This is a genomic window from Streptomyces sp. NPDC058685 (assembly GCF_042714725.1).
Classification (GTDB): domain Bacteria; phylum Actinomycetota; class Actinomycetes; order Streptomycetales; family Streptomycetaceae; genus Streptomyces.
Map to the genome: position 1 here is coordinate 1 of NZ_JBHXSL010000027.1, position 98,871 is coordinate 98,871.

The window sequence follows — 98,871 nt, forward strand, 5'->3', positions numbered from 1 at the left end:
GCCCGCCGGCCCGCCGGGCCAACGCTCACACCCCCCCCCCGTCCCCGCCCCCCCCCTCCCCGGGGGGGGGGCGATCCGGCGTTCCGGCCCACTCCGCCGCGCAATCCGTGTGTTTTCCGGGTGTCTTGGTACCGCCCGGTGGCGTGGATCCGCGTCGAGCGGTCACACGAGAGAGCAGGAGCCCGATCGGCGTCGCAGCCGCCTCGGCCGTCACCGGCCGCCGGGGTGGCGTTCGCGTCGTACGGCTGCCTCGTGCGCGAGGATCACCGGTGCGGTGCCACTGAACGATCCCCCTGGCACGGGGGTGAGACGAGGAGAACCGACGTGATCAAGAGTGCAGACATCCGGGAATGGCGCACCCACGGCGTGATCGACCCCGACGGGCGCAAGATCGGATCGCTGGAGGCCGTCTACGTCGACACGAGGACCGACGAGCCGGCGGTGGCGACGGTTCTCATCGGGCTGCCGACGCGGCACCGGCTCGTGTTCGTGCCGCTGGCAGGCGCCGTGGTGGGGCCCGACTACGTGCGGGTCGCGTATCCCAAGTCCCTGGTGAAGGACGCGCCGTCGATCGGTACCGACGATGTGCTCCCCGCCGAGAACGAGAAGGGGATCTTCGAGCACTACGAACTGTCCTACCAGCCGGGCGCGGGCGGCGAACGTCAGCTCGCGCGGCGCTGACCCGCTCCGTCTTCTCTCAGAAAGTCACGCCATGGCTCTGGTCCTGTTCGTGGTCATCGTGGCCCTCGTGCTGGGCATCATCGGCGTCGCGGCCGAGGGGCTGGCCTATCTGCTGGTCATCGGCGCCCTCGTCCTGCTGGCCGATCTGGTCTACGCCGCACTGCGCTGGCGCCGTACCGGCCGCCGCCCCGCCCGCTGACGCCGTCCTCCGGCGGGGCCGGAGCGCGGCACGCACGCGTCGTCGCCCCACCGGATCGTCGGCGCACGTCTCCTGGGCCGGCCCGCCCCACCGTCAACTCCGCGATCGCGGCGGGCTCCTGGCCGTCCACCCTGCGTACCGGATCCGCTGATCCCGGGTGCCGCGCGAGGCAACGTCGCTCCCGTGCGAGGATTCCGCGGTCTTCGGGGAAGCCGATGACGAAGGACGCTGTGCAGCGGACCAGGAGCTTCGCCTTCAGGGGCGGGGGGTGGAGGCGGACGATGGGAACAGCGGTGCATGTGCCGCAGACGCGGGACATGGTGGGCGAGGAGCTCTCCGGGGACGAGGCCTTCGCCGCGCTGCGCCACTACGGCGGGCGCAAGCTGTTCCTCGACGCGTTCGCCCGCTTCCGTTACGCGGACGGCTTCAGTTCGTCGCGCTCACTCGGCTACCAGGTCGTGCTGGGGATCGTGCCCTTCGTCATCGCCCTCGTGGGCGTGGCCACCACCCTGCACACGGAGAGCGTGGGCAAGATCGTCGATCTGACGCTCGGCAGGATCGTGCCGGGTGCGAGCTCCGACCTCATCCAGCAGGCACTCGCCGACACCCGGCGCAGCGCCGACGCGGACCGGGCCGGCGCCGTCGCCATGTGGCTCGGCCTCGGCTTCGCCGTGGTCAATCTGGCGTCGGCCATGGGGCAGATCGAGCGAGGCTGCAACCGCATCTACGGGATCGAGCGCGACCGCCCGTTCCTCCGCAAGTACGGCAGAGGTGTCGTCCTCGCCCTCTTCGCGGGGCTGCCGCTCGGCGGCGGCTTCCTCGCGATCGTCGCCGGGCAGGACGTCGGCGCGGCCGTGGTGGAGGCCATGGGCTGGCCGCAGACCCTGCTGGACTGGTGGCGGCCGTTGCACATCCCGGTGGGCGTGCTGCTCGCGGGCGTCGCGTCGGCGGTCATCTTCCGCTGGTCGCCGCGCCGTGATCAGCCGGGCTACACCTGGCTCGCCTTCGGCTCGGGCGTTCATCTGATCCTGTGGGTCACGGCCACCTGGCTCCTCGCCCTCTACATCGGCGAGAGCGGTTCCTTCGGTGCGGTGTACGGCCCGCTGACGGCATTCGTCGCGCTGTTGCTGTGGGCCAACGTGACCGGCGTGGCGCTCTTCCTGGGCATCGCGTTCGCCGCGCAGCTGGAGGCCGCGCGGGCGGGCATCGAGGACGCGGTGCGCCCGGACCCGGGTCCGGGCGACTGATCCCCCTCAGCATCCGCTCGGACTTTGCCGATACAGCAAGGACGTTTGTCGTTCTGGACAGTACGGCTCCATCATCGGCCCGGTACGGAGGTACTGGGACATGAAGGAGCGAGCGATGCGGACATCACCCGGAACAGCGAACGGCCACCGCTACGACGTCGTCGTCATCGGGGGCGGCGCCGCCGGACTCAGCGGGGCGCTGACCCTGGCCAGGGCCCGGCGTTCGGTACTGGTGATCGACGGGCGCAGGCCCCGCAACGCGCCGGCGGCGCACGCCCACGGCTTTCTCACCCGCGACGGCGTGCCGCCGCTTCAACTGCTTGCCATGGGACGCGACGAGGTCACCGGATACGGCGGCGAGATCGTCGAAGGCCAGGTCGTGGCCGCCGAACGGCCGGCGGGCGGTGGCTTCCGCCTCACCCTCGACGACGGCACGGCTGCCCTCGCGAAGCGGCTCCTGGTCACCACGGGCCTCGTCGACGAACTCCCCGACATCCCCGGCCTGGCCGACCGCTGGGGCCGAGAGGTCCTCCACTGCCCGTACTGCCACGGCTGGGAGGTGAGCGGCCAGGCCATCGGCATTCTTGCGACGGGTCCGCTGGCCGTGCACCAGGCCCTGATGTGGCGGCAGTGGAGCACGGACGTGACGCTCTTTCTGCACACGGCGCCCGAGCCGGATTCCGAGCAGTACGAGCAGCTCGCCGCCCGGGACATCGCCGTCGTCGACGGGGAGGTGACGGCGGTGGAGACGACGGACGGCCGGCTCAGCGGGGTGCGGCTCGCCGACGGCCATGTCATCGCGCGGCAGGCCCTCGTCGTGGCCCCGCGGTTCACCGCGCGCGCCGATCTGCCGGCCCAACTCGGACTGCGACCGACCGAGCAGGAGGTGAACGGTGCCGTCATCGGCAGCTACATCGCCGCGGACCCGACCGGGGCGACGGATGTCCCCGGGGTGTGGGCGGCCGGCAACGTCGTCAACCTGACCGATCAGGTCGTCGGTGCCGCCGCCGCGGGCGTGCGGGCGGCCGCGGCCGTCAACGCCGATCTGACCGCGGAGGAGACCCGCCGGGCCGTCGCGGCGCGGCGTACGGTCTTCTCCCCGGAGAGGGAGCGGGAGGTCGCCGAGCGGGTGCTCGGCGACCGTCGTCACGGCTTCTGAACGCCACCTCGTCGTCTCGCACCGTCCGCACGGAGACGCGCCCTCTTCTGCCCGGTGTTCGGAGGCGTCGCGGTACCCGCTCGCGCCTGCCTCCTGTGCGGCCCGCACCGGGCGATGCCACCCGATGCGGGCCGGAAGGCGTCTGCGCCGTCACATGTCGGTGGCGTCCACCACCGCGCCGAGATCGACGAACTTGAAGCCGGTCGTCTCCCGTTCGCCGCCCTCACCGTCCGGTGCGGCGGGCGTCTCCTGGCCGTCCTGGACGACGAGGAGGCCGCGCGGGTACCGCCGGCCGAGCGGCTCGTTCAGCACCGCCGCACCGTCGCACACCTCGCTGCCGTCGAGCGTGGCGGAGGCGGCGCCGACACGGAACCCGCCCTCGTACTCGTTGCGCTCGGAGATCTCCCGGTCGTAGAGCGCGAAGGTGTCGTCGCCCTGGCTGGACGCCAGCAGATAGCCGTCACCGTCACGCTCCTGGAACAGCGTGAGCCCTTCCACGTCGGCCGACAGGTGCTTGCCGCCGTACCCCGGGTCGGCGCCGGGTGTGCACTCCTCGGTCTCCTCGTCGTAGACGCCGGGAACGCCGAACTCCCGCACCTTGTCGACGAGTACGGGCTTGCCGGACAGGTCGGCGCGCATCCGCCAGATGCCGACGTCCTCCTGGCCCGCGTAGAGGACGCCGGTCGCGGGGTCGACGACCATGCCCTCCACCTGGGGCAGTTCGCCGGGCTCGCCGCAGGGGGTCCACGTCGTGCCGTTGGGCAGGCGGTGGGACGCGGGGAGTTCGATCGTGCGGATCTTCCGGTAGCCGATGGTGCCGGCGGCTGTCGGGCGGAGCTCCAGCAAGGCGACGGCGGTTTCGCTCCGCCTGCTGACCAGGGCGTACGAACGGCCGGTGCGGCGGTCGGTCCACGTGGCCAGACCGTAGGCGGTGCGCTGGTCATCGACCTCGGACTCGCTCGCCGAGAACACGGGCGCGGCGTCCGGGTCGGTGACGTCCACCAGCGGGCGGCCCGGGCGGGAGGGGTCGATGCGGTAGACGCGCAGCCGGTCCCGGCCACGGTCGGTCACCACGGCGATGTCGGCGCGGCCGCCGGGGGTGCGCAGCCCGGAGACGAGGTCGACGTTGTTGAACCTGCCGGGCGCGGCGCCTTCCGCGGGCGGGGCGGGTGCGGCGATCGACTGGACCAGGTCGGCCTTGAGGTCGTAGACCCGCAGGCCGCCCTCCTTCGCCGTGGCGACCACCAGACTGCGGTCGGGGTGGGCGTCGTCGCGCCAGATCGCGGGGTCGTCGGCGTTGGCGTTGCCACCCGCCTCGTCGTCGTGGAGAGGCGCGGTCTCGGCGGAGGGGGTGACGATCGGCAGGGCCGACGGGACCGCCTGCGCGGAGGACGGGACGAGGAGCGCCAACAGCGCGGTGCCCACGGCGGCGCCGGCCGTCGTGCGGGGAGAACGGTTCAGTCTCACGGGCGCTTCCTTCGATGTCGGGGACCGGAGGTGTCGGGGACCGGAGATGTCGGGGACATGCCGATGGTCCGTCAGGAGCCTCCGGCGAAGCAACGACGTGTGGCCGTCATCGAGATGACGGCCCTGTGTTCGAACCGTGAACTCGGGCCGCGGGAACGGGTGTCGGGGCCCGCGCGGGCAGCCGTTACGAAGGGCCTCCGGGACACGTCCCCGTACCGCACGGGCCGGTCCGCGACGACAGTTGCCCTCGCCACGAGCACCCGCCGCGTGACGGCGAGTGACAGCGGAGGCCCCGGGGGCGGGGCGGCTGTCAGCCCCCCGGCGCTGCCGGCAGGGGCACCAGGACACTGATCGCCTTGCCGCCGGAACGGGGGATGACGGCGATGTCGCGGGCGAGGCGGCGGATCAGCGGCCAGCCGTAGCCGCCCACCCGTACCGTCCCCTCGGCGTTGGTCGGGGTGATGACGGTGGGCGGAACCTCGCTCCGGTCACTGACGGTGATGCGCAGACCTCGCTCGGTGAGGTCGGCCTGGAAGGCGGTCAGGCCGCCGCCGTGCCGGATCGCATTGGTCACCAGCTCGGTGGTGACCAACAGCGCGTCCGCGAGCACGACCTCGTCGGCCACGCCCTGCCGGGCGCGCCGGAACCAGTCGCCCAGCAGTCTCTGGACCTCGTCCCGTGCGTCGGCAGCCGTCGTCGGAACCGATCGCGGAACGACGTCTCCACGCTCCCTGCCGGCTGTCACCTCGTCAGCGGTCACAGGCGTACCCTGCCCTTTCGCATCCCCCGTTGTTGTGCGTACACCTCATCTGCCCGACCTTCGGGGGCCTACACGGCACAGTTCGTCCGCCGGTGTGCGCCGGACCGGACCGCACAGGGCCGCTCCCGGCTCCGGCCGGGCATCACGCTTCCGCGCTCAGCCAGGCGGCGACCGCCGCCGCGATCGGCTGTTCGGTCTGGAGTTCGATGAAGCCGAACTGGCCGCCCTGATTGCACTCCAGGAACCACCACGTCCCGTCGCCGTCCTCGGCGAAGTCGAAGGCACCGTAGGCGAGGCCGGCCATGTCCTTGTACGTGGCAACGGCCCGTGCGACGCGAGGCGGCACGTCGACGGGCTTCCAGTCGTGGCCGGTCTCGCCGTACCGGCCGTCCACCTGCCCCGGCTCGGCGACCTTGCGGGCGGCGAAGAGTTCCCGGCCGACGCTGGTCAGCCGGATGTCGGCGGATTTGGTGATGTAGCGCTGAAGCAGCGTGGGGCCCGCGGCGACCCCGGAGAAGTCCGCGTCGGGCGGTACGAGTGTCGTGGGCAGCGCCATCGGCGGATCGGCCGGCGGCTTGCCCGACACGGCTTTCACGACGACGTGCCGGTACTGCTCGGCGAACCGGCGTGCCACCTGCGGATACGTGGTGATGATCGTCGCCGGGACGGGAAAGCCGCTGCGGTGCGCCGTGCGCAGCTGCCAGGGCTTGAGGCGCGCTCGCGCGGCGGCGCCGGGGTGGTTCATCCAGCGCGCGGTGGTGGAATCCAGCATGCCGTACAGCGCCTGGCCGGTCTCGGCGGACAGCCAGGGAGACGGTTCGGACGCGTGAGCAGCCGGTTCACCGGGTCTTCGGATCCAGATGGAACGCAGTCCGTCCATGCTGACGACCCGCCCACCGGTGGACAGGTAGCCGCGGAACTCGCCCCGTACGTATTCGGCGGACAGGGCTCCCTCGCCGGGAATGTCACCCGGGTCGAACCGTACGAGCGGGACGCAGCTCTTGTGCAGCTCCGCCACCACCATGTCCGCGGTCACATCCTGCTCGCAGGTCAGGATCAGTACCGTCATCGTGCGCGTCGGGTCAGTCGTCGAAGTGGGTCGCGGAGCCGGCTGTCGAGGTGGTGGTGCCGACCGCCGCGAGCAGGGCCCTGTCCATGATGGCGGGGCGCCCGTCGGGCAGGACGTTCAGCTGCAGGGCAGCGTCGTACGAGTACTGGTCGACCACCGGCGACAGCGCGGCCGGCCGTGCGTAGGTCCACGCGAACGGTTTCATGCTTCTCTCCCTGGCCCGCAAGGGGCTGTCTGGGGGCCACTGCGTGGCCTCACGGTGAGCAATACGTGGAGATGGATGTATTGGTTTCATCACATACCGTCATATTCCGGATACCGCTCGCCAGACAGGACATCGGATCGGAGCGGCCGCACAACCGGCTCACGAACAGGCCCTCGCACACGGGCCGTTGACGTCCCCCTGACATAAGTAGAGACGCCTGAGGGAGGCATTCCGTGCACCGAGGGGGTGCGTGACCTCCGTCACTGCCGTCTCAAACGCCTCAACAGTCACAGCTTTATCACTGTTCACACAGGTAACAGCGAGGGCCGACGGACCCGCCCGCGCGGAAAACTTTCCGCCACACCGCAGGGCGATGTGGCGAACGAACGGCCCCGTCCGACGCGGGGATGGAGGCAAGAGATGGAGACACCCGACACAGGTCGCGTACCTCAGGAGGACGGGATCATGCGAATGATCATGTATCTCGTCCGTTCGCCCGAGGCCGACCGAGGGCGGGAACGACCGTGGCCTGGTGGTAGTACATCCGCCATGTCCCGTCATGTCCCCTGCGCCACAGGGAACTCCGGCGCGCCCGCTCCCCGCGGATGGTGGTCTCGTAGGTGAGGTGCACCAGTCCGGGCGCCGGCACCACACCCCTGAGGTCCGAGGGTTCGTACCGGGGGCCGTCGTCGGTGGCGCCGTCCATCTCCGGCAGTGCGGCGAGCATCTCCTCGTAGCTCCACCGCCGTCCCGAGGCGCCGACTTCCACGAAGTCCAGGTCGAGCAACTGCCGGGCCAGGTCCCGTGCGGAGCGCACCGTCGGGTCCATCAGGCGCAGCTCGCCCGCGATCGCCTCGCGCACGCCGTCGTCCAACGGGCCCGACTCGTCGTGCTCGTTCGCCTCGTCCAGCTTCTTCGCCTCGTCGGTCATGGAGGCATCTTCGTCCGGGTGCCCACCGCCCGGGCAACCGGATTTCGGCGGGGTCGCAGGGCGCACGCGGCGCGAGATCTCCCCACGGGCAGCTCGACGCCGCCCCGGACGCCGGCGTCTCCACGTCGATCGCCGTCCCGCGCGGACATGCCCCCCGCCTGCGAAGGAAGGGACGCGAGGGCACACTGGTCGAGGAGGGGCGGCCACGGCCGGGCGGCCCCTGAGAGGCCGCGTGGCTGCCGCCCCACAGCGATGCGGACCGGCCCGTCACCGATGCCGTGAACCACCCGTCCCCCATGCCTTCGGAGAACCATGAGCAGCCCCGCCCACGATCCCTGCGTACGGGTGCGTGGTGCCCGCGAGCACAATCTGCGCCACATCGACGTGGACATCCCACGGGACGTGCTCGCCGTGTTCACGGGAGTCTCGGGGTCGGGCAAGTCCTCGCTCGCCTTCGGCACGATCTACGCGGAGGCGCAGCGGCGCTACTTCGAGTCCGTCGCGCCCTACGCCCGCCGGCTGATCCACCAGGTCGGAGCGCCCGCGGTGGACGACATCCTCGGGCTGCCGCCGGCCGTCGCCCTCGAACAGCGGCGGGGTTCGGCCACCTCCCGCTCCTACGTCGGCACCGTGACCACCCTGTCGAACACGCTGCGGATGCTCTTCTCCCGGGCGGGAACCTATCCCCCGGGTGCCGAACCGGTGGACTCCGACGCCTTCTCCCCCAACACCGCGGCCGGCGCGTGCCCGGTCTGCCACGGCCTGGGCAGGGTGCACCGCACCACCGAGGAGCTGATGGTCCCCGACCCGTCGCTGAGCATCCGTGAAGGCGCGATCGCCGCATGGCCGGGGGCCTGGCACGGCAAGAACCTGCGGGATGTGACAGGGACCCTCGGCCACGACATCGACCGTCCGTGGCGGGAACTGCCTCAGCAGGACCGGGACTGGATCCTGTTCACCGACGAGCAGCCGGTGGTGACCGTGCACCCGGTGCGGGAGGCGGGCCGGATCCAGGCGCCCTACCAGGGCACGTTCCAGAGCGCCCGGCGCTATGTGATGCACACCTTCGCGGACTCCAAGAGCCAGGCGCTGCGCGCCCGTGCCGAACGGTTCCTGGAGAGCTCGCCCTGTCCGGCCTGTGGTGGCAGCCGGCTGCGCCCGGAGTCACTGGCCGTCACCTTCGCCGGACGCACCATCGCGCAGCTCAACGCCATGCCGCTGACCGCTCTCGCCGAGGTGCTGCGACCCGCCGCCGGGGGCGAAGTGGCGGATCTCCCCGAAGGGCCCGAACGGCAGATCGCCACGACACTCTCCGCCGACCTGGTCGCCCGGATCGAGGTGATCACCGAACTGGGGCTTGGCTATCTGAGCCTGGACCGCACGACGCCCACGCTCTCCCCCGGCGAGCTGCAACGGCTGCGGCTGGCAACACAGTTGCGGTCCGGACTGTTCGGCGTGGTGTACGTCCTGGACGAGCCGTCGGCAGGCCTGCATCCCGCGGACACCGAGGCGCTGCTGACCGTGCTGGTGCGGCTGCGTGAGGCCGGGAACTCCGTCTACGTCGTCGAGCACGACATGGACGTGGTCCGCAGGGCCGACTGGATCGTCGACGTCGGGCCGCACGCCGGCGAACTCGGCGGCCGGATCCTGCACAGCGGGCCGGTGGAGGCGCTGGCGTCCGTCCCCGAGTCGGTGACCCGCCGGTTCCTGTTCGACGGGGAACCGGACACCGCGGCGGAGCGGACCCCGCGCGAGCCGTCCGCCTGGCTGCATCTGCGGGGTATCACCCGGCACAACCTGCGTGACCTGGACGTGGACCTGCCGCTCGGGGTCTTCACCGCGGTCACCGGGGTGTCGGGGTCGGGGAAGTCGACACTGATCGGTCAGGTGCTCGCGGGCGTGCTGACCGAGCACCTGGGCGCCGATCCGGCGGACCAGGGCGGCACCGACGCCGCCGAGGGCGAGGGGGCGCTCAGCCATGACGCCCGCGCGGGAGCGGGCGTCGAAGCCAAGGGCATGGACGTCGTGGACCGTCTCGTGCAGGTGGACCAGAAGCCGATCGGCCGTACCCCACGCTCCAACCTGGCGACGTACACAGGGCTGTTCGACGCCGTACGGAAGGTCTTCGCGGCCACCGACGACGCCCGGCAACGGGGTTACCGGGCCGGGCGGTTCTCGTTCAACGTCACCGGAGGCCGGTGCGAGACCTGCCAGGGTGAGGGATTCGTCTCCGTGGAGCTGCTGTTCCTGCCCGGTACCTACACGCCCTGCCCGACCTGCCACGGCGCCCGCTACAACGAGGAGACGCTACAGGTCCGTTACCGGGGACGGAGCGTCGCCGACGTCCTCGGCATGACGGTGGACACGGCCGCGGAGTTCTTCGCGGACGTCCCCGCGGCGGCGCGGAGCCTGCGCACGCTGAAGGAGGTGGGTCTCGGATATCTGCGGCTCGGTCAGCCGGCGACCGAGCTGTCGGGCGGTGAGGCTCAGCGCATCAAGCTGGCGTCGGAACTCCAGCGCAACCGCCGTGGCCACACGGTCTATCTGCTGGACGAGCCCACGACGGGGCTGCATCCGGCCGATGTGGAGCTGTTGATGGGCCAGTTGCACGGGCTCGTGGACGCGGGCCACTCGGTGTTCGTGGTCGAGCACGAGATGGGTGTGGTCGCGGGGGCGGACTGGGTGCTGGACCTCGGCCCGGGCGGCGGAGACGCGGGAGGAGGCATCGTGGCCGCGGGCCGCCCGTCGGAGGTGGCGCGGACGCCGGGGAGCCGGACGGCGGAGTACCTGGCGCGCAGGTTCACCCGTTGAGTGCGTACGTACGCGACGACTCGCCGCGAAGCCGGGCCTCTGCAGTCGGCGGTCCCGTCAGGAACGGGCCCATTTCCGCTCCTCGGACCGGCGTGCGATCCCCGAGAGCACGCGCCGCACACCGACCCCATGTCCTCCCGTGCCGATGACGAGCAGCCGGTAGACGCCCCCGGCCGGGCCGGGGAAGACCGCACGGCTCTCGGCACGCAACCGCGTACGGCCGGGGCCCTCCTCGTCGAGACGGAAGATCAGCGCGTAGGACGAGAAGCGATGGCGCCCTTGGAGGACCAGCTCCCGCCCGGGGACCGCTGCGACGACCCGGAACCCCGGAAGTACCGACCCTTCGGCGAGCGGGCGCGGCCCGGACGCGGAGCGGTCGTCGCATCGGACGAGCCGCGCGTAACCGGCCGCGCCCGGACGCGAGAACGACCGGTCCAGGATGTCGAGGAGACCGCGCCAGACGTCGTCCGAGCCCGCCTCGACGACCGTCGCGTGCTCGTCGAGGTAGGGCAGCGAAGCGATCTGCATCCGAGTCCTCCGTGAGGTCCGAGCGCGACGGCCCTCCGGTGGCTGCCGGCACGGCCCTGTCCCAAGCGTCGCACCTCGCCCTCGCGTCCCGGGCGGCAGGCGTGCGGATCGCTCAGCGATCCGTCAGCATGCCGGTACGGAGCTTCGTCAGCGTGCGGGTCAGCAGGCGGGAGACATGCATCTGGGACACGTTCAGTTCCCGGCCGATCTCCGCCTGCGTCATCTCCTGCCCGAAACGCATCTGCAGAATGCGCTTCTCACGCTCGTCCAGCTGCTCCAGCAGAGGGGCGAGCGAGTGCAGGTCCTCGACCAGCTCCATGTACGGGTCGTCACCGCCGAGGATGTCCGCGTACGCACGGCCGGCCCGGGCGCCGACCGGGGCGTCGTCGCTGTCGGCGTTCGGGGTGTCGAGAGAGCCGGCGGTGTAACCGTTGGCGGCGACCAGGCCCTCGCGCACCTCGTCCTCGGTGAGTTCGAGCAGCTCCGCGAGCTCCTTCACCGTCGGGTCGCGGTCCAGGACGGCGGCGAGTTCGTCCTTGGCCTTCGCCAGTTCGGTGCGGAGTTCCTGGAGCCGTCGGGGCACATGGACGGCCCAGCTGGTGTCGCGGAAGAAGCGCTTGATCTCGCCCACGATGTAGGGAATCGCGAACGAGGTGAACTCGACCTCCCGGGACAGGTCGAACCGGTCGATGGCCTTGATGAGGCCGATCGTGCCGACCTGGATGACGTCCTCCATCTCGCCGCTGCCGCGGTTGCGGAACCGGCGCGCCGCGAACTGCACGAGGGAGAGGTTCATCTCGATGAGCGTGTTGCGGGCGTACTGGTACTCGTGGGTTCCTTCCTCCAGCACCTGGAGGCGGTCGAAGAACACCTTCGACAGGCTCTTCGCGTTCTTCGGCGCGAGCTCGCCGGCGTTCTCGACCCACGGCAGTTCCCCCACGCGCGAGGGGGACCCCGCGGAAACGTCCTCGTGCTTCGTCCCGCTCCGGGTGCTTTCGGACGGCATGGTGCTGAGCATGATGTTCCCTCCCCTTCGGCGATGCTGCGTGGGTGCAGGTTCCCCGCTTCAGCGGCATCACGCATCCGATTCTCCGGACTCCCCCGAGGGGAGCCGGACGGGTTCAGTACGCGGTGTCGAGCCTGGTCCGCTGCTCTGCCGTCAGCTCCAGATCGACCGCAGCGAGGCTCTCGTCGAGCTGCGCCACCGAGGACGCGCCGACCAGCGGGATGACCGGTATCTCCCCGCCGATGAGCCAGGCGAGCACCACCTGGTTGACGGTGGCCCCGGCCTCCTGCGCCACCGCATGCAGAGCGGCCTTCCGCGCGGGCGTGCCCGCGTGGTCGAACTCGGGGCCGAACGGCTTGTCCTCCCGCACATAACGGCCTCCCAGCAGCGGCGAGTAGGCGACGAGCGTGAGCCCGGGGTCGTGACGGACGTAGCTGAGCAGATCCCCGCCGGCGACGCCCTGGCTGCCGTCCGCCGACATGTCCCCCGGCCGGTCGGTACGGGGTCGCAGATAGCTGTGCTGGTACTGAAGCACCTCGTAGCCGGGCAGTCCGGCCGCCGCGGCGACGGTGCGGGCCCTTTCGACCTTCCACGTCCAGTGGTTGCTGACGCCGAGCAGACCGACCGTCCCCTCGGCGACGAGCTGGGCGAACCCCTCCACGGTCTCCTCGACAGCGACCGACGGATCCTCGATGTGGGCGTAGAGCAGATCCAGTTTGTCCATGCCCAGGCGTTCCCTGCTGCGCTCGGCGGACTCCCGGATCACCTTGGCCGAGAGCCCTTCGGCGTTGTCGAGGTAGCCGGTGCCGGGGGCGAGGGGACGCGCACCGAGTTTGGTCGCGACGGTGATCTCGTTCCCGATGCCCCGGCTGCGGCGCCAGCGACCGAGCAGTTGCTCGCTCTCTCCGCCCTGACCGCCGGTGAACCAGTACGCGTAGTTGTCGGACGTGTCCACGAACGTGCCGCCGGCCTCGACGTAGCGGTCGAGGATCGCGAACGCTGTCGGTTCGTCGGTCGCCGTCCCGAACAGCATCGCTCCCAGGCTGAGTACGCTGACCTCCCGGCGGTGGTCCGGGTTCTGGCCGATGGTGCGGTATCGCATGACAGGTCCTCCCTGTTCGGCCCCGACCGGCCGGGGCGATGAGCGGGAGTCTGGGTGTTGGAGCGCTCACGAAGTCAAGGAGCCGACGGCCGACGGAGCCCCCCAGCCCCGCGACGCCGGGCCGAACGCGCCACGGTTCGGCGCCCGGTGTCCGGCCGGCGCGAACGTGCCACGGCCCCGGGTCGGTACGCGACGGAAATCCACGTGCGCCGACCGCTTCGGCCTGGCACGCTGCGCCGGTGAACCGTGAACTGATCTCCCGAATCGCCCATGCGGGCCACCCCATCGCCGCGCCGCTCGACGACGACGCTGTACGCGACCTGCTCGACCACGCCCTTCCGCGGGGCGACGAACGCGTGCTGGATCTCGGCTGCGGAGGGGGTGAGTGGCTGCTGCGCGCTCTGGCCGGCCGGCCGCAGCTGCGTGCGGAGGGCGTCGACCTCGCCGAGAGCGCTCTGGCGCACGCCCGCGAGGCCGCACAGGCACAGGGAGTCGAGGACCGTCTGGTCCTGCACCGCCAGGACGCTTCGGACTTCACCTCGCCGCACGCCTTCGACCTCGTGATCAGTGTCGGTGCGACCCACGCCTTCGGCGGCCTGCTCCCCACCCTCGCGGCAGCGCGCAAGCACCTGGCCCCCGGCGGGCGCGTTCTGGTCGGTGACGGGATATGGGAGCGCGAGCCCTCCGCGGAAGCCGTCGACATGCTCGGCGACTTCGCCGATCTGGCGACCACCATGGACCGGGTGGCCGCCGAGGGTTGGACGCCGGTTCACGGGCATGTCAGCACGCTTCGGGAGCGGGACGACTACGAGTGGTCGTGGACGGGCTCGCTGGCGTCCTGGGCGCTGGACCGGCCCGAGGACCCCGACAGCGCCGAGGCTCTTCGCGCGGCCACGATCCACCGGGAGGAGTGGCTCCGGGTCTACCGCGACACCATGGGGTTCGTGTCGCTGGTGCTGCGCCCGACGTCCGGCTGATACGGCGTCCCGCTGATAGGGCGTCAGTCCACCTGGGCGGCCACCGATTTCTCGATGTGGGCGAGTTCGGCGGCGAGGACCCTCAGCCAGTGCTCCAGGTCCATCAGCAGCGGGAGCGGCCGCCCGTGGCGCGGTTCGAGGGACAGACCGGTGGGCGGGCCGTCGGGAGGCGGCGGCCCCTCACCTGCGCAGAGCGTGGCGATCCGGTCGGTGGCGAGCTCCAGCCGGTCGGCGACCGCCCGCGCCCATGCCACGTCGTCCGGCCGTCCCGCGGCCGCAGGCGGGTCGAAGCGCGGCAGCAGCTGGACGCCGAGGAGGATGTCGTTCGCGGTGATGAGCACGGCGTGCCAGTCCGTGCCGGCCGCCGGGCGCTGCCCGGGCTCGCTCTCGAACTGGAGGTACGCCGCCTCCGCGAGCCGCAGCCGGTGCAGCGCGGGGAGCGTCGTGGGCTGCGGCTCCGGGCCCGCCGGCAGCAGGACGCGCACGGTCGCGGGGATCAGCGGACCCGCCGCGCGCAGCAGCTCGGCCATGTTCCTGTGCACCTCCCGCCGGGCGCCCGTGGGCCAGGCGAGGAGCCCGCACAGCAGCCCGATGACGCTGCCGGTGATCACGTCGATGAGCCGGACCTCGGCCAACTGCCAGGAGACGTGGGCGATCTGGGCGAAGGCGGCCGACACCACCAGGGTGAACAGCGCCTGCGCCCAGGCGACTCCCAGCATCGGCCCGAGGGCGAACGCGGCAAGCATGGCCGGTGCGAGGACCACGGCGTACGCGTCGGTGTGGTGTCCGACCGCGAGGAGCAGCGCCCCCGCCGCCGTGGCGCCGACGAGGGTGCCGATGAGGGCCGAGCGCACTGCCGACCAGGTCTCCGTCGCCGTCGTGCGGCCCAGGGTGAGCACCGCGAGTAGCACCCAGAAGCCGTGGGTGAGGTCGAGGGAGCCGGCCACCAGGCGGGCTGCTCCCAGACCGAGGGCGATCCGCACGGCGTTCTGGAACTGGACCGAGCGCAGGGTGGTGTTGCCGGCGACGCGCCGCCACCAGAGGCGGGCGGACGTGAGACCGGCGTACCAGAACAGTTCCTGCGGCTGGACGCCCGGAGTACGCCTGCCGTCGAGACCGATACGGACCGACGTCTCGAGGATCCGGGCGGACTCGGCGATCGCGAGAACCGCGGCCTGTCGGCGCAGTACCTGAAGAGGCGGCGCGGCCTCGGACGGATTCGTCGTCTGCGCCGTCCGTACCGCCTGGAACTCGTCGATCGCGGCGCCGAGCCCCATCATCCCGTACGCAGGCATCGGCTGTCCGCCGCGCAGCGCGGTCGCGGCGGTGGCACAGAGGGCCGCGACACGGTCGAGCATCGCGGCCGAGGCAGCGTCCACCGAGGCGGGGGCGTCCCGCAACCGTGCCAGCTGTACGAGGAGCCTGCGCGCGGCACCGCTGGCCTGTGCGAGGGCGCGGTCCCTGCGGCCTGCGCCGGCCGGCCGCTCGGCGGTCGGCAGCCGGGACAGCCGCAGCCGCCCGCCGAATTCCCGCAGCTTCTCGGGCGACATCTCGTCCGCCACGGACCGCCGCACGGCCGGTGTCTCGGCGGCTGTCGACTCGCGCTCGGCCGGTGGGTCGGCTTCGGGGGCGGCTCGGCCGGCCGGTGGGTCGGCGGTGGCCGCGGCTCGGCCGGCGAGGTCCACGGCATCGGCGAGGAGCTTCCGGTAGGAGACGGTGGCCGGTGCGGGCAGCAGCAGGACCTCGCAGGCCGCGAGCAGCAGGACGCCGAGGGTCAGGCCCGCCAGCCGCTGGCCCAGGGCCTCCGGCGCGTAGGGCGGGAAGCAGGCAAGGATGTAGAAGAGCTGGAGTCCGGGCGCCGCTCCGGCGGGTAGTGGTCCGCCGACGGCCGCGAAGGCCAGGAGGAAGCCGACGACGAGCATGCCGGCGACCGCCGCCCAGGTCTCCACGGCAAGGACGGTGCCCAGGGTGACGAGCACCAGGCCGACGGGCAGTGCCCGCAGGATCACCCCGGCCCGGACGCGTCCGGACCCGGGGATCGGAGAGAGCATGCCGAGCGCCACGGGGGCGAACAGGGCGTACAGCGCGACCGCGGGCCGGTCCACCGCGTAGACGAACGGGTAGAACCCGGCGCAGGACGCGGCACTCACCCGGACGGCGCGGTGCACGATCGTCGTACGGTCCGCCCTCGGCACGCGCATGGGCACGTTCCTCTCAGCCGCGGCACCGCCGGTGGGCGCCACGCACGGCCCGCCGGGCGCCCTCGTCCCATTGTCGGCTCGTGATCAACGGTCCGCAGCCCGGACGCGTCCGGATCGCGCGAGGGGCCCGACCGAGGTGACCATGGCAGGAGACCACCGGCGGGGCGCGCCTCGCCCGTCCTCTGGAGGCCCGTCACGCTGCACACCCTGCTCCCGGTCGTCTTCGCGCTCTGCGCGGCGTTCAGCAACGCCGTCGCCACCGTTCTCCAGCGCAAGGCCGCGCTCACGGTGCCGCGGTCCGAGGGGCTTCGCGCCGGGCTGATGCTGGATCTGCTGCGGCGTCCCGTCTGGCTGGCCGGGATCCTCGCGGTGATCGCCGCCGGTGTCTGCCAGGCGCTGGCACTGGCGACCGGGCCGCTCACGATCGTGCAGCCGCTGTTCGTCCTCGAACTGCCGCTCACGCTCGTCGTCGCCTCCCTGCTGATGCACCGGCATCTGCCGCGCACGGGCTGGCTGGCCGTGGCTGTCGTCGTGGGCGGTCTGGTGGTCGCGCTGGCCTCCGCGGCCCCGACCGGCAACCGCACCCATGTGGCGCTGGACCGCTGGATTCCCGCGCTGGCCGTGTGCGTGGGGGCGGTCGTCGTCCTCGCCCTGGCCGGGCTCAAGCGTCCCGAGGGCCGCGCGCGTGCGGCCTGTCTGGGCGGGGCGACCGCGATCAGCTACGCCCTGACGGCCGCGCTGATGAAGGCGTCGATGCACATTCTCGACGACCAGGGGATCACGGCGTTCTTCACCGCCTGGCAGACCTACGGCTTCGCCGCGGCCGGCGTCTGCGCGCTCTTCCTGCTGGAGAACGCGATGCAGGCCGGCCCGCTGGTGGCGTCCCAGCCCGCGCTCACCCTCGGGGACGCGGCGGTCAGTCTGGCGCTCGGCATCACCCTGTACGAGGAGGAGATCCGCTCCGGCTGGTGGCTGCTGCCCCAGCTCTGCGGTGTGGCGCTGATCGCCGCTGGAGTCCTCGCACTCTCCCGGATCCCGCTCACCCGTTCCGTCGTGGCCCCGGACGACTCGGAGTCGGAGAAGGCCACGGAAGCCCCCTGAGGACGACGGCCCGCGGTACAGCCGGCTCGCCGGGAGAGATGTCCGTATCTGTGGGTTGCCCGGCCCCACAGCCATGGCGGCGCGGACGGCGGCCGTCGAAGCTGGAGTCGTCGGACCGACCGGCACGCCGATGACGAAAGGTCTGTGACAGCGATGACGACCACCTCTCCCGCGCTCGCCGGAGTGAGCGTTCCGGACACCCGGCTCGCCCGTGAGGCGACCGAGCTGGTGCGCGACACGACCGACGAGCTGATCTACGGCCACTCCCGCCGTGTGTACTTCTTCGCCGCCCTCCAGGGCCGCAATCGTGACCTGTCCTTCGATCCCGAGCTGCTGTACGTCGGCGCGATGTTCCACGACCTGGGCCTCGGCGAGCGCTTCCGGTCCAGCGGGCGGCGTTTCGAGGTGGACAGCGCGGACGAGGCACGGCGCTTCCTGGCGGCGCGGCAGGTCCCGGAGGACAGCATCCGGCGGGTGTGGACGGCGATCGCCCTGCACACCACCCCGGGGATTCCCGAGTTCATGGAGCCCGAGGTCGCGCTGGTGACGGCGGGCGTCGAGTACGACGTCCTGGGCATCGGTTACGCGGATCTCTCCGACGCGGAGCGCGCGGCCGTCGTGGCGCTGCATCCGCGCCCCGACTTCAAGCAGCGCATCCTGGCGGCGTTCACGGACGGGATCCGGCCGAAGCCGGAGACGACGTTCGGCAACGTCAAGGCCGATGTGCTCGAACACTACGTACCGGGCTTCCAGCGGGGTGACTTCGTCCGTACGATCCTCGACTCCCCGTGGCCGGAGTGACCGGCGGCCCGGCGCCTCATGTGGTGGCCGTGGTGGCGTTCGACGAGGTGCAGTTGCTCGATGTGACGGGCCCGGCCGAGGTGTTCACCACGGCCAACGCCTACGGCGCGCGGTACGACGTCCGGATCGTCTCCACCACCGGTGCCGATGTGCGCACGTCGTCCGGGGTGCGGGTGGGGGTGGACGGCGGGCCGGAGAGCCTGCCGCGACGCGTCGGCACGGTGCTCGTGCCCGGCAGGAAGGACTGGCGCCGAGCCATCGCTGACCGGGATCTCGTCGCGTTCGCCGGCGGGCTCGCGGACCGCGCGAAGCGGGTCGCGTCCGTGTGCGCGGGCGCGTTCGTCCTGGCGGAGAGCGGAGTGCTCGACGGGCGGCGTACGGCGACCCACTGGCAGCTCGCCGGGGAGCTGGCGACCGCCTACCCCGACGTGCGGGTGGAGGCGGATCCCGTCTTCGTCCGGGACGGCAACGTGGTCACATCGGCCGGTGTCACCGCGGGGATCGATCTCGCGCTGGCGCTGGTCGAGGAGGACCACGGGCCGGACGTGGCCCGGGACGTCGCGCGCGAGCTCGTGGTGTTCATGGCCAGGCCGGGCGGACAGTCCCAGTTCAGCGCGCGCCTCACGCCCCGCGAGTCCGGGCACCCCGTGGTGCGCCGTGTGATGGACGCCGTCGGGGCCGACCCCGGCGCACCGTACGGTCTCGACTCGCTGGCCCGCGATGCGGGCGTCAGCGCACGGCACCTGACCAGGCTCTTCCGCAGCGAGATCGGAATGACGCCGGGTCAGTATCTGGAATCGGTGCGTCTGGAGGCCGCCCAGGCGCTGCTGGAGGCGAGCAGTGATCCGGTCGAGGAGGTCGCCGGCCGTTCGGGCTTCGGGTCCGCGGAGACGATGCGGCGTACGTTCCAGCAGACGCTCGGTGTCTCCCCCACGGTCTACCGCGCCCGGTTCCGTACGACGGCTGTCACGGAGTCCCGTGGTCAGCGGCTCTCCTGATGCGCCGGGTCAGATCGACGCCGTGCCGATCAACGCGTTGCGCGACACCAGGGCCGCCAGCTCCTCCTCCGAGAGCCCGTCGGTGTCCTGCGGCCGACGCGGCAGGACCATGTACCGCGTCTCCGAGGTCGAGTCCCACACCGTGATCCGGGTCTCCGGCGGCAGGTGGAGGCCGAACTCCGCCAGTACGGAACGGGGTTCACGGACCACCCGGGACCGGTATGCCTCGCTCTTGTACCAGCTCGGGGACGGACCGAGCAGCCGGATCGGGTAGCAGGAGCAGAGTGTGCAGACGATGACGTTGTGCGTGTCGGCGGTGTTCTCGACGACGCGCAGGCGCTGCGGTTGCACTCCCCCGGCCGCGAATCCCAGCTCCGCGACGGCCGCGGTGCCGTCGTCGAGCAGCCGGGCGCGGAAGGCCGGGTCGGTCCAGGCGCGGGCCGTCACCCTGGCCCCGTTGGCCGGTGAGGCCTCGCTCATGAAGGCGTCGATGACCTCGTCCAGGGCGGCGCCCGCGATCACGCCGCGCTCTTCGAGAAGTGTTTCCAGGCGGCGTACGCGACGGGAGACGGCCGCGTCGGTGTGGGTTCCGGTCACGGGCGGTCGTCCTCCAGATAGCTCTCGGACAGGTCGAGCACCACGTGGTGGTCGCCTGTGCCCCACAGCTCGCGGGCGGCGAAGCGTACGGCGTAGACCTGCTCGACCGGGGCGTCGTCGCGGCCCTGGGAGCGGATGTCGGCGAGCGGGGACCGGCCTTCGGGCTCGACCACGGTGCCCGGCTTGCCGCGGGCGTAGCGCGGGAGCCGGGTGTGGTGCGGCGGGTCGTGGTGGATCGTCCGCACGCGCGCGCCGGGCACGAAGCGGTCGGCGGTGTCAGTCATCGAGCTCACCGGCCTCGATGACACCCTTGGCCTCCAGGAGGGCGACGATGGCGTGGAGCCAGCGCTCGTAGTACGAGGCTGCCAAGTAGTCGGACGGCGGCATGGATTCGACGGCGTCGCGGAACTCGTCGAGGTTGAAGACGTTGCCCGCGACCAGGGCGCGGTTCAGTGCGAAGACCCTGGCTTCCCAGTCCGCGTGGAAGGGCTCGGTGTCGTCGGTGGTGTCGATGGGGCCGAAGCCCTCCATGCCGCCGACGTCGTTGATCCTGGCCATGGCACCAGCCTAGGACTTCCGGTGGCGCGGGACACGGCCGGCCACGGAGCCGGACCGAGCACGGTGACCGCGGCGGCCCACGCCGTGACAGTGCGCTGCCGTCCCGCCCGGGCCGCGGGGTCAGTCGTTCGGCGGAGTGGAGCTGATGTCCCCCAGCGCCGATGTGGGGTCGCGCTCGATGGCGAGATCTCCGAGGCCGATGATGCCCACGGGCTTCCCGCCGTCGATCACGGGCAGCCGGCGCAGCGAGTGCTTGCGCATCAGTTGCACGGCGCGCAGTACGTCGTCGTCGGCGGCGACCGTGACCGGTTCGTCGCTGCAGGCTTCCTGTGCGGTGGTGTCGTCGGGGTTCCGCCCCTCTGCCATCACCCTGACGACCAGGTCCCGGTCGGTGACCAGGCCGCGCAGCCGGTCCCCGTCGATGACGAGGACGGCGCCGATGTCCGCGTCCCGCATCCGGTGCGCGACCTCGCTGACGGCGGTGAGAGCGCCGACGGTGACCGGCGGGCCGGTCATGATCTCGCGAACCTTCTGTGTCATCTCACAGTCCTCCTCCGACGGACGACCGCGTGCCCGCGGTCGCCGGTTCCGCCGCTCGGGTACCCGCCAGGATCGACGCCACGCTCACGGTGCACGAACACACCAATCGGTGGAAAGTGGGTGTGTTCCCGGCCGGAATCCGGGTACCGACGGCCCGTACCGGAGCGTGGCGTTCGGCCGCGCGGACCGGCGCACCACGGGAATCGGACGCACAAGGAGTACGAGGAGAAGGCCATGCCGCGAGGTTCCAGCCCCCAGCGCGAGCGTCAGTACGAGCACATCAAGGAGGGTGCCGAGAAGCGCGGCGCCTCCACCGGCCGTGCCGAGGAGATCGCCGCACGCACCGTGAACAAGGAGCGCGCGCGTTCCGGCGAGGCGAGGACGGCGAGCAGGACGTCCACGCAGGACAGGAAGTCCGCCTCCCAGCGTGGCGGCGAGCGTTCGCACAGCGGTGCGCAGGGGCCCACGAAGGACCAGCTGTACGCCGAGGCGAAGAAGAAGGGCGTCGAGGGACGGTCCTCGATGACGAAGGCCCAGCTGGCCAGGGCCGTCGGCCGCTGAGTCCGCGGGCCGCGACGCGCGGCCCCGACTCCGCACGCTTCCCATGAGCGGCCTCCTCGACGCGCTTCCCGCCGCGCAGCAGCGTCTGCTGAGCCCCGCCCCCTCCGGGGGCGAACTCGCGACGCACCCCATGCTGGCGGTGCTCAGCGACCGCCGCGTCTTCGACGACACCTGGGTCTTCGAGCGCAAACTCGACGGCATCCGGGCGCTGACCGTCCGCGCCCCCGACGGCACGCGACTGCTGTCGCGCACGGGCCGCGCCATGAACAACAGCTATCCCGAACTGGTGGAGGCGCTGGCCGCGCAGTCGTGCGAGGACTTCACCGTGGACGGCGAGATCGTCGCGTACTCCCACGGCCGCACCGACTTCGGCAGGCTCCAGCAGCGCATGCAGCTGACCGACCCGCGGAAGGCACGCGCGAGCGGGGTCGCGGTGACGTACTACCTCTTCGATCTGCTCACGCTGGACGGGAAGGATCTCCGGCGTCTGCCGCTGCGGACGCGCAAGTCCCTGCTGCGGCGTGCGCTGGACTTCGCTCCCCCCGTGCGCTTCACACCGCACCGCAACCAGGGTGGGCAGCGCGAGCTGGACGAGGCGTGCGCCCGGGGCTGGGAGGGCCTCATCGCCAAGCGGGCCGAGGGGACGTACCTGCCGCGGCGTTCACCCGACTGGCTGAAGCTCAAGTGCGCTCGGGCGCAGGAGTTCGTCATCGGCGGATTCACCGAACCGGCGGGCAGCCGGGTCGGCTTCGGCGCTCTGCTGATCGGCTACTACGCGGACGGAGACCTGAGGTACGCGGGGAAGGTGGGCACCGGCTACGACCAGGCCGCACTCCACCGGCTGCGCGGAACGCTGGACGGCCTGGGGCGGCGGCAGTCCCCCTTCGACGGGGTGATCCGCGAGCGGGGCGTGCACTGGGTGGAGCCGCGGCTCGTCGCGCAGGTCGGGTTCACCGAGTGGACGCGGGACGGCATGCTGCGCCACCCCCGGTTCCTCGGGCTGCGCGACGACAAGGAACCGGCCGACGTGGTCAGGGAAGAACCGGCGGCCGGCTGACACGGCCGGCACGGCCCGCACAGGAAAGGCGGCTCACATGGCCGGGAAGGACGAACTGTCGGAGTACCGCAGGAAGCGGGACTTCGACAGGACCCGAGAGCCGCAGGGCGGTGCCCCGTCGTCCGGACCGGCCCCCCGGTTCGTCGTTCAGCTGCACGACGCGCGCAGCGTCCACTTCGACTTCCGGCTGGAGGTCGACGGCGTGCTGAAGTCCTGGGCGATCCCCAAGGGGCCCTCGCACGATCCGCACGACAAGCGCCTCGCGATGCCGACCGAGGACCATCCGCTGGACTACCGGGACTTCGAGGGCGTCATCCCCGAGGGGCAGTACGGCGGCGGCACGGTGATCATCTGGGACGAGGGCACGTACCGGCCGAAGGGCAGCCCGGAGGAGTTCGAGAAGGCCCTGGAGAAGGGCCATGCCTCATTCTGGCTCGACGGCCGCAAACTGCGCGGAGGGTACGCGCTCACGCGGTTCCGCGGCGGGGACGGCGACGACGACCGCGAGGCATGGATGCTGGTGAAGCGGAACGACACCCATGCCTCCGACCGGGACGCGCCCGACCCGAACCGGGCCCGCTCCGCCCGCAGCGGCCGCACGCTCGGGCAGATCGCCGCCGACCCGGACGCCGACCGGTGGGAGAGCGACCGGTCCTGACGCCCGGCGGGCGCGGGCGGCGTCAGGCGCTCCGGTGCACCGTCGTCAGCCAGTCGACCAGGAGGCGGTTGACCTCGTCCGCCCGTTCCTGCTGAATCCAGTGGCCGCAGCCCTCGATGATGTGCGAGGAGACCAGGCCCGGCAGCGTCGCGGGGAAGGCCTTGATGGCGTCCGCCAGCCAGGCGGTGGACGCGTCGCGTTCGCCGCCGATGAACAGCGAGGGCTGGGTGAGCGGCGCGCCGTCCCAGGCTGCGAGGTCCTCCCAGTCGCGGTCGATGTTGCGGTACCTGTTGAGCCCTCCGGTCAGCCCGGACCGCTCGAACTCCGCGGCGTAGACGTCGAGATCGGCCTCGGTGAGCCAGGCCGGCCGGACATCGTCGGTGAAGCGGTCGCGCAGTCGCGCCCCCGGCGGGACGAAGAACAGGCTGCCGTCGCCGCCCGACGGCGCGGTGTCGCCGGAGAGCGCGGCGTAGAACCCGGCGAGCCAGCCGCGTACATCGGGCTCGATCTCCGATTCGGCGCGGCCCGGCGCCTGGAAGTAGCTCATGTAGAACTCGGCCGCCCCGCCGAACTGGGCGAAGAGTTCCGTCGGCCGCCCGCCGCCCCGCGGTGCGTACGGCACGCTGAGCAGGGCGGCGGCGGTGAAGACGTCGGGGCGCAGCAGTGCCGAGTTGGAGGCGATGGGTGAGCCCCAGTCGTGCCCGACGATCGTCGCGGTCTCCTCGCCCAGGGCGTGGACGACACCGACGTTGTCGGCGACATGGGCGAGCATCCGGTAGGCGTCCACGGCGCGGGGCTTCGAGGAACGTCCGTAGCCGCGGACGTCGATGGCGACGGCGCGGAACCCCGCGGCGGCCAGGGCGGGAAGCTGGTGGCGCCAGGAGTACCAGGACTCGGGGAAGCCATGGACCATGAGGACGAGCGGTCCGCTCCCCTGTTCCACCAGGTGGATACGGCCACCCGGAACATCCACCAGACGGTGTACGGCCTCATCGGCCGGCGGCGCGGATGTGCCGTTGGGCTGCGACATGGTTCCTCCCCTGGAACGACTGCTTCTGTCGGCGGCCGTCAGCACCGCCGCCGCTGCCCACGATCATGCCGGGGCGGAGGGCGGCGGTGCGACGGATGTTGCCGATCCGGCAAACCGGCCGCCCGCCTACTCGCCGGGGGTGTCCCACAGTTCGCGGCTGCGATCCGCTACGAGTGCGCCGAGACGGGCCAGGGCCTCGTCCGCGGGCAGTGCCTTCAGCCGGCGTCCGTCCCGAAGCCGCAGGGCGACCAGGTCGTCGGCAGCCTCCTCGGAGCCGATCACCGCCTGGTGCGGGACGAGCCGGGCGGCCCTGATCCGCGCACCCAGACTGCCCTGCTCCGGCCCCGCCAGATCGGCCCGCAGCCCCTGTTCGACGGCCCGCCGCACCACCTCGGCGGAGCGCGGCACCTGTGCGTCGGTCACCGGCAGGACGACCAGTTGGGTGGGTGCCAGCCAGGCCGGGAAGGCGCCGCCGTACAACTCGATGAGGTGCGCGACGGCCCGCTCCACGCTGCCGATGATGCTGCGGTGGACCATGACCGGGCGGTGTTTCGCGCCGTCGGCGCCGATGTAGTGCAGATCGAACTGCTCGGGCTGGTGGAAGTCGATCTGCACGGTCGACAGGGTCGCCTCCCGGCCGGCGCCGTCGGCGACCTGGACATCGATCTTGGGGCCGTAGAACGCCGCCTCGCCCTCGACGGCCTCGTACCGCACGCCCGACACGTCGAGCACCTCCCGCAGCAGCAGGGCCGCCCGCTGCCACATCCCCGGGTCCGCCACGTACTTCCCGCCCCCGCCGGGCAGCGAGAGCCGGTAGCGGACGGGCCGGATGCCGAGGACGTCGTACGCCTCACGGATCAGCTCCAGAGCAGCCCGTGCCTCCTCGGCCACCTGATCGGGGGTGCAGAAGACATGGGCGTCGTTGAGATGGATGGCCCGCACGCGGGTCAGCCCGCCGAGCACACCCGAGAGTTCGGAGCGGTACATGCCTCCGAGTTCCGCCATTCTGAGGGGCAGCTCGCGGTAACTGTGCGGTCGGGACCGGTACATGAGCGCGTGGTGGGGACACAGGCTCGGACGCAGCACCACCTGCTCCCCTCCGATGTCCATGGGCGGGAACATGTCCTCGCTGTAGTGGGACCAGTGGCCGGAGATCTCGTACAGCTCCCGCTTGCCGAGCACCGGCGAGTACACATGCCGGTAGCCGGCCCGCTGTTCGGCGCCGCGGATGTACTCCTCCAGCGCATGCCGCACGACCGCTCCGTCGGGCAGCCAGTACGGCAGACCGGCGCCGATCAGCGGGTCGGTGTCGAACAGGTCCAGTTCACGTCCGAGCCTGCGGTGGTCGTGCATGGCGGTCTCCTCGCGGAAAGGGAGCGAGTGACCGCACGGCGAAGCCCCGGGGCACTCGCCCCGGGGCTTCGGCTTGGGTCAGCAGTCAGCGCGCCGGGACACTCTCCGGCGTCGTCGTCACATCGGCGCGCTTCATGCCCCGGACGCTAGCAGGCACAGCGGCTCGGGGCCCACGATTTTCCGTGTCCCTCGCACCAGGGGTCACCGGGCCGGCCCGGCCAGGGCAGCGCGCAACTGGTCGCAGACGTCCGCCACGTCCGCCACGCGGGGTACACGGCCGGCTGCGAACATCGCGACCTGGAGCCCGGGACCGTACGCGTCGTGCCGGGCCAGGTCATCGGCGCGGGCGGGCTGGACGACGAAGTGGATGTGGCCGGGTACGCGGCCGGCGTGCGACCAGAGGCATACGTAGACCTGCTCGGGACTCGTCACCGCGGTGACGGCCTCACTGGTCCGGCGCAGCAGCGGGCCGAGTTCGGCGGACTCCTCGGCGGTGAGGTCCGCGACGTGCACGACGTGCCGGAGCGGCTTGACCACCAGGGTGCCCAGGCCGAGCGGTCCGACGCAGTGCTCGACGGTCCAGTGACCGGTCCTGCCGATCGTCCCGCCCGGCAGCGGCTCGGTACCGGCGATCAGATCGCACGCGAGACATCCCCCACCGCTCCCGTCCTCGCTGTGCTCAGTACTCGCCCCCCACCGCGCTCCCCCTCCGTCAGGTCTGCTCTGCCGGGTCCGGGAAAGGCAGCGGGCATCCGGGGCTCGCCGCACATACCGTCAGATCCTCGCAGCCCACGGCCGGCGCGGAGACGATGAACGAGCAGCAGGCGCTCTCCCGCCGGGCGAGGTCGCGCGCCGGCCCGTCGGCCGGACGGTCGGGAACCAGCCGCACCGACCCGTGGCCGCACCCGCTCCACACGATGCAGGGAGCGGGCGAACAGGGCGTCGGATTCCGCGAGCCTCCGTCGCTCCCCCGTCGGCAGCGTGCAGGTCTCCGGCACCCTCACGGCCAGGTCCGCACCCACTTCCGTGGAGCACGCACTCCCCTCGTGCGGCGCGTCTTCTCCGACGGTAGACCTGTACCCGAGTACCGGACGCAAGCCCGATCGCGGTCGGCGACGATCCGCTGCCCACGTACGATGCTGACCGGTGTCATCGCCGCCGCGCACCTCCCGCTCCCTGGGGTAACTCTGAATTCCGTCGTCGCCGAGATCCTCTCCGTCGCCCTGCTGCTCGCCGTACTGGCCTTCGCCGTGGCGCGCCCTCGCGGATGGCCGGAAGCCGTCGCCGCGGTCCCCGCGGCCGCGCTCCTCGTGGCCCTCGGCGCGGTCTCCCCCGCCGAGGCCTGGGAGCAGACCCAGAGCCTGCTCCCGGTCGTGGGCTTCCTCGCCGCGGTCCTGGTCCTCGCTCAGCTCTGCGCGGTCGACGGGCTGTTCACCGCGGCCGGCGACGTCGTCGCCCGGGCCTGCCGGGGGCGCGCCGACCGGTTGCTGGGGGGCGTGTTCGCGGCGGCGGCGCTGATCACCGCCGTCCTGAGCCTCGACGCGACCGTCGTGCTGCTGACCCCGGTGGTGTTCGCCGCCGCCACCCGCGTCGGAGCCAGACCGCGCCCGCATGTGTACGCCACGGCCCATCTGGCCAATTCGGCCTCGCTGCTGCTGCCGGTGTCCAACCTGACCAATCTGCTGGCCTTCACCGCCAGCGGTCTGACCTTCACCCGGTTCGCGGTGCTGATGGCGCCCGCCTGGCTGATCGTCATCGTGATCGAGTACGTGGTCTTCCGCCGCTTCTTCGCCGCCGACCTGGCCGCCGGCGCACCGGACGAGCCGAAGGCCGCACGGGTCGGCGTACCGGTCTTCACCCTCGTCGTCCTGGGGCTGACGCTCGCCGGGTTCGTCGTCGCCTCGCTCCTGGGCGTCGAGCCGGCCTGGGCGGCACTGGGCGGCGCCGTCGTCCTCGGCGTCCGGGCGCTGGCCCGTCGCAAGACGTCCGTGCGCGCCATGGTCGGCGCGGCGAGCCCACAGTTCTGTCTGTTCGTCCTCGCGCTGGGCGTCGTCGTCAAGGCGGTCGTCGACCACGGGCTGGAGAGCGGGATCAGCCAGGTGCTGCCGCACGGCGACAGCCTGGGCGCGCTGCTGGCGATCGCGGCCCTCGCGGCCGTCCTGTCCAATCTCATCAACAACCTCCCCGCGATCCTCGCCCTGCTGCCGATCGTCGCGTCGAGCGGCCCGGGTGCCGTGCTGGCGGCGCTGATCGGCGTGAATCTCGGGCCGAACCTCACCTACGTCGGCTCGCTCGCCACCCTTCTGTGGCGCCGGGTGCTGCGCGAGCACGACACCGACTCCGGTCTCGGTGACTTCACCCGCCTCGGTCTGTGGACTGTGCCTCCGACCCTTGTCGCCGCCACCATGGCCCTGTGGGCAATGCTTCAGGCGACCGGAGGGGGCTGAATCCGTGGCGGTGATCATCTGGATCACGGAGGGCACGTGGCGTGCGTGCGTGGATGCCGCCCGGGCGCAGGTTCCCGCCCGGGCCGATGTGACCCTGCTGTACGTCACCGGCGACGATGTGGCCGAGGCCGCTCACGGAGCGTTCGCGGGTCTGCTCGGCCGCGGCCACCCGGAACGCGACCCGGGCGACCAAGTGGCGGCCCTCTCGGCGTCCGCCGCAGCCGAACTGCTGGACCGGGCCGCTGAGCGCCTCGGCAGACCCGCCGAGCGCCGTTTCGCGCACGGTCGCGTGGAGCGTGAGGTCGTCACCGCCGCGGAGGGTGCCGATCTGCTCGTCTGCGCCCGGGACGGCGACCCGCACCGCCTGGGCCCCCGCAGCCTCGGTCCCGCCACGCGCTTCGTCGTTGATCACGCTCCGTGTCCGGTACTGCTGGTGTGGCCCGGGACCGCGCCCGGTATCGACCGTCTTCCGCCGCCTCCGCCGCCTCCGCCGCCTCCCCCGCCCTCCCCTCCGCCGCCTCCCCCGCCTCCCGGCTGACGCTCCGTGGCAGCCGCGCGCGGTCTCGAATGGCGAAGCGGGGACCGCCGGGCGAAGAATGGATCAGACCCGCGTCCGGGGAGGTCTTGATGCTGATGCCGAACGAACCTGTGGTCGCCGAGCTTCTGAGCAACTACCGTCTGCAGGAACGCCGCATGCTGCGCAACCCGGCCGATGCCGAGATCAGCGCGAGCTTTCGGGATGCCGCAACCACGTTGTGCGTCCTCATGGGCCGGCGCACCGCCCTCGAGGCGGTACGTCTGGCGGAGAGCTATCTCGGAGTACGCCCGCGCGGCAGTAGCCCCACCACGGCCTGAGCAGGAGTGACGATGAGCATTGCAGGTGAATCCGGCCGAGCCCAGCAGATGCGGGACAAGGCACAGCAGCTGAGTGAAGCCGCTGAGCAGTCGACGGACCCGCGCAGGCGTCAGCGACTGCAGGAGAAGGCGCGCAAGCTCCAGGACCAGAGCGAGGTCGAGCGCGGGCTCGGCGCCGACGACGGCAAGCCCTCGCAGTAGCGGCCCCCGCTCCCGGTTGTCCGGCAGCGGCCCGGCGGTCACACCACCTGGATACCGACGACGCAGGTGTCGTCGTCGGTGTCCGCCCTGCTGTGCGTGAGCAGCCGGTCCAGCCGGTGCTCCAGCGAGGGCGTGGCCAGGCCCGCGGTGACGATCAGATGGCGCAGGGAGTCCTGGAGCGAGGAGTCCCTGCGCTCGACCAGTCCGTCCGTGTACATCAGCAGGGTGTCGCCGACCTCCAGCTGGACCTCGCCCTCCTCGTACGCCGCCTGTGCGACGGCGCCGAGGAGCATGCCCTTGATGAGCGGCAGGTTGGCGGTCGTCTCGCCGCTCACGAGGACGGGCGGCAGATGCCCGGCCCGCGCCCAGCGCAGGGTGCGGCGGTCCGGGTCGTACAGTCCGCAGACGGCCGTGGCCGTGACCTGTTCGGTCAGATGGTGGGCCACGATGTTGAGCCAGGTCAGCAGCTGTGCCGGTCCGGCGCCGGTGACGGCGAGACCGCGCAGCGCGTTGCGCAGCACGATCATGCTGGTGGCCGCCTCGATGCCGTGGCCCGCGATGTCGCCCACGCAGACGAGGACCTGCTTGGAGGGCAGAACGAAGGCGTCGTACCAGTCACCGCCGACCAGGTGCTCGGTCTCGGCGGGCCGGTAGCGCACGCCGACGCGCAGACCGGGAGCGTCGAGGGGACCGCGTGCGGGCGGCATGATCGCGTGCTGGAGCTGCAGGGCGAGCCGGTTGCGTTCGGCCGACTCCTGCTCGGTGTGGGCCAGTTGGTCGCGCGTCGCGGCCAGGGCGACCTCGGTCCAGTGCTGCGACGAGATGTCCTGGTAGGCGCCGCGTACGGCGAGGAGCCGGGCGGCGGGGTCCAGCACCGGTTCGGCGATGACACGGACGTGGCGGGTGACCCCGTCGGGGCGTTGCAGCCGGAAGGCGGTGGAGGCGGGCCGCCGTTTGTGCAGCAGGGTCCGCAGGAACCGTCCGATGGCGACCGCGTCGTCGGGGTGGGCGTGGGCGGGCAGTTGCTCCAGTGAGACCGGCGCGGCGGTGGCCGGCAGCCCGTAGAGGCTGCTGAGCTGCTCGTTCCAGGTGATCTCCCCGGTGACGGTGTTCTCCTCGAATCCTCCTATACGGCCCAGGCGTTGGGCGTGCTGAAGGAGACTGGCGAGCCGGGCCGCCTGGTCCTCGATCCGCCAGATGAGCAGCACCGCGCCACCGTGCCTGCTGATGCCGACGTCGGCGACGGCCTCCAGCGGCACCTGGTCGACCAGCGCGGTGAGGGCCATCCGGGAGGCGCGGAACGCCTCGCCCGTGGCCCACACCCGCTCGGCCTGCTCGAACAGTCCTCCGTCACCGGCGGCCATGGGGTAGGCCTCCAGCATCAGCGTTCCGGCCACGGCGCCTCGGGGGCGCCCCGCCGGATCGATGAAGCTGCGGTTGGCGTGGTGGATCCGGAAGTCGGCGAGGTGGCCTTCCGTGTCGAGGTGGGGCAGCAGGACGAGGGCCGGGTCGTGGAGGCAGTCGATGAGGTCGACCAGTTCGGCGAGGTCCTGCTGGAGCGGGCTCGCGGCGGACGGGGAGCCGGGAACCGCCGGCGGGTGCGACCCCAGCGTGTGGGCGCAGAGTTCGGCCAGAGCTTCCATCTGGCGCTGGATCTGCGGCGGCTGCGGCGGCAGATGGTGGGGCCAGCAGATCTCCAGGACGCCGAGGATGCGGCCCCCGGTACCGGCGGGTACGGCGACGCGCCCGCCGTCCGTGGTGGGCTCGTCGTGGATGGACGGCACACCGGCTTCGGCGAACTCCCGCAGCCACACGGTCCGGCGCTCCGCCAGCGCCTGGCGGGCCACGGTCGCCACACCGGGCGGCACATAACGCCAGCGCCCGGCCTCCTCCGTGGGGAAACCGGCGTGGCCCGCGAGGGTGAGGGAGCCGTCGTGGCCCGCGGACCAGACGGCGACGGCGGTGGCACCGAGGGGGATGAGCGCGTGCTCCAGGAGCGATTCGGCGACGGCCTGGGTGTCGTCGGCGGCCAGTGCGGCGCTCTCGGCGGTACGCAGCCGTACCGCGGCGGACCGGACGGTGTCGTCCGGCGGCGCGGCGGTGCCCGCCTTGGCCACGAAGTCCCCGACCGCTTCGGAGAGACGGTCGCGCGCCGTCTCGTTGATGATGTCGGCCGCCAGCTCCAGCTGGGTGAGACCGGCCTGGTCGGCGAGGTCCGCGAGCTGCCGTGCCGCCTCGGCGGGGCCGCATCGCAGGCGCTCGACCAGCATGCCCTTGGCGAGCTCGATCAGCGCGCGCCCGTCCGCGGCGGCGTGGGCCGCCTGCACCTCCTTGCGGAGCCGGTCGACGGTCGCGGCCAACCGCCCGACCGCGGACGAACGGTCGTCCGCCGCCGGAGCCGGGTCCACGGTGCGGGCCATCACGAGATCACCGCCCCGGGCCGCGGGCACGGCGCCGGGGGCGTGTCCCGGCGGACCGTCGTCGCGGCCCGGTTCACCGGGTGGCTGAGTGTTCACGTACCGCTGCTCCTGGGCGACATGGTGAAGGGACGGGCGTCGTGGGCGGGAAGGTTCCGCCCGGCGGCGGAGGACCTAGGTGGTGACCCACCGGCGGACGCAGGCGATCAGATCGTCGGCGTCCAGTGGTTTGGTGACATAGTCGCTCGCCCCGGCGGCCAGGCACTTCTCGCGGTCGCCCGGCATCGCCTTCGCGGTCACCGCGATGATGGGCAGGCTGCTGTGCGCCGGCATGCGCCGGATCTCCGCGGTGGCCGCGTAGCCGTCCATCTCCGGCATCATCACGTCCATCAGGATGAGGTCGATGCCGGGGTGCTCGGCGAGGGTGTCGATGCCCTTGCGTCCGTTCTCGGCGTGCAGGACCTGGATGCCGTGGAGTTCCAGGATGCCGCTGAGCGCGTAGAGGTTGCGGGCGTCGTCGTCCACGACGAGCACCGTGCGCCCGGCGAGGGTGGCGTCCGTGTCCTGCGGCGAGGTGTGCGCCGCTTCCTCGATCCGCATCAGCGGCAGGACGTCGCCCGGCTGGTCCGCCGACAGGTACAGCGCGATGCGCTCCCTCAACTCGTCCAGGCTGGAGAGCAGCTCCAGAGGCCGGCTCTCGGCGCGCATCTGGAGGGTGCGCTCCTGGGCCGCGCCCAGCCGGCGGTTGTTGTGGGCCAGCACCGGTACGTTGCGCAGCGCCGCGTCGCCGTCCATCGCCTCCAGGAAGCGGAAGGCCTCGCCGTCGGGCATGTCCAGATCGAGTACGACACAGTGACATGCCTCGGCCGCCAGCGCGGCAGCCGCCTCCTGGGCTCCGACCGTGCCGATGACGTCGACCGTCGCACGAGGGTCGGCCAGTTCGCGCCCGCCGCTGAACTCGGCCACGACACTCTCGGTGACCAGCGACATCAGCCCACGAGGACGCTCCTCGATGACCAGCAGGCGCCGGCGCCGCGGGGGCGGCTCGATGGCGATCCGTGCGGGCCGGGCGCCGAGGTCGACCGCCTTCTCACCGCGCGGCTCCGCACCGATCTGGCGGGGCAGGGCGCCGTCCTTGAACTCGGTGTGCGTCACCGGCAGATACAGCGTGAAGGTGCTGCCCTGGCCCGGTGTGCTCTCGGCCGTGACGGCTCCGCCGAGCAGATACGCGATCTCGCGGCTGATGGAGAGTCCGAGCCCGGTACCGCCGTACTTGCGGCTCGTGGTGCCGTCGGCCTGCTGGAAGGCACCGAAGATCGCCTCCAGTTGCTGCTCGGCGATGCCGATCCCGGTGTCCCGGACGCGGAACGCGACGACCGGGCCGCCACGGGGAAGCGCTCGCGGCAGTTCGCTGTCGGCGGCCGGTTCGATCCGCAGCTCGACGCTTCCCCGTTCGGTGAACTTGACCGCGTTGGACAGCAGATTGCGCAGCACCTGACGCAGCCGTGAGTCGTCCGTGAGCAGGTCGGAAGGCGCGCCGGGGGCCGTGGTGATGGTGAAGTTGAGACTCTTCTGGGTGGTCAGCGGCCGGAAGGTGGCCTCGACGTACTCCAGCAGCCGGCGCAGCGACACCCGTTCGGGGTTGATGTCCATCTTGCCGGCCTCGACCTTGGACAGGTCCAGGATGTCGTTGATCAGCTGGAGGAGGTCGGAGCCCGCGGAGTGGATGATGCCCGCGTACTCGACCTGCTTGGGTGTGAGGTTCCTGGTGGGGTTCTGCGACAGCAACTGGGCCAGGATCAGCAGGCTGTTGAGCGGCGTACGCAGCTCATGGCTCATGTTGGCCAGGAACTCCGACTTGTACTTCGAGGTGAGCGAGAGCTGCTGGGCTCGGGTCTCCAGCTCTCCCCTGGCCTGCTCGATCTCCAGGTTCTTGGCCTCGATGTCCCGGTTCTGCTCGACCAGCAGCGCCGCCTTCTCCTCCAGTTCGGCGTTGGAGCGCTGCAACTCCTCCTGCTGGACCTGCAGTTCCTCGGAGCGGGCCTGGAGCTCGCCCGTCAGACGCTGGGACTCGCCCAGCAGCTCGTCGGTGCGGGCGTTGGCGACGATGGTGCTCACGTTCACGCCCACGGTCGCCATGAGCCGTTCGAGGAAGTCGCGGTGGAGGGCGGTGAAGGCGGTGAAGGAGGCCAGTTCGATGACGCCCAGAACCTGTTCCTCGACCAGGATCGGCAGCACGATCAGACTGCCCGGCGCGGTTTTGCCCAAGCCGGACGAGAGGGTGACGTAGTCGCCGGGCACGCCGTCCGCGGCGATCACCCGGCGGCTTCGGGCCGCCTGGCCGACCAGGGACTCCCCGAGCGCGAACCGGGTGATCTCGAAGGATCCCGCGGGACGGCCGTAGGCGCTGACCAGGGTCAGTTCGGTGCCCTGCCGTCCGTCGACGGCGAGATAGAACGCGCCGTACTGGGCGTTCACCAGCGGGGTGAGCTCGTCCATGATGTTCTCGGCGACCACGGCGAGATCACGGTGGCCCTGCATCAGACCGGAGATTCTCGCCAGGTTCGTCTTGAGCCAGTCCTGTTCCTGGTTGGCCCGTGTCGTCTCGCGCAGGGACCCCACCATCGAGTTGATGTTGTCCTTGAGTTCGGCGACCTCGCCGGAGGCGTCGACGGTGATGGACCGGGTCAGGTCTCCCTCGGCGACCGCGCTGGTGACTTCGGCGATGGCCCGGACCTGGCGGGTGAGGTTCCCGGCCAGCTCGTTCACGTTCTCGGTCAGGCGCTTCCACATGCCCGAGACGCCCTCGACCTCGGCCTGCCCGCCGAGGCGTCCTTCGCTGCCGACCTCGCGCGCCACACGGGTGACCTCGGCCGCGAACGAGGACAGCTGGTCGACCATGGTGTTGATGGTGGTCTTCAGCGCGAGGATCTCGCCGCGGGCGTCGACGTCGATCTTCTTCGACAGGTCGCCGTTGGCGACGGCGGTGGTGACCAGGGCGATGTTGCGGACCTGGTTGGTGAGGTTGTTCGCCATCGAGTTGACGTTGTCGGTGAGGTCCTTCCAGGTGCCGGCCACGTTGGGCACACGCGCCTGCCCGCCGAGCCGCCCCTCGGTGCCCACCTCGCGGGCCACACGGGTCACCTCGTCCGCGAACGCGGACAGGGTGTCGACCATGGTGTTGATGACGCCGGCGAGGGCCGCGACCTCGCCCTTCGCCTCGATGGTGATCTTCTGCGACAGATCACCACGGGCGACGGCCGCGGCGACCTGGGCGATGGAACGGACCTGGCCCGTCAGGTTGGACGCCATGACGTTGACGTTGTCGGTGAGGTCCTTCCAGGTGCCGGAGACTCCGCGCACGGTCGCCTGGCCGCCGAGGTTGCCCTCCGTACCCACCTCGCGGGCCACACGGGTCACCTCGTCGGCGAACGCGGAGAGTTGGTCGACCATCGTGTTGATGGTGTTCTTCAGCTCCAGGATCTCGCCGCGGGCGGTGACGTTGATCTTCTGCGAGAGATCGCCCTCGGCCACGGCGGTCGCCACCTGGGCGATCGAGCGCACCTGGGCCGTGAGGTTTCCGGCCATGAAGTTGACCGAATCCGTCAGATCGCGCCACACACCACCGACGCCCGGCACCTCGGCCTGGCCACCGAGGCGGCCGTCCGTTCCCACCTCACGCGCCATACGCGTGACCTCACCCGCAAAGGCGGAGAGCTGGTCGACCATCGTGTTGATGGTGTTCTTCAGTTCCAGGATCTCGCCGCGCGCATCGACGGTGATCTTCTGCGAAAGATCGCCCTCGGCGACCGCGGTCGTCACCTGGGCGATGTTGCGGACCTGGTTGGTCAGGTTGCCGGCCATGAAATTGACCGAGTCCGTCAGATCGCGCCACACACCACCGACACCGGGCACCTCGGCCTGACCGCCGAGGCGGCCCTCGCTGCCCACGTCGCGTGCCATGCGCGTGACCTCGTCGGCGAAGGCCGAGAGCTGGTCCACCATCGTGTTGACGGTGTCCTTCAGCTCCAGGATCTCACCGCGGGCGTCGACGTCGATCTTCTGCGAGAGGTCTCCCTTGGCGACCGCCGTGGCCACCTGGGCGATGTCCCGCACCTGTGTGGTGAGATTGCCGGCCATGGCGTTCACCGAGTCGGTGAGGTCGGCCCAGGTGCCGGAGACACCGGGGACCTCGGCCTGCCCGCCGAGCGTTCCCTCGGTGCCCACCTCCCGGGCCACGCGGGTCACTTCGGACGTGAAGAGCGAGAGCTGGTCCACCATGCCGTTGAAGACGGTGGCGATGTCCCCGAGCAGTCCGTCGGCCTCGTCGGGAAGGCGGGTGCCGAAGTCCCCGTCGCGAACCGCGGTCAACCCGACCAGCAGCTGGCGCAGTTCGGGTTCTCCGACCTTGCCCGTGCCGCGCGCGACCCCGCCCCCCGCGGGACGCGATACGGACTTCTCAACCATGCCAACCTCGTTCCAGTTCTTCACAAACCGCCGGAGAACCCACGCAATGTGCGCGGATTCTGCTGCATGGAAATTCGTCAAAGGCTAGCTCAGCGCGCGGGACACCCACAAAGAGCTCCGGCGCCGCCCGGCACCGGAGCCCAGAGGTCATCAGCATGCTGTCGCCCCCCTGCCGACCGCCGCTCCCCGGCGCCGGCCGCTGGAGAACCTTACCTGGGCGGCGGTTTCATGTCTACATCGGCCACAATAGATTTGTTTTGATCAAGGAGCCAACTAGTCTCCCCCGGCCCGGATGTGCACCGCCTGGCCGGATCCACGGGACGGAGCCGGAATCCAGGAGCTTTCCGCCGACCGCCCGGGCAGGATGTGGCCGTGAACCAACTGCTGCTCGGCATCGCCGCCAACCCGTCCCTGCCGTCGGACCTGACCGATCGTTTGATCGCGGTCGCGATTGCGGATGCGGATGCGGATGCGGATGCGGCCGACGATCTCGCCTCGGCCCTCGCCCACCGCACGGACCTCAGCCGCGCTCAGACCCTCGCGCTCGCCGCGCGCTGCGACGACGACGCAGCGGCGCTCGTCCACAGCGGCGGGCTGACCGCCGCCGACATCGACCCGGCGACTCGGCCGCGGGCCGCGCTCGCCCTGCTCGACGCAGGTGCCGCACCGCCCGAATGGGCACGCCGCCTCGCGGAGGACGCCGACGCCGGGCGACGGTGGGCTCTGGCCTCCTGCCCTGATCTCCCGCCGGACGTGACGGAGAGACTGGCCGCGGACCCGGACCTGGACGTCGTCGGGGAGCTGGCGGCGTTCACGACGCCGGAGACGGCCACCCGGCTGGCCGGACATCCGCACGCCGAGGTCCGCCGGGCAGTGGCGGCCAACGAGGCGACACCACCGGCCGTGCTGGCCGCGCTGGCCACAGGCGCCTGCGCGTATCCCGCCGAACGGTGCCTGGTCTGCGACCGCGAAGAGATTCCCTTCGTGCACGACCCGTACTGCCCGCGACCCGACTGCGACCTCCGGGCGGGAGCTTCCTGTGACGGCTCCCACGAGTCCACGGTGTACGACACCCAGCTGGCCGCGCTCCAGAACCCGGCCACACCGGTCGAAGCGCTCACGGGATGCGCCGACCATCCCTCCGTGCTGCTGCGCCGCGAACTGGCCGCCCGCACGGGCCTGTCGCCGGAGGTGTGCGCGCGACTGGCCACCGACTCCGACCCCGGAGTGCGAGGTGAACTCGCCGGGAATCCGTCGCTCGGCGAGCCCTTCATCCGCGCCCTGGAAGCGGACACGGGCTACGACGTGCGGCGCCGGCTGCTGCACCATCCGCGCATACCCCTGGACGTGCTCACACGGCTGGCGGATCTCGTCACGGTCGGCCCGACCCTGCTGCCACGGATCGCCACCGCCTCGGCGGCGGAGCTGGCCGACCTGAGCACGTCGCCGACCGCGGCCGTACGGATGCTGCCGGCCGAACGTCGCGACCTGCCGCCCGCGGTCCGCGACACACTGGCCGCCGACCGGGACGCCAGGGTGGCCAAGGCCGTGGCGCCGCATCCCGGCCTCACCGACACCCAACTGCGGGCGATGGTCACCGCCCACGGCGTCCAGGTCGTCGCCGGGGTGGCCGCCAACCCGGACGCGTCACCGACGCTTCTCGCGGACCTCGCGCGGCACAGCCCGCCGGCCCGCAAGGCGCTCACCGCGATCGCGCGACGCGCGGACGCACCGGCCGCGGCCCTGATCGCCTGCCTCAGGGACAGGAAGGCACGACGCCCGGCCGCCGGCCATCCGACCCTGCCGGCGTCGGTCATCGCCGGACTGCTCGCGGATGACGACTGGCACGTGGTGGAAGCGGCGGCGTCCAACCCGTCACTGCCGGTCGGCGTGATGAGGGAGGCGGTGGCCCGGGAGGAGGCTCGTGCCGCGGCCGCCGCGGGGACGAGCTGAGGGCGGACGCGCGTTCGACGCGTGCCATGCGACCGGCCTCCCGAGGGGACCGGAGCGCGGCGACGTGAGGCCAAGTGAACCGCCCGGTGACACTCCCGGGCGACATCACGGCCCGGCACTCGCCATTCGAAATCGAACAGGCGTACCATTCCGCTGTGGCCGAAAAGTACGACTTCCCCGACGACCTCCGTGACGCGCAGCTCGAGCTGCACCAGGCACAGGCGGAATACAGGGCGCTGTGCCGAAGGCTGCCGTGGTCGGTGGAGCCGGAACCGGGCTGGACGAGCGAGAAGCAGATGCTCAACGAACGCGTGGTGTCGTTCCCGGCCAGCCCGGGATACTCGGCCGAGGAGCGCGCGCAGGTGGAGGATTTCCGGCGACGGATCCTCGACCTGTCGGTGACGGTGAGCACGCACCCGTACTGGACGTCGCTGACGGCGGGCGTGGTGGACGCGCGCATGGCGCTGAAGCACACCGGCGGGACGGGCGACGAGGACGCGGCAGCCTGAGGCTGGTGGCGGTTGTCGGCCACCTCCTGTCCACGAACCGCGGGACCGCGTCGCGGAGGTGCCGCCGCGGGTGGTGTGGGTGCACCGCGCCACCAGCCTGCGGGACACGGTCGGCGCGTCCCTGCCGGAGGCCGCGGGGCGAGTTGTCGTCACCCTCGACGACAAGCTGGACGCCGCGGAGACGGCAGGTCTGAGGTCGGCGACCGACGTCCGGGGCCGCGCTCAGATGCCGCCCTCCTGATCGCCAGCTCCGGTCAGGGGGCCGCTGCCGGCCGCGCTGAGCAGCTCGCCGGTGCCGGTCAGGTCGAGCAGCCGCCATACACATCTGCTGGCCTCGGTCACCGCGACGGTCCGGCCCGAGGCGAGCGCCGCGAAGTGGACCTCCATGAGGACGCGAAGGCACGAGCAGTCACAGAACGAGACGCGGCTGAGGTCGAGGTCCAGCCCGGTGGCCGCACCCAGGGCGGAGTCGAGAGCCACCCGGAAGGCCGGAGCCTCCTCGAGGTCGATCTCGCCCACGACGACCACACGGGAACGGCCGCTCACACCCGTGGTCACGGTGACCGCGAGGCGGCCGTCGCACGCCGGACCGCTGCCGTGCCGGTCAGGCGCCCGGTCCCCGTAACCGCTGGAAGGGGATGCCATCGGTCCACTCCCTCGAACGGAATGCTCTCGTCACTCATGTTGAGCCGTTCGCCAACACACGTCAAGGGATACCGGAATCTCATTTCATGTACTGGGAAACATGCATGGCGCGTCGTACGATGAGTCCATGGAAGCAGCACCGGGGCCCCGCAACACATGGACCTTTCTCACCAGCCATGCGCGCGTGCTTTCGGCCGTCTCCCGTGATCCGTGGGCCCGGATCCGCGATCTCGCCGTGGCACTGCAGCTCACCGAGCGGACCGTGCAAGCCGTGATCGCCGACCTCGAAGAGGCCGGCTACCTCTCACGCACGCGTGAGGGCCGGCGGAACAAGTACGAGTTGCGAGGTGGCCGGTTTCGGCATCCCGCGGAGGAGCACCGGGACATCGCCCCCTTGCTGGACATCCTCGCGACGCCCCCGCACCTGGCCGGCGACGACAGCGGCGCGAGTGACGGGGCACTGCCGGAGAGCGGTCCACAGCAGTCCGTCGACGTGGACCGGCGGACGCCCTGAGGCGGTGCCGACGGGGTGCGGACGCCCTGAGGCGGTGTCCGACGGGGTGCGCGCGCCCTGAGGGTCGCGCCGACGGCGACAGGCCGAGCCACGGGTTTGCCGTGCCGCTCGCACGGCCGGGGCAGCATCCCGTACTGCCCCGGCCGCGCACCTGGGTGATCCGAACCGGTCAGCGCCTCAGCGTGCCGGCGCGGAAGAACTTCCAGATCACGGGAGTCGCGTCGATCACCGTGGGCGTACTCGAATCATTGTTGGAACCGGTGCTGGGCCACACATGCCCGGCACCTTCGACGCGATAGTGCACGAGGCGCGACGACCTGTCGCAGCCGGTCCAGCGCTGGGTCTCCACCTCCGGGCGGGGACGGGAGGACTTCGCCTCCGGCCGGCATCCGTTGCGCCCGGCCCAGTCCGCGAGCCAGTTGTTCAGCGCGGGAAGCCCCTTGGCCGGGTTCCCCTCGTACGGAATGGTGGCGTCGGCCGTGCCGTGGAAGGCGATCACCGAGGTGGGGCGGGACGGTTCGCACGGTCCGCTCTGCGGGTAGTAGGCGCCGGCCACCGGGGCGAAGGCGGCGATCCGACCGGGCATCCGGCAGGCCAGGACGCCGACGAAGCCTCCCCCGTTCGACTTTCCGGCAGCGTAGATGCGCTTGTTGTCCACGCAGAACTGCCGTTGCAGCCGGTCGAGAAGGTCGCCGGTGAAGCGGACGTCGTCCACCGGGGCGGAATACGGTGCGCCCTGCCAGGCGGACTCCCCGTCGGTGCCGACAAGGCCCTGCGGGTAGACGGCGATCGTGTCCAGGGCCGAGAAGCCGGAGAGCTCCTCCTGCCACTGCGAGGTGCGCTTGTGGCCGTGGAAGGAGAGAACCACCGGGTAGCTGCGCCGGGGGTCGTAGCGCTTCGGCAGATGGACGGTGTAGGTCCGGGCCACACCCCCGGACTCCATCTCCTGCGCGGTCGTGACGCCGGGCGGCACCACGGGAGTCGTACGGCAACCGGTGGTCCTGACCGGCTCGTCGAGCCTGTCCGGTGCCTGCTGCGAGGTGGTGTCCGGCACCCGGTTCGGTGCCTGGCCGGGTGCCGCGTGTGCGGCACCCGGAAGAGCGAGCACTCCCAGTGCGGTGAGTGCCGTGGCAGTCGCGGCGGCTCGTGCAAACCTCAGGTGTCTGCTGATCGCGAGCATGCGTCATGTCCTCCGCATCGGTCCGCGGGTGCGGACGTGGCTGGTGAAGTCGACGTGGTGGAGGAGACTTTCGACGACAGCCCGACCGCCGTACAGCTTGAGTTCTTTCTGTTCTCGGCGGATCGGCCGCCTGGCCCCGGCGTGTGGGCGGGACGCCGTCAGCCGTCGATGCGGCGGTCGTCCGTAGGGGCCTCGTAGAAGCGGGACTGACGCGCCATCACCACCACGTCCGCGCCGATGCGCACCTCGTCGTCCTCGGCGGTGCGGACCGCGCCGCGCGGAACGCATGCGCGCCGGCCCAGGACGACCGCTCCGCACAGGACGGCGGAGGGTGCGACACAGGCGGACTCAGGGACGACGGGTTGTCTGCCGCGGTGCTCGTACAGCATGTGCCGAGCCTGGGGCCGATGGTTCGGACCGGGCCGGATCGTCGAGCGCGGCGCTCAGGTGAGTGCCCCTTCCGCCCGGGCGATCGTCGCCGCGTGGCCGAAGAGGCCCGGCATCCCACCGGTGTGCAGGAAAACCGTGCGCTGTCCGGGGACGATGTCGCCGTCCTCGACCGCCGCCACCAGGCCGGCCATCGCCCGGCCGGTGTAGATCGGGTCCAGCACCAGCCCCTCGGTGCGGCCCGCCAGTGTCAGCGCGGCCATGACCGGCTCCGTCAGCGTGCTGTACCCGGCGCCCACCTGGTCGGTACGCATGCGGAGTGCGGCCGGACCGCACGGGCTCTCGGCGAGACCGGAGACCAGTCCGGCGACGGTGGCGGCCGGGTCCGCGACCGCGCCGACGTGGACGCCGAGGACCCGGTCGACGCCGAGCGCGCCGACGAGGCCCGCCATGGTGCCGCCGGAGCCGGCAGCGACGACGACATGGGCCAACCCCGGTGCCTGGGCCAGGAGTTCCTGTCCGCAGAGAACGTAGCCGCGCGCTCCGAGCACACTCGAGCCGCCGAACGGGATGAGCGAGGGAACCGCTCCGTCCTTCCTCAGGCGCTCGACCACCTCGTCGGCAGTGGCGGCGAGCTGCCGTGCGTCGGCGTCACCGGCCCATACGACGCGCGCGCCGAACAGGCCGTCGAGCGCCAGGTTCCCCGAGGCCGACGAGGCGGGCGTCCCGGCCAGCACCAGGACGACATCGAGCCCCAGCCGCGCTGCGGCGGCCGCGGTCAGCCGTGCGTGGTTGCTCTGCGGGGCTCCGGTGGTCACCAGGACGGTGGCGCCCGCGGCGCGCGCCGCGCCACAGGTCCATTCGAGCTTGCGGACCTTGTTGCCGCCGCCTCCGAGCCCGATGAGGTCGTCTCGCTTGACCAGGAGGTCACCGTCACCCAGACCCAGCGCGCGGGCCAGCCGCGGCGCGGGCTCCAGCGGCGTCGGCCAGGTCCCCAGTGTCACCCGCTGCGGATCCGATTCCTCGGCAACCAACGTCACCATCTCCTCAACCGTGCCTGACCACCTCGGCGGGCGGCCGGGCGGTCGGTGCGTACGCGACCCGCCCACGCCGGAAATCTACCCGCGCACGCCGGCCGACGACTCGGCGGCTCCCGGCGTACGCGAGGGAACCACGGCGGTGCCCAGGAAGTGGAACCCCGGCCGGGGATGCATCAGGAAGTCATGGTGCGAGATGTTCCACGCGTACGCCCCGGCCAGCGCGAACACCACCCGGTCACCCGACCGCAGTCCTGCCGTAGGCACCCCGCACGCCAGGACGTCCTTCGGCGTGCAGAGCTGACCCACGAAGGTGACCGGGCCAGGCCCCACCGCTGCCCGTGGCCAGGGATGCGGCCAGGTGTCGTGGGGAAGGACGGCGCACGGCTGGTCGTGCCCCTTGGTGGCAGGGGTGCGCAGATGGTGGGTCCCGCCGCGCACGACCGCGAAGTCCTCACCGTGGCTGTGCTTCACATCCAGCACGTCCGTGGCGTACCAGCCGCAGTAGGCGGTGAGGGCGCGGCCCGGTTCGATGCGCAGCAGCAGGCCGGGGTGGTCGTCGGTGATGCGGGCGAGACCGGCGCCGAAGGCGGCCCAGTCGAACCGGGCATCCGGGTCGGCGTAGTCGACGGTCATCCCACCGCCCACGTTGACCTCCCGCAGCGCGATGCCGTGCCGTGCGGCGAGCTCCGTCGCCCAGACGACGACGGACTCGGTGACCGCGAGCTGTGGCCGCACTGTCAGGCCGCTGGCCAAATGCGCGTGCACACCGTGCAGTTCGAGATGCGGGAGGCTGCCGTCCGTCAACTGCCGGACCAGGCCCTCGGCCTGCGACGGGTCGATCCCGAACGGCGCGGGTCTGCCGCCCATCGCCAGGGCGCTCGATTCCAGGTAGTCCGCGGGAACCGGCAGGTTGAAACGGAGCAGGACGCCGATGCGGACCCGAGGCACCAGGCGTTCGGCGAGCTCAGCGAGCATGCGGAGTTCGTAGGCGCTCTCGACATGGAAACGCTCCACCCCGAGCAGCAGGGCGGACTCGATCTCCTCGGGGGTCTTGCCGGGCCCGCCGAAGGCGAGCGCGTGCCCCGGGACCGCCTTCGCGACATGGGCGAGTTCACCGCCGGAGGAGACCTCGAAGCCGTCCGTGCAGGGCGCGAGAGCCCTCAGGATCTCCGCTTCCGGATTGGCCTTGGCCGCGTAGTACAGCTCGACGCGTTCCGGCAGAACCGACCGGACGAAGGCCGCGTGCTCGCGCAGTGCGTCGAGGTCGTACACATAGGCCGGCAGTCGGTCGGCGGGAAGCGACAGCGCGAGGTCGCGTGCGGCGTCGGTCAGCAGGGTCATCGGGAACTCCGGTGGGCGTCGGCCCGAGTCGCCTCGGACAGCACGTCCTCGGCGAGGGGCGAGGGCAGCCGGACATAGCCGGCGTCGCGGTCGGCGGCACGCTCCCAGCGGGCGAGCAGATTCGCCTTGGCGGGCAGCGGTACGCCCGCCAGCAGGGCGCTCAGCCGGGGCGGGCACCCGTGCTCGTCGGCGTACTCCGTGAGCGTGCGCCGGACGAGCGACCACAGGGCGGCCTCTGTCTGCGGATGGAGGTCGGCGAGTGCGGCGAGCATCTCCGCGATGTGATTGACGATCAGGCAGTAGACGACACGGTCCCAGCCGCGCCGGGCGTCGTAGGTGAGGGGCCCGGCGACCTCGGCGGGCAGGACGGCGAGCGTGCGGGCATGGTGCTCGGGCACCAGCTTGGTCCCCTCCAGATCACGGAAGAGGATCTGGGCGGGCCTGCCGTCGGTGTCCACCCCGACCACCACGTTCTGCAGATGGGGTTCGAGGACGACTCCGTGGTCGAAGTAGGCGGCCAGGACCGGTGGGACGAGCAGTCGCAGATAGTCGCGCCACCAGGCGAGAGCGGCCGTGGGGTCCGTGGCGGCGGACAGGCCGGAGACATGGCCGGGCCCGGACGGGTACTCGTCGGCCACGGCTGCGGCGAGGAGGGGTGTGACACCGGGCCGCAGGCGGCGGCCGAGTCCTTCCCTGACGATGACACCGAAGCCCTCCAGCAACGAGCGGTCGGCAGGGCCGTCCGGGCCGGGCAGGGCGACGCTGCGGTAGGCCGGTTCCCGGAGGATGCCCGAGCCCGGGAAGCGCGCGGCGAGATCGCCGAACACGGGGCCGAGGAGCCGGGTGAGGGCCACCGCGCCGGAGAGTTCGTAATGGGCGTTCTTCCGCACGCAGTTGGTGATGCGGATGTTGAGGCTGAACTTCAGGAACGTGTCGCCGTCGTACAGGGTGCGGACGGAGGCCGTCGGGGTGAACTGCCGCTCCCCCGTGCCGAGATCGAGAATGTCGCCCCGTCCCAGGGCCGCACGCAGAGCGGGGTGTCCGGCGAGCTGGTCGTACTGCCACGGGTGGGCGGGGAGCAGCCGGTATCCCTCGGGGACGGCCCCCAGTCGGTCCAGCGGGTCGGTGGCGCCCGCCTCGGCGCACTCCTGCGCGATCAGATGGCTCCGTACGGCCAGCAGTCGCAACGGGAAGGACCCGCCGGCCTCCGGCGCGAAGGAGGCCCAGGCACCCGGGTCGCCGCTGTGCGCCTTCGGTGTGGGGTGGAAGCGGTGGCCGAGGACGAGCGACTGCTCGGAGGCGAGGTAGGTGGCGAGCGGGTCCCCGTGCGGCGCCCGCGGGTGGGGGACGCGGGCGGAGAGGGCGGCGGCGACCCCGCGGTGTCCCGCGGCCATCTGGCCCAGGAACTCGTCGTTGGACGCGCCCGTACGCAGGGACAGTTCGGACTGCACGTATTCGGCCAGTCGAGCCCAGCCGACCGGGGACCAGCCGGTGGCGGTCTCCTCGGTGACCGGCCCGGTGAAGCGATGGGCGCCGATGAGCGATGTCCGGCGCAGGGCCACACGGAGCAGTACGCCGCGTCGTGGCAGCCTCAGCAGCAGGCGGCCGTCGATGACCGCCGTCTGGTGCTCGGGGCCGGACACCTCCCGCAGCAGACAGTTGAGGAGAGTGTGCGCCACAGCCTCCTCGGCCGTGGGAAGTTCGCTCGGCGGCTCGGCCGAATGGGCGGGACGGTCCGGGGTGATGCTGGTCATCGCAGGTCACGCTCCCCGCAGCAGATAGTTGGGGCCCGTGCTGTAGTGCTTGTTGATGTCCGACGCCCCCGATCTGTCCTTGGACAGAAGTGTGCCTGCCGTGACCATCGCCTTGACGGGCAGGTCCGTCGCATCGAGGACATGGGCGCGCAGAACGGCTCCCGGCTGCCCGGGACCGGTGCCGAGGCGCTCGCATGCTTCGTCCAGGCGTTCACGGACGAGAGCGAGAAGGGCCCCGAGCGGGGCGCGCCCGTGCCGGGCGAGACCGAACGCGTAGGCGCCGGCGCACAGATGGACGGTGATGGTGGTGAACAGGTCCAGGACCGGTCCGTCGCTGTCCGTGAAAATTCGCGCGTCGGCGAACTCCTCCTGGACCGGGGCGTCTTCACCCAGCGACGCCCTCATCCGGGCCGCATGGACACGGGGGCCGTCGTTGTCCTTGAACAGCAGCCTCAGCCGGGTGCGGCCGCCGTTCCGGTCGAGCAGCAGCGAGATGTTCTGCTGGTGGGATTCGAGGGCGATGCCGTGTCCGAACAGCGTGATCTGCCAGTCGAGGAGAAGGGTGAGGACGGCGTCGAGGAGTGCGACCGGATCGCTCGCGTAGAACCGGTCGGCGAGCCGGTCGATGACGAGCCCGCCGCCCGGGGACGGGCTGAGCAGTGCGGCCATCGGCACGACGGTCGTCGCGTCGAGGCCGGCCGGGTAGCGGCGCACGAGGACGGCGAGCAGCTCGTGACCGGCGTGGACGAACGTCGACTCGTCCGCGAGCAGGACGGTGTCCCGGAAGCGCGGAGTGCGTCCGATCACGGTCTCCAGGAGGCGCGCCGTTGCCGCGCCGTCGGTCAGGGTGCCGGGCTTGATGGTGCGACGGTTGAGCCGGCCGAGCGTGGCGGTGGCCAGGGGCAGTTTGAGGTGGATGCCGGGGTGCGCGGTGAGTGCCACGGTGCGCATCGACAGAGTCGGCAGGACCTCCAGGTACAGCGTCTCGGCGAGAAAGGCGTCGAGCCCGGTGTCGCGCAGCGCCTGCCGCAGGGGGCCGCCCGCGGTCAGCGGGTGGACGGGAATGGCTCGATGCGTGTCGTCGAGTCCCGGCGGCAGTCCGAGCGACGACGGTGCGGGCCTCGGGAGTTGCTCCGTCGGACCGTGCACGACGAGGCGGTCCCGCGGTACGGCCAGCCAGCGCAGCGGGAACCGCGGATGGAACTCGGGTGCGTGAGCCCGCAGTTCACCCTCGGTGAGGCCGGATCGGCCCCGTCCTGTCGGATACACGGGGTGGTCGGTGCGCGCGGCCAGCGTGTCGAAGGCGAGTCCCGCGGCGAGTCCCGTCCAGCGCGCCGGATCGGGGCCGTAGGCGTCGGTGAGCCGTGCCTTCACCTGGTCGCCGGTGTCGGTGTGCAGTCGGAGCGCCGCCAGCGCCTGCCGGCACTCGGCGGCGAAGGCGTCGAAGCCGTCGCGGTCGACCGGATCCGCCAGGCCGGCGATGGCGGTCATGATGCTGTCGGTGTCGGCCAGCTCCACTCCGTCGGACTCGCGTCGCAGCAGGGGCAGACGGGCTTCGAGCGTGCACTGGAAGCCGGGCCGGGCGGCGGCCACGGGCATCAGAAGGGCCTCGTTGTCCCCGGCCCTGAGCCGCAGCCAGGTACCGTCCGCCCGCTCCAGTGCCGTACTGCGCGTGCGCAGTCCGATGACGTCCTCGCGCAGCAGTGTGCTGAGAACACTCGTCACCAGGGCGTCGTCACCCGGTGTGCTGTCGGAGGCGGCGCCTGGCGCGCCCTGGACCGTCACGGCGTGATCTCCCAGCTCTGCCGGGCGAGGAAGCCGGCCACCACCCGGTCCACGGACTCCTGTTGCCTACCGACGGCTCTGACGATACCGAGGAAGTCACGGTTGGTGTGGTGGAGTTCGAGCCGCTCTCCGACCTTGCGTACGGGGCGGTACGTCAGTTTCACGTCTCCGACGGTCAGATCGGCCGGCCCGGGAGCGGCCGCGAGCGTTCCGGCGCGGTCGGCGCAGGGATAGTCGAGCCGCGCGGCCCCGTCGGTGCGCGCCCCGAGGTCCGCGGGCAGTGCTTCGCCCAGGTGCGTTCGCAGGATGTGCTCGAAGAGCGGGATGCCGAGCAGCTCGGCCAGCAGAAGATCGCACTGGTCGCCGATGGCCCGGTAGTTGACCTCTATCAGTCGCACCCGGCCGGCGTCGACCACGAACTCGGTGTGGCAGGCGCCGAAACCCACCCCCAGTGCGTCCAGTTGGCGCAGGACCTGCTCCTCCACGGACCGTGGCCGGGAGGCGACGAAGGACATGCGCTCCTCGATGAAGTACGGGAGCGGGGACAACTCGGTGCGGAATCCACCGAGGACGTGGAGCCGCTCACCGTCGCCCAGGGTTTCCAGGGTGTGCAGCTCCCCCTTCAGGTACTCCTCCACGACCAGTGCCGCCCCCGGCCTGCGCGCACGGATCTCATGGCTGCGCCTGGCCAGTTCCTCGGCGTTCCCGACGCAGAACACGTCCTCGCTCGCCACACCCTCACGCGGTTTCACCACGCAGGGGAACGGCATGTCGCCCAGTACGGCGGTGGGGTCCTGATCCGGGGCGAGCTCGGCCGAGCGTACGGTGTCGGCGCCCGCGGCTGCCAGGTGGCGCCGCATGAGCGCCTTGTCCTTGGTGCGGAGGGTGGTGTGCCAGCTCTTGCCCGGCAGACCGAAGTAGTCCGCGGCCAGGGCGGTCTGGGTCTGGAGGTGATCGCTGTTGCTGAACACCGCCGCGGGTGCGCGGCCGGCCCCCGACCGGGTGCGTTCCGAGATCGCGCTGATGACGGCGTGGTGGTCGCGGACGTCGCAGATCAGCACCTCGACGTCGGGATGGCGTGCCCGGTGCGCCTCCGGTTGATCCGTCAGCAGAGTGACATGGAGTCCGAGCCGGCGTGCGGCGGGAAGGAAGCCCTCGGAGACCGAGTCGGTCGGATTGAGGGCGAGGAGGTACGTCTGGATCACCACCCGGAGCTTAGGTTAGGCATCCCTAATAGTGCCAATTCGCCGTGTCTTGGCCCCGGGTGACCGAGCCTCAGGAAGTTGCGGTTAAGGTGAGGCTTCCCTTACCCCCTCACTCATGTTCAGCGCTGAGGAGTACCTGTGATCCTGGCCCCGGCATGGGCACCGGCCGGAGCTGCCCCGAGCTGCTCCACCCTGCTCGCATCGGACTTCCGACGGCTCACCGCCCTGTGCCAGGCACTGCACGTCACCGTCGCGGAACCGTTCTCACCGGTCGGCCAGGGCTGGATCGACGGCGCCGAACTGGCCCACCGTCCGGAGCTCCTGGACGCCTTCCTCGACGCCGAGGCGGCGCGTGTCCGGGAGCGGTACGGGCACACCGCCCGCCCCGATGTCATCGCCTCGCGCGCACTGCACGGCTACCTCTGGTCCGTCTGCCTGCTGATGAGCGGCCCCTGGTATCTGGAGCGGCGCGTCCCTCGCCTTCGCCCCGCGGACGTCCGCGTCAGCCGCACGGCCGACGCCTGTGCCGTGGTGCCCGGCGGCTTCTCGTGCCTGCCGGACGATCCCGCCGCCGGACTGCCCGGCGTACGCGTCCTCCCGCACGCCGGTGCCCTGCGGGACGAGTTGCGCCAGGCCGTTGCCGACCACGTGGGCCCGCTGCTGACGGCGATCGCCCCGCGGATACGCCGCGGACCACGTGCCCTGTGGGGCATGGTCGGGGACGACCTGGTGTCCGGGATCTGGTACCTCGGCAGGTCGGCCGGCGACGAGGAACGCGGGGTGCGGGAAGCGGGGGAACTGCTGCCGGGGCCCGTGGCGCCGTACCTCGGAGGCGCCGACTTCCGCCGGCTCACCGATCGCGACGGCCGCTCGCACCCCACGCGCACCCGCCTCGGCTGCTGCCTCTACTACACGATCCGGCCGGCGGAGGCGTGCGGCACCTGCCCCCGCACCTGTGACAGCGAGCGGCTGCGGCGGATCGAGGCCGAGACCCCGGCCGGCTGAGCGGATCGCACGACGGGCGGACCCGTCCGGCCGTCGTGCGACGGCGGGTGTGGGTCCGCCCGAAATGCGTTCCGCCCTGTAGGGCAGCGCTGTCTCTCAGGTCGCGTGCGCGCCGTGCGACGAGTGGTAGGAGGCCAGTGCCCAGATCACGAAGACATCGATCGCGATCATGATCACCGACCAGACGGGTGAGTACGGAAGGAAGATGAACTGGAACACCAGGCTGATGGCTGCCAGCAGGATGCCCAGGAAACGGGCCCACGTGGCACCGCGCAGCACTCCCGCGCCGGCGATCAGGACCGCCACGCCGACGATGAGGTGGATCCAGCCCCAGCCGGTGAGATTGATCTTGTACACATAGCTGCCGACGCTGCCGTACACATCGTCCGCGGCAATGGCCGAGATGCCCTGAAGGATGGCCAGCACACCGCTGCAGACCATCAGCACGCCGGCGAAGACCACTCCACCTGAGACCCAACCACTGTTCGTCCCGGTCGTCGACGACCTCGCGCCGGCCGGGTGAGTTTGCTGGCTCATGGGCCAACCCTTCGTCGTCCCGCACGCCGGTAGCGGACGGGGCTTCGAGCCTCCGTCGCCACACCCGGCGCCGCCATTCGGATGCGTCCGTTCGGGTGAGGCGAGGACCCTTTCCGCGTAGGGACGGCGCGTACCCCACCTCCGACAGCCCGCCTCCGCGATAAGCATCCAGCGCGGGCGAGTCCGCCCCGTCCCGCCTGTGCGTCCGGAGGAACCGCATGACCACGCCACCGGCCGAGGCACCGCCCATTCCCCCACTGCACGAGACCATCCTCACCCGCGGATACCTCAAGCTCCTGCTGCTGTCCGTCGTCGTCGGCGTGGTGATCGCCTTCGCGTCCTTCTGTCTCGTCAGCCTCCAGCACGAACTCCAGCACCAGGTGTGGGTAGTTCTGCCCGAGACGGTCGGCTACGACGAGCCGCCATGGTGGTGGCCCCTGCCGTCACTGCTGCTGGCAGGGCTCCTGGCGATGCCGATCATCACCCGTTTTCCGGGCACGGGCGGCCATGTGCCCGCCCACGGACTCGGCGGACCGATGCTCGGACCCAAGGATCTGCCGGGTGTCGTCCTCGCAGCCGTCGCCACGCTGCCCCTCGGAATCGTCCTCGGGCCGGAGGCTCCCTTGATGGCGCTGGGCAGCGGCCTCGCCCTGCTCGCTCTGCGCCGGTCGAAGAGGGCCGCCGAGCCGAAAGCCGCACTGGTCCTCGGCACCGCGGGTTCGACCGCCGCGATCTCCACCATCCTCGGTGGACCGGTGGTGGCCGCCGTACTGGTGCTGGAGGCGGCCGGAATGGGCGGTGCGCAGCTCTTCGTCCTGCTGCTGCCCTGTCTGGTGGCCAGTGGCGCGGGCGCTCTGGTCTTCACCGGCTTCGGGCAGTGGACGGGGCTGTCGATCGGGGCACTGTCCCTGCCCGAGGTACCGCCCGACGTCACCCCGGACGCGGCGGACTTCCTGTGGGGAATCCCGCTGGCGGTGCTGATCGGCGTGGTCGTCTCGACGATGCACCGGCTCGGACACCTCACCGCGGCCTGGACGCAGAAGCGCACGGCCCTGCGCACGGTGCTGTGCGCCGTGGCCGTGGGCATCTGCATCTCGGCGTACGCGCTGACCACCGGGCGTTCACCGGCCGAGGCCGCACTGTCGGGCCAGACGACACTCGCCGTGGTGGCGGGGCAACCGCACACGTTCGCCGTCTCCGCGCTGATCCTGCTCGTCCTCTTCAAGGGTTTGGCCTGGGGCATCTGCCTCGGCAGTCTGCGCGGCGGGCCCATCTTCCCCGCCGTGCTGATGGGGGCCGCGGCAGGCATCGCCGCCTCGGGCCTGCCCGGGCTCGGTACGACGGCGGGACTGGCGCTCGGCGTGGCCACCGCGACGGCCGTCGTCACGCGGCTCCCGGTCACCAGCTCCGTGCTCGCCGTACTCCTCCTCGGCCACGACGCGCACAACCAGGCGCCGCTCATCGTGCTCTGTGCGGTGGTCGGCTTCATCACCGCCGAATTCGCCGAGCGGACGAGGAAGCCGAGCAGCTGATGAACCGGCGACCGTGAGCCGTGCCGTCCTGTGACAGCGGGCCGCACCGGGTTGCGTCGAGACGCGGACCGGCCGGGCCGCCGGGCCCGTATCGCGCCCCCGGGTGTTCCGTGCGCGGTGCCTGTGCGCCTTGTCGGGCGACCGGGCGGGCATGAGGATGGCCTGTCATGGCGATCGTTGCGCTGGTGGGGACGCTGGACACCAAAGGTACGGAGTACGGCCTGCTGCGAGACCATCTGCACCGGCGGGGGACCGAGACGGTCCTCGTCGACACGAGTGCGTCCGGAACACCGCGGGTGCACCCGGACATCGCCGGCACCGACGTGGCGCGGGCCGCGGGCGCCGAACTCGCCGACGTCCGGGCCCTGGACCGCGGGCGGGCCGTGGCGACGATGGCGCGCGGTGCCACGAACGTCGTCCTGGATCTGTACGAACGGGGCCGGCTGCACGCCGTACTGGCTCTCGGCGGCAGCGGCGGCACCTCCATGGCCACCCAGGTGATGCGGGCACTGCCGCTCGGCGTGCCCAAGGTGATGGTCTCGTCGATGGCTTCGGGCCACGTGGCACCGTACGTGGGAGCCTCGGACATCACCATGATGTACAGCGTCGTCGACATCGCGGGCGTCAACCGGATCTCGGCGCCCCTGCTCGCCAACGCCGCCGACGCCGTCGCCGGTATGGCCGAGGGCTTCGCCCGCTCACCGCGGGCCATCAGCGCGGCGGATCTGCGTGCCCACGGCAGGCCGCTGATCGCGGCGTCCATGGCGGGCGTGACGACCCCCGGAGTCGACGCGGCCCGCGAGCGGCTGACGCGACTCGGCTACGAGGTACTGGTGTTCCACGCCAGCGGTGCGGGCGGCCGGTCGCTGGAGTCGCTGGCGGGCCAGGGACTGTTCGCGGGGGTACTGGACCTCACCACCTGCGAGCTCGCCGACGAACTGGTCGGCGGCATCCTCACGGCCGGGCCCGACCGGCTGGAGGCCGCGGGTCGGGCCGGTGTGCCTCAGGTGGTCAGTCTGGGGGCCCTGGACATGGTGAAGTTCGGGCCGCTGGACAGCCTCCCCCGCCGGTTCCGTGACCGTCATGTCCACGTGCACAACTCGTCCATCACCGTCATCCGCACCACCACGACGGAGTGCGCCGCACTCGGGCGTCTCATGGCCGCCAAACTGCGGACGGCGACGGGGCCGACGACGGTTCTCGCTCCCCTGCGCGGGCTGTCGACACTCGGGGTCGCCACGGGGCCCTATCACGACCCGCAGGCCGACGCCGCGCTCGTAGCGGAACTGTCGGCGGGTCTCGGCGGCTCGGCCGTGGAAGTGCGTACCGTCGACACGCATCTGAACGATCCCGCGTTCGGGCGGGCCGCGGCCGATCGGTTGCACCGCATGATCGGTGCGGAGGCGGCCCGCGCGGCAGGCTGACCACCACCGCCGGCACGCGGAGGACGAGGACCGCGCATGAAGGGGCCCAGCGCGGATATCCGTCCGTCAGGCCAGCACCCAGACCCGGGCACCCTACGCCCGCACGACCGTGAGGAAGCCCGGATGAGCACGCAGCAGGACCAGTCCCGCGCCGCCTCGGAGCCGGTGTCCGAGATGCCCTCCCCCGAGGAGAAGGCGGGCTGGACGGCTGCCCGCAGGCGTGCCGCCGGTATGACGCATCACGACGCGAAGGCGGCGCTCGAGGCCGCGCAGCACGCGGCGAAGAAGGACGCGTCGGCCGATGCGGCCGACGCCGTACGCGCCCGGGCGGAGATCGAGGAGTGGGAACGCATCGTGGAGACGCTGGCGGACCACGCCGGAGCCTACGACCCCGAGGCCGATCCGTTCGTCCAGGGCGAGCTGGCGGGCGAGCAGGACCACGGGGTGGCCCGGTAGGGCCCCGGCCCTACCGGGGGCGCGGGCAGTCCGGGTCGGCCTCGGCGCTCGGCAGCTGATTGTGCCCGTCGCTCCAGTGGTTGACCCATTCGCAGTTCGGGCACGCGTACCTGCCGTTGATGCCCCGCACCTCGGTCCCACACCTGGTGCACTCGGTGCGGGTGATCTCCGGAAGGTGGTAGGTGCTCATGCTGCACCCTATCGCCCGCGGCGAACACCCATCCGGACGGTACTCCCCCACAGTGACCTCGTAGGGTGCGAACCGGCGCGGCGCACAGCGATGAGTTCCGCCCCCGGGAGCCGTCCTACTCATGACCGGATCAGGCCGTGAGGAGCCGTGGTGAGCGACATTCAGAAGCAGGTGCAGCAGCGCATCGACCAGCTCGTGGAATCGGGGGCGGAGCGCGGCGTGCAGGTCGCCGTCCTCCGCCACGGCGAGCCGCTCGTGGACGCGGTGGCAGGCATCGCCGATCCCGCCACCGGGCAGGCGGTGACCGAGCGGACGGTCTTCTACAACTTCTCGATCGGCAAGGCGGCCACCTCGACCGTGGTGCACGTACTCGCCGAGCACGGCGCGTTCGCCTACGACACTCCCGTGGCCGACCTGTGGCCGGAATTCGCGGCTCACGGCAAGGAGAACGTGACCGTCCGGCAGGTCCTGACGCACTCGGCCGGAGTCCCCGGCCTGCCGCTCGACACCACGGCCGAGGACATCTGCGACTGGGACAGGATCTGCGCGAGGATCGCGGATGCCGAGCTGTGGTGGGAGCCGGGTACGGCGGTCGGGTACCACGCCTACACCTTCGGCTACATCCTGGGCGAGGTCGTCCGCCGGGCGACGGGCCACCCCATCTCCCAGGTGCTCCGCGAAGAGGTCACCGGCCCGCTGGGGGTGGCCGACGAGCTGTACTTCGGCATGCCGGCGAGTGAACACGGCCGGCTGGCCCGGCTGGAGGACCAGAAGGGCTCGGCCGACATGATGGCGGGCATGCCGGACGACCTGCCGATGCTCAAGGCGGGCCCGCTGTCCCTGTTCCCGACCGCCGAACTCGGCAACCGCACCGACGTCCTCTCCGCCGACATCCCCGCGGGCGGCAAGACATCGGCCCGCGCGATGGCCCGTGTGTACGCCGCACTGCTGGGAGACGTCCCCGGTGTCACGCTGATCTCCCCGGAACGGCTGCGTGAGGTGACCGCGCCTGCGGCGAGCGGGGTCGACCGGGTCTTCGGCAACGAGTCCTTGTGGGGTCTGGGCTTCGCACTGGGCCTGCCGGGGATGGAGAAGTCGACCCGCAGCGCCTTCGCGATGGGTGGCGCGGGAGGGAGCTTCGCGTACGGGGACACCGAGACGGGGATCGCGTTCGCGATGACGAAGAACCGGCTGACGATGGACTTCAGTGCGGCGACGGATCTGATCCGGGTGGTGAACGAGGGGCTGACGAAGAACTGACACCTGTGCGAGGAAGGAGCGTCAACTGTGCGCAGTACGGCCTCACCCCCGTAATTCCGGGCCTCGTGGCGGGTTCACCGTGCGCCACTCATGCCCGTCGGATACCTTCAATACCTCCCCTCCCGACGCGGGGCGGGGATGATACTCCGACGCGACATGCGTGCGGGCAATTCGGCTGGTTCAAGCGCTACCAACGGCACCACGGTCCAGCATGCTGGGGACCTGTGGTGCCGTTCCGGCTCAAGCCGCTGGCAACGGGAGGCAACGGGTGGTCGCTTCAGTGACAGCGCCCGGCGGCGGGGAGCTGGCGTACGAGGTGTGGGGAGACCCGAAAGGGCACCCCGTCTTTCTCATGCACGGCACACCCGGCAGTCGGCTGGGCCCTCGCCCGCGCACCTTCGACCTGCACAAGCTGGGCATCCGCCTCATCGCATACGACCGCCCCGGCTACGGAGATTCAGAGCGGCACGAAGGGCGCTCGGTGGCGGATGCGGCCAAGGACGTGCTGGCGGTCGCCGAAGCCGTGGGGATCGCGGACAAGTACTCCGTGGTCGGGCGCTCCGGCGGTGGACCGCACGCGCTGGCGTGCGCGGCGCGTACACCCGAGCGGGTGGCGAGTGTCGCCGCGGTCGTCAGTGTCGCTCCACCGGTCGAAGGGTTCGACTGGCTGGCCGGTATGGCGGAGTCCAACGTGTCGACGTACACCTTGATAAAGGACCACCATCCGGATCTGAGCCAACTCGGCAAGGTACTCGCCCGCAGTGCGGAGGACATCCGGAGAAACCCCTCCTCCCTTCTCACCTCACTCAACGAGGAGATGCCGACCGCCGATCGGCTGGTGGTTGCCGACGCCGAGATCCGTCGACTGCTCCTGCGCAACTACCTTTCCGCTGTAGGGGAGTTCGCCGAGGAATCAGCGGACCCTCCGCACCCCACAGGCTGGATCGACGATCTCGTGGCGTTCAGGAAAGCCTGGGGATTCCATCCGCAGAGCATCCCGAAGGATGTCCCGGTCCTCCTCTGGCACGGCGAGCACGATGTGTTCGCTCCCCTGAGCCACTTCCACTGGCTCGCGGACAACATCCCCGGCGCTACCGCCGTACTGCAGCCGTCCGTCGCCCACTTCTCCGCCCTGCCCGCGTTACTTCCGATCCTGGCCTGGGTCCGCGACCACGCGGACCCCGACTTCCAGCGGTAGCACCGCACATCAGATGGGCTGAGGTTCGATCTCCAGACTCGTCGGACGCCAGGCGAGCAGAGCGGAGGCCGCCGGGTGACCCTCGCGCAGTTGCTTCCCCATCTCGATCAGCACGTCCTCGCGCAGGGCTTCGCCACTGCGGTCACCCAGGTCGCGCAGCACGACCGCGAGATTGCCCGCGCACACAAGGGTCCAGGGGTGCATCGACCCCAGGGAATTGTGCTCCCGCAGTTTGTCGAACGTGGACTGGTACGTCGTCCGCGCCGCGTCCCGATCGCCGCAGGCCGCCAGAGCGTTCGCCCAGTTCACCGTGCAGGCCAGCACATGCGGATGGTCGTCGCCCAGCAACTCCCCCCACGTGGCGGCGATCTTCCGCAGGTTCGCCTCGGCCTGGACGGCCGCGCCCGATTCCAGCAGATGCACCGCGTGATTCGCGGCGCAGGCCAGAGTCGAGGGGTGCTCGGGTCCCAGCCGCGTCGTCAGACGGTCCGACACCCTGCCGACGAGTTGCAACGCCTCGTCCTGCCGGCCCAACGCCTTCAGATCGCCGGCCAGACTCATCTCCAGAAGGAGCCGCTCCGTGGACTCCTCCCCCTCCGGACCGGCCGGCATGTGATCCAGCACGTGGCGCGTCCACTGCTCCGCCTCGACCGGCCGGCCCTCATTGCGCAGAGCGCCCGCAAGGCCGGTGACGGTCTTCAGCACGGTCGGCTCTCCCTCGCTGAGTTCGATGTTGCGCAGACACCGCTCGTGGGCCTTCCTCAGCAGGGTGACCGAGGCGCCGTAGTCGCCGCATTCGCGGAGGTCCCGCCCCAGGTTGACCGCCGATTCGATGGTCAGGGGATGGTCCGGCAGAAGAATGACTTCACGTGTTTCGAGGTTCTTGCGGTCCAGTTCACGCGCCCCCGCGTAGTCCCCCGACGCCCGCAGTGCGACGGCCAGGTTGTTGGCGGCTGTCAGCGTCCGCGGGTAGTCCTCGCCGTAGACGTCGACGTATCGCTGATGACTGTCGAGGTCGTGTGTGAGCGCCTCACCGAAGCGCCCCAGCCCTCGCAGGTCCGCGGCAAGACCGCCTTTCGTCATCAGCACATGCTGGTCGTCCGGGTCCCCGAGGACCGCGATCTGTCGTTCCAGCACATGCGAATTCAGCTTCAGCGCTTCCTTGTACCGGCCCTGGGCACGCAGGATGTTGCCGATCTGGAAGCGCATGTGCAGCGTCCACCGCTCGTCCGGATTCCCCGCCGCGCACCAGCCGGCCACACACTCTTCGCTCAGTTCCAGTGCCTGGCGGAGCTCTCCGCGCCGGCGCAGCTGACGCACCCGGTCCACGATCAGTTCACGGATTCCGTAGTCGGGCGTCACCAGGGCCCACGGGGTGCCCAGATGTGGCCAGATGATCCGGTAGCGGTCCCAGGTCTTGGGATTCTCCGGGTCGTCCTTGGCGGGCCGGGCCGCGACCAGGGCGCGGTACACCACCTGGCGAGCGTCTTCCTGCTCCTGCTCGGTCATGCTGTTGCGCATGGAGAGCTGGACGAGGCGGTGCACCTGTACGCTGCGCGCCTTCTGGTCCACTCGGGCGAGCGCGAAGCTGCTGAGCTCCTTGCAGGCGCGCGCGACGTTCGGGACGCGCAGCGCCCTGGTGATCTCCACGCCTTCGAGCAGGTCCATGGAGATGGGCTCGGGACTGAAGTACGAGCACAACTGGAGCAGCCGCGCGGCCGGGGGGTAGTTCTCCCGGAGCTGCTCGATGGCGAAGTCCCACGTACCGCCGGTGGCCTTGGCGAAGTCGGCGACCTGTTCCCCGTCGACGGGCGTCTCGGCACCGAACGTCGGCTTCTGGAGCAGTTTGATGTACTCACGAGCGCCGAGGCCGGTCCGCTTGATACCGGCCGCCGCGCCTTCGACGGCGATCGGCAGATCTCCCAGCGCCTCCGCCACCAGTTCGGCGTCCTCCTGACTGATGTCCGGCAGTCGGCGGCGCAGATGGCTCACGCTCTCGAGGCGGGTGAAGACTCCGACCTCCACCGTCTCCGCGCGACGGTTCCAGCCCTCGGAGCGCTGGCTGGTGACGAGTACGTGCCCTGAACGCCCGTTCCCCAGCACGTCATTGAGCGTCTGGGCGTCGTCGGCGTTGTCCAGGATCAGCAGCCAGCGGTCGTACGGCTCTCCGCGGTCGAGCGCTTCCCGGACCGCTTTCGCTCCGTCACTGGGGTTCTTGAACTTGGGCAGCCCCAACTTCTCACCCATGGCGGCGTACTGCTCCACCGCCAGGTTGCGCTGTTCGGCCTGGATGTGCCAGACGATGTCGTAGTCGCCCTTGTAGCGGTGCGCGAACTCCTGGGCGAGCAGGGTCTTTCCCACCCCTCCCATGCCGCTGAGCAGAATGGTCCGGGTGTTCGTGCGCATCTGCTCCCTGATCTCTTCCAGCAGTTCGGTACGGCCGGTGAAGGAGGCGGTGCGCAGCGGAATGGACTTCACGGGAGGCTCGGCGCCGGGGTACCGGGGCGTGATGCTGTCGGCGCCGGTGAAAGCCCGCGAACGCGGCTCGTCGGGCACTTCGAAGGCATCCAGCAATGCCTGTCGCGCCGGGGCCTCCCCGTCGAAGCGGGTGAAGTCGACGAGGTTGTCGATGAACGGCTTTCCGACGGTCACGTCCTCCACGCGTACGGGTACCAGTGGGCGGCGGTTGCCGAGCCGGTCGGGGGAGAAGACGGATTCCCACGTGGTCCGGAACCGGGAGGAGCGGAGATAGGCCCCCGAGAAGACCGGGAGGGTGTACGACGTGGACTCGACACCGCGCTCGGTCTCGATGCGCAGCTTGGCGCCCTCCTCCGTCCCTTCCTGCGCGAGGTGGACGCGGAAGTCCGCGGACTCCAGCACCGATCTGATCCACTCGGCCCAACTGCGGTCCTGGGGCACGTAACTGATGTAGACGTCGGACGCGTCGAGCGGCCGCCGGCGCGTGAACAGATCCAGATAGCGCTGCCGTGTCCCGTCCCCGAGGTACGGCATGGATGTGACGGCCCCGTCGGAGACGACGGCGGTGAGCCGCTCGTACGAGGAGAGCAGGGACGACGGACTGCCCGGTGCGTCGCGGAAGGGGGCGAGGAGTTCCTCGTAGGAGTACGCCGGCCGGTAGGGAATCTCGACCCTGCCCCAGTAGTCCTGCGGCGGAATGGTGCTGTGCCTGTCCAGGATGCGACTGAACCGATGGCGGTACTGGGCCCGCGCCGCGTCCAGTCGGTCCGACTCGCCGTTGGTGTCCTCCACCCGCATCGGGATGGGAAGAATGCGGATCCGCCGGTGCCCGTACATCGACTCGATGCGTTCGATCACACCCGCCGCGCCCTCGATGCTCTGGGTGCTCGGGGTGAAGCAGGTGACCAGCGTGTGCGGGAGATTGACGGTACAGATGTCGGAGATGTCGCTGAGGCCGGTCCGGCTGTCCACGAGGACGTAGTCGTAGTTCTGGACGAACTCCCGCTTGAGCGCGTCGATGAAATCCGTCGCCAACGGACCGTCGAGGAAGGGCTTCCAGTCGAACTGCGAGTACGCGCTCAGATAGCCCTTGTTCTTCGTCCCCGCCGGCAGGAAGTCCATACGGCCGCTCTGGGGGAACTCCCAGGAGACGGGAATGATGCAGTGGTTGAACCGGGCTTTCTCGGCGACCCATGTCTCATCGAGGTCCATCACCCAGTCGTCGCCCTCCCGGCCGGGGTTCTGGATCTCCCAGCTGCGCTGGTGCTCCCGCACGGTCTGGTTGAACCGGCTGACGAGATCGATGACGCCGGGCGTCGTCAGCAGCATCTCCCTGTCCAGGAACGGATGGAGGAAGCGGTCGAGGCCGGGTGCGTCGAGGTCCCAGTCGACGACGAGAACCCGTTTCCCCGACGAGGCGAGGATCCAGGCGGTGTTGGCCAGAGCCATCGTCCGGCCGGTGCCCCCCTTGTACGAGTAGAAGGTGATGATTCTGCCCGCGTCGTCGTCCGCACCGGTCATCGTCTGGCCTCCGAGCCACCTTCGTCAGTACCGAGACCGTCGGCACCGACGCCCGGCGGTCTCCCCTGCGGTGCACTCCGTGGGGTCGATTGCGGCAGAATGTACCGCAGATAGCGCATGTAGGACGACTCGGCCAACTCCCCGAACCACAGGGCGAAAGCATCGGCTGTGACCAAGCCTCGAACGGCCTCCTGCTCGCCCATTCTGCCCAGGCGGAGGAAACGGGGGAAGGCGGCCTGGACAAGACCTCGGAGCCGTTCGGAATGCTCCTTGGTCTGCGGATCGTCGTCGGCGAAGGCCGTCAGCACGGCGGTCCACGGCCGGTGGGCGGTGTCGAACGTCTGGGCGCGGCGGGCCGCCTCGGGATCCTGGAGCGCCCACGGGTCGACGACGAGGATCCACGGTCCGACAGGCGTGTTCCTGCCCTCCAGTTCGACAAGCGTCTTGTCGAACGACACCACTTCCGGGGCGAAACCCAGATTGCGGGCCAGCTCCTTGACCTGCTCAGCCACCGGACCGCCGGCAACCGGACCGTAGGGGCACCAGTCGGTCTCCTCGGGTCCGTAGCGCGAGGGCTCACGGCCGATCGGGAGACGGTCCTGTGAGGGAGCGAGGACGGTGATGCGCATGGGCGGCCGGGGCGGTGCAGCGGCGAAGGCGTCGGGCATCGCGTTCAGCGTCCGGCGGTCCAGATCAGGGGCCATGGAGACGCCCGTGGCGTACTCGACGATGCGCCGCGCGAGCCGGTCGACCACCGGCTGGGCCGCTTCCTCCTCGAGGTCGAGCAGTTGGTGCAGTCCGTTGGTGGCGTACGCGTCTTCCGCCTCGCCCCCACCTTCCACGATCTCGGGCCGCGCGCTCACCGATCCCGGGACGGACGCGACCGGATACGGCGTCCACAGGACGGGCACGGTGTGCGGCACCGAACCCGATGCGGCCCTGCGGGTGAAGGCCGTCCACTGTCTGCCGCAGGAGGTGTCGGTGAAATACCGCTTCGAGAACAGGGGCACGAACACCTGGCAGCGGGACAGGGCGCGTGCCACCTCGTCCTCACCGCCGTCGTTGCGTTCCACGAAGCCCGCCGCCTCGACGGGAACCCCCGCGAGGTCGGCCACTCGGTCACGCAGCGTCTCGAAGAAGTGGAACACCGGCTTGTCGGGATCGTGTCCGGGGCCCCGCTCGCCGGGGATCCGGGCGTAACTCAAGAAGAAGAGCGGCATCTTACGATCCCTCCTCGAAGACGTTACGGAGGTTGTCGAACAGCGCCGTGTCGCAGGGGTCGAGGCGCGCCTGCTGGGCGACCGTGACGATCGTCTGGGCGATGCCCCAGACGGCTCTCCGGTATCGCACGGTGCGGCCCTCCTTGCGCAGGCCGTACAGACCGTTCTTGAGGTAGTGCTCCCCGAGGTCGGGATGGGCGAACTGGACGGCCTGCACCACCGGCGGAAGGGTGAGGTGCGTGGGGCTCAGCCAGAGAACGGGCACTATCGCGTTCACCGTGTACGGGCGGGTGCGACGCTGCTCGGCCTGTCTGCGCGCGAAGGCGTCCCATTCCCTGCCGCACCACTCGCGGGTGAAGAACCGCGTCGTATAGACCGGCACGAAGACCTGACACACCGACAGGGCCTTTTTGAGATTGAGCTCCCATTCGACCCCGACGCCCAACTGCCGGTCCATGAATCCCGGGGGCGCCTGACCGTCGTGGTCGGTGAGGTGGAGTATGTGCTCGCACAACTCCCGGTGGAAGTCGTCGACGAGCTTGTTCGGGTCGCCGGCGCGGCCGCGCTCGTTCATGGGAGACGGTGTGCGCGCATAGCTCAGGAAGAAGTAGGGGTTCTGATTCCGCTGTCGTGGCGCTGGTGGCGAGCCAACCGGATGGGTCACGGCATCGTCTCCCCCGTCGTCACTGCCGGCCGGGCCGGTCACGAAGGCCGCGCCGCCGGCTCGGCGTCGAAAGAACCATTGGAGCGTGAAATCCCTTGGTGTTGCCAGGGGTTGGGGAAAGTCGGTTGCCGCGCATACCGGTGCACTGGGGTTCAGCGGGCGCACGCCGGGCGCAAACCGGCTCACCCCAGCGCTCACAGAGCGCCGTCGAACACCACCCCTGCCGATGCCATCCCCGTGAGGAGCCGTCGGCCCACGGCGGTGGGCGCGGCGTGTTCCCGCAGGGTGTCGAGTGCACCCGGCACTCCGTCCTGCGCGGCCCTCGCCCGGCGCACGGCGTCGGCCCGGCTCTGCGCGTCCGGGGCTCCACGGGCCCTATGCCGCCAGAAATCGGCCACGGCGAGCCGGGCGTAGGCTTCTCGCAGAATGGCATCGAGCCGCTCCGGAACGGCGCTCCAGGGGACAGCGTGACGATCGTCGCGGTGCCCGAGGACGTCGTACATGACCATCAGGAGGTCCAACTTCGCCTCCTGGAAGGCACGGACAAGAAGCAGCGCGAGCGCCTCGGGCGTCGCCGGCAGAGCCACTCCGGCAGCCCCGAACACCCCGCGCCCGCGCCCCCCGGCAGGGCCGGAGGCGGCGACCGGGGTGAGCGTACGCAGACCGGCGGCGAGCCCTTCGGCCCGGTGCGGCAGTTCGCGACGGAGGATCTGCCAGGCGGCGTGGAAGGCCTCCTGCCACAGCCGGAACTCGGACGCGGTGAGACGGTGCAGAGCCGGTGTCCGCCACTGGTCGCGGTAGGGATCGATGTCGTCGAGCGCCACGCGGAAACCGTCCGTCTCCAGGTGACGCAGCGGCTGCCACCTCACTCCGGAGGGAAGGGCTGCCACCTCCCGGCCGTCGAAGCGCAGGTGCCCCTGCGCGGTCGAGACGGCCACGGCCCGCACGGCGGCGTCGTCGACGACCATCCGACCGAGACCGGGCAGGTGCAGGCTTCCGTCACGGAGCGGAACGCTCAGCGTCAGACTCCCCCCGGTGCGTGCCACTGCCGACAGGGCCACTTCCGCCGGGCGTGCGGGATCCGGCACCTTGCTCTCGTGGACGTCCAGTGCCCATGTCCGGAGATACGGCTGCGACAGCGCCTCGCTCAGCGCGGTCTGCGACAACCCGCGGAGGGCGTCCCAGGCCGCTGCGGGGCGGGGATCCGCACGGTGCGCCGCCTTCAGCAGTGTTCGTCGCAGGTCGAGCTCCACGCCTTCCAGGTCTCGTACGGCCTCCACCGCACCGAAGCCGGCGGCCAGTTCGTCGAAGTGAGCGGGGCTGAGCCGGTGGGTCGGCGCGTTCGCGTCCGCCTGCTGCACATGCCGGATCAGCTTCAGCAGGTCGGCACAGTAGACGGAGGGGTTGTCGAAGCCGCTGTCCCCCGCCCGCGACGGTGTGCGGTAGCGGTGTGCGTACAGGCCCCCGCCGCACACCTCCACCACAGGGCAGGCCCTGCACTGGTCCGAGAGACCGTCCATGCCCTGTCGCTGGGCTCGGACACCCGGATGCGCGGCGGCCTGGTCGAAGCTGTCGGTCGCCACATGGAATCCGGTGTCGGCGGCGCCCTCCGCCACCGTTTTCAGCCAGTCCGCCTGTTCGATCGCGCCGTCCGTCTCCACGACAAGGAGGTCCGAACTGCCCACGCCCAGAGCCTCGATGAGGCTCACTCCCCCTTTGGCCAGCCGGGAGACGGACTCGAACATGCGAATACGAAAGGGCCTGCCGTCGGCCGTCCACCGCTGATGGACGGCGATCAGCCAGTCCGCGTAGTCCGTGCCGCCGTGCGGGCGGGCCGGCGGCCGGTCCCATGTGGCGTGGGGAAGAAGGAAGTCGATCGCCGGCGGTTCCAGGGCGGACAGGGCGCGGTACACCGCGACCGGGTCGTTGGCGACGTCCACGGTGCACAACAGCCCGCCGAAGGCCGTGCGATGGGCCGCCTTGCCGATGCACCGGACCGCCCGCACCACGTCGTCATAGCTTCCGGATCCGTCGCTTCTGATCCGGTGCCGGTCGTTGGACACCCGGTCCCCGTCGAGGGAGATGCCCGTGACGATGCGCTCCTCGGCCAGCATGGCGCAGAAGTCGTCGTCCAGGCGGAGTCCGTTCGTCTGCACGTGCAGGTCGAGCTCCACAGGCCCGAGCCTGTCGCGCAACTCCCGTGCGAAGGACCGGAGTCGACGGGGCCCGGCGAGCAGCGGTTCGCCGCCGTGAAAGACGACGTGCACCTTGGCCAGCGCATGGGTGCGGGCATGCGCCGCTATCCGCTCCGCGGCGAGGGTGAAGGTCGCGTCCGACATCGTGACAGGCCGGCCGCGCCAGCTCTGATCGGCGTGGCGGTACACATAACAGTGGTCGCACGCCAGGTCGCACCGGCTGTGGACCTTGATGACGAACTGGCGGAAGGGCCTGGTCCCCGTGGGCACGTGAGCACACTTCCCGGTCCGGGAGTCGAAGGGAGACTCGGTCTAGATGGCGGACTGGAACGCTTCGGGCTGAGGATCACCGAGCAGGCGCGCCACCAGGGCGTTCTGGGCTTCTTCGGGCACCTGGGGCCATGCCATGTCCCTGCAGTCGGTGAGCTGAGCACGGATGTCCGCGTGCTGCTCGTCGGTGTGCATAAGGCTCTCCTCGGCTGTACGGCTCCGGGCGGCACTTCCATCGTGATGCCCTGAACACTCCCGGACAAGACGCCCACCGGCCAATTCGAACATGCTGTTCAAGGGCCCTTCGGCCGGCCCGGACACGAGCGGGCAGCCGCTGGTCAGCCCTTCGGGCCAAAGGCATGTGACACCGGCGTTGCCCCGCTTCCCGGCCAACCTCAGCCGTCGTCCGTGTGTCCACCGCGCGTCCACCGGAACACATCCGAGCGCCGCGTCACGCGGGCCCGATCACCTCGACACCGCACCCGCCGCCTCCCCGATGGCTCCCGCCAGCAGTCCCGGCGCGTCCCGGTGCGCCGTGTGGCCCTGGCCCGGGAGGGTGATCACGTGGGCGTTCGGGAGCGTCGTCGCAAGATCGGACACACGCTCGTGCAGATGCGCCGGGCTGCGGTCGCCCTGGATCAGCGTGGTCGGCAGGAGGAGTTGCCGGTAGCGGTCGATGCCCTCGCCGAGTGCGTCGATCGCTTCGTTGTCGGTGATCTGGGCCGGAGCGTACGCGGCGAGCGCGTCCCGGGTCGGTGCGTCGGCGAGCATCGCGTCGACCGACTCGGCCGGCATCCCCGCGATGTCGCGCAGGTGGATGCGCATCGCTTCCGCGGGGTCGGACGCGTCGAGTGCGGCGCGGGCGCGGTGGCCCGCCTCTCCCGCCGCCGGGGAGCGGGTGGGCATCGGGGGCTCGTAGGCGATCACGCCGGCGAAGACCGCGGGCGAGCACAGGGCTGTCTCGAGGGCGACCACCCCACCGGAGGAGTGTCCGACCAGGATCAGAGGTCCGTCGAGGAGACCGGCGATGGCGAGCACATCCGCCGTCTCGGTCCGCAGGGAGTGCGTCAGAGGCGGAGTGGACCGCGGTGAGACATAGATCCGCCGGTTGACGCGGACCACCCGGAAGCGTCCGGCGAGGTGGGCCGCCACGCCGTTCCAGGAAGTGGCGGGGCCGCCGCCCGGGTGGATCACCAGCAGGGTGGGTCCTTCGCCCTCGTCGAGCGCGGTGACCGGGACGCCGTCGCCCGATCTCGCGAGAAGGTCGGCCATGCCCACCAGCATGCACCGCGGGCGGAGGGATCAGAGGATGGACGGCGAAGGCGGCAGAAACGCGAGGAGGTGGGTGGTGCTGATTCCGCGCGCCGTGCTGGACGGGATCGTGGAGGGCCGGGTCGATCTGGCGTTCCGTACCTGGCGGACGCCGCGGGTGCGGGCAGGTACCCGGATGCGTACGGCCGTCGGCCTCGTCGAAGTGCTGTCCGTCGAGCCGGTCGAGCCGGCCATGCTGACCGAGCAGGACGCTCTGCGGGCCGGCTCACCCTCGCTCGACTCGCTGCTGTCGTTCCTGAAGGGGCGCGAGGGGACGCCGTACCGCATCGAGGTGCGGCACGCCGGCGCCGATCCGCGCGAGCAGCTGCGCCGCGACGACAAACTCGACGACGCGGCACTGGACGAGCTGCGCCGGCGGCTGGACCGGCTGGACGCCGCCTCCCGGCACGGCGCGTGGACGCTTCGGGTTCTGACCCTGATCGCGGACCACCCGGCGACGAACTCCGCCGAACTCGCACCCCGCGTCGGCCGCGAACGGCTTCCCTTCAAGGCGGACGTCCGCAAGCTGAAGGAACTGGGGCTCACGGAGAGCCTGGACGTCGGCTACCGCCTCTCCCCTCGCGGCCGTGCCGCGCTGGCAGCACTGCGGCCTGGCGGACGGCCCGCACCGCCTGCTCCTGAGGCGCCCTGACCGGACCTGCGTCACGATGGAAAGCGCAGGTCCCGGCTCTGCGTCCGTGTGTCAGGAGTCTTCATGAGTTACCCGGACAGCTATGAACTGGTGTTTCGCGCGTCCACTGTCGAGGACGACGTGGTGATCGTCCGGCGTACCGAGAGAGCGGGCGCGAGCGGCTCCCCGGTGTACGAGGACGACACCGGCATCGTGCGCGCCGAGATCAGCGATCGCGGCGAGGTCCGCATGCTGGCCAGCGGGGGCCACCAGGCGCCAGGCATGCCCGTGACCGTGCGCTCCCTGGGGTCGTGAGCTCCGGGGCCAGGGGGTCGCAGGTGTGGATCCGCTCGGTGCAGAACCCGGAGGAACCGGCGCCGACGCACGGGACGACGCCGGGGCCGGTCCGCCCCGGGCCCGGTCGGCCCGTCGTCGAGCTGTAACGCGGCGCGCACATCACCACCAGGAGGTCTCAGCGCGCGTGCCCGGGCGTGCGCGTCCAGCGGCCGAGAGAGCGACGCTCCGTGCGGAGTGCGGCAGTCGTCATCGAGCAGCTGGGCCCACGGCTCGCGGAGGGTCGTGGCCGGTAGCCGGTTTCCCCCCATGTCGCAGACCGCGCTCTCGGACCTTTTGTGGTGTCGCGCCGTCCCACCATGAGCGGCGACAGCGTGTGCCGCTGCGAATACCCCGACGAACCGGACATGACCCTTGCCGGGAATTCTCCCTGACCTGCGGCGATCTTGTCCGCCCAGACGAAATGTCCGCTCCGGTGGTGAAGAGTCCGTCTCACTGGGCACACGGGCACCGTGAGATCCAAAGGTTGGGACACATCAGCCACCCCGCGGAGAACCCGCCCATGACCATCCGGTACCGCACGGCGCCGCGATCAGGGCCCGAATTGCAGAGGTGATGCGGATGCTCGGCCTGGTGGACGGGACCGGTCTCGGGTGCCGCGTATGGGTACCGCCCCGCGTGTACGCGCCCCAGGAGGACACCTTCCTCCTCGCCGAGGCGCTGGCACGCCACCCGCTGACGCCGGGAGCGAGCGTGCTGGATCTCGGGACCGGAACGGGTGCCCTGGCCCTGGCCGCCGCTCGGCGCGGAGCGACGGTGACCGCCGTCGACCGTGCCCGGCGGGCCGTGGCCACCACCCGCGTCAACGCGGCCCTCGCGGGATTGCGGGTCGAGGTGCTGCGCGGCGATCTGCTGGAGCCCGTCGCGCACCGCCGGTTCGATGTCGTCCTCAGCAATCCGCCGTACGTCCCGGCGCCCGAGCCGGGCCTGCCCAGCCGCGGGCCCTCGCTCGCCTGGGACGCCGGCCGCAGCGGCCGGGCGCTGGTGGACCGGATCTGCGACGGCGCGGCGGGCGTGCTGCGCCCCGGCGGTGTGCTGCTGATGGTGCACTCCGCCCTGTGTGGTGTCACACCGACCCTGGACCGCCTGAGCCGGGCCGGTCTGCGCGCGACGGTGGAGGACCGCCGTTACGTGCCCTTCGGACCGGTGCTGAGTTCGCGGAGGCCGTGGCTGGAGACGCAGGGACTGATCGGGCCCGGTGAGGAGAAGGAAGAGCTCGTGGTCTTCCGTGCCGAACGCGCCGAGGAGGGCGGGAAGTGACAGCCATGCGGACCACCGGACAGGCTTCCGGGCCGACGGAGGAACAGGCCCCCGACATGACCGGCGGCCGGCGTCCGACCGGCCCCGTCGTCCCGGAGCCCCGAGGCGAACTGTCCTCCGCCGTCGCGACCGCCCTGCGCTGCCCGCCCGGTACGCCGCTTCCCCCGGCCGACGCGGTCGCGCGCGCGGAACCGTACGGCGACGATCTTCAGCTCGCCCTCCACCTCTGCTACGAGCTCCACTACCGGGGTTTCTCGGGCGTCGACCCGACGTGGGAGTGGGATCCCGAGCTGCTGCGGCTGCGCGGCGCGCTGGAGCAGCGCTTCCTGACCGCCCTCCGTGCCGATGTACCGCGGCGCGAGAGCGTGACGGAGGCGCTGGAGGAGATCCTGGTCGAGCCGGTCGACGGCGCCGGGACCTCGCACTATCTGAAGGACGAGGGCGAGGTGTGGCAGCTGCGGGAGTACGCGGCCCATCGCTCGCTCTACCACCTCAAGGAGGCCGACCCGCATGCCTGGGTCATCCCCCGACTGTGGGGCAGGGCGAAGGCGGCCATGGTCGCGGTGGAGTACGACGAGTTCGGTGCCGGGCGCGCGGAGCGGGTGCACGCCCGACTGTTCGCGGACCTGATGGCGGATCTCCGCCTGGACACGGCCTACGGGCACTATGCCGACGCCGCGGCCTCCGAGATGCTGACGCTCGCCAACCTGATGTCCCTGTTCGGCCTGCACCGAGCTCTGCGAGGGGCGCTGGTGGGGCACTTCGCGGCTGTCGAGGTGACTTCGTCACCCGGCTCCCGCCGTATGGCTGCCGCGATGCGGCGGCTGGAGGCCGGGCCGGCGGCCGTCCACTTCTACGCGGAGCACGTGGAGGCCGACGCCGTGCACGAGCAGGTGGTGAGGCGTGAGGTCATCGCGGGGCTCCTCGAGGAGGAACCGTGGCTGGAGCCGGATGTGGTCTTCGGCATCGACGCGACGGAGTGGGCGGAAGCCAGGCTGGGCGACCGGCTGCTGACGTCGTGGCGGAGGGGTGAATCGAGCCTGAGGAAGCCCCTGTGAGGCCGGTGGCGGGGCCGAGGACCCCGCCACCTGTCAGGCTCTCGGCTCGACCCCTCAGCGCGGCCGGCTCGTGACCGTGAACAGTGCCCCGTCCGGGTCCAGCAGTGTCGTCTCCGTGCCGTAGGGCGCCGGCCCCTCCCGCAGTACGCACCCACCGTGGCGGATGGCCGCCGCCGTGGTCGCGGCGACGTCGCGCACCGGGAAGTGGACGTGCCAACGGGGCTGGATCAGCGGGTCGGGGGCGGTGTCGACCGCGCCCGAGCTGAGCCGGGCGAGGACGTGCCCGTGCTGGCTCAGTACGACCTCGTCCTGCCGGTAGTCGACATCGCAGCAGCCCGGCTGGTCACAGGCCCATTCGAGGACCTCGCCGTAGAAGATCGCGGCGTCGAACGCGTTGCGGGTCCGCAGTCGCAGCCAGACCGGTGCGTTCTTGCGCCAGGCCTGCCAGTCGGAGACCAGCTGGCCCTCCCAGATCCCGAAGACGGCGCCGTCACGGTCGGCCGCGAGGGCGCCGCGGCCCACCGGGAAACGCAGCGGCCCGACGGCGACCGTGGCACTGCGCTCGCGAATGCGGGCGGCGGTCTCGTCCACGTCGGCGACGGCGAAGTACGGCGTCCAGGCCACGGGCATGCGCAGGGCGGGGGCCAGCGCTCCGATGCCCGCGACGGGCGTTCCCTCGTAGAGCGCGAGGCTGAAGTCGTCACCCAGTCGGGCCCGCCGGAATTCCCACCCGAGGACCGCGCCGTAGAAGGCCTGGGCGGCCGGCAGGTCGCGCGCCATGAGGGTGATCCAGCAGGGCGCGCCGAACACCTCGCGGCTGGTGGTAACGCCTGGGGCCGTCTGCGTAGTCGTCGGCTTTTTGTCCATCACGCTGGGTGTCCAGGGATCGAGGCGGGCAGTCGTCAGCCGATGGGTACCCGGATCGGGGCGATCCATCCGGGAGGTCACCGAAACGACGGGGCCGGGCAGCACCGCGAGACCCTTGCCGGCGCCTTTCCGGGGGCCGGAGCCCTGCTGGACGGCCGGACCCCACGCCCTTCGCTCAGCCGATTTTCTGGGGCCCGGCAGGTGGGTGCGCGCCCGGGACCGGGACCGGGCGCCGCGTTCCGAGGAGCAGCCCCTGCGGCCCGAGCACCGGAGCACCTGAGCTGCGGACTCACGTCGAGGCCCGGCGGGCGTCGGGGCTGGCGGGGAACGGCTGACGCCCCATGAGCTCGGCCGCAACAGGAACCAGGGACAGAGGCCCGCCCCGGCGGGCGGCGGCGCGACACCGACGAGTCCGGCGGCTCCTTCGGCAGCGGCGGACTGGGCAACGGAAGCCTCGGCGGGCCAGCAGCCCGGCACCCGGCAGGCCGGGGAACTCCCCCTGTCGCGTCAGGGAGTTCACGACAAGGGCTCTCGCGCAGCGGCGGACAACAGCAGACGGGGCGTGGTGATCCACAGCCCCGTCCCGTGCCCTCAGGACCGCGTGGTGCCGGTGCGTCAGCTCTCGTGCGCCGACGTCTCGACAGGCGCTGCGCGCCGCGTCGCGAGTCGTCGCGCGCCCCAGCGGCAGGCCAGTTGGAGCAGGCAGACCGCGGTGAGCACCCACACGCCGGAAAAGACCCACAGCAGAGCGGGAGTTGAACTGACGGCGGCCATCACGAACAACATCGCCGCCACGGCGGACAGCACTGTTGCCAGGGTCGCCAACCGGAGTACGCGGAACGAGCCGAAGGCTCCTCCCACGGGTGCCGTCGGGCGCATGGTCCTCAGTCGGCGGTCCAGGGCCTCGTCGGTGCGCAGCTCACGCTCGATCTCAGCCAGGATCACCCGCTCGGGCTCCGAAAGTCCGGCTCCGTCCATGACTGGCGCCTCCCTACGCTCGCAGAAGACATCTCAGGGTCCAGTCGTCTCCCCGGACGATGTTCCCCAGCGTCGGGTGCCGGCCCGGCCGACGGTCATGGCGGGCACCTTCTCTTCAAGTGTGCGCGACAACCGGCGGATTCGCTGGCCCACTGCCGGAATTTGTCTCACTGCGCATACCCGGTGGGGGAAGCTTCAGTCGGGCGCGGGGCGGCGAGGTCGTACAGAAGCAGCTGCACGTCCGCCACGAGTCCGCCGATCGCCGTCGCGGTCTCGGTGTCGTGACCGTGCAGACCGCGTTTGAGGTCCGCCAGGGCGTCCCAGGCGCTCCGCACCGCGGTCTCGCGCCGCGAGGCGGTGTGCGGGCCCGGTTCGGTCAGCGCCTCCTCGTCCGCCTCGCACACATCGGCCACCGCGCTCAGCAGCTCCCGCAGGCTCACGAGTACGGGATCGGGCGGTGCGGCAAGCCTGCGGTCCTCGCCGGCCGTGTCGACGAGCATGCCGGTGATCGACATCAGACGGTCGGCGACGCGCTGCCACAGGGCGTCCCACTCGCTCGACGGCAGAGCGGGCGCCGAGCGCCGCATCCGGTATCCGGGGTTGAAGCGGTAGCTCTCGCGGGTCCAGGTCCGCGCGTTGCGCAGGTCGTCCTGGAGGCGGATCAGTCGCTGGGCCCGTTCGTACCACCGCTCGGCGCTGTGCCGGTCGTAGCCGCGCTCGACATCTTCCGCCATGGTGCGCAGCAGCTCGGCGCTGTCGCGGGGCAGCCGATGGAGGCAGTCGCGTACGTCGCGGAGGTGCACCGGCGGCAGGATCAGCGCGTTCACCCCGATGCCGATGAGCGCTCCGACCAGCGATTCGAGCAGCCGGTGCCAGATGTCGGAGCTGGAGTACGAGCCGTAGGCGAGGACGAACAGCACGGTCGTCGAGGCGTACACGCCCTGCTCGCCGAAGCGTGCGTAGGTGCCGATGAGCACCGCGATCGGCAGGGCTATGGCCATCGCCACCGTCGTGTTGCCGGTCAGGGACGCCGCACCGGCCGCCAGGAGTGTGCCGAGACCGATGAGGATCATCTGCTGGAGTCCGGCGCGCAGCGACCGGTAGACCGTGCTCTGGACGAGCACCACCGCACTCCACGGGGCCATCAACGCCATCGGCGCGTCCCACCACCAGCCGACGAGCGCCCAGGCGAGCAGGGCGGCGCCCGCCGCTTTGAGTGCCTGGACGGTCACATCTCGTTCGGGCCCCGGACCGGTCAGGGCCCGGTGCACGGAGCCCCGCACCTCCGACGCCTCCCAAGCCGCTCTGCGCCACCAGCTCATCGTCACTACGCGCCACAACTTCCGTCGGTCGGTGATCTCGACAGTGACCGGGTTTCCGCCCGGCAGGCGATGAATCCTCCGCTCCTCGGTCCCACTCCTCGACCCGGCGTCGCGCTGCGTCCGTTGACAGACAGAAGTGTGAGTGATTGAGTACTCACATGAAGCCGGAACGCACTCGCCAGTTGTCCACCGCCGACGAACGCCGCGAGACGGTGCTGCGCACCGCCATCGGAGCCTTCGCCTCGCGGGGGTACTTCGGCACCACGACCACCGAGGTGGCCAAGCGGGCCGGCATCTCCCAGGCGTACGTGTACCGGCTCTTCCCGAACAAGGAGTCACTGTTCGTCGCCGTGGTCGAGCACTGTTTCGTCCGCATCCGGCAGAGCCTGGAAGGGGGCGCGGCCGCGGCGCCGGGCAGTTCGTCCGACGTGGTGCTGTCCTCGATGGCCGAGGCGTACGCACAGCTGATCGCCGACCAGGACCTGCTGTTGCTCCAGCTCCACGCACAGGCGGCGTCGGCTTCCGAGCCCGCCGTGCGCGAGGCCGTCCGCGCGGGTTACGCGCGGCTGGTGGAGTACGTGCGCGGGGCGTCCGGCGGCGACGACGGTCAGGTCCAGGAGTTCTTCGCCCGGGGCATGCTGTGCCATCTCGTGGTCTCCATGGGCGCGCAGGAGATCGACGCGCCCTGGACGCGGACCCTCGCGGCGGGCATCAGGCACCCGTGATCCGACGACGGGGCTGATCAACCGGGCCCCTCCCCCTCCCCTGACGTCGCGAAGTCCGGCGCGCACGCAGCATTGAGCACTCAGCCCTCAGCACGGCCAGACAGTGAGTGGTCAACCACACATACAACCACCCGAGGAGCCCGTCATGCCGGTCACGGCAGAGAGCACGGAAGAGAGCACCGCCCTCACCACGCGGCAGCGCCGGGCGACCCTGGCGGTGCTGGCCGCGGCCCAGTTCACCGTGGTGCTCAGCACGTCGATCGTCAACGTCGCCCTGCCCGCCGTCCGTGACGGTGTCCAGCTGACCGACTCGGGGATGTCGTGGGTCGTCAACGCCTACGGCCTGGCCTTCGGCGCCCTGCTCCTGCTGGGCGGCCGCGCCGCCGATCTGCTGAACCGCCGGACGGTCCTCCTCGGAGGTCTGGCCGTCTTCGGCGCGGCCTCACTCGCGGCCGGCCTGGCGAGTACTCCCTGGCTCCTCATCACGGCCCGGGCGGCTCAGGGAGTCGGCGCGGCCGCGATGGCGCCGGCCGCGTTGTCGCTGCTGCTCGTGGTGTTCCCGCCCGGCGATCGGCGCGGCAGGGCCCTCGCGGTCTGGGGCGCGGTGTCCGGCGCGGGCGGAGCCGCCGGGGTGGTGCTCGGTGGTGTGCTCACCCAAACCCTTGGCTGGCGCTCGGTCTTCTTCGTGACCGTGCCCATCGCGGCCGCCGTCACGGCCGGCGTCGGTTTCGTGGTGCCGCGTACGTCCACCGAGCGTCCCCGAGCGCGGCTGGACCTGATGGGCGCGCTCACCGTCACCGCAGGACTGGTCGCCGTCGTGTACGCGCTGGCCTCGGCCGGGCGTACGGGCTGGGCGGACCGAGGGGTCGTGGTCCCGCTGATCGCGGGCGGAATCCTGCTGGTGGTGTTCGTCGCCGTGGAACGCCGGCACCCTGAACCACTGCTCCCGCTGCGCGTCTTCACCGTCCCCGGACTCGGGGCCGCGCAGGCGGCGATGGCTCTGCTCGGCGCCGTGTGGGTCGGACTCTTCTTCTTTCTCCCCCTCTACCAGCAGCAGGTTCTCGGTGACTCACCTCTGAGGGCCGGACTGACCCAGATACCGCTGGCCGCGGCGAACATGCTCGGTTCGTTCCTCGCCCCGCGCCTGGAGCGCCGGACGGGACGGCGGATCACGACCGCCACCGGCCTGGTCCTGTCGGCGGCCGGCCTGCTGTGGCTCGGGCAGGCGTCGGCGGGCGGCACCTTCACCGGGGACGTCCTCGGCCCCTCGATCGTCGTCGGCACCGGACTGGGCATCGCCTTCGTCCAGCTCACCGGTGCGGGCGTCGCGGGGGTCCGGCCCGCGGACTCGGGGGTGGCCGGCGGACTGGTCAACACCACCCGGCAAATCGGCGGCGCCGTCGGACTCGCCGTCCTCAGCACCCTCGCGGCGTCCCGTACCGCTTCGGCGCAGCACACCCACGACCCGGTCGCGGCCCTCAACGAGGGCTACCGCACCGCCTTTCTCGTATCGGCGGCCGTGATCGCCACCGCTCTCGTCCTGGTGCTGATCACCTCACGCCGCGGCTCGTCAGCTCGCCCCTCCACACCGGCTCCCGAAGGAGACACCGTCATGACCGAGAACGTCACCGTCGACACCGAGGCCCCCGTCGTCGTACGCCGCGACATCACCATCGACGCCCCGATCGCCGAGGTGTGGCGTCTGCACACCGACATCGACGCCTGGTCGGGCTGGAACCCGGACATCACCCGCGCCGCGCTCGACGGGCCGCTCGCCAAGGGCGCGGAGTTGCGCTGGCACACCCACGGCCTCGACATCACCTCGACGGTCCGCCACCTCGTCCCCGGTGAGCGCATCGCATGGGGCGGCCCCGCCCACGGCATCGACGGAATCCATGTGTGGACCTTCGAGGAGACCGAGGGCGGAGTGCGCGTCCACACGGTCGAGTCCTGGAGCGGCGAGCCGATCGACGCCCGGCCCGAGGAGATGCGCGCCGCACTCGAAGCCTCGCTCACCGCCTGGCTCCAGCACCTCAAGGAGACCGCCGAGCGGTCCGCCGCCCGTCGCTGAACCACCCACCGACAAAGCACGACTCGACTCGCCTCGCCTCGCCTCAACTCGCCAGAAGGAGACATCCCCATGAGCACGACGTACCTCACCGGCCACTACACCCCTGTCGTCGACGAACTCACCTCGTCGAAGCTCGTGGTCGAGGGCACGCTGCCGCCCGAGCTCAGCGGACGGCTCATCCGCAACAGTCACAACCCCAAGCCCGGTGTGACGCCCACCCATTGGTTCAAGGGCAGCGGTATGGTCCACGGCCTGCGGCTGCGCGACGGCAAGGCCGAGTGGTACCGCAACCGGTGGGTCCACACACCTGCCCTGGACGGCGCCCCCTATATGACCGACCGGGGCCCGGACCTCACCGCGAGCACCGCGGGTACCCATGTGATCGAGCACGCCGGCCGGTTGCTGGCCCTGTGCGAGTCGAACCTGCCCTTTGAACTGACACCGGGCCTGGACACGGTGGGAGCGTACGACTTCGGCGGAAAGCTGACGACGGCCATGACCGCCCACCCCAAGGAGGACCCGCTCACCGGCGAGCTGCACTTCTTCGGTTCCTCCCCCTTCCCGCCGTTTCTGACCTACCACGTGGCATCGGCGAAGGGCGACATCCTCTTCAGCTCCGAAGTCCCGGGCGCGACCGCCGCGTTGAAGCACGACTTCGCCATCACGACGAACCACGTGGTGTTCCTGGAGATGTCCGTGACCTTCGACCCGGACGAGCACTCGGGCATCCCCTACGGCTGGAGCGACGCGCAGCAGCCCCGGATCGGCGTCATGCCGCGCGGAGCCGGCGGAGCGGCCAGGACGACCTGGTTCGACATAGCGCCCGGCTGTGCGCTGCACCTCGCGAACGCGTACGAGGACGAGCGGGGCCGGATCGTGGTGGAAGGACCGTGCGTCGACCGCTCGGGCTGGCGCCGGTCGTGGAACTTCTGGACGGGCAGGACCGACGAGCCCGGTGCGGAGTCCGCCGCGGGCTCCCATCTGCGGCGCTGGACGGTCGATCCGGTGGCGAAGCGGGTCACGGAGGAGCAGATCGACGATCTGGTCGTGGAGTTCCCGACCATCAACGACGACTTCACGGGCCGAGAGCACCGCTTCCACTACGCCGTCTCGTTCCCGGACGACCACGGCATCGGCAACCACGGTGTGGTGAAGTACGACCGGATGACGGGCGCCCGGCAGATCCACCACGTGGGAACCGGCCAGTTGCCCAGTGAAGCGGTCTTCGTGCCCGTGGCCGGCGCGCCCGACGCCGACGAGGACGGCGGTTATCTCCTCACCGTCGTCAGCGACTTGAACCGCGACGCCTCCAGGCTGCTCGTGCTCGACGCCTCGGACGTCGCCGGCGCGCCGGTGGCCACCGTGCATCTGCCCCGGCGGGTGCCCGCGACCATCCACGGCTCATGGGTGCCGGACGGCGACACCGACGGCTGACCGCTGACGGCTGACGGCTGACGGCTGACGGCTGACAGTTGACGGCCCGGTGAGCCCCATGTCCCGGGTCCGGCGATCGCCGGACCCGGGACACCTCGTGCTCGGCCCGTGGCGCGCCCGCCGGGTAAATCGGTTGCCCGACGTGACCGGCCGCTGCTGGAATCGTCCGGCGAACGACGGCCGAACGGCCGGCGACACCGAACGGCCGAGGAGACGGTTATGCGAGGAACTCTCATGTCCATCGAGAAGGGAATTTCCATCTACCCAGAGGACATGACAGTTCGTGCGTACGTTGAACTTGGGAATTCTGGCGCATGTCGACGCCGGTAAGACCAGCCTGACCGAGCGGCTTCTGCACGCCGCCGGTGTCATCGACGCGATCGGCAGCGTCGACGACGGCAATACACAGACCGATTCACTCGCCCTGGAACGGCAACGCGGAATCACCATCAAATCCGCGGTCGTCTCCTTCGCCGTGGACGACATCACGGTCAACCTCATCGACACCCCCGGACACCCGGACTTCATCGCCGAGGTCGAGCGGGTGCTGAGCGTGCTCGACGGTGCGGTGCTCGTCGTCTCCGCCGTCGAAGGAGTGCAGGCGCAGACGCGGGTCCTGATGCGGGCCCTGCGCCGGCTGCGCATTCCCACCCTCGTCTTCGTGAACAAGATCGACCGAGGCGGCGCGGCCCCCGAGCGGGTGCTGCGGGGCATCTCGGAGAAGCTGGCCGAAGCGGTGATCCCGATGGGCGCGGTCGAGGCTCCGGGCACGAATGCCGCCTTCTTCACCCCGTCCACCGCGGCCGACCCCGCCTTCACCACCCGGCTGGTCGATCTGCTCTCCGGACAGGACGACGCACTGCTCGCGGCGTATGTGCGGGACGAGACAGCGGTGTCGTACGACCGGCTCCGTGACGAACTGGCCGCACAGACCGCACGGGCACAGGCGCATCCGGTGTTCTTCGGCTCGGCCATCACCGGCGCCGGTGTGGACGCGCTGATCGCCGGGGTGCGCGAGCTGCTGCCTGCGGGCGAGGGCGGCGGCGACGGCGACGGGCCGGTCTCGGGGACGGTGTTCAAGGTGGAGCGCGGCCCGGCGGGCGAGAAGATCGCGTACGTCCGGATGCTGTCGGGCACCGTGCGAACGCGGGACCGGTTGCCGGTCCGGTCCGACGCGGAGGGCAGGGTGACCGCGATCCAGGTGTTCGACCGGGGTCCGGCCGTGCGCAGCCCCGCGGTCACGGCCGGGCAGATCGGCAAGCTGTGGGGTCTGCACGACGTCCGCATCGGTGACGCGATCGGCACCCCGTCCGACTCCCTCGCGAGCGGCCACCACTTCGCCCCGCCGACGCTGGAGACGGTCGTCGTACCCGTCCGGGCCGCCGACAAGGGCGCGATGCACGCGGCACTCAGCCGGCTCGCCGAGCAGGACCCGTTGATCGATCTGCGCCAGGACGACCTGCGCCAGGAGGTCGCGGTCTCGCTCTACGGCGAGGTGCAGAAGGAGGTCATTCAGGCGACGCTGGCCGCCGATTTCGGCGTCGACGTGACCTTCCGCGAAACGACCACCATCTGTCTCGAACGACCGGTCGGCACGGGCAGCGCACTCCAGATCATCGACACGGACCAGAACCCCTTCCTGGCGACGATCGGTCTGCGCGTCGACCCGGCCCCGGTCGGATCCGGTGTGGAATTCCGGCTGGAGATCGAACTCGGATCGCTGCCGTATTCCTTCATCACGGCGGTCGCGGAGACCGTGCCGAAGACCTTGCGGGAGGGAATTCACGGATGGGAGGTCACCGACTGCACGGTGACGATGACGCATTCCGGATATTGGGCGCGGCAGAGCCATTCCCATGCCGTTTTCGACAAGAGCATGTCCAGCACGGCGGGGGATTTCCGCGATCTGACGCCAGTGGTCCTGATGACCGCGCTGCACGAAGCCGGTACGCGGGTGTACGAGCCGCTGCACCGGTTCCGGCTCGAATTCCCGGCTGATCTGCTGGGGCAGATGCTGCCGGTGCTGGGCCGCCTCCGGGCGAACCTCAGCACGCCTGTGCCGAGGGGGATGTCCTACGTGCTGGAGGGCGAGATCCCCGCGGCGTCCGTGCACACACTGCAACAGCAACTGCCCGCTCTGAGCCGGGGAGAGGGGGTGCTGGAGACGGAGTTCGCGCGCCACCAGCCGGTGGTGGGCAGCGTGCCGACCCGGCCGCGGACGGCTCCGGATCCGCTCGCCGGGGCGTAGGCCGTCCCGTCAATCCACCGGGCGGACGCACGCGGCCCGCCGCCCCGGGGCCCGGCCATCACAGCCGGGCCCCACCGGGTCCGCCACTCGCCCGCCCGGCGGGCGGGCCGGGCGGACAGCTGAAAGCGGTACAAAGCAGGCGTACGCTGACGAGAAGGCCGTAATGCACCGCGTGTGCGCATGGAGGCGGCGCATGACCGATCCTTTCGGCTTCCTCAGAACCCCCCGCCGGCCCGTCCCGCCGCGCCCCGTGACAGAGCGGTTGAACGACTGGGACGAGGTCTACGCCGGGCAGTCACAGCTGCCGCTCGTCGCCGAGCAGGCCGGACGCTGCATGGACTGCGGAATACCGTTCTGTCACCACGGCTGCCCCCTCGGGAACCTGATCCCGGAGTGGAACGCCTACGCGACCCGCGGCAGCTGGCGCGACGCGGCGGAGCGGCTGCACGCGACGAACAACTTCCCGGAGTTCACCGGACGACTGTGCCCGGCGCCCTGCGAGGACGCCTGCGTCCTGACCATCAATGCCGATCCGGTGACGATCAAGAACGTCGAGAACGCCATCGCCGACGAGATCTGGGCCCGCGGCTTCGCCACCCCCCAACCGCCCGAGCGTCTCAGCGGGAAGACCGTGTCCGTGGTCGGCTCGGGCCCGGCGGGGCTCGCGGCGGCGCAGCAGCTCACGCGCATCGGTCACACCGTCGCCGTGTACGAGCGCGCCGACCGCATCGGCGGACTGCTGCGCTACGGCATCCCGGCGTTCAAGATGGAGAAGCAGCACCTGGACCGGCGGCTCGGCCAGATGCGGGCGGAGGGCACGAAGTTCCGTACGGGCGTGGACGTGGGCGGCGATCTCGACGCCACCGAACTCCTCAGACGGCACGACGCCGTGATCCTCGCCGTGGGCGCGCGGGAGCAGCGGGAGCTGCCCGTCCCCGGCCGGGAGCTGTCGGGCATCCACCAGGCGATGGACTACCTCACCTTCGCCAACCGGGTCTGCGAGGGCGACTACGCCGCGCCACCCGTCACGGCCGCCGGCAAGCAGGTGGTGATCATCGGCGGCGGAGACACCGGATCCGACTGTCTGGGCACGGCCCTGCGCCAGGGCGCGGCCTCGGTCGTCCAGCTGGACATCAATCCGGAGCCCGGCGAAGCGCGACGTGCCACCGAACCCTGGCCCGTGTACCCGAAGGTGTACCGGATCTCCCATGCGCACGAGGAGGCCCGGGGTCGTGAGGGCACGGATCCGCGGGTCTTCTCCTCCGCCACCCTGCGCTTCGACGAGGGTCGCGCGGGACAGGTGGGCGCGCTGCGTCTGACGGAGGTGGAGCCGACGGCCAGACAGCCGCGCCCGGACACGGAGCAGAGAATCCCGGCGGACCTCGTCCTCCTCGCCCTGGGCTTCTCCGGTCCGGAGCGGAGCAGCGGCCTGATCGCGCAGCTCGGGCTGACGCTGGACGACCGGGGCAACTTCGCCAGGAACGCCTGCTTCGCGGCCGAGACAGTGGAGCGGACCGGGCCGGCACGCTCACGGGCGGAGGGGGTCTTCGTCGCCGGTGACGCGGGGCGCGGGCAGTCCCTCGTGGTGTGGGCCATCGCGGAGGGCCGCTCGGCCGCGGCGGCGACGGACAGGTACCTGAGCGGTTCCACCGTGCTCCCGGCTCCGGTGGCACCTCAGGACCGGCCGCTGGTGGCGTGACACGGGGCGTGCCTCGCGCAACAGGCCGAACTCCGCTTCCCTGCAAGGCATTCCACGGCGGCAGGGCAGTCCGCGCTCTCCGACGCGCCCGGCTACGGCTTGCTGCCGGTCCCGTCCGGCGCGCGGCCCAGGCACACCGCGACGAGAGCGGCGACGGTCGACCGTGAGAGCAGATGCACCGCCCGGCCCGCCGGCGAGACCCCGACCGCGTGCCGGGGCACCCGCAGGCGCAGAGCACCCGGCGCTACGGCGAAGACGACCGGCGGTTCGAACGTCACCGCCTCGCCGTCGACTCCCACGGCCAGCGGGCCGCCCGAGCGCACCTCGAACCGCTTCGCCGTCCACTGGCGCCAGCCGGGGAACCGCTGGATCTGCCCGGTCGCCCGGAGGGTGGTGAACCTCAACGCTTCGGAGGCGTCGCGGACCGTCAGCGTCACCACGCCGAGCAGTCCGGAATCCAGGCGCTCGCGGGTGCCGAGCCCTTCGAGGCGGTCGAGGAGGTAGGGGCCGTTCGAGACGAGGATCAGGTGCGCGGTGGTGAACTCGGTGCCGTCGGGTCCCGTGAAGCGCAGGTCGGGCGGTTCGGCGTCCGGGCCGAGGAAGTCGGGCATGGTCTCCGCGGCGGTTCTGAGCTTGGCATCGCGGTAGCGGGGTGTCTGCACCACGTGCGCGTACAGGCCCAGTGAGACGTTGTTGACGAAGACGCGGCCGTTGACGGTCGCCAGGTCGATCCGCCGCTCCGTCCCGTCGGTGAACGCGTCGAGAGCGCCGATCACGTCGTCACGGTTCAGACCGAGGTCGAGCGCGAGGTGGTTGCGGGTGCCCGCGGGGACCACGACGTAGGGAATCCCGTGGCGTGCGGCGACGTCGGCGACGACCGCGTGAGAACCGTCCCCGCCGGCCATGCCGAGGGCGTCGGCTCCTCGCGCGACAGCCTCCTCGGCGAGTTCTCGCAGGTCCTTCCCGGGCCGCAGCGGGACTGCCTCGATGCCGCGGCGGCGGCATTCGTCCGCCAGCCCGAACCGCTCGACCTTGCCTCCCCCGGACCTCGGGTTCATCAGCAGGACCGGCCGGGCCGGCCTCGGTGCGGGTCGGGTGACCGTCGCCGTCCTGGCGCGCCGGCGCAGTGCGATGCGTGCCGCCGCCGCGGACAGCGCGATCAGCACGAGGATCACCGCGACCCGCGACAGGTCGAGATCCGCGAGAATCCCGGCGGCGAGCAGCACGACGAACGCGAGGGCGGCGACCAGGCCGGCTGCGGCGCGCCGCAGCCCCGTGCGGGTGACGACGTGCCAGCCGCCGATCACTCCGACGAGCAGCGCCACAACGGCCGCCAGCAGGGCGGCCCAGTTCCTGAAGGCTCCGACGACCAGGGTGATCAGTGCTGCGGGCAGTGCCACCAGGGCGACGGACGCGGCAAGACGCTCGACGGGGCGTGGCCGGCGCGTACCGTCGACGCGGTCCTCCGAGGCAGGCATCGGGGCGCGACGGCTGTCAGGAGCCCTGATGGTGGAACAGCGCGCCGACCTTCTCCCGGAACTCCGTACCCCGGCTCTCCCGATGCCGTCTGCGCGCCTCCCGCACCGCCGTGGCTGCGGCGTCCTGTGCGGCCCTCACCTCGGCGGTCACTTCCTCCGCCGGGACCCGGACGACCGTGCCGCCGAGGCGCGTGGCCATGGTGTCGACGACCGCGGGGTCCGTCTCGGTCATGCCGACGATCAGGACGTTGTTGCCGTCGGCGACACCGCGGCTGAAGTACGTGAGGCTGTCGAGCGAGTCCGCCGCGTCCTCGTGGTCGGCCACCATCCCGATCATGGTCCCCGCGCCCCAGCCGAACAGCAGCCCGACCGGGCCGCCGAGCAGTCCGAGCAGCGCGCCGATCGATCCACCGAGGAGCGTGGAGTGGCCGGCAGACGACGTATAACTCTCGGGCACCGACAGAAAGCCGGCGGGTGACCGCTCCATGATCGCCGCCTGGTCCACCCCGGGAAGCTCGGTGACGAGGTGGAAGGCTTCATAGGCGTGGCTGGGATCCCCGAAGGTGAGGAAGAGGACCTTGTCGTCGGGGGAATCGGAGGCTTCGGGCGACACGGAGGAGTCATGGGACATGGTCTTTCCTTTCTCGGCGCTCACCCAGCGGATCACGGTCGAGGAGCCCCCACCACTCGCATGCTCATTGTGCTCGCACCCGTCATGCGCCGCCCGGTGTCCACGTCCACCTGCGGCCCCAGGGGGCGCGTCTTGACCTCAAGCGTGGTTGACGTTCGAGACTCGAGACCTGACCGCGGCCGGGATCCCGGCGGCGACCGAGGTGAGGGGTGACCGCATGCACGCGATCCGTGTGGACGGGTACGGGGGTCCCGAGGTACTGGTGCCGGTGGAGGAGCCGGACCCGGTGGCGGGACACGGAGAGGTCGTCGTACGGGCCGAGGCGATCGACACCATCTTCGTCGAGACGCAGATCCGTGGCGGCTGGGGCGAGGCGTTCGGCATCACCCCGCCGTACGTGCCGGGAGGGGCCGCGGCCGGGATCGTCGTCTCCACCGGCCCCGGGGTGGACACGTCGTGGACCGGGCGTCGGGTGCTGGCCGGGCCGGGCACGAGAGGTACGTACGCCGAACTCGTCCGCACCGGCGTCGACCGGCTGGTTCCCGTTCCCGACGGCCTCGGCCCTCGGGAGGCCGCCGCGCTCGCCCACGACGGCGTGACCGGCATGGGCATCGCGGAGGCGGCGGGCATCACACCGGGCGACCGGGTGCTCGTCCTGGGGGCCGCGGGCGGCATGGGCACACTGCTGGTGCAGCTGGCGCACGCGGCCGGGGCCCGGATCGTCGGGGCGGCGCGGGGGGAGCAGAAGCTGGCGCTGGTGAAGCGGCTGGGCGCCGATGCCGTCGTCGACTACACCGAGGACGGCTGGACGGAGGACGTCCGCGAGGTGTTCGGGGGACGGCCCGTGGACGTCCTGCTGGACGGGGTCGGCGGCGAACTCGGCGCACGCGCCTTCGCCCTGGTGGCGGACGGCGGCCGCGTGTCGGCCCACGGCGCGTCGAGCGGCGGGTTCGCGGAGCTCGACACGGAGAGCGCGCGGGCGCGGGGCATCACCCTCCGGGGGATCGCGGACGTGCAGTTCGGAGCGTCGGACGTGGTGCGGCTGGCGACGAAGGCACTGGCCGAGGCCGAGGCGGGGCGGCTGCGCCCGGTGATCGCACGGGAGTTCCCGCTGTCCCGGGCGGTCGACGCCCACCGTGCGATCGAAGCCCGTTCGGTCCCGGGCAAGGCGCTGCTCATTCCGTGACCGGTGGGGCAGGACGCCGCCTGCGCCGGCCCGCGAGGTGCGCGAGCGCCGAGCGGGCGGCCCGGGCACGTGCCGATCCGCTCGGGCGCGTCGGCGAGTGCCCGGTCGACTGCGTGCGGCGGGTGGCCTATCGAGGCTTGCGCTCCGCCTCCAGCAGGGCCATCACCGACGCCAGTTTCGCCGCCCTCGCCGCGGGCGTACGCGCCCGCAGCAACTGGAGGATCACGCCGTAGCGATCGGTCTTGTTGAGCCCGTCGAAGAAGGCCTTCGCCGTCTCGGCGGCGTCCAGGGCGGCCGCCAGGTCGGGCGGCACACTCGCCGTCTTCTGGGATGCGTACGCCGCTTCCCACCGGCCGTCGGCCTTGGCCGCCTCGACCTGCGCCCGGCCCGGTTCCCGCATCCGTCCGGCCTCTTCGAGCGCCGCGACCTTGTCGACGTTGACCTGGGACCACTGGCTCCTCGCCCGGCGAGGGGTGATCTTCTGCAGGTAGTACGCCGCGTCGAGCGAGCGGCGCTGACCGTCGATCCAGCCGTAGCAGAGGGCGACGTCGATGACCTGACCGGGCGTCACGGACCGGATCCCGGAGCTCTTCTTTGCGAGCTTCAGCCACACCCCTGCCGCACGTCCGTGATGCTCGGCGAGCCAGGACTCCAGCCGCTCGTCGCCCTCGAAGAAGAGGACCTCCACCCCGTCGATCGGCTCCATGCGTCCTCCGTCCGCCCGCGCCCGGCCGGGCGTTGCCCCACGGACCAAGTCTCGCGTACCCGTGACCGCGGCGCGCGAGCTTGGCACAGCCCCGGAGAGGTGGTTAGGTTAGGCATACCTAAGTACCTCGACAGCGGAGATCTGGATGCGCCTGTTCACCACCCCCGTCGCGCAGCCGACCAGCGCGGAACGAATCCGGTCGATCCTGATGGCAGCCGACTCGATGACCATCGTCACCGACGAGGGGCGTACCGAGGTCTCCCGGCTGCACGGGCCCGGCGCCACCGAGCACATCCATCTCCACCCCCCGACGGACACCGGCCAGGACCCCGCCGATGGCACCGGCGTGGACGGCGCCACGGACGGACCCACGCACGCCACGCTGGAGTTCACCGACATCGCACCCACGCCGGTGCGCGACCGGGTCCGCGCCCGGGTCCTCCTGGCGGGACGGCTGCTGACCGCCTCGGGGCACACGGCACCGACGGGCAGCCGGTGCATGGAGCTGGCCCACGCCGTCCTCGACACGGGAGAGGAGCGGATCACCGTCGGCCTCGAAGAGCTGATGGAGGCCGACACCGATCCCCTGGCCACCTGCGAGGCCGGCATGCTGACGCACCTGGTCGACGACCACAGCGACATCGTCGGACTGCTCCTGCGTCTGGTGAAGCCGCGTCTGGTGCTGGGCGTGCAGCGAGCCCTTCCGGTCGCCATCGACCGGTACGGCATCACCCTGCGTCTGGAGTACGCACGCTCCCACCAGGACGCCCGCCTGCCGTTCCCCGCACCCATCAAGGACATCGACCAGGCCGGCGTACGCATCCACGCGCTGCTCAACGCGGCACGGCACCGGTCGCCGCGGAGCCGGCTGCTGAGCGACTCGTAGACCTCCGCGTCCCTCCGAGCGCCTCAGGCCCCGCTCGGCCTCAACTGCCGCATACGGCTGTCGAGTTCGCGCCGGTAGAAGTCGATGAACCCGTCCGGGTCCGGGCCGGAGTTCATCATGACCAGGCGGTCGAAGCCGGCGTCGACGTACGGCTGCGCCACCGCGACATGGCGTTCCGGGTCGGAGCCACAGGCGAAGTGTTCGAGGATGTCCTCCTCGCGCACCGTGCCGGTCGCCGCGTCGAAGTTGACCGGGTTGGGCAGCTCGCTCATCACCTTCCAGCCCGTCAGCGCCCAGCGCGTCGTCTCCAACGCGGCCTGCGCCGCGGTGTGTTCGTCGGGCGCCCAGGCGAGGGGAACCTCCGCGTATCCCGGTCCGCTGCCACCGGCGGCGCGGTACTGCGGGACGATCTCCGGGTCCGGATCGGTGGCGAACAGGGCGTCACCCAGCTCCGCCGCGATGGCCGTCGACGCCTTTCCGCTCACGGCCACCGCGATCGGCGGCAGTTCGTCGGGGAGGTCGAAGACGCGGGCGTCCTCGAGGCGCAGGTGCTTGCCCTCGTACGACCGGTAACCGCCGCGCCAGAGCAGCCGGATGATCTCCAGCGCCTCGCGCAGCAGCTCGTGGCGTTCGGCGACAGCCGGGTAACCGCGGCCGACGACGTGCTCGTTGAGCCGCTCCCCCGAACCGACACCCAGGGTGAATCGGCCGTCCGACAGCAGCGCGAGCGTCGCCGCCGCCTGCGCGATGATCGCGGGGTGGTAGCGGATGGTCGGACAGGTCACGCCGGTGGCGAGTTCGATGCGCTCGGTCCTGGCGGCGATCGCGCCGAGGACGGTCCAGGCGAAGGGCGAGTGCCCCTGGTTGTCCAGCCAGGGATGGAAGTGGTCGCTGATCTCGACGAAGTCGAAGCCCGCCTGCTCCGCCAGGACAGCCTGCCGTACCAGTTCGGCCGGGCCGAACGCCTCGGCCGCCAGCTTGTACCCGATCTTCATGAGCTCCTCGCCCCGTCGCGCCGTCCGGTCCGCGCAGGGGTACCCCGCCGCGGAAATCCCTAACGGGCCGGGGCGCTGAACGGGGGAGCGCACGTCACCGCTCCCCCGGGCGGCGCCTCCGCTACCGGCGTCGGCGCAGCAGCACGGAGGTGCTCACGGCGAGCAGCGCGAGCACGGCGGCCACGGCCCCGATGAGAACGGTGGAGTGGTCCTTCGTGGTGTCCGCCACGGCCTGCGGCCGCCCCGCTCCCCCGACGACGGGCTGTTGCGGCGCGGGCGGTGGCGTGGAGGCCTGTGGGGGCGGGGCCTGCCCGGCCGCCGACTCCTCGGCCGTCGCCGGTCCCGCGGTGGCCGGCTGCTTCTCGGGAGGCGGAGCCGCCTCCTCGGGCGCGGCCTGCGCCGGCGGGGTGTTCTCCTCGCCCCGCAGCACCACGTCGGAACAGGAGTAGTAGGTGTCCGGCGTATCGGTGTTCCGCCAGATCGTGTACAGCACATGACGCCCGGTCAGCCCGGCGGGAAGCTTTCCGCGGATCCGGTACGCCCCGTCCCTGAGCGCGGGGTCGGTCACCCTGGCGAACGGCTCGCGCTCCAGATCGGACCAGCGCAGCGGAGCGGCCGGATCGTAGCCCTGCTTGGTGAGATACATGCTGAACGTGCCCCGGTGCGGAATCGTCGATCGGTACGTCATCGTGAGGCCGGCACCCGCCTTCAGCGGTGTGGTGGGCCAGTCCACCCGTGTGGCGTCCAGTCCCCGGTAGTCACGGAGTCCCGCACTGCACAGCTGCCCGTCCGGGATCACCTGACGGTCCCTGCCCCGCACGTCGGCCACGCGGAGGTTGTCCCATGCGCCGAGTGCCGTGCCGCCGTTGGCCGCGACGGCCGTGCGGCAGGCCGCCGATCCCTGCTGGGTTCCCTCGGGACCGCACGCGGCGATCCTGCTGAGCGGGTCGGTCGGCGCTCCGTGGGCGTGCGCCGGCCCCGCTGCGAGCGTCGTGAGCACGAGCGGCACGACGCCGACGAGCGCGGCGACGGTGGCGGTGCGATGCGCGGTCATTCTCGGCAGACCTCCTTGGTGGCCCGGCGGCCTGCCGTGTATTACGCGCGGGTCCGCCGCGGTGTTCACCCTGATGGCACAGCGGTCCCTCCCGTCACAGCGACGGGCCGCGCCCGTACTGGGACACTGCACATGGGCCTGGAGAGCCGCCCTGAACCCCGCAACTCGTCACGAGCAGTCAGTGGAGGAATCATGGCCAGTCAGTTCGAGGCAACGGTCGAGGTCAACCGCCCGATCGAGGAGGTGTTCGCCTTCCTCGGCGACGGTACGAACGACCCCAAGTTCAGCCCGAGAGTGCAGAAGATCGACAAGACGCCGCCGGGACCGACGACGGTCGGGACCGTCTTCACGAGCACCGTCAAGGACGCCGGACTCACCACCAAGCGCGAGTTCCGCATCACCGAGTTCACCGCTCCCACCAGAATCCGCTGGGCCGAGACGTCGAAGAACCTCGTGACCGCGAAGGAAGGCGGCTACGACCTCGAGTCCACCGGCCCGGGGACCACCCAGGTGCGCATCTTCAACGTCCTGGAGGGCCACGGCATCGGCAAGGCCCTCGCCGGACTCGCCGTGAGCGCGGCCCGCAAGGACGCGCATGCCTTCGGGCAGCGGATCAAGACGGCCGCCGAAGCCTCCTGAGGGACACGCCTCGCCCTGTCCTGAGGGTCACCTCCCCGGCCCCGGCCCCTCCGCCCGAGCGGAGGCGAACGGTCCGCGTCCGCGCACTGGCCGCTCCCGCCCAGCACTGACACGATGGCAGTCCGGGCAGTCACAGGACGGGAGCCGGCCATGCTCCTCGGGACATGGAACCTCGAGAACCTCTACCGGCCCGGAGGGCCCTACGGGCCGCGTGACGGGGTCGTCTACGAAGCGAAACTCGCCGCGCTCGCCGCCACCGTCGAAGCGCTCGGACCGACCGTCCTCGGCATCCAGGAGGTCGGCGACCCCGAGGCGCTGAAGGACCTGGCGGGCTTGCTGCCGGGGACCTGGCACACGGCGCTGTCGGAGCACCCGGACGGCCGGGGCATCCGCGTCGGATTTCTCAGCAGGCATCCGCTCGATGTCGTCTCCGACACCCAGACGTTCCCGCAGCGGCTGCGTGCCGTGCAGAGCGACGACAGCGCCGACCCGACCGCCACGATGGGCCGCGGGGCGCTCGCGGTGCGCGTCGAGCCGGACGACGGGCCGCAGATGTGGGTGGCCGTCTGCCATCTGAAGTCCAAGCTGCTCAGCTTTCCCGGCAACCGGTTCCAGCCGCACGACGAGGGCGAGCGGGCGCGGTACGCGGCCTACGCGCTGTTCCGCCGCGGTGCCGAGGCGGTGACCATGCGATCCGTGGCCGACGAGTTGCTGGCGGAACAGGGCAAGGAGCGTGCCGTGGTCGTCCTGGGCGACCTCAACGACGAGCCGGCCGCCGCCACGACACAGATCCTGCACGGCCCGCCGGGCTCCGAGATCGGCACGCCCGGCTTCCTGCGCGAGGACAAGGGCGATGCGACGCGCCTGTGGAACGTGGCGCCGTGGATTCCCGAGGACCGGCGCTACTCCCGTGTCCACGCCGGACGGCCCGAGCTCATCGATCACATCCTGATCAGCCATCAGCTCCTCGACCGGGTCGCGGCGGCCGGCACCGGCATCGTCGGCGCCGCCGAACCGCCGCCGCTTCCGTCGGTCGACGAGGTCCCCACCGAGCGCCGCGATGCCACGGGCTCCGACCACGCGCCGGTCTGGATACGGCTCGGCGACTGACGGTGGATGACCGGGACGGACCGCCGGCCCCGGCGACTTGCCCAGGTGCGGGTTGCTCCTGTGCGCCCGACACGTCCGTCACACGGCGTACGCCACCGCCGTCCGGGCCCTCCCGGCCCAGCGCACCGCGGGTCCCATGGCCAGTCCGGCCGCGAGGAACAACGCGCCCAGGATCAGCCACCCGACGACACCCAGGCCCACGACCAGCGTGGTCAGCAGAACCGGCCCCAGCATCCGCGCCACGGGTACACCCGCACCGAAGAAGCCCTGGTACTGGCCGTGCCGCCCGGCGGGGGCGAGGTCGAAGCTGATCTGCCAGGCGCCGGCCGACTGCATCATCTCGCCCCACACCTGCAGCGCCGCCCCCGCGAGCAGCACGGCGACGGCGACCCGGGCCGGTACTCCCGCGGCGGCCGAGAGGGCGAAGACCGCGCAGGAAGCGAGCATCGCCACGCCACCGCGCCGAACTGTCCTGGTGGCGCTGGGCAGATCGCGTACGGCGGCGGCCGTGCGGACCTGGAAGAGCATCACCGCACCGGTGTTGAGCACAAGGAGTGCGGAGACGGTCCAGCCGGGGGCCGATGTCCGCTCCACGATCCACAGCGGGATGGCGAGGCTGATCAGCGGCATGCGCAGCAGCATGATCATGTTGAGGAAGGTCACCACGGCGTAGGGAGGATCTCGGAACACCGCCTGCTGCGTCGCGGCGGTCCGGTGCGGCGGGCGGTCGACTCGGGCATCGGGCAGCCTCAGCAGGACCAGGGCGCAGAGCGCGAAGGCCGCCGCGTCGAGGACGAAGACCGACAGATACGCCTCGCGGCTGCCGAAGTGCAGGGCGACGCCGCCGAGCGCGGCGCCGACGGCGAGCCCGGCATTGAGCGTCGACTGGAGGTACGCGAGCGTTCCGGTCCGCTCCTCCTTCGCCACCAGGGAGGCGAGCAGCGCCTGGCGGGCAGCGGCCAGTCCGCACTGAGCCGTTGCGTAGCAGCAGGCGGCCAGCAGGAAGAGGGGGAAGGAGCGCACGAAGAGGAACGAGGCGACGGAGGCCGAAGTGGCGAGCGCCAGGACGACCGCCGTCGGCCGCGGCCCTCTGCGGTCGGCGAGCTGACCGAGTGCCACGCCCGCGAGTGAGCCGATGCCCCAGGCCACGGTGAGGCCCAGGCCGATCCGGGCCGGTGAGAGTCCGACGACCCGGGCGAAGTACAGGGCGGAGCAGACGTAATAAGCGCCGTCGCCCAGCGAGTTCACCAGCTGGGCGAGGGCGAGCGTCCGCGGGGATCCGCTCGGCGGCACGATACGCAGGGGCATGCGGCTCCTCGGGAGGGTGCGACCGTTCCGGCCGCTCTGCCCTTCACCCTAGGAAGCCGAATGGCCCAGAACACTGGCCACTTGGGCTCGTATCGACTGGGCCATTTACCGGCAAGCGTTCATCGGCGAAGCCGGTCGACCCGCCACGGGGCGGGCCGACCGGCGCTCTGCGCACATCCCGTCGAGGAAACACCGTCACATGGAGGTGCGACTGCTCCTCATCGCGACGGCCGTGCAGACCAGCCCCAGCAGGAAGGTGAGACCGCCGATGATGATGTTGGTCCAGATCACTCCCGCGTCCGGGCTGCTGCCCACGATCCAGGGTGCGATGATCAACCACACGCCCATGGCGCACATCGCCCCGCTCAGGCCGTACATCCGCGCCGGCATGACGGTGAAACCGATCGCGAGCACCGCTATGGCGATACCCATGATCAGGTTGTGCATCGCGAGTGCCGGCTGGTTGCCCGCGAAGTGGACCACCCATGGGGAGACCGCACAGGCGAGGCCGACCAGGAACACCGGGCCGTCCACCAGGGCCACATCACGTCCGCCGAGCACACGTGCGTAGCGGTCCTGCATTTCGTCGATGTCGGGATGACCCGCGAGGTCTCCCCTGTGTGAAACGTCGGCCATGCGACTCGCCTCCTTCTTCTCGCTGCAAGTCGGACCGCGTCGCGCGGCAGAGCCACGCTCCTCCAGTTTGCGCTTATCTGTTCCTTATGTGTAGTGATCCGGAGCGACAGATTCCGATATCCGCTCCGCGCCCGCCCCGCGACGCCTGATCGCGAAACCGGCTGAATAGGATGCCGCTCATGGAACAGCGCGTCTTGGGCAGGACCGGTCGGAACGTCTCCGTCGTGGGGCTGGGCACGTGGCAGCTCGGCGCGGACTGGGGTGATGTCCGCGAGGAGGACGCCCTCGCCGTGCTCGACGCCGCGGTGGACGCGGGCGTCACCTTCTTCGACACGGCCGATGTGTACGGTGACGGCCGCAGCGAGCAGCTGATCGGCCGCTATCTGCGGGAGCGGCCGGACGCCGGCGTCGTCGTCGCCACCAAGATGGGTCGCCGCGTCGACCAGCTCCCCGAGAACTACGTCCTCGACAACTTCCGCGCGTGGAACGATCGTTCCCGCCGGAACCTGGGTGTGGACACCCTCGATCTGGTGCAGCTGCACTGCCCGCCGTCCTCCGTGTACTCCTCCGACGCCGTCTTCGACGCGCTCGACACCCTCGTGGCGGAGAAGCGGATCGCGGCCTACGGAGTCAGCGTCGAGACCTGCGCCGAAGCGCTCACCGCCATCGCCCGCCCGGGCACGGCGAGTGTGCAGATCATCCTCAACCCCTTCCGGCTCAAGCCTCTGGAAGAGGTCCTGCCCGCCGCCGTGGAGTCGGGCGTCGGCATCATCGCGCGGGTGCCGCTCGCGTCCGGCCTGCTGTCGGGCAAGTACACGAAGGACACGGTCTTCACGGCCGACGACCACCGCACGTACAACCGCCACGGTGAGGCCTTCGACCAGGGCGAGACCTTCTCCGGCGTCGACTACGGCACGGGCGTCGAGGCCGCGGCCGAGTTCGCCGCACTCGCTCCGGAAGGAGCGACACCGGCCGCCACGGCCCTGCGGTGGATCATCCAGCAGCCCGGTGTCACCAGCGTCATCCCGGGCGCCCGGTCCGCCGAGCAGGCGCGCGCCAATGCCGCGGCGGCCGCACTCGCCCCGCTGCCGCAGGTCACGCTGGACGCGGTGCGGGACCTGTACGACCGCAGGATCCGCGCGCAGGTCCACCACCGCTGGTGACTCGGCTCGCGGCCACGCGACGGCCGACAGCCCGAGGACGTACGACCGCCGGCGACTCCGGGCCGTACGACGGTAGGCAGCACCGGCCCCACGGCCATCGGCAGCACCCGGTCCACGAACCATCACGCACGACCGCCGGCAGCACCCGGTCCACGAACCATCACGCACGACCGCCGGCAGCACCCGGCGCCTCGGCCCCTCCCGCACCTACCGGAGGGGCCCGGTGGCCCCGCCGGTAGGGTGATGGCCCTATGCGCCACTCCTCCCGCCGCACCCGCCACCACCGCTTCCGGCGGCCGGTGCCGGCCGTTCTCGCCGTCTGCCTGACGGCCGCGGGAATCGCCGGGTGCGCGGCCGACACCGGCGCCCGCGACGACGGAGCCGCCCCCCAGGTGTCGCCGCCCGTCTCCGCCTCACCGCTGTGGCCCCAGTACTCGGGGCCCACCCCCGACGAGGGTGAGACCGCCGCCCCCTACCGGCGCTATGTGAACGTCAAGGGCATCGAGGTGCCCGCCGGTGACCTGCGGCGGGTTTCCGTCCTGCGGCTGCTGGAGCAGGACCCCAACGTCCCTCAGCTCGTGCGCACCGCCCTGCAGAGCTGTCCCGGCGGCAGCTGCGGCCTGCGCACACCCGTGTACCGGGATCTCACCGACGACGGCAGGGACGAGCTGGTGGTGGCCCTCGACGATCCGGTCGGCGGCCTGACGCTGGTCCAGGTCTACCGCGCCTTCGGCACGTCCGTGCGGCCGATCCTCATCAGCTGGAACACCATCGGCGCCACGGGCGTGACCCTCGGCAACGACCTGATCCTCTCCTCGACCGGCAAGGACGGCCGGTTCACCACCCGCTACCGCTGGAACGGCACCGAACTCGTCTCGACCGCACCGCAGGACGCCCTCGGCGGTGACGAGCCCTCCGTGACGCCGGCGCCCCCGGCCGACGCGACACCGGTCCCCCCGAACCCCGCGACACCGATCCCCCCGACCAGGACGCCATGATGAGCAGCCCCCACATATCCCCCGGCACGGCCGAAGAGGCACATCTGCTGCTCGTCGAGGACGACGAGGTCATCCGCAGCACCGTCCGCATGCTGCTGGAGCGGTACGGCTTCACTGTCTCCACGGCCGCCGACGGCCTGACCGGCCTGGAGATCTTCCGGGAGCGCAACCCGGATCTGCTGCTCCTCGACGTGATGCTGCCGCACCTCGACGGCATCGGACTCTGCCGCCGTATCCGGGAGTTCAGCCTCGCCCCGATCCTGATGATGTCCGCACGCGGCGACTCCCTCGACGTCGTCTCCGGGCTGGAGGCGGGCGCCGACGACTATGTCGTCAAGCCGTGCGAGAGCGCGGTGCTCGTGGCCCGTATCCGCTCCCTGCTGCGTCGCGCGTCCTTCACCCCGGTCCCCGACACGGCCCCGGAGACCGCGGTCCTCGTCTTCGGCGAACTCACCATCGACACCCGCGGCATGGACGTGCTCCGCGACGGGGCGCCCGTCGCCCTCACCCCCACCGAACTGCGCATGCTGCTCGAATTCGCCGCCTCCCCGGGCGTGGTGCTCGAACGCCGGACCCTGCTCAGCCGGGTGTGGGACCACGCCTGGCACGGCGACACCCGGGTCGTCGACCTCCATGTGCAGCGGCTGCGGGCGAAGATCGGGTCCGACCGGATCGAGACCGTCCGCGGTTTCGGCTACAAGTTCCGGCGCTGACCATGCCGTTGAGATGGCGTATCGCCGCCCTGGTCGCCGCCGCGATCTGCTCGGTCGCCGCCGCGGTCGGTGTCCTCGTCCATCACGCCTCCCGCGACCGCGAACTCACCCAGGCGCGCGACGCCGCCCGCACCACGCTCGACCGGGCCGCGGTGACCTACGCCCGTACGGGCACGGTCGAGGGCACGGGCGCCGTGCTCGACGCTCCCGGGCTGCCCGCGGGGCTGCGCGGGATCGCGGACCGAGGCCATCAGGGGACGGAGTTCTCCACCCGGCCCACCGGTCCGGCCATGTGGGCCGCGCGCCCCGCCGGCGAGCAGGTCCTGTCCGTACGGATCGACATGACGACCACGCTGAGGGACATCAGCGCGCTGGACACGACGATCGCCTGGGCCGGCGCCCTGACGACCGCGGCCGTGCTGCCGCTCGGCGTGATCATCGCCGGGGGCATGAGCCGCCGGCTGCGGTCCGCCGCCGGCACAGCCCGGCGCATCGCTGCCGGGGACCTCGACGCCCGTATCGAGGCGCCGCCCCGGCCCCGGGACGAGATCGCCGAGATCTCCGCCGCCGTCGACACCATGGCCGCCGCACTGCAGCAACGGCTGCGCAGCGAGCAGCGGTTCACGGCGGACGTCGCACACGAACTGCGCACCCCGTTGATGGGACTGGTCACGGCGGCGGAACTGCTTCCCGACGGTGAAGCGGCCTCCTTCGTACGCGACCGGGTGCGTGTTCTGGCCGCCCTCGTGGAGGATCTGCTGGAGATCTCCCGCCTCGACGCGGGGGCGGAGGAGGCCGATCTGTCGCCCTGCCGGCTCAGCTGTCTCGTCGAGGACATCACGAGACTTCACGGGCTGCCGGCGGAGCCGGTCGAACTCGTCGTCGAGGACGACGCGCCGACGGCCGAGGTGTGGACCGATCCGCGCCGGCTGGAGCGCATCCTGACCAATCTGATCGTCAACGGGCACCGGCACGGCCGCCGTCCGGTCACGGTCACCGTCGCCGCTGACGGGCGGACCGTGACGGTACGGGACAGGGGACGCGGCTATCCCGACACTCTGCTCGACGACGGTCCGCAGCGGTTCCGCACGGGCGCGCGCGAGCGCGGTACCGGTCATGGCCTGGGTCTGACCATCGCCATCGGCCAGGCTCATGTGATCGGGGCGCGACTGGAGTTCGCCAACGCCGCCGACGGCGGTGCGGTGGCCACCCTTCGGCTTCCCCCGAAAGAGCCGATACACGGCTGATACATCTCCGAGGCAGAGCCGATGGCTCGCTTCGGGTTTCCGAAGATCTTCGGCGCTGAGGATGGCGCCATGCGAACCACTGGGAGTCCTGACCGGACAGCGGAGTTGCCGAGCACGGGCGAGGCCGGCGGGACTGGTTCGCCGAGAGCGGTCACGGAGGACTCCGGACGGCGCTCACGGCGGCGCGGCCGGGCGCTCACCCGGCGGCGCCGGCACCGGTCCCCGCGGCAGAAGGCGCGGAAGCGGCGCGGGCTGCGCCGGCTGCTCACATGGCGGAAGGCGCTCGCCGCTCTCATCACCGTATGCGCGCTGGTGACGGGCACGTTCGCCGTCCTGTACGTCGCGATCGACATTCCGCGCGCCAATGATCTGGCCAAGGCGCAGAGCAATGTGTATCTCTTCAGCGACGGCAGCCGGCTCGCCCGTACCGGCGAGATCAACCGTGAGACGGTTCCGATCGACCGGGTGCCAAAGGACGTCCGGCTCGCCTTCGTCGCCGCCGAGAACAAGGACTTCTACACCGACTCCGGTGTCTCGTTCTCCGGCACGGCACGCGGCATCCTGAACACCGTCACCGGCCGTGGCACACAGGGTGGTTCGACCATCACCCAGCAGTACGTGAAGAACTACTACCTGAGCCAGGAACAGACCGTGACCCGCAAGGTCAAGGAACTGATCATCTCGCTCAAGGTCGACCAGCGGAACTCCAAGTCCGACATCCTCGCCGGATATCTGAACAGCAGTTACTACGGACGTCAGGCCTACGGCATCCAGGCGGCCGCCCGGGCCTACTACCACCGGGAGGTCGAGAAGCTGACGGTGGAACAGGGCGCCTATCTCGCAGCGCTGTTGCAGGCCCCGAGCCAGTACGACTGGGCGATCGCCGGCCCTGAGGGCAAGCGCCTCGTCACCCAGCGCTGGAACTACGTGCTCGACAACATGGTCGGCCAGGGCTGGCTGGACAAGACCGTGCGCGGGCGGATGACGTTCCCCGTGCCCGTGGGACCGTCCCCGACGGCGGGTCTCTCCGGGCAGACCGGGTATCTCGTGGAAGCGGCCCGGCGCGAACTGATGGCGTCCGGGGTGAGCGAGCAGGAGCTGGCCGGCGGCGGCTGGCGGATCACGCTCACCGTCGACCCCCGCAAGCAGAAGGCCCTGGAGAAGACGGTCTCCGCGGCGGGCGGCACACCCGGCGGGCCCGTGCTGGACAAGAACATCCAGGCGGCAGCCGTGTCGATGGACCCGAGGAGCGGCCATGTCGTCGCCCTGTACGGCGGCCGGGACTACATGCGCCAGTACATCAGCAACGCCACACGCGCCGACTACCAGATCGGTCCCCTGTTCGAGCCCGTCGTCGTGGCGGCGTCGATGGAGGCCAAGGCCGACGAGCGCGCACCGGCCGACGACGACACGATCATGGACACCGCGAACGCTCTCGGCATGGACCTGAAGCCGCGGGATGTCGCCTCGCAACAGGCCCTGTCCCTCGGTCTCATGGGGGCGAGTCCGCTGGAGATCGCGGGTGTCTACGCCGGGTTCCGGCACGACGGGAAGAAGGTCACCCCGTCCATCGTGAAGTCGGCCCAGCGGGACGGCGAGGTCACACCGCTGCGGGACCCGGTCGGAGGCCGTGCCATCAGCTCACTGGCCGCCGAAACGGTCACCGACGTCCTCGGCCGGGCATCGGGCCGGCGTGATGCCGTGCCGTCGATGTGGACCGAGGACGGCCGCGAGGACGTCACTCAGAACTCCGGCCGCAGTGACGACGGCAAGGCGGAGTGGTTCGTCGGCTCGACCGAGGAACTGCTCACGACGATCGGGCTGTTCGGCGAGAACGCCACCACGCACAAGCAGATACCGCTGCCGAACGCCGGGGAGGGACACCCGGCCAGGATGTGGATGACCTACACGCAGACGGCGCTCGGCGGTGGCGAAGCGTACTTCCCGGGGGCGGCGCCCGAGCCGACGTTCGGCTGAGCGGCGCCGGCGGCACGCCGGACTCACACGGATGCAGCAGGCGCAACCCGAGGGCGGACCAGCAGAAAACCGCTGGTCAGCGCCTTCGGACGGGCGGAGATCCGCCCGATCGGCGGTACGCTTCACTGTTGCGCAGGGTTGATCACCTTCACACGGTGAGTGAGAGGCAGTCCCATCTCTGGAAGGAACCCCTGCATGCGTCTCACATCAGTGACCCGCGTTCTGACACCGCCCGCCCTGTGCGCTGCGCTCGTCTTCACGGCGGTCGGCCCCGCGGCCGCTGTGACCTCCGTCCCCGACACCATCCCCGCCGCGGCCGCGACACAGTCCGCCATCCCCGGCGCCACCGAGCTGAGCCGGCAGGTCGAGGTCATGCGTCACACGCACGGCGTTCCGCCGGCGATGACCGACTTCCTCACCGATGTGCTGGCGACGGACGCCGGGCGCATGCCGCTCGCGACGGCCATCAGACACAAGACCAACCTTCAGGTGGCCATGGCCACTCTGGAGATGAACCGTACGGACCGGTCCGTCCGCGCGGACGTGATCGGCGACGCGCTGGCCGACCTCCAGAAGACGCTCGACGAGCTGCTGGGCGCCGTCACGTCCGGCCTCACAGGCGTGGTCGGCTCGCTGCTGGGTGTCGTCACCGGTCTGCTCGACACGGTGCTCGGCACGGTGACCGGTCTGCTGTCGGGTGTCAGCCTTCCGGCCGCGGCCCCGGCGGAGACCGCCGCCCTCCAGGCGACGCCCGCACTGCCTGCCACCGCGATTGCCCCCGAGGTCCCCGCCCTGCCGTGACCGCGCGATGGCGGGTCCGATGACGGGCCCGCCATGCGCCGGATGTCCGGCACTCAGCGGGGCGGCTTCGCCCGGCGCATCCGCAAGGGGGCGTCCGCGCCCAGATGCGTGAGGACATCGGCGAGCAGGAGGCGGGCGGCGTCGACCCGTTCGGCCCCGAGCGCGGTGATCACCTCGCCCTCGATCGCCGCCCGGTGCCGGCGCGCCGCGGTGATCACCCCCCGGCCCCGTTCGGTGAGATCGACCAGGCGGGCCCGTGCGTCGGCGGGATCGGCCCGTCGCACGAGGTAGCCGCGCCGCTCCAGATCGGCGACGGACTTCGACGCCCCCTGCTGTGTGACCCCGAGCCGCTCGGCGAGTACGCCGATGGCAAGAGGCCGTTCGATCAGATGCTGGAACACCACACCGTCGGCGAAACGGCTGTCGTCGAAGCCGTCGGCCGCCAGCCGCCGTTGCAGGTCGTCGGCGAGACCCCAGCCCGCAAAGAGCGAGAGCAGCGAGAGACCGGCGTCGGCCGGATCGAAATCGGTCACCCCGAAAGAGTACAACCCCGGTTGTGCATCCGGTAACGTACAACCATGGTTGTGGAAAATGCTCACACGCGGACCACTCTGGTCCCGGCGGAGATCGCCGAGGAGTTCATCAGCGTCGCCCACCGCATCGTCTGGTGCACGGTGGCCACCGTCGACACCCGCGGACGGCCGCGCGGCCGGATACTTCATCCCTGGTGGGAGTACGCCGAGACGGGCCTCACCGGCTGGATCGTCACCCGGCCCACCCCGGTCAAGGTGGCCCATCTGGCCCGGATGCCCTATGCGACCTGCTCCTACTGGGACCCGACCCACGATGTCGCCCTCGCGGACTGCGCGGTGGAGTGGATCGAGGACACCGCGACGCGGACGCGTATCTGGGAACGGTTCCGGGACGCACCGCCGCCCCTCGGCTTCGACTTCTGGAGCAGCTTCCCCGACGGGCCCGAGGGCGGGACGACCTCACTGCTGAGGCTCGACCCCTATCGCCTGCGTGTCAGCGGCATGGCCGCACTGCTCGGCAAGAAGCCCCATCTGAACTGGTCCTCGCCAGCGGCCGCTTGAGCAACGGCCCGCGGGCCGCCCCCGGGGGGGGCGGGGGGGGCCCC

At 71.2% G+C, this 98,871-nt stretch carries 90 protein-coding genes and 1 pseudogene; 46 read left to right on the top strand and 45 right to left on the bottom strand.

Features of this window, described 5'->3' with window-relative positions; genetic code table 11:
• Nucleotides 1-324: 324 nt before the first annotated feature.
• From ACFWU3_RS21555 to ACFWU3_RS21570, 4 genes are all read left to right on the top strand, one after another.
• A complete protein-coding gene (locus ACFWU3_RS21555; RefSeq protein ID WP_384439821.1) occupies nt 325-681 on the top strand; it encodes a PRC-barrel domain-containing protein in 357 nt (118 codons plus the stop codon).
• A 31-nt stretch (nt 682-712) separates the two neighbouring features.
• Nucleotides 713-880 carry a hypothetical protein gene (locus ACFWU3_RS21560; RefSeq protein ID WP_384439824.1) on the top strand — a complete coding sequence of 56 codons (168 nt, stop codon included), beginning with the start codon at nt 713-715 and terminating at the stop codon, nt 878-880.
• Between the two features lie 281 nt (nt 881-1,161).
• A complete protein-coding gene (locus ACFWU3_RS21565) occupies nt 1,162-2,127 on the top strand; it encodes a YihY/virulence factor BrkB family protein (RefSeq protein WP_384439826.1) in 966 nt (321 codons plus the stop codon).
• Between the two features lie 115 nt (nt 2,128-2,242).
• Nucleotides 2,243-3,286, top strand: coding sequence for an NAD(P)/FAD-dependent oxidoreductase (locus ACFWU3_RS21570; RefSeq protein ID WP_384439829.1), 1,044 nt, complete (start codon nt 2,243-2,245; stop codon nt 3,284-3,286).
• Nucleotides 3,287-3,436: 150 nt separating this feature from the next.
• Here ACFWU3_RS21570 and ACFWU3_RS21575 read toward each other — a convergent pair whose 3' ends face one another.
• The 5 genes from ACFWU3_RS21575 to ACFWU3_RS21595 all read right to left on the bottom strand — a co-directional run bounded on the left by ACFWU3_RS21575 (nt 3,437) and on the right by ACFWU3_RS21595 (nt 7,616).
• Nucleotides 3,437-4,753 (bottom strand): phytase, encoded by a 1,317-nt coding sequence (locus ACFWU3_RS21575; protein WP_384439832.1) that lies wholly within the window; start codon nt 4,751-4,753, stop codon nt 3,437-3,439.
• A gap of 310 nt (nt 4,754-5,063) precedes the next feature.
• Entirely contained in the window at nt 5,064-5,513 is a 450-nt protein-coding gene (locus ACFWU3_RS21580; protein WP_384439835.1) for an ATP-binding protein, read from the bottom strand.
• 142 nt (nt 5,514-5,655) lie between these two features.
• Nucleotides 5,656-6,582, bottom strand: a complete 927-nt coding sequence (gene tgmB, locus ACFWU3_RS21585) for an ATP-grasp ribosomal peptide maturase (protein ID WP_384439838.1) — start codon at nt 6,580-6,582, stop codon at nt 5,656-5,658.
• A 13-nt stretch (nt 6,583-6,595) separates the two neighbouring features.
• Nucleotides 6,596-6,787 carry a putative ATP-grasp-modified RiPP gene (gene tgmA, locus ACFWU3_RS21590; protein ID WP_313942532.1) on the bottom strand — a complete coding sequence of 64 codons (192 nt, stop codon included), beginning with the start codon at nt 6,785-6,787 and terminating at the stop codon, nt 6,596-6,598.
• Between the two features lie 475 nt (nt 6,788-7,262).
• Nucleotides 7,263-7,616: a DUF4440 domain-containing protein gene (locus ACFWU3_RS21595; RefSeq protein WP_384440053.1), complete on the bottom strand. Its 354-nt coding sequence runs from the start codon at nt 7,614-7,616 to the stop codon at nt 7,263-7,265.
• A 414-nt stretch (nt 7,617-8,030) separates the two neighbouring features.
• On the opposite strand from ACFWU3_RS21595, the gene uvrA reads away from it, so the two are divergent.
• Nucleotides 8,031-10,529, top strand: a complete 2,499-nt coding sequence (gene uvrA / locus ACFWU3_RS21600) for an excinuclease ABC subunit UvrA (protein ID WP_384439841.1) — start codon at nt 8,031-8,033, stop codon at nt 10,527-10,529.
• 57 nt (nt 10,530-10,586) lie between these two features.
• Here the strand turns inward: uvrA and ACFWU3_RS21605 are convergent, their stop codons facing one another.
• The 3 genes from ACFWU3_RS21605 to ACFWU3_RS21615 all read right to left on the bottom strand — a co-directional run bounded on the left by ACFWU3_RS21605 (nt 10,587) and on the right by ACFWU3_RS21615 (nt 13,165).
• Entirely contained in the window at nt 10,587-11,057 is a 471-nt protein-coding gene (locus ACFWU3_RS21605) for a hypothetical protein (protein WP_384439844.1), read from the bottom strand.
• A 112-nt stretch (nt 11,058-11,169) separates the two neighbouring features.
• Entirely contained in the window at nt 11,170-12,063 is an 894-nt protein-coding gene (locus ACFWU3_RS21610) for a SigB/SigF/SigG family RNA polymerase sigma factor (RefSeq protein ID WP_384439847.1), read from the bottom strand.
• A 115-nt stretch (nt 12,064-12,178) separates the two neighbouring features.
• On the bottom strand, nt 12,179-13,165 hold the full coding sequence (locus ACFWU3_RS21615; RefSeq protein WP_384439850.1) for an aldo/keto reductase: 987 nt from the start codon (nt 13,163-13,165) through the stop codon (nt 12,179-12,181).
• Nucleotides 13,166-13,404: 239 nt separating this feature from the next.
• Between ACFWU3_RS21615 and ACFWU3_RS21620 the strand changes: the two genes are divergently transcribed.
• Nucleotides 13,405-14,142, top strand: coding sequence for an SAM-dependent methyltransferase (locus ACFWU3_RS21620; RefSeq protein WP_384439853.1), 738 nt, complete (start codon nt 13,405-13,407; stop codon nt 14,140-14,142).
• Nucleotides 14,143-14,165: 23 nt separating this feature from the next.
• On the opposite strand, the gene ACFWU3_RS21625 is transcribed toward ACFWU3_RS21620, so the two are convergent.
• A complete protein-coding gene (locus ACFWU3_RS21625) occupies nt 14,166-16,343 on the bottom strand; it encodes an FUSC family protein (protein WP_384439856.1) in 2,178 nt (725 codons plus the stop codon).
• Nucleotides 16,344-16,541: 198 nt separating this feature from the next.
• Between ACFWU3_RS21625 and ACFWU3_RS21630 the strand changes: the two genes are divergently transcribed.
• The 3 genes from ACFWU3_RS21630 (at nt 16,542) to ACFWU3_RS21640 (ending at nt 19,243) form a co-directional block, all read left to right on the top strand.
• The gene (locus ACFWU3_RS21630) at nt 16,542-17,444 is read left to right on the top strand and encodes a DMT family transporter (protein WP_384440056.1); all 903 of its coding nucleotides are present in this window, start codon (nt 16,542-16,544) and stop codon (nt 17,442-17,444) included.
• Nucleotides 17,445-17,597: 153 nt separating this feature from the next.
• On the top strand, nt 17,598-18,245 hold the full coding sequence (locus tag ACFWU3_RS21635; RefSeq protein WP_384439859.1) for an HD domain-containing protein: 648 nt from the start codon (nt 17,598-17,600) through the stop codon (nt 18,243-18,245).
• A complete protein-coding gene (locus ACFWU3_RS21640; protein ID WP_384439862.1) occupies nt 18,233-19,243 on the top strand; it encodes a GlxA family transcriptional regulator in 1,011 nt (336 codons plus the stop codon). Before ACFWU3_RS21635 ends, ACFWU3_RS21640 begins: the two co-directional genes overlap by 13 nt.
• A 9-nt stretch (nt 19,244-19,252) precedes the next feature.
• On the opposite strand, the gene nthA is transcribed toward ACFWU3_RS21640, so the two are convergent.
• The 4 genes from nthA to ACFWU3_RS21660 all read right to left on the bottom strand — a co-directional run bounded on the left by nthA (nt 19,253) and on the right by ACFWU3_RS21660 (nt 20,938).
• Nucleotides 19,253-19,840, bottom strand: a complete 588-nt coding sequence (nthA, locus tag ACFWU3_RS21645) for a nitrile hydratase subunit alpha (RefSeq protein WP_384439865.1) — start codon at nt 19,838-19,840, stop codon at nt 19,253-19,255.
• Nucleotides 19,837-20,124, bottom strand: coding sequence for an SH3-like domain-containing protein (locus ACFWU3_RS21650; RefSeq protein ID WP_384439868.1), 288 nt, complete (start codon nt 20,122-20,124; stop codon nt 19,837-19,839). Before ACFWU3_RS21650 ends, nthA begins: the two co-directional genes overlap by 4 nt.
• On the bottom strand, nt 20,117-20,398 hold the full coding sequence (locus ACFWU3_RS21655; protein ID WP_327677567.1) for a hypothetical protein: 282 nt from the start codon (nt 20,396-20,398) through the stop codon (nt 20,117-20,119). Before ACFWU3_RS21655 ends, ACFWU3_RS21650 begins: the two co-directional genes overlap by 8 nt.
• A gap of 120 nt (nt 20,399-20,518) precedes the next feature.
• On the bottom strand, nt 20,519-20,938 hold the full coding sequence (locus ACFWU3_RS21660) for a CBS domain-containing protein (RefSeq protein ID WP_384439871.1): 420 nt from the start codon (nt 20,936-20,938) through the stop codon (nt 20,519-20,521).
• A gap of 234 nt (nt 20,939-21,172) precedes the next feature.
• Between ACFWU3_RS21660 and ACFWU3_RS21665 the strand changes: the two genes are divergently transcribed.
• The 3 genes from ACFWU3_RS21665 to ACFWU3_RS21675 are packed head-to-tail and all read left to right on the top strand — an operon-like array spanning nt 21,173 to nt 23,214.
• A complete protein-coding gene (locus ACFWU3_RS21665; protein WP_384439874.1) occupies nt 21,173-21,499 on the top strand; it encodes a plasmid stabilization protein in 327 nt (108 codons plus the stop codon).
• A gap of 43 nt (nt 21,500-21,542) precedes the next feature.
• Nucleotides 21,543-22,556, top strand: a complete 1,014-nt coding sequence (gene ligD, locus ACFWU3_RS21670) for a non-homologous end-joining DNA ligase (RefSeq protein ID WP_384439877.1) — start codon at nt 21,543-21,545, stop codon at nt 22,554-22,556.
• A gap of 37 nt (nt 22,557-22,593) precedes the next feature.
• A complete protein-coding gene (locus tag ACFWU3_RS21675; protein ID WP_384439880.1) occupies nt 22,594-23,214 on the top strand; it encodes a DNA polymerase ligase N-terminal domain-containing protein in 621 nt (206 codons plus the stop codon).
• 22 nt (nt 23,215-23,236) lie between these two features.
• Here the strand turns inward: ACFWU3_RS21675 and ACFWU3_RS21680 are convergent, their stop codons facing one another.
• The 3 genes and pseudogenes from ACFWU3_RS21680 to ACFWU3_RS21690 all read right to left on the bottom strand — a co-directional run bounded on the left by ACFWU3_RS21680 (nt 23,237) and on the right by ACFWU3_RS21690 (nt 26,365).
• On the bottom strand, nt 23,237-24,244 hold the full coding sequence (locus ACFWU3_RS21680) for an alpha/beta fold hydrolase (protein WP_384439883.1): 1,008 nt from the start codon (nt 24,242-24,244) through the stop codon (nt 23,237-23,239).
• 126 nt (nt 24,245-24,370) lie between these two features.
• Nucleotides 24,371-25,609, bottom strand: a pseudogene (gene thrS, locus ACFWU3_RS21685) (threonine--tRNA ligase); the annotation flags it as partial.
• 189 nt (nt 25,610-25,798) lie between these two features.
• Nucleotides 25,799-26,365, bottom strand: coding sequence for an HIT family protein (locus ACFWU3_RS21690; RefSeq protein WP_384439886.1), 567 nt, complete (start codon nt 26,363-26,365; stop codon nt 25,799-25,801).
• 368 nt (nt 26,366-26,733) lie between these two features.
• On the opposite strand from ACFWU3_RS21690, the gene ACFWU3_RS21695 reads away from it, so the two are divergent.
• From ACFWU3_RS21695 to ACFWU3_RS21710, 4 genes are all read left to right on the top strand, one after another.
• Entirely contained in the window at nt 26,734-28,044 is a 1,311-nt protein-coding gene (locus tag ACFWU3_RS21695; protein WP_384439889.1) for an SLC13 family permease, read from the top strand.
• Between the two features lie 4 nt (nt 28,045-28,048).
• On the top strand, nt 28,049-28,582 hold the full coding sequence (locus ACFWU3_RS21700; protein WP_384439892.1) for a universal stress protein: 534 nt from the start codon (nt 28,049-28,051) through the stop codon (nt 28,580-28,582).
• A gap of 89 nt (nt 28,583-28,671) precedes the next feature.
• Nucleotides 28,672-28,899, top strand: a complete 228-nt coding sequence (locus ACFWU3_RS21705; protein ID WP_313942552.1) for a DUF5133 domain-containing protein — start codon at nt 28,672-28,674, stop codon at nt 28,897-28,899.
• A 12-nt stretch (nt 28,900-28,911) separates the two neighbouring features.
• A complete protein-coding gene (locus ACFWU3_RS21710) occupies nt 28,912-29,100 on the top strand; it encodes a DUF6381 family protein (protein ID WP_313942553.1) in 189 nt (62 codons plus the stop codon).
• 38 nt (nt 29,101-29,138) lie between these two features.
• Here the strand turns inward: ACFWU3_RS21710 and ACFWU3_RS21715 are convergent, their stop codons facing one another.
• Entirely contained in the window at nt 29,139-31,520 is a 2,382-nt protein-coding gene (locus tag ACFWU3_RS21715) for a SpoIIE family protein phosphatase (RefSeq protein WP_384440059.1), read from the bottom strand.
• 171 nt (nt 31,521-31,691) lie between these two features.
• Complete coding sequence (locus ACFWU3_RS21720; RefSeq protein WP_384439896.1) at nt 31,692-35,984, bottom strand: HAMP domain-containing protein; 4,293 nt, start codon at nt 35,982-35,984, stop codon at nt 31,692-31,694.
• A 372-nt stretch (nt 35,985-36,356) separates the two neighbouring features.
• Between ACFWU3_RS21720 and ACFWU3_RS21725 the strand changes: the two genes are divergently transcribed.
• The 3 genes from ACFWU3_RS21725 to ACFWU3_RS21735 all read left to right on the top strand — a co-directional run bounded on the left by ACFWU3_RS21725 (nt 36,357) and on the right by ACFWU3_RS21735 (nt 38,687).
• Nucleotides 36,357-37,937 carry a hypothetical protein gene (locus ACFWU3_RS21725; RefSeq protein WP_384439900.1) on the top strand — a complete coding sequence of 527 codons (1,581 nt, stop codon included), beginning with the start codon at nt 36,357-36,359 and terminating at the stop codon, nt 37,935-37,937.
• A gap of 155 nt (nt 37,938-38,092) precedes the next feature.
• Complete coding sequence (locus ACFWU3_RS21730) at nt 38,093-38,446, top strand: hypothetical protein (RefSeq protein WP_384439903.1); 354 nt, start codon at nt 38,093-38,095, stop codon at nt 38,444-38,446.
• 70 nt (nt 38,447-38,516) lie between these two features.
• A complete protein-coding gene (locus tag ACFWU3_RS21735; protein WP_384439906.1) occupies nt 38,517-38,687 on the top strand; it encodes a hypothetical protein in 171 nt (56 codons plus the stop codon).
• On the opposite strand, the gene ACFWU3_RS21740 is transcribed toward ACFWU3_RS21735, so the two are convergent.
• Entirely contained in the window at nt 38,669-39,091 is a 423-nt protein-coding gene (locus tag ACFWU3_RS21740) for an STAS domain-containing protein (protein ID WP_384439909.1), read from the bottom strand. The two genes, ACFWU3_RS21735 and ACFWU3_RS21740, sit on opposite strands and share 19 nt — an antisense overlap.
• Before the next feature lie 127 nt (nt 39,092-39,218).
• On the opposite strand from ACFWU3_RS21740, the gene ACFWU3_RS21745 reads away from it, so the two are divergent.
• Nucleotides 39,219-39,605, top strand: a complete 387-nt coding sequence (locus ACFWU3_RS21745) for a helix-turn-helix transcriptional regulator (RefSeq protein ID WP_384439911.1) — start codon at nt 39,219-39,221, stop codon at nt 39,603-39,605.
• A gap of 169 nt (nt 39,606-39,774) precedes the next feature.
• On the opposite strand, the gene ACFWU3_RS21750 is transcribed toward ACFWU3_RS21745, so the two are convergent.
• The 7 genes from ACFWU3_RS21750 to ACFWU3_RS21780 all read right to left on the bottom strand — a co-directional run bounded on the left by ACFWU3_RS21750 (nt 39,775) and on the right by ACFWU3_RS21780 (nt 48,294).
• Complete coding sequence (locus ACFWU3_RS21750) at nt 39,775-40,785, bottom strand: alpha/beta hydrolase family esterase (RefSeq protein ID WP_384439914.1); 1,011 nt, start codon at nt 40,783-40,785, stop codon at nt 39,775-39,777.
• A gap of 158 nt (nt 40,786-40,943) precedes the next feature.
• Nucleotides 40,944-41,174, bottom strand: a complete 231-nt coding sequence (locus tag ACFWU3_RS21755; protein ID WP_384439917.1) for a hypothetical protein — start codon at nt 41,172-41,174, stop codon at nt 40,944-40,946.
• 54 nt (nt 41,175-41,228) lie between these two features.
• The gene (locus tag ACFWU3_RS21760) at nt 41,229-42,215 is read right to left on the bottom strand and encodes a pyridoxal-phosphate dependent enzyme (RefSeq protein WP_384439920.1); all 987 of its coding nucleotides are present in this window, start codon (nt 42,213-42,215) and stop codon (nt 41,229-41,231) included.
• Nucleotides 42,216-42,290: 75 nt separating this feature from the next.
• Nucleotides 42,291-43,553: a type III PLP-dependent enzyme gene (locus tag ACFWU3_RS21765; protein WP_384439923.1), complete on the bottom strand. Its 1,263-nt coding sequence runs from the start codon at nt 43,551-43,553 to the stop codon at nt 42,291-42,293.
• The gene (locus tag ACFWU3_RS21770) at nt 43,550-45,307 is read right to left on the bottom strand and encodes an IucA/IucC family protein (RefSeq protein WP_384439926.1); all 1,758 of its coding nucleotides are present in this window, start codon (nt 45,305-45,307) and stop codon (nt 43,550-43,552) included. The genes ACFWU3_RS21765 and ACFWU3_RS21770 overlap by 4 nt, the downstream gene beginning before the upstream one ends.
• Before the next feature lie 6 nt (nt 45,308-45,313).
• Entirely contained in the window at nt 45,314-47,092 is a 1,779-nt protein-coding gene (locus tag ACFWU3_RS21775; RefSeq protein WP_384439929.1) for an IucA/IucC family protein, read from the bottom strand.
• Complete coding sequence (locus ACFWU3_RS21780) at nt 47,089-48,294, bottom strand: acetyl-CoA carboxylase biotin carboxylase subunit family protein (protein ID WP_384440062.1); 1,206 nt, start codon at nt 48,292-48,294, stop codon at nt 47,089-47,091. Before ACFWU3_RS21780 ends, ACFWU3_RS21775 begins: the two co-directional genes overlap by 4 nt.
• A gap of 141 nt (nt 48,295-48,435) precedes the next feature.
• Between ACFWU3_RS21780 and ACFWU3_RS21785 the strand changes: the two genes are divergently transcribed.
• Nucleotides 48,436-49,302 carry a (2Fe-2S)-binding protein gene (locus ACFWU3_RS21785; RefSeq protein ID WP_384439932.1) on the top strand — a complete coding sequence of 289 codons (867 nt, stop codon included), beginning with the start codon at nt 48,436-48,438 and terminating at the stop codon, nt 49,300-49,302.
• A 96-nt stretch (nt 49,303-49,398) separates the two neighbouring features.
• Here ACFWU3_RS21785 and ACFWU3_RS21790 read toward each other — a convergent pair whose 3' ends face one another.
• Nucleotides 49,399-49,839 (bottom strand): hypothetical protein, encoded by a 441-nt coding sequence (locus ACFWU3_RS21790; protein WP_384439935.1) that lies wholly within the window; start codon nt 49,837-49,839, stop codon nt 49,399-49,401.
• A 218-nt stretch (nt 49,840-50,057) separates the two neighbouring features.
• Here ACFWU3_RS21790 and ACFWU3_RS21795 point away from each other — a divergent pair, with 218 nt between their 5' ends.
• The 3 genes from ACFWU3_RS21795 to ACFWU3_RS21805 all read left to right on the top strand — a co-directional run bounded on the left by ACFWU3_RS21795 (nt 50,058) and on the right by ACFWU3_RS21805 (nt 53,251).
• Nucleotides 50,058-51,371 carry a chloride channel protein gene (locus tag ACFWU3_RS21795; protein ID WP_384439938.1) on the top strand — a complete coding sequence of 438 codons (1,314 nt, stop codon included), beginning with the start codon at nt 50,058-50,060 and terminating at the stop codon, nt 51,369-51,371.
• Nucleotides 51,372-51,538: 167 nt separating this feature from the next.
• Entirely contained in the window at nt 51,539-52,795 is a 1,257-nt protein-coding gene (locus tag ACFWU3_RS21800) for a Tm-1-like ATP-binding domain-containing protein (protein WP_384439941.1), read from the top strand.
• 123 nt (nt 52,796-52,918) lie between these two features.
• Nucleotides 52,919-53,251: a hypothetical protein gene (locus ACFWU3_RS21805; RefSeq protein ID WP_384439944.1), complete on the top strand. Its 333-nt coding sequence runs from the start codon at nt 52,919-52,921 to the stop codon at nt 53,249-53,251.
• Nucleotides 53,252-53,261: 10 nt separating this feature from the next.
• Here ACFWU3_RS21805 and ACFWU3_RS21810 read toward each other — a convergent pair whose 3' ends face one another.
• On the bottom strand, nt 53,262-53,441 hold the full coding sequence (locus tag ACFWU3_RS21810) for a hypothetical protein (RefSeq protein WP_384439947.1): 180 nt from the start codon (nt 53,439-53,441) through the stop codon (nt 53,262-53,264).
• 150 nt (nt 53,442-53,591) lie between these two features.
• On the opposite strand from ACFWU3_RS21810, the gene ACFWU3_RS21815 reads away from it, so the two are divergent.
• Nucleotides 53,592-54,701 (top strand): serine hydrolase domain-containing protein, encoded by a 1,110-nt coding sequence (locus ACFWU3_RS21815; RefSeq protein ID WP_384439950.1) that lies wholly within the window; start codon nt 53,592-53,594, stop codon nt 54,699-54,701.
• 268 nt (nt 54,702-54,969) lie between these two features.
• Nucleotides 54,970-55,899, top strand: a complete 930-nt coding sequence (locus ACFWU3_RS21820) for an alpha/beta fold hydrolase (protein WP_384439953.1) — start codon at nt 54,970-54,972, stop codon at nt 55,897-55,899.
• 9 nt (nt 55,900-55,908) lie between these two features.
• On the opposite strand, the gene fxsT is transcribed toward ACFWU3_RS21820, so the two are convergent.
• The 6 genes from fxsT to ACFWU3_RS21850 all read right to left on the bottom strand — a co-directional run bounded on the left by fxsT (nt 55,909) and on the right by ACFWU3_RS21850 (nt 65,519).
• A complete protein-coding gene (fxsT, locus tag ACFWU3_RS21825) occupies nt 55,909-59,898 on the bottom strand; it encodes an FxSxx-COOH system tetratricopeptide repeat protein (protein WP_384439956.1) in 3,990 nt (1,329 codons plus the stop codon).
• On the bottom strand, nt 59,895-61,118 hold the full coding sequence (gene fsxC / locus ACFWU3_RS21830; RefSeq protein ID WP_384439958.1) for an FxsC protein: 1,224 nt from the start codon (nt 61,116-61,118) through the stop codon (nt 59,895-59,897). Before fsxC ends, fxsT begins: the two co-directional genes overlap by 4 nt.
• Nucleotide 61,119: 1 nt before the next feature.
• On the bottom strand, nt 61,120-61,824 hold the full coding sequence (locus tag ACFWU3_RS21835) for a TIR-like protein FxsC (protein WP_384439961.1): 705 nt from the start codon (nt 61,822-61,824) through the stop codon (nt 61,120-61,122).
• A 152-nt stretch (nt 61,825-61,976) separates the two neighbouring features.
• Entirely contained in the window at nt 61,977-64,247 is a 2,271-nt protein-coding gene (locus tag ACFWU3_RS21840; protein ID WP_384439964.1) for an FxsB family cyclophane-forming radical SAM/SPASM peptide maturase, read from the bottom strand.
• Nucleotides 64,248-64,289: 42 nt separating this feature from the next.
• Nucleotides 64,290-64,442 (bottom strand): hypothetical protein, encoded by a 153-nt coding sequence (locus ACFWU3_RS21845; RefSeq protein WP_384439967.1) that lies wholly within the window; start codon nt 64,440-64,442, stop codon nt 64,290-64,292.
• A gap of 270 nt (nt 64,443-64,712) precedes the next feature.
• The gene (locus ACFWU3_RS21850; RefSeq protein WP_384439970.1) at nt 64,713-65,519 is read right to left on the bottom strand and encodes an alpha/beta fold hydrolase; all 807 of its coding nucleotides are present in this window, start codon (nt 65,517-65,519) and stop codon (nt 64,713-64,715) included.
• Between the two features lie 76 nt (nt 65,520-65,595).
• Here ACFWU3_RS21850 and ACFWU3_RS21855 point away from each other — a divergent pair, with 76 nt between their 5' ends.
• The 4 genes from ACFWU3_RS21855 to ACFWU3_RS21870 all read left to right on the top strand — a co-directional run bounded on the left by ACFWU3_RS21855 (nt 65,596) and on the right by ACFWU3_RS21870 (nt 68,861).
• The gene (locus ACFWU3_RS21855) at nt 65,596-66,210 is read left to right on the top strand and encodes a hypothetical protein (RefSeq protein ID WP_384439973.1); all 615 of its coding nucleotides are present in this window, start codon (nt 65,596-65,598) and stop codon (nt 66,208-66,210) included.
• A gap of 63 nt (nt 66,211-66,273) precedes the next feature.
• Nucleotides 66,274-66,504 carry a DUF6296 family protein gene (locus tag ACFWU3_RS21860; RefSeq protein ID WP_313942577.1) on the top strand — a complete coding sequence of 77 codons (231 nt, stop codon included), beginning with the start codon at nt 66,274-66,276 and terminating at the stop codon, nt 66,502-66,504.
• Between the two features lie 600 nt (nt 66,505-67,104).
• On the top strand, nt 67,105-67,803 hold the full coding sequence (locus ACFWU3_RS21865; protein ID WP_384439976.1) for a HemK2/MTQ2 family protein methyltransferase: 699 nt from the start codon (nt 67,105-67,107) through the stop codon (nt 67,801-67,803).
• 56 nt (nt 67,804-67,859) lie between these two features.
• Entirely contained in the window at nt 67,860-68,861 is a 1,002-nt protein-coding gene (locus ACFWU3_RS21870; protein WP_384440065.1) for an iron-containing redox enzyme family protein, read from the top strand.
• A gap of 54 nt (nt 68,862-68,915) precedes the next feature.
• Here the strand turns inward: ACFWU3_RS21870 and ACFWU3_RS21875 are convergent, their stop codons facing one another.
• From ACFWU3_RS21875 to ACFWU3_RS21885, 3 genes are all read right to left on the bottom strand, one after another.
• Complete coding sequence (locus ACFWU3_RS21875) at nt 68,916-69,728, bottom strand: VOC family protein (protein ID WP_384439979.1); 813 nt, start codon at nt 69,726-69,728, stop codon at nt 68,916-68,918.
• 615 nt (nt 69,729-70,343) lie between these two features.
• On the bottom strand, nt 70,344-70,706 hold the full coding sequence (locus ACFWU3_RS21880) for a DUF3040 domain-containing protein (RefSeq protein WP_384439982.1): 363 nt from the start codon (nt 70,704-70,706) through the stop codon (nt 70,344-70,346).
• Between the two features lie 167 nt (nt 70,707-70,873).
• On the bottom strand, nt 70,874-71,938 hold the full coding sequence (locus ACFWU3_RS21885) for an aromatic acid exporter family protein (protein WP_384439984.1): 1,065 nt from the start codon (nt 71,936-71,938) through the stop codon (nt 70,874-70,876).
• A 248-nt stretch (nt 71,939-72,186) separates the two neighbouring features.
• Here ACFWU3_RS21885 and ACFWU3_RS21890 point away from each other — a divergent pair, with 248 nt between their 5' ends.
• From ACFWU3_RS21890 to ACFWU3_RS21910, 5 genes are all read left to right on the top strand, one after another.
• Entirely contained in the window at nt 72,187-72,753 is a 567-nt protein-coding gene (locus ACFWU3_RS21890; RefSeq protein WP_384439987.1) for a TetR/AcrR family transcriptional regulator, read from the top strand.
• Between the two features lie 145 nt (nt 72,754-72,898).
• The gene (locus ACFWU3_RS21895; protein WP_384439991.1) at nt 72,899-74,824 is read left to right on the top strand and encodes a DHA2 family efflux MFS transporter permease subunit; all 1,926 of its coding nucleotides are present in this window, start codon (nt 72,899-72,901) and stop codon (nt 74,822-74,824) included.
• Between the two features lie 69 nt (nt 74,825-74,893).
• Entirely contained in the window at nt 74,894-76,258 is a 1,365-nt protein-coding gene (locus ACFWU3_RS21900; RefSeq protein ID WP_384439994.1) for a carotenoid oxygenase family protein, read from the top strand.
• Between the two features lie 283 nt (nt 76,259-76,541).
• On the top strand, nt 76,542-78,506 hold the full coding sequence (locus ACFWU3_RS21905; RefSeq protein WP_384439997.1) for a GTP-binding protein: 1,965 nt from the start codon (nt 76,542-76,544) through the stop codon (nt 78,504-78,506).
• A gap of 193 nt (nt 78,507-78,699) precedes the next feature.
• Nucleotides 78,700-80,205 (top strand): glutamate synthase subunit beta, encoded by a 1,506-nt coding sequence (locus ACFWU3_RS21910; protein ID WP_384440000.1) that lies wholly within the window; start codon nt 78,700-78,702, stop codon nt 80,203-80,205.
• Nucleotides 80,206-80,297: 92 nt separating this feature from the next.
• Here the strand turns inward: ACFWU3_RS21910 and ACFWU3_RS21915 are convergent, their stop codons facing one another.
• Nucleotides 80,298-81,683: a diacylglycerol/lipid kinase family protein gene (locus ACFWU3_RS21915; protein WP_384440003.1), complete on the bottom strand. Its 1,386-nt coding sequence runs from the start codon at nt 81,681-81,683 to the stop codon at nt 80,298-80,300.
• A gap of 16 nt (nt 81,684-81,699) precedes the next feature.
• Nucleotides 81,700-82,314 (bottom strand): histidine kinase, encoded by a 615-nt coding sequence (locus ACFWU3_RS21920; protein ID WP_384440006.1) that lies wholly within the window; start codon nt 82,312-82,314, stop codon nt 81,700-81,702.
• A 217-nt stretch (nt 82,315-82,531) separates the two neighbouring features.
• Between ACFWU3_RS21920 and ACFWU3_RS21925 the strand changes: the two genes are divergently transcribed.
• On the top strand, nt 82,532-83,500 hold the full coding sequence (locus ACFWU3_RS21925) for a zinc-binding dehydrogenase (RefSeq protein ID WP_384440009.1): 969 nt from the start codon (nt 82,532-82,534) through the stop codon (nt 83,498-83,500).
• Between the two features lie 127 nt (nt 83,501-83,627).
• Here the strand turns inward: ACFWU3_RS21925 and ACFWU3_RS21930 are convergent, their stop codons facing one another.
• Nucleotides 83,628-84,206 (bottom strand): YdeI family protein, encoded by a 579-nt coding sequence (locus tag ACFWU3_RS21930; protein ID WP_384440012.1) that lies wholly within the window; start codon nt 84,204-84,206, stop codon nt 83,628-83,630.
• A gap of 145 nt (nt 84,207-84,351) precedes the next feature.
• Between ACFWU3_RS21930 and ACFWU3_RS21935 the strand changes: the two genes are divergently transcribed.
• Entirely contained in the window at nt 84,352-85,092 is a 741-nt protein-coding gene (locus ACFWU3_RS21935) for a DUF2470 domain-containing protein (RefSeq protein WP_384440014.1), read from the top strand.
• 23 nt (nt 85,093-85,115) lie between these two features.
• On the opposite strand, the gene ACFWU3_RS21940 is transcribed toward ACFWU3_RS21935, so the two are convergent.
• Together ACFWU3_RS21940 and ACFWU3_RS21945 are read right to left on the bottom strand one after the other, a co-directional pair.
• Nucleotides 85,116-86,087 carry a TIGR03557 family F420-dependent LLM class oxidoreductase gene (locus ACFWU3_RS21940; protein ID WP_384440017.1) on the bottom strand — a complete coding sequence of 324 codons (972 nt, stop codon included), beginning with the start codon at nt 86,085-86,087 and terminating at the stop codon, nt 85,116-85,118.
• Nucleotides 86,088-86,208: 121 nt separating this feature from the next.
• Nucleotides 86,209-87,141: a lytic polysaccharide monooxygenase gene (locus ACFWU3_RS21945; protein ID WP_384440020.1), complete on the bottom strand. Its 933-nt coding sequence runs from the start codon at nt 87,139-87,141 to the stop codon at nt 86,209-86,211.
• A 192-nt stretch (nt 87,142-87,333) separates the two neighbouring features.
• Between ACFWU3_RS21945 and ACFWU3_RS21950 the strand changes: the two genes are divergently transcribed.
• The gene (locus tag ACFWU3_RS21950; RefSeq protein WP_384440022.1) at nt 87,334-87,780 is read left to right on the top strand and encodes an SRPBCC family protein; all 447 of its coding nucleotides are present in this window, start codon (nt 87,334-87,336) and stop codon (nt 87,778-87,780) included.
• Nucleotides 87,781-87,930: 150 nt separating this feature from the next.
• A complete protein-coding gene (locus tag ACFWU3_RS21955) occupies nt 87,931-88,890 on the top strand; it encodes an endonuclease/exonuclease/phosphatase family protein (protein ID WP_384440024.1) in 960 nt (319 codons plus the stop codon).
• Nucleotides 88,891-88,968: 78 nt separating this feature from the next.
• Here ACFWU3_RS21955 and ACFWU3_RS21960 read toward each other — a convergent pair whose 3' ends face one another.
• Entirely contained in the window at nt 88,969-90,198 is a 1,230-nt protein-coding gene (locus ACFWU3_RS21960) for an MFS transporter (RefSeq protein ID WP_384440027.1), read from the bottom strand.
• 195 nt (nt 90,199-90,393) lie between these two features.
• Complete coding sequence (locus tag ACFWU3_RS21965; RefSeq protein WP_313942594.1) at nt 90,394-90,834, bottom strand: SPW repeat protein; 441 nt, start codon at nt 90,832-90,834, stop codon at nt 90,394-90,396.
• A gap of 179 nt (nt 90,835-91,013) precedes the next feature.
• On the opposite strand from ACFWU3_RS21965, the gene ACFWU3_RS21970 reads away from it, so the two are divergent.
• The 6 genes from ACFWU3_RS21970 to ACFWU3_RS21995 all read left to right on the top strand — a co-directional run bounded on the left by ACFWU3_RS21970 (nt 91,014) and on the right by ACFWU3_RS21995 (nt 97,733).
• Nucleotides 91,014-91,997 carry an aldo/keto reductase gene (locus tag ACFWU3_RS21970; protein ID WP_384440030.1) on the top strand — a complete coding sequence of 328 codons (984 nt, stop codon included), beginning with the start codon at nt 91,014-91,016 and terminating at the stop codon, nt 91,995-91,997.
• A gap of 251 nt (nt 91,998-92,248) precedes the next feature.
• Complete coding sequence (locus ACFWU3_RS21975; protein WP_384440033.1) at nt 92,249-92,995, top strand: hypothetical protein; 747 nt, start codon at nt 92,249-92,251, stop codon at nt 92,993-92,995.
• A complete protein-coding gene (gene cseB / locus ACFWU3_RS21980; RefSeq protein ID WP_384440036.1) occupies nt 92,995-93,708 on the top strand; it encodes a two-component system response regulator CseB in 714 nt (237 codons plus the stop codon). The genes ACFWU3_RS21975 and cseB overlap by 1 nt, the downstream gene beginning before the upstream one ends.
• A 2-nt stretch (nt 93,709-93,710) precedes the next feature.
• Nucleotides 93,711-94,955: a sensor histidine kinase gene (locus tag ACFWU3_RS21985; RefSeq protein WP_384440039.1), complete on the top strand. Its 1,245-nt coding sequence runs from the start codon at nt 93,711-93,713 to the stop codon at nt 94,953-94,955.
• A gap of 69 nt (nt 94,956-95,024) precedes the next feature.
• A complete protein-coding gene (locus tag ACFWU3_RS21990) occupies nt 95,025-96,932 on the top strand; it encodes a transglycosylase domain-containing protein (RefSeq protein WP_384440042.1) in 1,908 nt (635 codons plus the stop codon).
• 195 nt (nt 96,933-97,127) lie between these two features.
• On the top strand, nt 97,128-97,733 hold the full coding sequence (locus ACFWU3_RS21995) for a hypothetical protein (RefSeq protein ID WP_384440045.1): 606 nt from the start codon (nt 97,128-97,130) through the stop codon (nt 97,731-97,733).
• 53 nt (nt 97,734-97,786) lie between these two features.
• Here ACFWU3_RS21995 and ACFWU3_RS22000 read toward each other — a convergent pair whose 3' ends face one another.
• Nucleotides 97,787-98,266, bottom strand: coding sequence for a MarR family winged helix-turn-helix transcriptional regulator (locus tag ACFWU3_RS22000; RefSeq protein ID WP_384440047.1), 480 nt, complete (start codon nt 98,264-98,266; stop codon nt 97,787-97,789).
• Nucleotides 98,267-98,311: 45 nt separating this feature from the next.
• On the opposite strand from ACFWU3_RS22000, the gene ACFWU3_RS22005 reads away from it, so the two are divergent.
• Entirely contained in the window at nt 98,312-98,827 is a 516-nt protein-coding gene (locus tag ACFWU3_RS22005; protein WP_384440050.1) for a pyridoxamine 5'-phosphate oxidase family protein, read from the top strand.
• The last annotated feature ends 44 nt before the right edge of the window (nt 98,828-98,871 follow it).

Coding starts and splice junctions, on each gene's coding strand:
- ACFWU3_RS21560 (WP_384439824.1), top strand. CDS start 713: ATGGCTCTGGTCCTGTTCGTGGTCATCGTGGCCCTCGTGCTGGGCATC.
- ACFWU3_RS21565 (WP_384439826.1), top strand. CDS start 1,162: ATGGGAACAGCGGTGCATGTGCCGCAGACGCGGGACATGGTGGGCGAG.
- ACFWU3_RS21570 (WP_384439829.1), top strand. CDS start 2,243: ATGCGGACATCACCCGGAACAGCGAACGGCCACCGCTACGACGTCGTC.
- tgmB (WP_384439838.1), bottom strand. CDS start 6,582: ATGACGGTACTGATCCTGACCTGCGAGCAGGATGTGACCGCGGACATG.
- tgmA (WP_313942532.1), bottom strand. CDS start 6,787: ATGAAACCGTTCGCGTGGACCTACGCACGGCCGGCCGCGCTGTCGCCG.
- ACFWU3_RS21595 (WP_384440053.1), bottom strand. CDS start 7,616: ATGGACCCGACGGTGCGCTCCGCACGGGACCTGGCCCGGCAGTTGCTC.
- uvrA (WP_384439841.1), top strand. CDS start 8,031: ATGAGCAGCCCCGCCCACGATCCCTGCGTACGGGTGCGTGGTGCCCGC.
- ACFWU3_RS21605 (WP_384439844.1), bottom strand. CDS start 11,057: ATGCAGATCGCTTCGCTGCCCTACCTCGACGAGCACGCGACGGTCGTC.
- ACFWU3_RS21610 (WP_384439847.1), bottom strand. CDS start 12,063: ATGCCGTCCGAAAGCACCCGGAGCGGGACGAAGCACGAGGACGTTTCC.
- ACFWU3_RS21615 (WP_384439850.1), bottom strand. CDS start 13,165: ATGCGATACCGCACCATCGGCCAGAACCCGGACCACCGCCGGGAGGTC.
- ACFWU3_RS21625 (WP_384439856.1), bottom strand. CDS start 16,343: ATGCGCGTGCCGAGGGCGGACCGTACGACGATCGTGCACCGCGCCGTC.
- ACFWU3_RS21635 (WP_384439859.1), top strand. CDS start 17,598: ATGACGACCACCTCTCCCGCGCTCGCCGGAGTGAGCGTTCCGGACACC.
- ACFWU3_RS21650 (WP_384439868.1), bottom strand. CDS start 20,124: ATGACTGACACCGCCGACCGCTTCGTGCCCGGCGCGCGCGTGCGGACG.
- ACFWU3_RS21655 (WP_327677567.1), bottom strand. CDS start 20,398: ATGGCCAGGATCAACGACGTCGGCGGCATGGAGGGCTTCGGCCCCATC.
- ACFWU3_RS21660 (WP_384439871.1), bottom strand. CDS start 20,938: ATGACACAGAAGGTTCGCGAGATCATGACCGGCCCGCCGGTCACCGTC.
- ACFWU3_RS21665 (WP_384439874.1), top strand. CDS start 21,173: ATGCCGCGAGGTTCCAGCCCCCAGCGCGAGCGTCAGTACGAGCACATC.
- ligD (WP_384439877.1), top strand. CDS start 21,543: ATGAGCGGCCTCCTCGACGCGCTTCCCGCCGCGCAGCAGCGTCTGCTG.
- ACFWU3_RS21675 (WP_384439880.1), top strand. CDS start 22,594: ATGGCCGGGAAGGACGAACTGTCGGAGTACCGCAGGAAGCGGGACTTC.
- ACFWU3_RS21680 (WP_384439883.1), bottom strand. CDS start 24,244: ATGTCGCAGCCCAACGGCACATCCGCGCCGCCGGCCGATGAGGCCGTA.
- ACFWU3_RS21695 (WP_384439889.1), top strand. CDS start 26,734: ATGCTGACCGGTGTCATCGCCGCCGCGCACCTCCCGCTCCCTGGGGTA.
- ACFWU3_RS21705 (WP_313942552.1), top strand. CDS start 28,672: ATGCTGATGCCGAACGAACCTGTGGTCGCCGAGCTTCTGAGCAACTAC.
- ACFWU3_RS21710 (WP_313942553.1), top strand. CDS start 28,912: ATGAGCATTGCAGGTGAATCCGGCCGAGCCCAGCAGATGCGGGACAAG.
- ACFWU3_RS21715 (WP_384440059.1), bottom strand. CDS start 31,520: ATGGCCCGCACCGTGGACCCGGCTCCGGCGGCGGACGACCGTTCGTCC.
- ACFWU3_RS21720 (WP_384439896.1), bottom strand. CDS start 35,984: ATGGTTGAGAAGTCCGTATCGCGTCCCGCGGGGGGCGGGGTCGCGCGC.
- ACFWU3_RS21740 (WP_384439909.1), bottom strand. CDS start 39,091: ATGGCATCCCCTTCCAGCGGTTACGGGGACCGGGCGCCTGACCGGCAC.
- ACFWU3_RS21745 (WP_384439911.1), top strand. CDS start 39,219: ATGGAAGCAGCACCGGGGCCCCGCAACACATGGACCTTTCTCACCAGC.
- ACFWU3_RS21750 (WP_384439914.1), bottom strand. CDS start 40,785: ATGCTCGCGATCAGCAGACACCTGAGGTTTGCACGAGCCGCCGCGACT.
- ACFWU3_RS21755 (WP_384439917.1), bottom strand. CDS start 41,174: ATGCTGTACGAGCACCGCGGCAGACAACCCGTCGTCCCTGAGTCCGCC.
- ACFWU3_RS21760 (WP_384439920.1), bottom strand. CDS start 42,215: ATGGTGACGTTGGTTGCCGAGGAATCGGATCCGCAGCGGGTGACACTG.
- ACFWU3_RS21765 (WP_384439923.1), bottom strand. CDS start 43,553: ATGACCCTGCTGACCGACGCCGCACGCGACCTCGCGCTGTCGCTTCCC.
- ACFWU3_RS21770 (WP_384439926.1), bottom strand. CDS start 45,307: ATGACCAGCATCACCCCGGACCGTCCCGCCCATTCGGCCGAGCCGCCG.
- ACFWU3_RS21790 (WP_384439935.1), bottom strand. CDS start 49,839: ATGAGCCAGCAAACTCACCCGGCCGGCGCGAGGTCGTCGACGACCGGG.
- ACFWU3_RS21795 (WP_384439938.1), top strand. CDS start 50,058: ATGACCACGCCACCGGCCGAGGCACCGCCCATTCCCCCACTGCACGAG.
- ACFWU3_RS21800 (WP_384439941.1), top strand. CDS start 51,539: ATGGCGATCGTTGCGCTGGTGGGGACGCTGGACACCAAAGGTACGGAG.
- ACFWU3_RS21805 (WP_384439944.1), top strand. CDS start 52,919: ATGAGCACGCAGCAGGACCAGTCCCGCGCCGCCTCGGAGCCGGTGTCC.
- ACFWU3_RS21810 (WP_384439947.1), bottom strand. CDS start 53,441: ATGAGCACCTACCACCTTCCGGAGATCACCCGCACCGAGTGCACCAGG.
- fxsT (WP_384439956.1), bottom strand. CDS start 59,898: ATGACCGGTGCGGACGACGACGCGGGCAGAATCATCACCTTCTACTCG.
- fsxC (WP_384439958.1), bottom strand. CDS start 61,118: ATGCCGCTCTTCTTCTTGAGTTACGCCCGGATCCCCGGCGAGCGGGGC.
- ACFWU3_RS21845 (WP_384439967.1), bottom strand. CDS start 64,442: ATGCACACCGACGAGCAGCACGCGGACATCCGTGCTCAGCTCACCGAC.
- ACFWU3_RS21850 (WP_384439970.1), bottom strand. CDS start 65,519: ATGGCCGACCTTCTCGCGAGATCGGGCGACGGCGTCCCGGTCACCGCG.
- ACFWU3_RS21860 (WP_313942577.1), top strand. CDS start 66,274: ATGAGTTACCCGGACAGCTATGAACTGGTGTTTCGCGCGTCCACTGTC.
- ACFWU3_RS21865 (WP_384439976.1), top strand. CDS start 67,105: ATGCTCGGCCTGGTGGACGGGACCGGTCTCGGGTGCCGCGTATGGGTA.
- ACFWU3_RS21870 (WP_384440065.1), top strand. CDS start 67,860: ATGACCGGCGGCCGGCGTCCGACCGGCCCCGTCGTCCCGGAGCCCCGA.
- ACFWU3_RS21875 (WP_384439979.1), bottom strand. CDS start 69,728: ATGGACAAAAAGCCGACGACTACGCAGACGGCCCCAGGCGTTACCACC.
- ACFWU3_RS21880 (WP_384439982.1), bottom strand. CDS start 70,706: ATGGACGGAGCCGGACTTTCGGAGCCCGAGCGGGTGATCCTGGCTGAG.
- ACFWU3_RS21890 (WP_384439987.1), top strand. CDS start 72,187: ATGAAGCCGGAACGCACTCGCCAGTTGTCCACCGCCGACGAACGCCGC.
- ACFWU3_RS21895 (WP_384439991.1), top strand. CDS start 72,899: ATGCCGGTCACGGCAGAGAGCACGGAAGAGAGCACCGCCCTCACCACG.
- ACFWU3_RS21900 (WP_384439994.1), top strand. CDS start 74,894: ATGAGCACGACGTACCTCACCGGCCACTACACCCCTGTCGTCGACGAA.
- ACFWU3_RS21910 (WP_384440000.1), top strand. CDS start 78,700: ATGACCGATCCTTTCGGCTTCCTCAGAACCCCCCGCCGGCCCGTCCCG.
- ACFWU3_RS21915 (WP_384440003.1), bottom strand. CDS start 81,683: ATGCCTGCCTCGGAGGACCGCGTCGACGGTACGCGCCGGCCACGCCCC.
- ACFWU3_RS21920 (WP_384440006.1), bottom strand. CDS start 82,314: ATGTCCCATGACTCCTCCGTGTCGCCCGAAGCCTCCGATTCCCCCGAC.
- ACFWU3_RS21925 (WP_384440009.1), top strand. CDS start 82,532: ATGCACGCGATCCGTGTGGACGGGTACGGGGGTCCCGAGGTACTGGTG.
- ACFWU3_RS21930 (WP_384440012.1), bottom strand. CDS start 84,206: ATGGAGCCGATCGACGGGGTGGAGGTCCTCTTCTTCGAGGGCGACGAG.
- ACFWU3_RS21935 (WP_384440014.1), top strand. CDS start 84,352: ATGCGCCTGTTCACCACCCCCGTCGCGCAGCCGACCAGCGCGGAACGA.
- ACFWU3_RS21940 (WP_384440017.1), bottom strand. CDS start 86,087: ATGAAGATCGGGTACAAGCTGGCGGCCGAGGCGTTCGGCCCGGCCGAA.
- ACFWU3_RS21945 (WP_384440020.1), bottom strand. CDS start 87,141: ATGACCGCGCATCGCACCGCCACCGTCGCCGCGCTCGTCGGCGTCGTG.
- ACFWU3_RS21950 (WP_384440022.1), top strand. CDS start 87,334: ATGGCCAGTCAGTTCGAGGCAACGGTCGAGGTCAACCGCCCGATCGAG.
- ACFWU3_RS21955 (WP_384440024.1), top strand. CDS start 87,931: ATGCTCCTCGGGACATGGAACCTCGAGAACCTCTACCGGCCCGGAGGG.
- ACFWU3_RS21960 (WP_384440027.1), bottom strand. CDS start 90,198: ATGCCCCTGCGTATCGTGCCGCCGAGCGGATCCCCGCGGACGCTCGCC.
- ACFWU3_RS21965 (WP_313942594.1), bottom strand. CDS start 90,834: ATGGCCGACGTTTCACACAGGGGAGACCTCGCGGGTCATCCCGACATC.
- ACFWU3_RS21970 (WP_384440030.1), top strand. CDS start 91,014: ATGGAACAGCGCGTCTTGGGCAGGACCGGTCGGAACGTCTCCGTCGTG.
- ACFWU3_RS21975 (WP_384440033.1), top strand. CDS start 92,249: ATGCGCCACTCCTCCCGCCGCACCCGCCACCACCGCTTCCGGCGGCCG.
- cseB (WP_384440036.1), top strand. CDS start 92,995: ATGAGCAGCCCCCACATATCCCCCGGCACGGCCGAAGAGGCACATCTG.
- ACFWU3_RS21985 (WP_384440039.1), top strand. CDS start 93,711: ATGCCGTTGAGATGGCGTATCGCCGCCCTGGTCGCCGCCGCGATCTGC.
- ACFWU3_RS21990 (WP_384440042.1), top strand. CDS start 95,025: ATGCGAACCACTGGGAGTCCTGACCGGACAGCGGAGTTGCCGAGCACG.
- ACFWU3_RS21995 (WP_384440045.1), top strand. CDS start 97,128: ATGCGTCTCACATCAGTGACCCGCGTTCTGACACCGCCCGCCCTGTGC.
- ACFWU3_RS22005 (WP_384440050.1), top strand. CDS start 98,312: ATGGTTGTGGAAAATGCTCACACGCGGACCACTCTGGTCCCGGCGGAG.